This window comes from Streptomyces sp. NPDC057137, assembly GCF_042670825.1.
Classification (GTDB): Bacteria; Actinomycetota; Actinomycetes; order Streptomycetales; family Streptomycetaceae; genus Streptomyces.
Genome location: NZ_JBHUUW010000027.1, coordinates 1 through 94,908, shown reverse-complemented (window position 1 = coordinate 94,908; position 94,908 = coordinate 1). Strand labels below are relative to the sequence as shown.

The 94,908-nt window shown below is 70.2% G+C and carries 82 protein-coding genes; 42 read left to right on the top strand and 40 right to left on the bottom strand.

All coding sequences use genetic code 11. The features are described 5' to 3' along the window. Positions 1 to 26 precede the first annotated feature (26 nt). Genes ACFT9I_RS21960 through ACFT9I_RS21950 form a run of 3 tightly spaced genes read right to left on the bottom strand, consistent with a single transcriptional unit; the run spans position 27 to position 4,006 of the window. The gene (locus ACFT9I_RS21960) at positions 27 to 515 is read right to left on the bottom strand and encodes a glutathione peroxidase (protein ID WP_382566594.1); all 489 of its coding nucleotides are present in this window, start codon (positions 513 to 515) and stop codon (positions 27 to 29) included. Positions 516 to 566: 51 nt separating this feature from the next. Next, a complete protein-coding gene (locus ACFT9I_RS21955; protein ID WP_382566592.1) occupies positions 567 to 1,442 on the bottom strand; it encodes an acyl-CoA thioesterase in 876 nt (291 codons plus the stop codon). A gap of 41 nt (positions 1,443 to 1,483) precedes the next feature. Continuing rightward, positions 1,484 to 4,006 carry a DEAD/DEAH box helicase gene (locus ACFT9I_RS21950; RefSeq protein ID WP_382566591.1) on the bottom strand — a complete coding sequence of 841 codons (2,523 nt, stop codon included), beginning with the start codon at positions 4,004 to 4,006 and terminating at the stop codon, positions 1,484 to 1,486. 168 nt (positions 4,007 to 4,174) lie between these two features. Between ACFT9I_RS21950 and ACFT9I_RS21945 the strand changes: the two genes are divergently transcribed. Beyond that, a complete protein-coding gene (locus ACFT9I_RS21945) occupies positions 4,175 to 4,966 on the top strand; it encodes a metal-dependent hydrolase (protein ID WP_382566589.1) in 792 nt (263 codons plus the stop codon). 109 nt (positions 4,967 to 5,075) lie between these two features. Here the strand turns inward: ACFT9I_RS21945 and ACFT9I_RS21940 are convergent, their stop codons facing one another. From ACFT9I_RS21940 to ACFT9I_RS21925, 4 genes are all read right to left on the bottom strand, one after another. Further along, positions 5,076 to 6,866 (bottom strand): ABC transporter ATP-binding protein, encoded by a 1,791-nt coding sequence (locus ACFT9I_RS21940; RefSeq protein WP_382566587.1) that lies wholly within the window; start codon positions 6,864 to 6,866, stop codon positions 5,076 to 5,078. Further along, complete coding sequence (locus ACFT9I_RS21935) at positions 6,863 to 8,701, bottom strand: ABC transporter transmembrane domain-containing protein (RefSeq protein ID WP_382566585.1); 1,839 nt, start codon at positions 8,699 to 8,701, stop codon at positions 6,863 to 6,865. The genes ACFT9I_RS21940 and ACFT9I_RS21935 overlap by 4 nt, the downstream gene beginning before the upstream one ends. A gap of 157 nt (positions 8,702 to 8,858) precedes the next feature. Continuing rightward, entirely contained in the window at positions 8,859 to 10,343 is a 1,485-nt protein-coding gene (locus ACFT9I_RS21930; protein ID WP_382566583.1) for a Gfo/Idh/MocA family protein, read from the bottom strand. Between the two features lie 181 nt (positions 10,344 to 10,524). Beyond that, positions 10,525 to 10,995: a MarR family winged helix-turn-helix transcriptional regulator gene (locus tag ACFT9I_RS21925; RefSeq protein WP_382566581.1), complete on the bottom strand. Its 471-nt coding sequence runs from the start codon at positions 10,993 to 10,995 to the stop codon at positions 10,525 to 10,527. A 102-nt stretch (positions 10,996 to 11,097) separates the two neighbouring features. Here ACFT9I_RS21925 and ACFT9I_RS21920 point away from each other — a divergent pair, with 102 nt between their 5' ends. Both ACFT9I_RS21920 and mltG read left to right on the top strand, forming a co-directional pair. Beyond that, complete coding sequence (locus ACFT9I_RS21920) at positions 11,098 to 12,939, top strand: NovA family novobiocin export ABC transporter (protein ID WP_382566580.1); 1,842 nt, start codon at positions 11,098 to 11,100, stop codon at positions 12,937 to 12,939. 380 nt (positions 12,940 to 13,319) lie between these two features. After that, entirely contained in the window at positions 13,320 to 14,174 is an 855-nt protein-coding gene (gene mltG / locus ACFT9I_RS21915) for an endolytic transglycosylase MltG (protein ID WP_382566578.1), read from the top strand. Between the two features lie 54 nt (positions 14,175 to 14,228). On the opposite strand, the gene ACFT9I_RS21910 is transcribed toward mltG, so the two are convergent. Continuing rightward, complete coding sequence (locus ACFT9I_RS21910; RefSeq protein ID WP_382566601.1) at positions 14,229 to 15,287, bottom strand: NAD(P)-binding domain-containing protein; 1,059 nt, start codon at positions 15,285 to 15,287, stop codon at positions 14,229 to 14,231. 100 nt (positions 15,288 to 15,387) lie between these two features. On the opposite strand from ACFT9I_RS21910, the gene ACFT9I_RS21905 reads away from it, so the two are divergent. The 4 genes from ACFT9I_RS21905 (at position 15,388) to ACFT9I_RS21890 (ending at position 18,799) form a co-directional block, all read left to right on the top strand. Further along, a complete protein-coding gene (locus ACFT9I_RS21905) occupies positions 15,388 to 15,810 on the top strand; it encodes a YjbQ family protein (protein WP_382566576.1) in 423 nt (140 codons plus the stop codon). Between the two features lie 21 nt (positions 15,811 to 15,831). Then, positions 15,832 to 16,788, top strand: coding sequence for a GlxA family transcriptional regulator (locus ACFT9I_RS21900; RefSeq protein ID WP_382566574.1), 957 nt, complete (start codon positions 15,832 to 15,834; stop codon positions 16,786 to 16,788). Positions 16,789 to 16,898: 110 nt separating this feature from the next. Continuing rightward, the gene (gene gap / locus ACFT9I_RS21895; RefSeq protein WP_382566572.1) at positions 16,899 to 17,897 is read left to right on the top strand and encodes a type I glyceraldehyde-3-phosphate dehydrogenase; all 999 of its coding nucleotides are present in this window, start codon (positions 16,899 to 16,901) and stop codon (positions 17,895 to 17,897) included. Between the two features lie 143 nt (positions 17,898 to 18,040). Further along, positions 18,041 to 18,799, top strand: coding sequence for a formylglycine-generating enzyme family protein (locus ACFT9I_RS21890; protein WP_382566569.1), 759 nt, complete (start codon positions 18,041 to 18,043; stop codon positions 18,797 to 18,799). Between the two features lie 37 nt (positions 18,800 to 18,836). Here the strand turns inward: ACFT9I_RS21890 and ACFT9I_RS21885 are convergent, their stop codons facing one another. The 8 genes from ACFT9I_RS21885 to ACFT9I_RS21850 form a co-directional block, all read right to left on the bottom strand. Next, on the bottom strand, positions 18,837 to 19,631 hold the full coding sequence (locus tag ACFT9I_RS21885; protein ID WP_382566567.1) for an ABC transporter ATP-binding protein: 795 nt from the start codon (positions 19,629 to 19,631) through the stop codon (positions 18,837 to 18,839). Then, positions 19,628 to 20,440, bottom strand: a complete 813-nt coding sequence (locus ACFT9I_RS21880; protein ID WP_382566565.1) for an ABC transporter ATP-binding protein — start codon at positions 20,438 to 20,440, stop codon at positions 19,628 to 19,630. Before ACFT9I_RS21880 ends, ACFT9I_RS21885 begins: the two co-directional genes overlap by 4 nt. Next, positions 20,437 to 21,294, bottom strand: coding sequence for an ABC transporter permease (locus ACFT9I_RS21875; protein ID WP_382566562.1), 858 nt, complete (start codon positions 21,292 to 21,294; stop codon positions 20,437 to 20,439). The genes ACFT9I_RS21880 and ACFT9I_RS21875 overlap by 4 nt, the downstream gene beginning before the upstream one ends. Next, entirely contained in the window at positions 21,291 to 22,256 is a 966-nt protein-coding gene (locus ACFT9I_RS21870) for an ABC transporter permease (protein ID WP_382566559.1), read from the bottom strand. Before ACFT9I_RS21870 ends, ACFT9I_RS21875 begins: the two co-directional genes overlap by 4 nt. 59 nt (positions 22,257 to 22,315) lie before the next feature. Continuing rightward, positions 22,316 to 23,836, bottom strand: a complete 1,521-nt coding sequence (locus tag ACFT9I_RS21865; RefSeq protein WP_382566557.1) for an ABC transporter substrate-binding protein — start codon at positions 23,834 to 23,836, stop codon at positions 22,316 to 22,318. Further along, entirely contained in the window at positions 23,833 to 24,600 is a 768-nt protein-coding gene (locus tag ACFT9I_RS21860; protein ID WP_382566555.1) for a DUF1684 domain-containing protein, read from the bottom strand. The genes ACFT9I_RS21865 and ACFT9I_RS21860 overlap by 4 nt, the downstream gene beginning before the upstream one ends. A 200-nt stretch (positions 24,601 to 24,800) precedes the next feature. Continuing rightward, entirely contained in the window at positions 24,801 to 24,887 is an 87-nt protein-coding gene (locus tag ACFT9I_RS21855) for a putative leader peptide (RefSeq protein WP_382566599.1), read from the bottom strand. A gap of 164 nt (positions 24,888 to 25,051) precedes the next feature. Continuing rightward, entirely contained in the window at positions 25,052 to 27,295 is a 2,244-nt protein-coding gene (locus ACFT9I_RS21850; RefSeq protein ID WP_382566553.1) for an Ig-like domain-containing protein, read from the bottom strand. A gap of 195 nt (positions 27,296 to 27,490) precedes the next feature. Between ACFT9I_RS21850 and ACFT9I_RS21845 the strand changes: the two genes are divergently transcribed. The 7 genes from ACFT9I_RS21845 to ACFT9I_RS21815 all read left to right on the top strand — a co-directional run bounded on the left by ACFT9I_RS21845 (position 27,491) and on the right by ACFT9I_RS21815 (position 38,335). Continuing rightward, positions 27,491 to 28,492: a LacI family DNA-binding transcriptional regulator gene (locus ACFT9I_RS21845; protein WP_382566551.1), complete on the top strand. Its 1,002-nt coding sequence runs from the start codon at positions 27,491 to 27,493 to the stop codon at positions 28,490 to 28,492. Between the two features lie 268 nt (positions 28,493 to 28,760). Then, a complete protein-coding gene (locus tag ACFT9I_RS21840) occupies positions 28,761 to 29,966 on the top strand; it encodes an extracellular solute-binding protein (protein ID WP_382566549.1) in 1,206 nt (401 codons plus the stop codon). Then, on the top strand, positions 29,963 to 31,000 hold the full coding sequence (locus tag ACFT9I_RS21835) for a carbohydrate ABC transporter permease (protein ID WP_382566547.1): 1,038 nt from the start codon (positions 29,963 to 29,965) through the stop codon (positions 30,998 to 31,000). The genes ACFT9I_RS21840 and ACFT9I_RS21835 overlap by 4 nt, the downstream gene beginning before the upstream one ends. Continuing rightward, the gene (locus ACFT9I_RS21830; RefSeq protein WP_382566546.1) at positions 30,997 to 31,818 is read left to right on the top strand and encodes a carbohydrate ABC transporter permease; all 822 of its coding nucleotides are present in this window, start codon (positions 30,997 to 30,999) and stop codon (positions 31,816 to 31,818) included. Before ACFT9I_RS21835 ends, ACFT9I_RS21830 begins: the two co-directional genes overlap by 4 nt. Before the next feature lie 10 nt (positions 31,819 to 31,828). Further along, positions 31,829 to 34,741 carry a glycoside hydrolase family 2 TIM barrel-domain containing protein gene (locus ACFT9I_RS21825; RefSeq protein ID WP_382566544.1) on the top strand — a complete coding sequence of 971 codons (2,913 nt, stop codon included), beginning with the start codon at positions 31,829 to 31,831 and terminating at the stop codon, positions 34,739 to 34,741. Beyond that, positions 34,738 to 37,494: an alpha-mannosidase gene (locus ACFT9I_RS21820; RefSeq protein WP_382566543.1), complete on the top strand. Its 2,757-nt coding sequence runs from the start codon at positions 34,738 to 34,740 to the stop codon at positions 37,492 to 37,494. The genes ACFT9I_RS21825 and ACFT9I_RS21820 overlap by 4 nt, the downstream gene beginning before the upstream one ends. A gap of 4 nt (positions 37,495 to 37,498) precedes the next feature. Then, positions 37,499 to 38,335 (top strand): alpha/beta fold hydrolase, encoded by an 837-nt coding sequence (locus ACFT9I_RS21815; RefSeq protein WP_382566541.1) that lies wholly within the window; start codon positions 37,499 to 37,501, stop codon positions 38,333 to 38,335. A gap of 39 nt (positions 38,336 to 38,374) precedes the next feature. Here ACFT9I_RS21815 and ACFT9I_RS21810 read toward each other — a convergent pair whose 3' ends face one another. Beyond that, positions 38,375 to 39,334, bottom strand: a complete 960-nt coding sequence (locus ACFT9I_RS21810) for an NAD(P)-dependent alcohol dehydrogenase (protein ID WP_382566540.1) — start codon at positions 39,332 to 39,334, stop codon at positions 38,375 to 38,377. A gap of 146 nt (positions 39,335 to 39,480) precedes the next feature. Between ACFT9I_RS21810 and ACFT9I_RS21805 the strand changes: the two genes are divergently transcribed. Then, positions 39,481 to 40,182 carry a TetR/AcrR family transcriptional regulator gene (locus tag ACFT9I_RS21805; protein ID WP_382566538.1) on the top strand — a complete coding sequence of 234 codons (702 nt, stop codon included), beginning with the start codon at positions 39,481 to 39,483 and terminating at the stop codon, positions 40,180 to 40,182. A 41-nt stretch (positions 40,183 to 40,223) separates the two neighbouring features. After that, positions 40,224 to 40,718: a hypothetical protein gene (locus tag ACFT9I_RS21800; protein WP_382566536.1), complete on the top strand. Its 495-nt coding sequence runs from the start codon at positions 40,224 to 40,226 to the stop codon at positions 40,716 to 40,718. Between the two features lie 48 nt (positions 40,719 to 40,766). Here the strand turns inward: ACFT9I_RS21800 and ACFT9I_RS21795 are convergent, their stop codons facing one another. The 7 genes from ACFT9I_RS21795 to ACFT9I_RS21765 form a co-directional block, all read right to left on the bottom strand. Next, on the bottom strand, positions 40,767 to 41,567 hold the full coding sequence (locus ACFT9I_RS21795; protein ID WP_382566535.1) for a polysaccharide lyase family 7 protein: 801 nt from the start codon (positions 41,565 to 41,567) through the stop codon (positions 40,767 to 40,769). 182 nt (positions 41,568 to 41,749) lie between these two features. After that, on the bottom strand, positions 41,750 to 42,787 hold the full coding sequence (locus ACFT9I_RS21790; protein ID WP_382566533.1) for a D-2-hydroxyacid dehydrogenase: 1,038 nt from the start codon (positions 42,785 to 42,787) through the stop codon (positions 41,750 to 41,752). After that, positions 42,784 to 43,773: a hydroxyacid dehydrogenase gene (locus tag ACFT9I_RS21785; RefSeq protein ID WP_382566532.1), complete on the bottom strand. Its 990-nt coding sequence runs from the start codon at positions 43,771 to 43,773 to the stop codon at positions 42,784 to 42,786. The genes ACFT9I_RS21790 and ACFT9I_RS21785 overlap by 4 nt, the downstream gene beginning before the upstream one ends. Beyond that, positions 43,770 to 45,008, bottom strand: coding sequence for a hypothetical protein (locus tag ACFT9I_RS21780; RefSeq protein ID WP_382566530.1), 1,239 nt, complete (start codon positions 45,006 to 45,008; stop codon positions 43,770 to 43,772). The genes ACFT9I_RS21785 and ACFT9I_RS21780 overlap by 4 nt, the downstream gene beginning before the upstream one ends. A 5-nt stretch (positions 45,009 to 45,013) precedes the next feature. After that, complete coding sequence (locus tag ACFT9I_RS21775) at positions 45,014 to 45,874, bottom strand: carbohydrate ABC transporter permease (RefSeq protein ID WP_382566528.1); 861 nt, start codon at positions 45,872 to 45,874, stop codon at positions 45,014 to 45,016. Beyond that, a complete protein-coding gene (locus ACFT9I_RS21770) occupies positions 45,874 to 46,920 on the bottom strand; it encodes a carbohydrate ABC transporter permease (protein WP_382566527.1) in 1,047 nt (348 codons plus the stop codon). Before ACFT9I_RS21770 ends, ACFT9I_RS21775 begins: the two co-directional genes overlap by 1 nt. A 110-nt stretch (positions 46,921 to 47,030) precedes the next feature. Further along, positions 47,031 to 48,479, bottom strand: coding sequence for an ABC transporter substrate-binding protein (locus tag ACFT9I_RS21765; RefSeq protein ID WP_382566525.1), 1,449 nt, complete (start codon positions 48,477 to 48,479; stop codon positions 47,031 to 47,033). A 363-nt stretch (positions 48,480 to 48,842) separates the two neighbouring features. Here ACFT9I_RS21765 and ACFT9I_RS21760 point away from each other — a divergent pair, with 363 nt between their 5' ends. Beyond that, positions 48,843 to 49,829 carry a LacI family DNA-binding transcriptional regulator gene (locus ACFT9I_RS21760; RefSeq protein ID WP_382566523.1) on the top strand — a complete coding sequence of 329 codons (987 nt, stop codon included), beginning with the start codon at positions 48,843 to 48,845 and terminating at the stop codon, positions 49,827 to 49,829. 165 nt (positions 49,830 to 49,994) lie between these two features. On the opposite strand, the gene ACFT9I_RS21755 is transcribed toward ACFT9I_RS21760, so the two are convergent. The 4 genes from ACFT9I_RS21755 to ACFT9I_RS21740 all read right to left on the bottom strand — a co-directional run bounded on the left by ACFT9I_RS21755 (position 49,995) and on the right by ACFT9I_RS21740 (position 55,182). After that, positions 49,995 to 51,272, bottom strand: a complete 1,278-nt coding sequence (locus ACFT9I_RS21755) for a VWA-like domain-containing protein (protein WP_382566521.1) — start codon at positions 51,270 to 51,272, stop codon at positions 49,995 to 49,997. Further along, a complete protein-coding gene (locus ACFT9I_RS21750) occupies positions 51,269 to 52,543 on the bottom strand; it encodes an AAA family ATPase (RefSeq protein ID WP_382566519.1) in 1,275 nt (424 codons plus the stop codon). The genes ACFT9I_RS21755 and ACFT9I_RS21750 overlap by 4 nt, the downstream gene beginning before the upstream one ends. Positions 52,544 to 52,666: 123 nt before the next feature. Then, positions 52,667 to 54,121: a hypothetical protein gene (locus ACFT9I_RS21745; RefSeq protein WP_382566518.1), complete on the bottom strand. Its 1,455-nt coding sequence runs from the start codon at positions 54,119 to 54,121 to the stop codon at positions 52,667 to 52,669. 143 nt (positions 54,122 to 54,264) lie between these two features. Then, positions 54,265 to 55,182, bottom strand: a complete 918-nt coding sequence (locus ACFT9I_RS21740) for an AraC family transcriptional regulator N-terminal domain-containing protein (protein ID WP_382566517.1) — start codon at positions 55,180 to 55,182, stop codon at positions 54,265 to 54,267. 90 nt (positions 55,183 to 55,272) lie between these two features. Here ACFT9I_RS21740 and ACFT9I_RS21735 point away from each other — a divergent pair, with 90 nt between their 5' ends. The 7 genes from ACFT9I_RS21735 to ACFT9I_RS21705 all read left to right on the top strand — a co-directional run bounded on the left by ACFT9I_RS21735 (position 55,273) and on the right by ACFT9I_RS21705 (position 63,404). Continuing rightward, positions 55,273 to 56,280: an aldo/keto reductase gene (locus ACFT9I_RS21735; protein WP_382566515.1), complete on the top strand. Its 1,008-nt coding sequence runs from the start codon at positions 55,273 to 55,275 to the stop codon at positions 56,278 to 56,280. A 292-nt stretch (positions 56,281 to 56,572) separates the two neighbouring features. Further along, positions 56,573 to 57,394, top strand: a complete 822-nt coding sequence (locus ACFT9I_RS21730) for an endo alpha-1,4 polygalactosaminidase (RefSeq protein ID WP_382566514.1) — start codon at positions 56,573 to 56,575, stop codon at positions 57,392 to 57,394. Positions 57,395 to 57,543: 149 nt separating this feature from the next. Continuing rightward, positions 57,544 to 58,887, top strand: coding sequence for an ABC transporter substrate-binding protein (locus ACFT9I_RS21725; RefSeq protein WP_382566512.1), 1,344 nt, complete (start codon positions 57,544 to 57,546; stop codon positions 58,885 to 58,887). An 11-nt stretch (positions 58,888 to 58,898) separates the two neighbouring features. Next, positions 58,899 to 59,993: a carbohydrate ABC transporter permease gene (locus tag ACFT9I_RS21720; protein WP_382566511.1), complete on the top strand. Its 1,095-nt coding sequence runs from the start codon at positions 58,899 to 58,901 to the stop codon at positions 59,991 to 59,993. After that, a complete protein-coding gene (locus tag ACFT9I_RS21715; RefSeq protein ID WP_382566510.1) occupies positions 59,990 to 60,880 on the top strand; it encodes a carbohydrate ABC transporter permease in 891 nt (296 codons plus the stop codon). Before ACFT9I_RS21720 ends, ACFT9I_RS21715 begins: the two co-directional genes overlap by 4 nt. 56 nt (positions 60,881 to 60,936) lie before the next feature. Further along, on the top strand, positions 60,937 to 62,094 hold the full coding sequence (locus ACFT9I_RS21710; protein ID WP_382566509.1) for a carbohydrate kinase family protein: 1,158 nt from the start codon (positions 60,937 to 60,939) through the stop codon (positions 62,092 to 62,094). Continuing rightward, on the top strand, positions 62,094 to 63,404 hold the full coding sequence (locus tag ACFT9I_RS21705) for an alpha-glucosidase/alpha-galactosidase (RefSeq protein ID WP_382566508.1): 1,311 nt from the start codon (positions 62,094 to 62,096) through the stop codon (positions 63,402 to 63,404). Before ACFT9I_RS21710 ends, ACFT9I_RS21705 begins: the two co-directional genes overlap by 1 nt. 130 nt (positions 63,405 to 63,534) lie before the next feature. On the opposite strand, the gene ACFT9I_RS21700 is transcribed toward ACFT9I_RS21705, so the two are convergent. From ACFT9I_RS21700 to ACFT9I_RS21680, 5 genes are all read right to left on the bottom strand, one after another. Continuing rightward, a complete protein-coding gene (locus ACFT9I_RS21700; protein ID WP_382566506.1) occupies positions 63,535 to 64,047 on the bottom strand; it encodes a hypothetical protein in 513 nt (170 codons plus the stop codon). A 144-nt stretch (positions 64,048 to 64,191) separates the two neighbouring features. Continuing rightward, positions 64,192 to 64,950 (bottom strand): dienelactone hydrolase family protein, encoded by a 759-nt coding sequence (locus ACFT9I_RS21695; RefSeq protein ID WP_382566505.1) that lies wholly within the window; start codon positions 64,948 to 64,950, stop codon positions 64,192 to 64,194. Positions 64,951 to 64,957: 7 nt separating this feature from the next. Continuing rightward, positions 64,958 to 66,697 carry a hypothetical protein gene (locus ACFT9I_RS21690; RefSeq protein WP_382566598.1) on the bottom strand — a complete coding sequence of 580 codons (1,740 nt, stop codon included), beginning with the start codon at positions 66,695 to 66,697 and terminating at the stop codon, positions 64,958 to 64,960. A gap of 5 nt (positions 66,698 to 66,702) precedes the next feature. Beyond that, on the bottom strand, positions 66,703 to 68,559 hold the full coding sequence (locus ACFT9I_RS21685) for a flavin-containing monooxygenase (RefSeq protein WP_382566503.1): 1,857 nt from the start codon (positions 68,557 to 68,559) through the stop codon (positions 66,703 to 66,705). A 50-nt stretch (positions 68,560 to 68,609) separates the two neighbouring features. Continuing rightward, positions 68,610 to 69,212, bottom strand: coding sequence for a TetR/AcrR family transcriptional regulator (locus ACFT9I_RS21680; protein ID WP_382566597.1), 603 nt, complete (start codon positions 69,210 to 69,212; stop codon positions 68,610 to 68,612). A 448-nt stretch (positions 69,213 to 69,660) separates the two neighbouring features. Between ACFT9I_RS21680 and ACFT9I_RS21675 the strand changes: the two genes are divergently transcribed. Beyond that, on the top strand, positions 69,661 to 70,872 hold the full coding sequence (locus ACFT9I_RS21675; protein WP_382566502.1) for a S8 family peptidase: 1,212 nt from the start codon (positions 69,661 to 69,663) through the stop codon (positions 70,870 to 70,872). Here the strand turns inward: ACFT9I_RS21675 and secD are convergent. The 3 genes from secD to ACFT9I_RS21660 form a co-directional block, all read right to left on the bottom strand. Continuing rightward, positions 70,856 to 73,291, bottom strand: a complete 2,436-nt coding sequence (gene secD / locus ACFT9I_RS21670; protein ID WP_382566500.1) for a protein translocase subunit SecD — start codon at positions 73,289 to 73,291, stop codon at positions 70,856 to 70,858. The two genes, ACFT9I_RS21675 and secD, sit on opposite strands and share 17 nt — an antisense overlap. Positions 73,292 to 73,367: 76 nt before the next feature. Next, complete coding sequence (locus ACFT9I_RS21665; protein ID WP_382566499.1) at positions 73,368 to 73,916, bottom strand: hypothetical protein; 549 nt, start codon at positions 73,914 to 73,916, stop codon at positions 73,368 to 73,370. A gap of 52 nt (positions 73,917 to 73,968) precedes the next feature. After that, positions 73,969 to 74,229 (bottom strand): hypothetical protein, encoded by a 261-nt coding sequence (locus ACFT9I_RS21660; RefSeq protein ID WP_382566498.1) that lies wholly within the window; start codon positions 74,227 to 74,229, stop codon positions 73,969 to 73,971. A gap of 288 nt (positions 74,230 to 74,517) precedes the next feature. Here ACFT9I_RS21660 and ACFT9I_RS21655 point away from each other — a divergent pair, with 288 nt between their 5' ends. After that, a complete protein-coding gene (locus ACFT9I_RS21655; protein WP_382566497.1) occupies positions 74,518 to 74,745 on the top strand; it encodes a DUF397 domain-containing protein in 228 nt (75 codons plus the stop codon). Positions 74,746 to 74,836: 91 nt separating this feature from the next. Beyond that, positions 74,837 to 75,760 (top strand): helix-turn-helix domain-containing protein, encoded by a 924-nt coding sequence (locus ACFT9I_RS21650; protein ID WP_382566495.1) that lies wholly within the window; start codon positions 74,837 to 74,839, stop codon positions 75,758 to 75,760. Here the strand turns inward: ACFT9I_RS21650 and ACFT9I_RS21645 are convergent. Beyond that, positions 75,741 to 76,598: an SAM-dependent methyltransferase gene (locus tag ACFT9I_RS21645; protein WP_382566493.1), complete on the bottom strand. Its 858-nt coding sequence runs from the start codon at positions 76,596 to 76,598 to the stop codon at positions 75,741 to 75,743. The genes ACFT9I_RS21650 and ACFT9I_RS21645 overlap by 20 nt on opposite strands. A gap of 166 nt (positions 76,599 to 76,764) precedes the next feature. Beyond that, the gene (locus ACFT9I_RS21640) at positions 76,765 to 77,391 is read right to left on the bottom strand and encodes a hypothetical protein (protein WP_382566491.1); all 627 of its coding nucleotides are present in this window, start codon (positions 77,389 to 77,391) and stop codon (positions 76,765 to 76,767) included. Between the two features lie 360 nt (positions 77,392 to 77,751). On the opposite strand from ACFT9I_RS21640, the gene ACFT9I_RS21635 reads away from it, so the two are divergent. After that, the gene (locus ACFT9I_RS21635) at positions 77,752 to 80,244 is read left to right on the top strand and encodes an alpha-L-fucosidase (RefSeq protein ID WP_382566489.1); all 2,493 of its coding nucleotides are present in this window, start codon (positions 77,752 to 77,754) and stop codon (positions 80,242 to 80,244) included. A gap of 17 nt (positions 80,245 to 80,261) precedes the next feature. Here ACFT9I_RS21635 and hypB read toward each other — a convergent pair whose 3' ends face one another. Both hypB and ACFT9I_RS21625 read right to left on the bottom strand, forming a co-directional pair. Further along, positions 80,262 to 81,083: a hydrogenase nickel incorporation protein HypB gene (hypB, locus tag ACFT9I_RS21630; protein ID WP_382566487.1), complete on the bottom strand. Its 822-nt coding sequence runs from the start codon at positions 81,081 to 81,083 to the stop codon at positions 80,262 to 80,264. 3 nt (positions 81,084 to 81,086) lie between these two features. Continuing rightward, positions 81,087 to 81,416 carry a hydrogenase maturation nickel metallochaperone HypA gene (locus ACFT9I_RS21625; protein ID WP_382566485.1) on the bottom strand — a complete coding sequence of 110 codons (330 nt, stop codon included), beginning with the start codon at positions 81,414 to 81,416 and terminating at the stop codon, positions 81,087 to 81,089. 189 nt (positions 81,417 to 81,605) lie between these two features. Here ACFT9I_RS21625 and ACFT9I_RS21620 point away from each other — a divergent pair, with 189 nt between their 5' ends. The 14 genes from ACFT9I_RS21620 to ACFT9I_RS21555 all read left to right on the top strand — a co-directional run. Beyond that, positions 81,606 to 82,661, top strand: coding sequence for a hydrogenase expression protein HypE (locus ACFT9I_RS21620; protein ID WP_069626194.1), 1,056 nt, complete (start codon positions 81,606 to 81,608; stop codon positions 82,659 to 82,661). Positions 82,662 to 82,785: 124 nt separating this feature from the next. Next, positions 82,786 to 84,558 carry a nickel-dependent hydrogenase large subunit gene (locus ACFT9I_RS21615; protein ID WP_382566483.1) on the top strand — a complete coding sequence of 591 codons (1,773 nt, stop codon included), beginning with the start codon at positions 82,786 to 82,788 and terminating at the stop codon, positions 84,556 to 84,558. A gap of 1 nt (position 84,559) precedes the next feature. Beyond that, a complete protein-coding gene (locus tag ACFT9I_RS21610; RefSeq protein WP_382566481.1) occupies positions 84,560 to 85,540 on the top strand; it encodes a NifU family protein in 981 nt (326 codons plus the stop codon). Further along, entirely contained in the window at positions 85,537 to 86,286 is a 750-nt protein-coding gene (locus ACFT9I_RS21605) for a DUF5947 family protein (protein WP_382566480.1), read from the top strand. The genes ACFT9I_RS21610 and ACFT9I_RS21605 overlap by 4 nt, the downstream gene beginning before the upstream one ends. Further along, a complete protein-coding gene (locus ACFT9I_RS21600; RefSeq protein ID WP_382566478.1) occupies positions 86,283 to 86,981 on the top strand; it encodes a DUF6084 family protein in 699 nt (232 codons plus the stop codon). Before ACFT9I_RS21605 ends, ACFT9I_RS21600 begins: the two co-directional genes overlap by 4 nt. Continuing rightward, positions 86,978 to 88,531, top strand: coding sequence for a hypothetical protein (locus ACFT9I_RS21595; protein ID WP_382566476.1), 1,554 nt, complete (start codon positions 86,978 to 86,980; stop codon positions 88,529 to 88,531). The genes ACFT9I_RS21600 and ACFT9I_RS21595 overlap by 4 nt, the downstream gene beginning before the upstream one ends. Next, complete coding sequence (locus ACFT9I_RS21590) at positions 88,528 to 88,647, top strand: DUF6893 family small protein (RefSeq protein ID WP_381963171.1); 120 nt, start codon at positions 88,528 to 88,530, stop codon at positions 88,645 to 88,647. The genes ACFT9I_RS21595 and ACFT9I_RS21590 overlap by 4 nt, the downstream gene beginning before the upstream one ends. 29 nt (positions 88,648 to 88,676) lie before the next feature. Next, positions 88,677 to 88,883: a hypothetical protein gene (locus ACFT9I_RS21585; RefSeq protein ID WP_382566474.1), complete on the top strand. Its 207-nt coding sequence runs from the start codon at positions 88,677 to 88,679 to the stop codon at positions 88,881 to 88,883. 6 nt (positions 88,884 to 88,889) lie between these two features. Beyond that, entirely contained in the window at positions 88,890 to 89,426 is a 537-nt protein-coding gene (locus ACFT9I_RS21580) for a hydrogenase maturation protease (RefSeq protein ID WP_382566472.1), read from the top strand. A 2-nt stretch (positions 89,427 to 89,428) separates the two neighbouring features. Beyond that, entirely contained in the window at positions 89,429 to 92,080 is a 2,652-nt protein-coding gene (hypF, locus tag ACFT9I_RS21575) for a carbamoyltransferase HypF (RefSeq protein ID WP_382566470.1), read from the top strand. A 62-nt stretch (positions 92,081 to 92,142) separates the two neighbouring features. Then, entirely contained in the window at positions 92,143 to 92,439 is a 297-nt protein-coding gene (locus ACFT9I_RS21570) for a HypC/HybG/HupF family hydrogenase formation chaperone (RefSeq protein WP_382566468.1), read from the top strand. Continuing rightward, a complete protein-coding gene (hypD, locus tag ACFT9I_RS21565; protein ID WP_382566466.1) occupies positions 92,436 to 93,539 on the top strand; it encodes a hydrogenase formation protein HypD in 1,104 nt (367 codons plus the stop codon). Before ACFT9I_RS21570 ends, hypD begins: the two co-directional genes overlap by 4 nt. 152 nt (positions 93,540 to 93,691) lie before the next feature. Next, positions 93,692 to 94,684, top strand: coding sequence for a hydrogenase expression/formation protein HypE (gene hypE / locus ACFT9I_RS21560; protein WP_382566595.1), 993 nt, complete (start codon positions 93,692 to 93,694; stop codon positions 94,682 to 94,684). Positions 94,685 to 94,698: 14 nt separating this feature from the next. Next, positions 94,699 to 94,908: DUF6390 family protein (locus ACFT9I_RS21555; protein ID WP_382566465.1), on the top strand; the 210-nt coding region annotated here is incomplete at its 3' end.

Below are 94,908 nucleotides of genomic sequence, written 5' to 3'. Positions count from 1 at the left end.
ACCGAGATCGGTCTCAAGAATCCTCGCTACGCGGGGAGTTGGGCCTCGATCGCCGTGATGACCTCCGGGGCCTCCGGCTCCGTACGGGGGCGGATGCGGCCCACGACCTCGCCGTCGGGGGAGATCAGGAACTTTTCGAAGTTCCACTGCACGTCGCCCGCCTCGCCCTCGGCGTCGGCCTTCTCCGTCAGCGCCTGGTACAGCGGATGCCGGTTCTCGCCATTGACCTCGGACTTCTCCAGCAGCGGGAAGCTCACGCCGTACGTCGTCGAGCAGAACGTCTCGATCTCCTCGGCGCTGCCCGGCTCCTGGCCCGCGAACTGGTTGCAGGGCACGCCCACGACCGTGAGGCCGCGGTCGCCGTACGTCTGCTGGAGGCGCTCCAGGCCCGCGTACTGCGGGGTGAGGCCGCACTTCGACGCGACGTTCACCACCAGCACCGCCCGGCCCTTGTACGCGGCCAGGGACGTGGGCTCACCGGTCAGGGTGCGCAGCGGGATGTCGTACAGAGTCATCAAGGTCTCCTCGGAAGCAGTCGGTCCCGTTATCCCGTCCATTGTCGCGCTTCACTCGGCGAGCTTGCGGAACAGCCCCTCCTGGACGACCGAGACCAGCAGCCGGCCCGAGCGGTCGTAGATACGGCCCCGGGCCAGACCCCGCCCGCCGGTCGCGATCGGCGACTCCTGGTCGTACAGGAACCACTCGTCCGCGCGGAACGGCCGGTGGAACCACATCGCGTGGTCCAGCGACGCCATGTCGTACCCGCGCGGCCCCCACAGCGGCTCGACCGGGATACGGACCGCGTCCAGCAGCGTCATGTCGCTCGCGTACGTCAGCGCACACGTGTGCACCAGCGGGTCGTCGCCCAGCGGACCCACCGCGCGCATCCACACCGCGCTGCGCGGATCGGCGTCCCTGACCTCCTCCGGCGTCCAGCGCAGCCGGTCCGCGTAGCGGATGTCGAACGGCTGACGGCGCGCCATCCGCTGATACGCCTCGGGCAGCTCGCCCAGATGCTCACGGACCTCGTCCACCACCGTCGGCAGCGACTCGGGGTCCGGGAAGTCGAGGCGCGGCGGCAGCTGGTGCTCGAAGCCGCCCTCCTCCGCGTGGTGGAAGGACGCCGTCAGATTGAAGATCGTCCGGCCCTCCTGCACCGCCGTGACCCGGCGCGTCGTGAACGACCGGCCGTCCCGCACCCGCTCGACCTGATAGACGATCGGCACGCCGGGCCGGCCGGGGCGCAGGAAGTAGGCGTGCAGCGAGTTGACCGGGCGGTCGCCGTCCGTGGTGCGCCCGGCCGCCACCAGGGCCTGGCCGGCGACCTGGCCGCCGAAGACCCGCTGCAGCGACTCGTCCGGGCTGCGCCCGCGGAAGATGTTGACCTCGATCCGCTCAAGATCGAGCAGATCGACCAGCCGCTCGGCGGGATTCGTCGTCATCGTTCTCGTTCTCCAGTGGTCTCAAGTGCCGGGGAAGGGGCTCAGACGGCGGACAGCTGGCCCACGGAGGTGACGCGGACCACGGCCCGGCCCTCCTCGTCGGACGCGGCGAGGTCGACCTCCGCGCTGATGCCCCAGTCGTGGTCCCCGTTCGGATCGGCGAACGACTGCCGGACCCGCCACAGGCCGTGCTCCGGGTCCTCCTCGATACCGAGCAGCTTCGGGCCGCGCGCGTCGGGACCGGTGCCCAGCTCCTCGTACTCGTCCCAGTACCCGTCCATCGCCTCGCCCCAGGCGTCCGCGTCCCAGCCCGACTCGGCGTCCAGCTCGCCCAGTTCGTTCACCCTGTCCAGCGCCGCCAGCTCGACGCGGCGGAACATCGCGTTGCGCACCAGCACCCGGAACGCACGCCCGTTGGCGGTCACCGGCTTGACCTGGTCGGCCTTCTCCTGTGCCTGTTCGGCGGTCTCCACCTCCGGGTTGGCCAACTGCTCCCACTCGTCCAGGAGGCTGGAGTCGACCTGCCGCACCATCTCGCCGAGCCAGGCGATCAGGTCCTCCAGGTCCTCCGACTTCAGATCGTCGGGGATGGTGTGCTCGAACGCCTTGTACGCGCCCGCGAGATAGCGCAGCACGATGCCCTCGGTGCGCGCCAGCTCGTAGTGGGAGGTGAACTCCGTGAAGGTCATGGCCCGTTCGTACATGTCACGGATGACGGACTTCGGCGACACCGGGTGGTCGCCGACCCACGGATGGCTGGTGCGGTAGACCTCGTACGCGTGCCACAGCAGTTCTTCGAGCGGCTTCGGATACGTGAACTCCTGCAGCCGCTCCATCCGTTCCTCGTACTCGACGCCGTCGGCCTTCATCTGGCCGATCGCCTCGCCACGCGCCTTGTTCTGCTGCGCGGCGAGGATCTGCCGGGGATCGTCCAGCGTCGACTCGACGACGGAGACCATGTCCAGCGCGTACGAGGGCGAGCCCGGGTCCAGCAGTTCGAACGCGGCCAGCGCGAAGGTCGACAGCGGCTGGTTGAGCGCGAAGTTCTGCTGGAGGTCGACGGTGAGCCGGATGATGCGGCCCTCGGCGTCCGGGGTCTCCAGGCGCTCCACCACGCCGCCGTCCAGCAGCGACCGGTAGATGGCGATCGCGCGCCTGATGTGCCGCAACTGCTGCTTGCGCGGCTCGTGGTTGTCCTCCAGGAGATGGCGCATCGCATCGAAGGCGTTGCCCGGCCGCGCGATGACCGACAGCAGCATGGTGTGGGTGACCCGGAAGCGGGAGGTCAACGGCTCCGGGTCGGAGCCGATCAGCTTGTCGAACGTCGTCTCCGACCAGGCGACGAAGCCCTCGGGGGCCTTCTTGCGGACCACCTTGCGGCGTTTCTTCGGGTCGTCGCCCGCCTTGGCGAGCGCCTTCTCGTTCTCCACGACATGCTCGGGCGCCTGCGCGACGACGAAGCCCGCCGTGTCGAAACCGGCGCGGCCGGCCCGGCCCGCGATCTGGTGGAACTCGCGGGCGCGCAGTGTCCGGACGCGCGTGCCGTCGTACTTGGTGAGGGCGGTGAACAGCACCGTACGGATCGGGACGTTGACGCCCACGCCGAGCGTGTCCGTACCGCAGATCACCTTCAACAGACCGGCCTGCGCCAGCTTTTCGACGAGGCGGCGGTACTTCGGCAGCATCCCCGCGTGGTGCACCCCGATGCCGTGGCGTACGTAACGGGAGAGATTGCGGCCGAACTTGGTGGTGAAGCGGAAGTTGCCGATCAGATCGGCGATCCGGTCCTTCTCCTCGCGCGTACACATGTTGATGCTCATCAGCGACTGCGCGCGCTCGACGGCCGCCGCCTGCGTGAAGTGCACGATGTAGACCGGCGCCTGACGGGTCTCCAGCAGTTCGGTCAGCGTCTCGGTGATCGGGGTGAGGCGGTACTCGTAACTCAGCGGCACCGGGCGGGTCGCCGAGCGGACGACGGAGGTGGGCCGGCCCGTACGGCGGGTCAGGTCCTCCTCAAACCGCGACATGTCGCCGAGCGTCGCCGACATCAGGATGAACTGCGCCTGCGGCAGCTCCAGGATCGGGATCTGCCAGGCCCAGCCGCGGTCCGGCTCCGCGTAGAAGTGGAACTCGTCCATCACGACCTGGCCGATGTCGGCGTGCTTGCCGTCGCGCAGGGCGATCGAAGCCAGCACCTCCGCCGTGCAGCAGATGACCGGCGCGTCGGCGTTCACGGACGCGTCGCCCGTCAGCATGCCGACGTTCTCCGTACCGAAGAGTTTGCACAGGTCGAAGAACTTCTCCGACACCAGCGCCTTGATCGGGGCGCTGTAGAAGGTGACCTTGTCCTGGGCCAGCGCCGTGAAGTGCGCACCCGCCGCGATCAGGCTCTTCCCGGAGCCGGTGGGGGTGGAGACGATCACGTTGGCCCCGGAGACCACCTCGATCAGCGCCTCCTCCTGAGCCGGATAGAGCGTGATGCCCTCGCCCTCGGCCCATGACGAGAAGGCCTCGAAGAGGGCATCGGGGTCGGCATCCTTCGGGAGCTGATCAATAAGGGTCACACCCCCATCTTGCCTGCCTTGAGCCCCGAAGAGGGAACCGGACGACCGGCCGAAGATCACGGGCGATACGCTGCCCTGTCAACTGGGCCTTGCCGCAACGGCGGTGGGCCCATCAGTACGTACCACCACAGCGACGACGGGGCGGGGATCGACCATGCGGGGACGACCATGATGGGGCCGGCGCACTCGCTGTCGGGCGCGGCGGCCTGGCTGGGGGTGGGAGCCGCCGCGGCGGCGGCCGACCGCACCATGCCCTGGCCGGTGCTGGTCGTCGGCGCGCTGATCTGCGCGGGGGCGGCGCTCGCCCCCGACCTGGACCACAAGTCGGCGACGATCTCGCGGGCGTTCGGACCGGTGTCCAAGGCGCTGTGCGGCATCGTCGACAAGCTGTCGTTCGCCGTCTACAAAGCGACGAGGAAACCGGCCGACGCCCGGCGGACCGGCGGCCACCGCACCCTCACGCACACCTGGCTCTGGGCCGTCATGATCGGCGGCGGCGCCTCCGCGCTCGCGATCCTCGGCGGCCGGTGGGCGGTGCTCGCGCTGCTGTTCGTCCATATGGTGCTCGCCGTCGAAGGGCTGCTGTGGCGGGCGGCGCGGATGTCGAGCGACGTACTCGTGTGGCTGCTCGGCGCGACGAGCGCGTGGATCCTGGCCGGTGTGCTGGACAAGCCGGGCAACGGCTCGGACTGGCTGTTCACCGCGCCCGGTCAGGAGTATCTGTGGCTGGGGCTGCCGATCGTCCTCGGTTCGCTGGTGCACTGCGTCGGGGACGCGCTGACGGTGTCGGGCTGCCCGATCCTGTGGCCGATCCCGGTGGGGCGCAAACGCTGGTACCCGATCGGGCCGCCGAAGGCGATCCGGTTCAGGGCCGGGAGCTGGGTGGAGCTGAAAGTGCTGATGCCGGTGTTCATGCTGCTCGGCGGGGTGGGCGGCGCGGCGGCGCTGAACGTGATCTGAGCCCGTCCGAGGCCGGCCGCCGCGCCGTACGACCGCCGGACAGGGCCTACGCGTCCGGGCGAGCCCCCGCGCGCCCGCCCGGACGCCGCTCCTGCCGGAGCCGGACCGCTCAGCCGTGCCAGGAGCGCCACAGCGCCGCGTACGCGCCGTCCGCCGCCACCAGTTCGTCGTGGCTGCCCAGCTCGCTGATCCGGCCCTCCTCCACCACGGCGATCACGTCCGCGTCGTGCGCGGTGTGCAGCCGGTGCGCGATGGCCACGACCGTGCGGCCGTCCAGGACCTTCGCCAGCGACCGCTCCAGATGGCGCGCGGCGCGCGGGTCGAGCAGCGACGTCGCCTCGTCCAGGACCAGCGTGTGCGGGTCGGCCAGCACCAGCCGCGCCAGCGCGATCTGCTGCGCCTGCGCGGGCGTGAGCGTCGTACCGCCGGAGCCGACCTCGGTGTCGAGCCCGTCGTCGAGCGCGCGCGCCCAGCCGTCCGCGTCGACCGCGCCCAGCGCCGCCCACAGCTCGGCGTCCGCCGCGTCCGCGCGGGCCAGCCGCAGGTTGTCGCGCATCGACCCCACGAAGACGTGGTGCTCCTGGTTGACCAGGGCGACATGGCCGCGCACCCGCTCCGCGGGCATCCGCGACAGCTCCGCCTCGCCGAGCGTGATCCGGCCCGTGCGGGGGGCGTAGATCCCGGCGAGCAGCCGCCCCAGCGTCGACTTGCCCGCGCCGGACGGTCCGACCAGCGCGACGCGCGTGCCGGGAGCGACGTCCAGCGTCACCTCATGAAGGACGTCGACGCCCTCGCGGTAACCGAAGTTGACCTGGTCCGCGCTGACGTCCCTGCCGTCCGGCACGACTTTCTCGTCACCGTCGTCCGGCTCGATCTCGCGTACGCCGACGAGGCGGGCGAGCGACACCTGTGCCACCTGCAACTCGTCGTACCAGCGCAGGATGAGACCGACCGGGTCGACCAGCATCTGCGCGAACAGCGCACCGGTCGTCAGCTGCCCGACCGTGATCCAGCCCTGCAGTACGAAGACACCGCCGCCCACCAGCGTCGCCACGAAGATCGTGACGTGGGTGAGGTTGATGACCGGGAACAGCACCGACCGCAGCCAGAGGTTGTACCGCTCCCACGCCGTCCACTCCTTGATACGCCGGTCGGACAGCGCCACCCGGCGGCGGCCGAGGCGGTGCGCCTCGACGGTCCGCCCGGCGTCGATCGTCTCGGCGAGTACGGCGGCGACCGCCGCGTAACCGGCGGCCTCGGAGCGGTACGCCGACGGCGCCCGCTTGAAGTACCAGCGGCAGCCCACGACCAGCAGCGGCAGCGCCACCACCACCGCGAGCGCCAGCGGCGGCGCGGTGACCGCCAGCGCGCCGATCAGCAGTCCCGCCCACACCACGCCGATCGCCAGCTGGGGTACGGCCTCACGCATCGCGTTGGCCAGCCGGTCGATGTCCGTGGTGATCCGGGACAGCAGGTCGCCGGTGCCCGCGCGCTCAAGGACGCCGGGCGGCAGCCGTACCGACCGTACGAGGAAGTCCTCGCGCAGGTCGGCCAGCATCTCCTCACCGAGCATCGCGGCACGCAGGCGCATCATCCGGGTGAAGACGGTCTGGATGATCAGCGCGCACGCGAAGATGACGGCGGTGCGCTCCAGATGCAGCTCCTCGGCCCCCTTGGCGCCTTCGGACAGGTCCTCGACGACGCCGCCGAGCAGATACGGCCCCGCCATGGACGCGATCACCGCAACCGCGTTGACCGCGATGAGCAGGCCGAACGCCTTGCGGTGCCGCCGCAGCAGCTCCACGACATAGCTCCGCACCGTCGCCGGGCGGGCGACGGGCAGGGTCGTGGCCGACTCCGGTGCCGACGGGTCGTACTCCGGTGGTGCCACGCCGATCATGCGGATTCCTCGATCTCTGCCAGCTGTTCCCGTGTCGCGAGCGGTGTCGGCACGAGCGCGCCACCCGTCTCGGCCTGGTTCTCCGTCTCGTCGTCCGTCTGCCGTGTGACGACATTCAGATAGCGCGGGTCGTCCCGCAGCAGCTCCCGGTGTGCCCCCGTCGCCGCGACCTTCCCGTCGTGGACGAACACCACGGTGTCCGCGCGGTCGAGCAGCAGCGGCGACGACGCGAACACGACCGTCGTACGGCCGCTGCGCAGCCGCCGGACGCCTTCCGCGATCCGCGCCTCCGTGTGCGAGTCCACGGCCGACGTGGGCTCGTCCAGGACCAGCACCTCCGGGTCGGCGACCAGCGAGCGGGCCAGCGCGAGCCGCTGGCGCTGCCCGCCGGAGAGCGACCGGCCGCGCTCGGTGATGCGCGAGCGCAGCGGGTCGCCGGTGCCGTCCACCGACGCCTGCCCGAGCGCCGCCAGCACGTCGTCGCACTGCGCGGCGTCCAGCGCGTCCTTCGGCTCCACCGCCCCGGACGCGGGCACGTCCAGCAGCTCGGTGAGGGTGCCGGACAGCAGCACCGGATCCTTGTCCTGTACGAGGACGGAGGCGCGCGCCGCGTCCAGCGGGAGGTCGTCGAGCGCCACCGAACCGAGCAGTACGGACGGACTCTTCTCGTCCTCCGCCGCGTGTCCGCCCAGCCGTTCGGCCAGCCGTCCGGCCGCGTCGGGGTCGCCGCACACGACGGCGGTCAGCTGCCCGGCGTGGGCGAGCATGCCGGTGGCCGGGTCGTAGAGGTCACCGGTGGGCCGGGCGTCGTCGAGACCGCCGCGCTCGTCCTCGTAAGAGGTCCGCTCCAGCCGCAGCACACGGGCCGCGCGCGTCGCCGAGGGACGCGAGAAGGAGTACGCCATGGCGATCTCCTCGAAGTGACGGAGCGGGAAGAGCAGCAGCGTGACCGCGCTGTACACGGTGACCAGTTCGCCGACCGAGATCCGGCCGTCGCCCGCGAGGAGCGCGCCGTACCAGACCACCGTGATCAGCAGCACGCCCGGCAGGAAGACCTGGATCGCCGAGATCAGCGCCCACATACGGGCGCTGCGGACGGCCGCCACGCGGACCTCCTGCGAGGCCTCCCGGTAGCGCGTGAGGAACAGCTCCTCGCCGCCGATGCCGCGCAGCACCCGCAGTCCGGCCACCGTGTCGGCGGCCAGCTCGGTGGCCCGGCCCGCCTTGTCGCGCTGGACGTCGGCGCGCCGGGTGGCGCGGGGGAGCAGCGGCAGTACGGCGAGGGCCAGCACCGGCACCCCGATGGCCACGACCGCGCCGATCGACGGCAGATACAGCACAAGGCCGACGCACACCACGACGATCGCGACGGCGGCCGCCAGGAAGCGCGACAGCGCCTCGACGAACCAGCCGATCTTCTCGACGTCGCCCGTCGACACGGCGACCACCTCGCCGGCCGCGACCCGGCGGGTCAGCGCCGAACCCAGCTCGGCGGTCTTGCGGGACAGCAACTGCTGGACGCGGGACGCCGCGGTGATCCAGTTGGTGACGGCCGCGCGGTGCAGCATCGTGTCGCCGACGGTGATCGCGGCGCCGAAGAGGGCGATGACGGCACCGGCCAGCGCGAGGCGCCCGCCCGAGCGGTCCACGACGGCCTGTACGGCGAGTCCGGCCCCCAGCGGCAGCCCGGCGACGCCCAGTTGGTGCAGCAGTCCCCAGGAGAGCGATTTGAGCTGGCCACGCAGCTGATTGCGCCCGAGCCAGTACAGGAAACGCGGTCCTGACCGGGCATCGGGTGTCCCGGGATCGGGATACGGAAGATCGCGAATCTGCATGACGCCCCAGTGAGTCGTGGATGGCCCCAAACCGTGCAAGGTTGTCCCTCGGGGACGGTCCGGGGCAATCGATTATTCGCTTCTCGGCCACATGGGAGTGAAACGCGACGAGGCCCGGCCGGCGCACTCGCGCCGGCCGGGCCCACGACTTCCCGGGCTATGCCTCGGTCGGCTTCTCGGAGTCCGTACCGGGCCGGGACTTCTTCCACTCGCCGCGGGTGAAGTCCGGAATCTGCTGCGGCTCGCCGTTCGCCTTGATGGACGCGTGGCTCAGCGGTACGGGGGCGGTCCACGTCGCCGCGTCGTACACGTCGAAGTCGGGGACGAGGCCCAGCCGGACGCACTGCATCAGCCGGAAGACCATGATGTAGTCCATCCCGCCGTGGCCGCCCGGGGGATTCGCGTGCTCCTTCCACAGCCAGTGGTCCCAGTCGGCGTACGCGGCGAAGTCGCCCCACTCGTCGTTCGCGTGGTCCGGCTCGATGTAGATGCGCTCCGGATAGTCCTCGAAGACGCCCCTGGTGCCGCCGAGACTGTTGATCCGGCTGTACGGGTGCGGCGTCGAGACGTCGTGCTCCAACCGGACGACGCGGCCCTTGGCCGTCTGGACCAGACTGATCGTCCGGTCGCTGTTGACGTACGTCTCCTTCCAACTGGCGTCGCCCGGTGGCATGTTCTCCTCGCGGTACTGGGCGAGGCCGAGCGCGGGCGTACCGATGCTGGTGATGCTGACGGCGCGGTCACCGCGGTTGATGTCCAGGTAGTTGGCGACGGGGCCGAAGCCGTGGTTCGGATACAGGTCGCCCCGGAGCCGGGTGTGCCACAGCCGGCGCCAGGGGCCTTCGTAGTAGTCCGGGTCGAACATCAGGCCGCGCAGATCGTGGTTGTACGCGCCGGCGCCGTGCAGCAGATCGCCGAACAGGCCCGCGTGCGCCATCCGTAGGACGCGCATCTCGTTCTTGCCGTACGCGCAGTTCTCCAGCTGCATGCAGTGGCGCCGGGTGCGCTCGGAGAGGTCGACCAGCTTCCACAGCTCGTCGAGCCGCATCGCGATCGGACACTCCACGCCGACGTGCTTGCCGGCCAGCATCGCGGTCCTGGCCATCTCGAAGTGGAAGTCCCACGGAGTGGCCACGTAGACGAAGTCGACGTCGCCGCGCGCGCAGAGCTGTTCGTAGTCGTGCTCGTCCTTCGTGTAGACGGCGGGCGCCGGCTGCCCGGCCTTGACGACCTTGGCCGCGGCACTCCGCGCCTTGTCCCGCACCGTGTCGCACACGGCGACGACCTGGACGCCGGGCACCGCGAGGAACAGATCGATCATGCTGCCGCCGCGGTTGCCGAGGCCGATGATGCCGACGCGGACCGTGGAGCGTCTTTCGAAGGGCACGCCGGCCATGGTGCGGCCCTGGCGCTCGGGGACGGCGGACTCGGCGCTGTTGGAGGCGGCGTGCGCGGCTGCTTGTGCGGTGGCGGCCTGTGCGGTGGTGGCGGCGGCGGTGCCGTTGCCCAGGGCGGTGAGCCCGAGCCCGGCGCCCGCGACGCCCGCCGTCGTCCGGAGAGCGGAACGGCGGCTCACCGAGCCGCCGTTGTCGTTGTCGTCGTCCTGGTCCCTGCCGGGGTTCTGCGGTGCTGCGTCGTTCATGAAGCCTCCGTAGGAGCTGACGTGCGCGGCGGATGTGAACCTCGGGAAGGACCTTGGTAGTTGGGACTGGTGGTGCGCAAGGGGCCTCGTTTGGACTCTTCGATCGGACCCTTGGACTCTTCGAAACCCGCTTCCGGGCGGTGGCCGGAAACCGCTCGGCGGTGACCCCCGGCAGCGGCCTTCAGCAGCGGCGGTCCGGCACGCCGTCGACCGGCCCGCCCACCAGCGCCGACAGCAGCACGCCGAGCACGTCGCGCTGGTCCGCCGTCAGCGGGGCGAGAATGTCCTCGGCGGCGGACCTGCGCGCGTCGCGCAGCGCCCGCAGCACGCCCCGCCCGGTCTCGGTCAGCTCGATCCGGATCACCCGGCGATTGGTCGGGTCGGGGGCGCGGCGGACGCAGCCGCTCGACTCCAGGCCGTCGACCAGGCTCGTCACGGCACGGGGCACCACTTCGAGGCGCTCGGCGAGATCCGCCATCCGCGGCGGACTGTCGTAGAAGGCGACCGTGCGCAGCAGACGCGACTGCGCGGGGGTGATCCCGATCGGCTCCAGATAGCGCTTCTGGACGCGGTGGAGCCGGCGGGTCAGCCTCAGGAGCTGCTCGGCCAGCAGGCCGTCGGAGTCCGGCGTGCGGGCGTCGGGGGTGCTCATGGCGGAATAATAACAGGACCAAGTACATTGTGAAGGCAGGTAACAGTGAGCTATGCTCTTCCAAGCTTTTTCCGTACTCCCTGAATCCCCTCGAAGGAGCCCATGAAGTCCGAACTGTCGACCTGGAAGCCCTCTGCCCAGCCCCCGGATCCGTCGCTGCCCGAGCCGCCGGCCCAGCTGCGCCGTATCTTCCGGCTCTTCCGCCCCTACCGAGGCAGGCTCGCGATCGTCGGCCTGCTCGTCGGTGCCTCGTCCCTGGTGGCCGTCGCCTCGCCCTTCATGCTGCGCGAGATCCTCGACACCGCGATCCCGCAGGGCCGCACCGGGCTGCTCAGCCTGCTCGCCCTCGGCATGATCCTCACCGCCGTCCTCAGCGGTGTCTTCGGCGTCGTCCAGACCCTCATCTCCACGACGGTCGGCCAGCGCGTGATGCACGACCTGCGGACAGCGGTCTACGCGCAGCTGCAACGCATGCCGCTCGCCTTCTTCACCCGCACCCGCACCGGCGAGGTCCAGTCCCGGATCGCCAATGACATCGGCGGCATGCAGGCGACGGTCACCTCCACCGCCACCTCGCTCGTCTCCAACCTCACCGCCGTCATCGCCACCGTCGTCGCGATGCTCGCGCTGGACTGGCGGCTGACCGTCGTCTCGCTGCTCCTGCTGCCGGTGTTCGTGTGGATCAGCCGCCGCGTCGGCCGTGAGCGCAAACGGATCACCCTCCAACGGCAGAAACAGATGGCCACGATGGCCGCCACGGTCACGGAGTCCCTGTCGGTGAGCGGCATCCTCCTCGGCCGCACGATGGGGCGCGCCGACTCACTCACCAAGTCGTTCTCCGAGGAGTCCGAGCGACTCGTCGACCTGGAAGTGCGGTCGAACATGGCCGGGCGGTGGCGGATGTCCGTCATCGGCATCGTCATGGCCGCGATGCCCGCCGTCATCTACTGGGCGGCCGGCTTCGTCCTCCAGGGCGGTGGCACGGTCGTCTCCATCGGCACGCTCGTCGCCTTCGTCTCCCTCCAGCAGGGCCTCTTCCGCCCGGCCGTGAGTCTGCTCGCCACCGGCGTGCAGATGCAGACGTCGCTCGCGCTCTTCCAGCGCATCTTCGAGTATCTCGACCTGCCCGTCGACATCACCGAACCCGAGAGCCCGGTCGCGCTCGACAAGGTCCGGGGCGAAGTGCGCTTCGACAGCGTCGACTTCAGCTACGACAAGAAGGACGGCAACACCCTCCACGGTGTGGACGTGACCGTTCCGGCGGGCGGCAGCCTCGCCGTCGTCGGTCCCACCGGATCGGGCAAGTCGACCCTCAGCTATCTGGTGCCGCGGCTGTACGACGTGACGGGCGGCCGGGTCCTGCTCGACGGGGTCGACGTACGCGACCTGTCCTTCGACACCCTCGCCCGCGCGGTGGGCGTCGTGTCCCAGGAGACGTATCTCTTCCACGCCTCCGTCGCCGACAACCTCCGCTTCGCGAAGCCGGAGGCGACGGACGAGGAGATCGAGACGGCGGCCAGGGCGGCGCAGATCCACGACCACATCGCCGCTCTGCCCGACGGGTACGACACGCTGGTCGGCGAACGCGGATACCGGTTCTCCGGTGGCGAGAAACAGCGCCTCGCGATCGCCCGCACCATCCTGCGTGACCCACCGGTCCTCGTGCTCGACGAGGCGACCAGCGCGCTCGACACCCGGACCGAACACGCGGTCCAGCAGGCCATCGACGCCCTCTCCGAGGGGCGTACGACCATCACCATCGCGCACCGGCTCTCGACGGTGCGGGACGCCGACCAGATCGTCGTCCTCGACGCGGGCCGAATAGCCGAGCGCGGCACACACGATGAGCTGATCGACCGCGACGGCAGGTACGCGGCGCTCATCCGCAGGGACGGCACACCGGCGCCCCTGCCCGCACAGGACGAGCGCGTGGGCGCCGCCTGACGCACCACGGCAGCGCCTGACACGCGGCAGCGCCGCCGCTCCCTGGGACGGGAAGCGACGGCGCCGGTTGTGGGGGTATGTCAGACGAGCCAGCCGACGAAGTGGACAAGGCCGGCGAGCAGGTTCGTGATCACGTTCATGGTGGTGCGTTCTCCTTGTGAAGATGCGTAACCGGGACAGCGCAGTCGCGGTCTGCAGCCCGTCGCTTGCGCACCGTAAGCATCTGTTGTCGCAGGGGAGTTGGGCCCGGATTCCCGTTGCGATCACACGTTCCAGCGAACACCCGCTCCCACGTTCGTGTGTTCGCGTCGCCGGTGCCGCTCGGCTTCGCCCTGTGCGGGGTGCCGGAATCCGTGCTTTGTCCGGGTTAGCGTGCCCGCATGACGAACGAGCCCCCGCGCCCGACCTCCGGACGCAGGCCCCGACTGACCCGCCGTGGCCGACTGGTCCTGATCGTGACGGCGGTGGTGGTCGCCGTCGCGGTGGCCGTGCTCGTGCCGCTGCTGCGTACCGGGGAATCACCCGACGGCGAGAAGAAGAAGACGGTGTCGCTGCTCGTCCCCGAGGGGCGACGGGCCACCCAGGTGTACGCCTCCGTCGACAAGATCCTCGGCGTCCCGCCCGGCACCACCGCCAAGGCGGCGACCGGAACCCGGCTCGAACTCCCCTCCGCCGCCCGGCGCAACCCGGAGGGATATCTGTTCCCGGCCACCTATCCGGTCGAGGCCGGCGCGACCCCGTCCGGTCTGCTCGGCTACATGGTCGACACCGCCCGGCAGCGCTTCGGAGCCGACCGCATCACCGAAGGCGCGCGGCGCAACGGTGTGAGCGTCTATCAGACCGTGACGATCGCCAGCATCGTGCAGGCCGAGGCCGACACGGCCGCCGACATGGGCCGGGTGGCGCGCGTCGTGCACAACCGACTGGCCCGGGACATGCCGCTCCAGATGGACTCGACCCTCAACTACGCCCTGAACCGCAGCACGCTGGACACCACGCACTCCGACACCAGGACCGCGAGCCCCTACAACACCTACGAGTTCAGGGGCCTGCCGCCCACGCCGATCGGCAATCCGGGGGAGGAGGCGATGAACGCCGCGATCAATCCGACGCGGGGCGACTGGCTGTACTTCGTGACGGTGGCGCCGGGGGACACCCGCTTCACCGCCGACTACGAGGAACACCGGGGAAACGTCGAGGAGTTCAACGCGAACAGAAGCGCGGCGACAGACTGAGCGCGCGGCGCGGACGAAGCCTCGGACGAGGCACGCGGCACGAGGCGCGCGCCCTCAGACGAGGACCGGCTCCCGCTCCAGCAGTGCCCGGATCTCGCGTACGGCGGCGCGCCCCGCCCGGTTGGCGCCGATCGTGGAGGCCGAAGGCCCGTACCCGACGAGATGGACGCGCTCGTCCCGTACGGCGCGCGTGTCCTCGACCCGGACACCACCACCCGGCTCGCGCAGCCGCAGCGGCGCCAGATGGTCGATCGCCGGGCGGAAGCCGGTGGCCCAGAGGATCACATCGGCGTCGACGCGACGCCCGTCGTCCCAGGCCACACCGGACGGGGTGATCCGGTCGAACATCGGCAGCCGGTCGAGCACACCCCGCTCACGCGCCCGTGTGATCGCCTCGTTCACCGGCAGGCCGGTCACCGACACCACGCTCCGGGGCGGCAGCCCGGCCCGTACCCGCTCGTCCACCAGCGCGACGGCGGCCCGCCCCTGCTCCTCGCCGAACGGTCCCTCCCGGAAGACGGGCGGCCTGCGTGTGACCCATGTCGTCCCGGCGGCCACGTCCGCGATCTCCATCAGATGCTGCGTCCCGGAGGCCCCGCCACCGACGACGACCACCCGCAGCCCGGCGAACTCGCCCGGCCCGGGGTAGCCGGCCGTATGCAACTGGCGGCCCTGGAAAGTCTCCTGCCCCGGATAGCGCGGCCAGAAGGGCCGGTCCCAGGTGCCCGTGGCATTGATCAGCGCCCGCGCCGACCAGACACCCTCCGAGGTCTCGACCCGCAGCAGCCCGCCCTGGCCCTCCCGCACGGCCGCCACGTCCACTGGCCGGTGCACGCGCAGGTCGAACCGCTCCTCGTACGCCGTGAAGTACTCCCCGATCACCTCCGACGACGGCCGCGATCCGTCGGCGCCGGTCAGGTGCATGCCGGGCAGCGCGTACATCCCGTGGATCTTCTCGTACGTGAGCGAGGGCCACCGGAACTGCCAGGCGCCACCCGGCCGCGGGGAATGGTCGAGCGTGACGAAGTCCCGGTCGGGCACCAGCCCGGAGCGCCGCAGATGATAGGCGCTCGACAGCCCGGCCTGCCCCGCGCCGATGACCACGACGTCCATGTCCCGTACCGCCCCGAAGTCGTTCACGCTTCTACCAACAGCCGGGGGCACCCGGATCATCCCGCACGCGCACACGCCCGGGGGACGGCAGGATGGACCCATGCCCGACGCCTTCACCACCAGGATCGTGAACATCGCCACCGGCACCGACGAGACCGTGACGGACCTGACGCACGTGTGCGAGCGGTTCCTCCGCGAGACGGCGGCCGGCCGGGACGGCCTCCTCAACGTCTTCGTCCCGCACGCGACGGCCGGCGTGGCCGTCATCGAGACGGGCGCCGGCAGCGACGACGACCTGCTCGCCGCGCTGCACACCCTTCTCCCGCCGGACAACCGCTGGCAGCACCGCCACGGCTCCCCGGGCCACGGCCGCGACCACGTCCTCCCGGCCCTGGTCCCACCCCACGCGACCCTCCCGGTGATCGCCGGCCGCCTGGAACTGGGCACCTGGCAGTCGGTCTGCCTGGTCGACACGAACACCGACAACCCGGACCGGAAGGTACGGCTCAGCTTCCTGGGCTGACCCGGCCGTAGTCTGTGCCCCATGCCGGCCCCCCGCCCCGATCGCGTCGCCGTCCTTGTCCTGGAAGGGGCGAAGCCGCTCGATGTCGGGATTCCCGCGCAGGTGTTCTCGACCCGCGAGAGCATGCCGTACGAGGTGCGGGTGTGCGGCGCCGCGCCCGGTCTGGTGGCCGGTGGGGACGGGCTGTCATACCACGTCGCCCATGGGCTCGACGCGCTCGCGTGGGCCGACATCGTCTTCATCCCCGGCTACCGGTTCCCGGACCGCGAGGACCCGCGGCAGGAGATCATCGACGCGCTGATCGCCGCCCATGAGCGGGGCGCGCGGCTCGCCGCCATCTCCACGGGGGCGTTCGCGCTCGCCGCCACGGGCCTGCTCGACGGCAGGCGCGCCACGACGCACTGGCACTACACGCGGGCGCTCGCGGCGAAGCATCCGCTCGTCCGCGTCGACGAGAACGTGCTGTTCGTGGACGAGGGCAGCGTGCTGACGTCGGCCGGGGCCGCCTCGGGCATCGACCTGTGCCTGCATGTCCTGCGCGCCGATCTCGGGGTGGCCGCCTCCAACCACGCGGCCCGGCGCCTGGTCGCGGCCCCGTACCGCAGCGGCGGCCAGGCGCAGTACGTACCGCGCCGGGTGCCCGAGCCGCTCGGCGAGCGCTTCGCCGCCACCCGCGAATGGGCGCTGCGCCGGCTCGGCGAGCCCCTCACGCTCACGGCGCTCGCCCGGCACGCGGCCGTGTCGCCGCGCACGTTCTCGCGGCGCTTCGTCGAGGACACCGGGTACACGCCGATGCAGTGGGTCATGCGCGCCCGCGTCGACGCGGCCCGGGAGTTGCTGGAGCGTTCGGAGCTGAGTATCGAGCAGATCGCCACCGACGTCGGACTCGGCACGGGGACGAATCTGCGGCTGCACTTCCAGGCCACTCTCGGCACCACGCCGAGCGCCTACCGGCGGACCTTCGCCCAGGGCGAGTAGCCTGCGGTGAGCCGCCGGTTGGCGCGATCCTTTCGAACCATGGCGTTCACGCCGTCGTCATCGGCTGATGCCACGCGCGAGCCTGGTGGGGACCCGAAAGGACATCACTCATGACTCGCATCGCCATCAACGGATTCGGCCGCATCGGACGCAACGCGCTGCGCGTCCTGCTCGAACGCGACACCGATCTGGAGGTCGTCGCCGTCAACGACCTCACTGAGCCCGCCGCCCTCGCGCGACTGCTCGCCTTCGACACGACCGCCGGTCGGCTCGGCCGCCCGGTCACCGCCGACAAGGACGCCCTCGTCGTGGACGGGCGCCGTATCGCCGTGCTCGCCGAGCGCGAACCGGCGCGGCTGCCGTGGGCCGAACTCGGCGTCGACATCGTGCTGGAGGCGACAGGCCGCTTCACCTCCGCCGAGGCCGCCCGCGCCCACCTCACCGCGGGCGCCAAGAAGGTGCTCGTCAGCGCGCCGTCGGCCGGCGCCGACGCCACGGTCGCGTACGGGGTCAACACCGAGGCGTACGACCCGGCCACGCACACGATCGTCTCGAACGCCTCGTGCACGACCAACGCCCTCGCGCCACTGGCCAAGGTGCTCGACGACCTCGCCGGCATCGAGCACGGCTTCATGACCACGGTGCACGCCTACACCCAGGAGCAGAACCTCCAGGACGCACCCCACCGCGACGCCCGCCGCGCCCGCGCCGCCGCCGTCAACATCGTGCCGACCACGACCGGCGCCGCCAAGGCGATCGGCCTCGTCCTGCCGAACCTCGACGGCAAGCTGTCGGGCGACTCGATCCGCGTACCGGTGCCGGTGGGCTCGATCGTCGAACTCAACACGACCGTCGCCCGCGACGTGTCGCGCGACGACGTACTGGCGGCGTACCGCGCCGCGGCCGAAGGGCCGCTCGCCGGGATCCTCGAATACTCGGAGGACGCTCTCGTGTCGTCGGACATCACCGGCAACCCGGCCTCGGCGATCTTCGACTCGGCCCTCACCCGGGTCGACGGCCGCCACGTCAAGGTGGTCGCCTGGTACGACAACGAGTGGGGTTTCTCGAACCGGTTGATCGACACGCTCGAACTCCTCGCCGCCCACTGACCGGCCGACGGGGAAGTAGTCCGAGGGCCTGGTTCCAAGGTCGCCGTCGAGCTAGGTCGATCGGCCGATGCCCGCCCCGTACATCGGGGCGAGTATGAGCGTCATTCGACCGGACCGAGGCGGGGGCGTTGCAGGTGGAACACGTGGAACAGGCGGAACAGGCGCAACACGCGGAACAGGTGGACTGGGTCGACGTACCGGCCGGAACACTGCGCCGCGGTACGCCTCTTGACGAGGTGGACCGGGTGGCGCACCGCTACGCCGACACCGGGGTGCCGGTGGAGTGGTATCTGAAGGAGGCGCCGCGCGCCGAGATCCACGTCCCGGCATTCCGGATCGCCCGCACCCAGGTCACCGTCGGCCGGTGGGCGCTCTTCGCCGCGGCCTCCGGCGGACCGGTCCCGGACGCACCGGCGGACCACCCGGTTACCGGCGTCACCTGGGAGGCGGCAACGGCCTACTGCCGGTGGCTGGGCCAACGGCTCGGCGGCCTCGACGTGCGGCTTCCCACGGAGGACGAGTGGGAGCGCGCCGCGCGTGGCGACGACGGCAGGGAGTTCCCGTGGGGGGACGAGTACCGCACCGGTCTGGCCAACATGGTGGACCTCGGCGTCGGTACGACGATGCCGGTCGGCTCGTTCCCCGAGGGGGCCGGCCCCTTCGGGACGCTGGACATGGCGGGCAACGCCGACGAGTGGACCTCCACCCTCTACGCCCCCTACCCGGGCGCCCCGGCGGAGGTGCCGGGCGTCGAGGACTGGGCCTTCGACCCGCACATCACCCGGGGCGGCGCGTTCCGCCACGACCGGGATCTGGCCCGGTGCGCCCGTCGACACGGGGCCTACGAGCGGGACTTGGCGGCGATCGGTGTGGGATTCCGCCTGGCGGCACCGGTCGGCTGACCCCAACTCCCTTACCTGAGAGGCCCGTTCGGGTCCCTCAGCCCTCGGCGCCGTGCTTGTCGAGGAGCGGCGCCGTCGGCAGCCGCGGCACACTCGCGATCAGCCGCGCGGTGTACGGGTGGGACGGCGCGCCCAGCACCGCGCGGGTGTCGCCCTGTTCCACGACCCGGCCGTTCTCCAGCACCGCCGTGTGCTCGCAGAGCGCCGCCACCACCGACAGGTCGTGGGAGACCATGGCGATGGTCAGGCCCCTCGACTCCTTCAGTTCGCCGAGAAGATCGACGATCCGTACGCGCGTGGTGACGTCGAGGGCGCTGACCGGTTCGTCCGCCAGCAGCACGCGCGGGTCGCAGACCGTCGCCCGCGCGAGGGCGACGCGCTGCCGCTGGCCCCCGGAGAACTCGTGCGGATAGCGGTCCCCGGCATCCGCCGGCAGCCCCACGCCCTCCAGCGCCGCCGCGACCCGGTCGTCCGTGTCAGGACCCGCGAGCCCCAGCGAGCGCAGCGGCTCGGAGACGATCCGGCGCACCCGCTGCCGGGGGTCCAGCGAGGAGTACGGATCCTGGAAGACGCTCTGCACACTGCGCCGGAAGCCGCGCAGCTGCGCCCGGTTGCGTACGTTGAGCGGCTGTCCGTCGAAGAGCACCTCGCCGCTGGTCGGCCGGGTGAGACCGAGAAGCAGCCGCAGGAGGGTCGTCTTGCCCGCCCCGGACTCGCCCACGAGGGCGACACTGCGGCCGGCGGCGATCTCCAGCGTGACGCCGTGCAGTACGGGGGCGGCGCCCCGGTACGCGAAACCCGCGTCCCGTGCGGCGAGGACCGGTGAACTCATCGCGTGATCCGTTCCAGTGCGTTCTCGAAGGTACGGGCGCTCGCCACCAGGCCCCGGGTGTACGGCTCCTGGGGTGTGTGCAGGATGCCGGCGGTGGGCCCCGACTCCACCGCCTCGCCGTCCTTGAGCACGACCAGTTCGTCGGTGATGCCGGAGACGACGGCCAGGTCGTGGCTCACGAACAGCAGGGCCATGTCCTGTTCCGCGATCAACTCGCCCAGCAGCCGCAGCACTTCGGCCTGGACGGTCACATCGAGCGCGGTCGTCGGCTCGTCCGCGATCAGCAGGGCGGGTTCGGCGGCCAGGGCCATGGCGAGGGCCACCCGCTGGCGCTGGCCGCCGGAGATCTCGTGCGGGAAGGCACGGGCGATCCGGTCCGGATCCGGCAGTTGGACCCGGTCGAGGGCGGCGGCGACGGCGCGCCGCAGCTCCGTGCCGCGCAAGCCCCTGCGGCGCCGCAGCGGTTCGGCGATCTGCCGGCCGACGCGCATCAGCGGATCGAGCGCGGTGAGGGGTTCCTGGAACACCACACCCACGCCCCGGCCGCGCAGCGGACGCATCCGGGACTCGGCCGCGCCCACCACCTCGGTCCGGTCGAGTCCCGGCGCGTCCAGCACCACACTCCCGGACGCGGTGAGCCCCGGCGGCAGCAGGCCCATGACGGCGAGGGCGGTCAGCGACTTCCCGGAGCCCGACTCGCCGATCAGCCCGAGACGGCCGCCCTGTTCGACGCTGAACGAGAGATCCGAGACGAGGGCCCGGCCACTGTCCGTGACGATGGTGAGGCCGGTGACGTCCAGCAGGCTCATGAGCTCCTCCGGCGGGTCGGGTCCAGGGTGTCGCGCAGTCCGTCCGCGATCAGATTGACCCCGACGACGAGGGCGACCAGCAGCACCCCCGTCGCGATGGCCCCGTACGGTGCGGTCGACACCGTCGCCTGGGCCTCCTGGAGCATGCGGCCCCACGAGGCGTTCGGCGGCGGGGCACCCAGCCCGAGGAACGACAGGCTCGCCTCCGCGAGCACCGCGAGACCGAACTGGAGCGCCAGATTGACGACCAGGGTGGGCCAGATGTTCGGCAGCACATGGCCGGTGATCACCCGTGGCCAGGACGTGCCGGACGTCCGCGCGGCGGTGATGTAGTCCTCCGCGAGCACCCGTTTGACCAGGATGCGGGTCAGCCGCGCCACGACGGCCGTCATGGCGAGACCGATCGCGACGATCGCCGAACCGAGCGACGCCGACTGGGCGGCCACCACGAGCATGGCCAGCAGCAGGGTGGGAAAGGCGATCAGCACATCGAGGAACGCCGAGAAGGTGTCGTCCACCCAGCGGGTGGCGAAACCGGCCGCCAGCCCGGTGGCCACCCCGAGCACCCCGCCGATCGCCACCGCCCCGGCGCCCGACTCCAGGGCGATCCGCGCGCCGATCATCACCTGGGAGAGCAGATCGCGCCCCAGCTTGTCGGTGCCGAGCAGATGCGACGGACCGGGCGCGGCCAGCCGGTCTCCCGAGGTGTCGTCCAGGGGGTACGGCAGCCAGAAGAACGAGATCAGGGCGAGCGCCGCGATCAGCCCGGCCGGCACACAGCCGGCGATCAGGATGGTGGAGCGGCGGCGTGTGGACGTGCGGCCGGTCTTGGCCGCGAAAGTGGTGCCGGTCATGGCTTGCCCCCGCTCAGTGTGGAACGCAGCCGCGGATCGATGAGGCGCTGCGCGAGATCGGCCAGGAACCCGATGATCAGCACCGCGAGCGTGGTCACGAACAGCACGCCCTGGATCGTCGGGTAGTCGTGCTGGGCCACCGCCTGGGAGAGCATGCTGCCCAGCCCCGGCAGGGCGAAGACGGTCTCGACGACCACCGCGCCGAGCAGGGTGGAGGCGAGTTCGATGCCGAGTACGGCGACGACGGGGACCGCTCCGTTGCGCAGCCCGTGCCGCCATATCGCCTCGCCGAACGAGGAACCGAGGGCCCGTGCCGTACGGAGGTAGTCGCTCCCCAGGACGTCCAGACTCGCGGACCGTACGTACCGGATGAGGGACGCCGACATCACCACCGCGACGGTGATGACCGGCAGGGCCAGCGACCGCAGCGCCTCCACGGGATCGGCCCAGCCGTCCTGCGGGAAACCGCCCGCCGGCAGCACCCCCAGATGGAGCGAGAACACGGTGATCAGGATCATTCCCACCCAGAACACCGGTACGGCGATGCCGAGTTGGGAGACCCCGTTCAGGATCAGTCCGTACCAGGTGTTCGCCCGGTGGGCGGCCAGGAACCCGACCGGGAGCGCGATGATCAGCGCCAGCCCGAACGCGAGGAGCGTGAGCGGGCCCGTCACCTCGATCCGGGTGGCGATCTCCGGTCCGACCGGCAGGGTGCTGACGAAGGAGTTGCCCAGGTCGAAGGTGGCCAGGCTGTGCAGCCAGGTCACGAACTGCTCGGGCAGCGGCCGGTCGGACCCGATCTCCTGGCGGGCCGCCGCCAGTTGCTCCGGGCTCGCGCCGACCGACGTCAGCGCGTTGGCGGGATCGCCCGGAAGCAGCCGCAGCAGCAGGAACAGCACCACGCTGGCCAGCAGGAGGGAGGCTGCCAGGAAGGCCAGCCGCCTCAGTACGTACAGGGTCATGGGTCCGTCAGTTCCGTTCCGCGTCGTTCCGTCCCGCCCGGCCGCTCACGTCGGCTCTTTCAGCTCTTCTTGATGTCGTAGGCGTAGAACTGGGAGTTCAGGCCGTTGAGCGGATAGCCGGAGAGTTTCGAGGAGGCGACGACGATCTGCGGGTAGAGGTACAGCCAGTCACTGGCCGCGTCCTGCGCGATCTGCTGGTTGACCTTCTTCAGCAGCGCCGTCTGCTGGGCTGTCGTGTCCGACTGCTCGGCCTGCTCGACCCACTGGGTGACCTGCTTGTTGTCGTAGCCCCAGTAGAAGTCGGGGTTGCCGTACCAGACGATGTCCCGGTCGTTCACGTGCTCCTGGAGCGTCGCGCTGAAATCGTGGTTCTGGTAGACCTTCGTGTACCACTCGTCCGGCGTGATGACGTTGATCTTGACCGTGATCCCGACCTTCGCGAGCTGCGACTTGATGAACGTCGCGGCGGTCGGGTGCGGGTCGTAGTTCGGGGTGTCGATCGTGAGGTCGAAGCCCTTGGGGTAACCGGCCTCGGCCAGTTGCTTCTTGGCGAGGGCGGGGTCGTACGGATTGACGCCCGTCAGGTCCTCGTACCAGGGGTCGGTCGGCGGGACCATCGAGCCGATGAGCTTGCCGTAGCCGCCCCAGACCGACTCCAGCAGCTTCTTGTTGTCGATCGCCGAGCTGACGGCCTTGCGGACCTTCACGTCGTTGAACGGCTTGACCCGGTCGTTGAAGGCGAGCAGCAGCTTGGTGGTCGAGTTGCCGCTGTTGACCTTGTACGCGGGGTTGCTCTTGAACTGGTCCAGCGCGTCCGGGCTCTGCTCGCTCGTCACCACGTCCACGGCGTTGGTGAGCAGCGCGTTGTTGAGGGCGGTCGCGTCCTTGTAGTAGTGGAAGACGACCTTCTTGTTCTTCGCGGCCTCGCCCCAGTAGCCGGCGTACCGATCGAGGCTCAGCGCGGAGCCACGGTTCCAGCGGTCCAGCTTGTACGGCCCGGTGCCGTCCTCGGACGTCTTCAGATTCTTGGCCTCGGCGTCGATGATCCAGACGTAGCTGAGGTTGTAGACGAACGAGATGGACTTCGTCTTCAGCGTCACCTCGACGGTGCGCGGGTCCGGGGTGGCGATGCTCTTGACGGCTTCGAGACTGCTCTTGCGCGCCGACTGCGACGCCTCTCCCGTCACCTTCTCGATGCTGTACTTCACATCGGCGGAGTCGAGCGCCCGGCCCGAGTGGAACTTCACTCCGTCCCGGAGCTTGAACGTGTAGGTGAGGCCGTCCGGCGAGACGGTGTAGCTCTCGGCGAGCAGCTTCTCGACCTTGCCCTTGTCGGTGAGCTTGAAGAGACCTTCGTAGACATTGCCGTTGAGGGCCTCGGTCACGCCCTGGCCGCCGCCGCCCGTGTTGTCCAGGTTCTGCGGTTCGTAGAGGGAGCCGATGCCGACCGTGGCGTCCGCGTCGAAGGAACCGGACGACCCGCTCTTCTGATTCGACGTGCCGCCGCCGCAGGCGGTGAGGGCGACGGAGAGAGCGACCACCAGGACGCCGCCGGCGAGGGGAGTGGCTGTTCTTTTCACTTCGATACTCCTGAGGGGTGGCCGTCGACCGAGTGGCCGTCGACGAAGACGGGCAGCTTCTCGCCCGCGAGGACGGGCAGGTGGAGCCGGTTCTGCGGCGGGGGGAGCGGGCAGTTGTACTGGGCGGAGAAGCCGCACGGCGGGACGAAGGCGCGGTTGAAGTCGAGGGTGACGGCCGTACTGCCGGGGTCGCGCTCCACGAAGAGGAAGCGGCCGGAGCCGTACGTACCGACACCGTTCGTCGGGTCGCCGAAGACGAGGAGCAGCGTTCCGTCGTCGTCGAACGCCGCGAGGGTGTAGTCGGTGCCGTCGAGCGTGAGGGTGATGTCGCCGGGCACGATCAGCCCCCGGCTGCCGCCGTTGTCGCGGATGTACTCGAACGGGATCCGGCGGTCGTCGGCGACGGGGGTGAAGGTCGCGCGGAGGATCCACCGCGGGTCGTGGTCGAACGTCTCGATGTGCGAGAAGCGCCGGATGGCCGGGGACTCGGCGTCCCAGAACCGGAGGCCGAACTCCGGCTCACCGGTGAGGATGTCGGCCCGCTCCAGCGAGGTGACGCGCACGCCCGGGGGAGCGGTCCGCTGCTCGGCCTCGACGTCCGGGGCCGAGGTCGTACCGGAAGGCAGCCATCTGGTTTCGACCAGCGCCAGGTTTCCGGTGGGCGCCGTCACGGAGGCGATCCGCCGCGCGCGCCAGGCTTCCCAGGCGGCCGCTGCGGTGTCGGTGCTCCGCGCCGAGGCGGCGCCGGGTGACGGGAGGGACATGCTGACTCGATTCGGCAAGGTGAGATGTGTGCTTCGACACACGCGTCTCGCATGGTGGTACGGGGGAGAGAAAAGCCCCTTGCCCGTGGCCCGGTTACGGGCGGACAAGGGTGGCCGGCACGTCCACGGTGGAGGAAATGGTTCCGGCTGCACAAGACGGCCCTCGTGGCCGGGTACGGCGGAGGGGCCCGCAGAACCGCTCAGACGGCGGAGGGGCTACAGAGCGCGCTCGCGACGCGGAGAAGATCCACGTGCGCGCGGATGACGAGGTGCAGAGAGCGGAACACGGCGCAAGATTCGCACACGCTTTCCCAGGGGTCAAACAAACTAAATCGGACGGTTCATCAGATCTCGGATGCGCCCGCCGGGAGCCGGCGGGCGCATGATCCGCATGGTGAGACAGCCTGAGACAGCCGGCCGGTGATCCGTGGGCGAGACGGCCGGCCGGGTCCTACGCGCAGCCGGGCGAGGAGGGCGCCGCGCCGACCCTGATCGTGACGGGCACACCCGATACGGCCCCGAGCCGACTGCTCGTCGTGGGCGTGATGGTGGTCCTGCCCGGTGCCTTCGCGGTGACCCGGCCGTTCCGGTCGACGGTGGCGACCGAGGTATCGCCGCTGGTCCAGCGTGTCGCGCCGAGCAGCGGCAGGACGTTGTCGGCGCCCTTGACCACCTCGTCGCTGCTGACCTGGGCCTCGTCGGTGGCGGTCAGGTCGGCGCGCAGATTCAGTCCGTTGTCGAAGCGGTTGTCCTCGATCAGGGCGCCGGACGAACCCCGGTAGGCGAACAGCGAGGTGGTGTACGGCGAGGCTTTCGCGACGGCCCGCACCTCGGTGGTGGCGCCCGGGGCGGGGCAGGCGTTCGTCGTCTCGGCGGCGAAGGCGGTGCGGCGGTCCAGGCGGGAGACCTTGTTCCGTTCGAACGAGATGCCGCTGACGCTCTTCGCGTCGAGCAGCCGTACGTCTCCGGTCCGGAAGTCGTTGTCCTGGATCCGGATGCCGTGGTGCACGGGCTCCGCCGGGTCGACGACCTGGTTCGTGGGCTCCACGAGAATCACCGGGGAGGCCGGCCGCAGGAAGGTGTTGCGGCTGATCAGGACATCCTTGACCGGCCCCGACTCGTACCACTGGTAGGCGTCGGAGGAGATGAAGACGCTGGCCATCGTCATGCCGTCGAAGACGTTGTCCTTGATGACCACGGGCTTGCGTGTGGTGACGAGGATGCCGCGGGTGGGGATGTTGCGGAAGGTGTTGCCGGTGACGGTCACGGTCGGCGTGTAGGTGGTGTTCTCCACCACGAAGTTCCCCGCGGTGACGGAGCTGGGGATCGCGCGGTCGAAGGCGACCGTCATGGTGGTCAGAGGCTTGTCGTGGTCCCGGCCGGAGGGGCCGTCGACGGACACGACCCTGGCCGTCGGGCCGGGCACCGGCGCCATGGTCTCCTTGTCCACGATCTCCACCTCGTCACCGGGGTAGAACTGCGGGAAGCCGGCCGTCTCGGGGTGCTTGTACGCGAGGGTGAGCACCTTCTGGTCGGCGGGCCTGCCGGTGACCTCCAGATAGGTGCCGTGGATGTTGATCGCGTCGTCGTGCGCGCCGTCGAAGATGTTGTCGGTGACCTTCACCTCGCCCTTGACGCCGGACATCTGGATGAAGTCGGCGAACGCCGCCGTACTGCGCCCGGACGCGGGATCGGTGCGGAACGTGTTGCCCTCGACGGTGATGTTCTCGCTGAACTGGCCGACGAAGCCGAAGCCGTGCAGATAGCGGGCTTCGAGTCCGCGGACCGTGACGTCCCGCGATTCCCAGAACAGTACGGAGGGGGTGTCCCGGGTGGTCTCGCGCATCTGGTAGACGAGGCCGCGGTCGGTGGGGGCGGTCGCGGTGGTGTAGTCGACGCGCAGCTTGTTGCCGCCGAGGTCCTTCATCGACGCCACGTCGGAGAACAGGGGGTTGTCGCCGCGCCAACTGCGTTGCGCCGCCGGGTCGTGGAGCTGGGTGTACTTCATGCCGTTGACGCCCGACCAGTACGGCTCCCCGGTGGCCGGGCTCCTCTCGCCCAGCCAGGTCACCTCGTTCTGTGCGACCGAGAAGCCGTTGCCCCGGGGGACGGTCAGCACGCGGTAGGCCCGGCCGTCGGACACCCCGGACTCGCTGACGGTGACATCGACGACCTTCGGGGCGGTGACGTCGTAACTGAAGTTCTTGACGACGACGTCGCGCGAGCGGATCACCGCGAAGGTGGTCATCAGCCCGTGGAACTGCAGGTGGGAGCCGCCGCCGTCGATCGTGACGTCGCGCATGTCCTCGACCAGGATGCCGATCCGTTTGTCCCGGTAAGTCTGGTCGGCGCCAACGGTGTTGGAGACGTACAGCTCGCGGCTCTCGGCCCGCTCCGGGTAGAGCTGATAGGTGCCGCGCGGGAACAGGACGCGGACCGGGCCCTTGGCCTTCTTGGCCTGCCTCATGGCCTTCGCCACCGCGTCGGCGCTGTCCCGCTTGCCCGTCCGGTCGGCGCCGAAAGCCGTGACGTCGATGATTGTTTCGGCGCGAGACGTCCCGGCGGCGGACCTCTCGGCGGCGGATGTCTCGGCCTCGGCCGCGAACACCGCCGGTGCCGGTGCCGTCAGCGACAGGACCACGGCCAGGGTGAGCAGGAGTTTCCGCAACGGCGGGCGGGTGCTGGGCAGATGCACGAGAGGCTCCGTGGGGAGGAGAGATCATGGACCAACACAGTCGAACGTAAGCAAACGAATTCAAACAGTGGCGTGCCTCATAGAAACGTCGGACCTATGGCCCTGTCAATACGTCGGTCGTGCGACTCGGCACCGCCGGGGCATACTCGGGTCCCTGTCGACACGCCGGTGTCGTCGGATGCGCGGAGGTGAGCGATGGCGCCGTCGGGGACCGAATCCCGCAGGGTGACGATCCACGATGTCGCCCGGTCCGCCGGGGTGTCCCGGCAGACCGTGTCACGGGCCCTGAACGACAAGGGCGAGATCCACGGCTCCACCAAACAGCGGGTGCTCGACGCCGCGCTCGCGCTGGGCTACCGCCCGAGCCGGTTCGCCCGGGGCCTGGTCAGACAGGACACCATCAGCGTCGGGCTGGTCATCCCCGACCTGCTCAACCCGTTCTTCACCGAGGTCGCCGCCGCAGCGCTGGAAGCCGCGCGGGCCCGGGGCTGGCATGTCCTCGTGTACGACACCGCCGACAGCGCCGAGGAGGAACGCGGCACTCTCCAGGTGATCGCTTCCCAGGTGGACGCCGTCGTCGGGTACTTCAGCCGGCCCGAGGACGAGATCGAGAAGCTGACCCGAGGTGTCCCGGTCGTCCTCATCGACCGTGAGCGCCGCACCGACCGGTTCAGCTCGATCCGGATCGACGGCGCGGACGGCGTCAAGGCGGCGATCACCCACCTGGTCGGGACGGGCCACCGCCGTATCGGCATGCTCGACCACGCGGGCCGGGCCGAACCGAGCGTCCGGCACACCTGGTTCGCGGCCGCGATGGTGGCCTGCGGCCTCGACGCGGGGCCGGTACGCCGCGCGGACCAGAGCGTCGAGGGCGGCAAGAGCGCGCTGGAGGCGCTCCTCGCCGAACACCCCGATGTGACCGCCGTCTTCACCTTCAACGACATCATCGCCATCGGCGCGCTGCGCGCAGCGCGCCGCCTCGGCCGGCAGGTCCCCCGGGACCTCGCCGTGATCGGCTTCGACGGCCTGCGGCTCGGCGCGCTCGTCGAACCGCCGCTCTCGACCGTGGCACTGGACACCCGGGGGCTCGGCGCGCTCGCAGTCGAACAGGCCGCCCGGCTGCTGACGGGCAGCGACCCGCTCGCCCCCGACGAACTGGTCGTTCGCGCGGAACTGAGCCTGCGCGAGTCCGGCTGACGGTGCCGGAGCGGTGCCGTGAGGTGCCGCGAGGTGCTGTGAGCGGTGCTGTGAGGGGTGCTGTGAACGCGCCGGAGGTGCGCCGTACGTGACACCTCTTGACACATCGGCGTGGTCCGCCAGAGACTTCCCGGCAATTCGTGAACGTTCACGGGAACGTTCACGGGCCTTGGAAGGGTCCTCAATGACGCTGACTCGACGAAGGCTCCTGGCAGGCGCGACCGCTCTCGGCGCCGCCGCGTTCGGAGCCGGCGGATGTTCAAGCCCGATGACCGCGAACCCCGGTCACCTCACCTTCTGGTACACGTACAACGGCTTCTCCGAGAACGTGCTCAAGGCCGCCCGGAAGCGCTTCGCGGCCGACAAGTTCGTCCCCTCGCAGGTGAGTGGCGACCTCACACAGCGGCTGCTCGCCGCACTCGCCGGTGGTGCCTATCTGCCCGACATCACCATGATCGGCGACAACATCTCGCGGTACTTCGGCGACAGCGACCACTTCGTGGACATGAACGACCTCGGGGCGCGGGAGTTGGGAGAGGGCTACCTGCCGTGGAAGTGGCAGGCGGGCGCCACCCCCGAGGGCTTCCAACTGGGCTTTCCCATCGACATCGGCCCCGCCGCCCTCTACTACCGGCACGACATCTTCGAGAAGGCGGACCTGCCCAGCGAACCGGACGACGTCGCGGCGGCCGTACCCACCTGGGAGAAGTACTTCACCTTCGGCGACCAGATCCGGAAGAAACTCCCCGGCCGCTATCTGATCACCGACACCAAGACGGTCTTCACCTACTCCATGGCCCAGGAGAAGCAGAAGTACTTCACCCCGGACAACACCTACCTCGACGACCAGGCCCACGTCAGGCTGGCGTGGGACCGCTCGGTCGAGGCGTTCCGGCGCCGGCTCACCGCCGGATTCGGCGGTTCGCAGACCGCCAGCGGCCAGTCCGTCGACCGGCACGCCGCCTGGAACACCGGGCAAGAGGTCAGCCTCGTCAACGCCTCCTGGATCACCGGCGAGATCAAGCAGTCGGCCCCCGGCACCGCCGGCAAATGGCGGGTGTGCGCACCGCCCGGCGGACCCGGCAACCAGGGCGGTTCCTTCCTCGCCATCACCGCGGCCTGCCCCGACCCGCAGGCGGCGTTCGACATCATCAGCTGGCTGCAGAACCCGGCGAACCAGGCCTCCAACTACCTGGACATCGGCCTCTTCCCCTCCAGCCCCGCCGCGACGGCGGACAAGCGGATCACCGCCCCGGACAAGTTCTTCGGCGGCCAGTCCGCCGTCAAGGTCTTCGCCGACATCGCCGACCAGGTGGGGTACGCCTACTTCAGCCCCTGGGACATCACCATCAGCGACACCTACACCGACGAACTCACGAACGTCGAACTCGGCGGCAAGGACCCGGAAAGCGCCTGGAAGGACGCCCGGAACCGTATCGAACGACTGCTGCGCCGACAGGGGGTGCTCTCATGACCGCGACGTCCCCCGGCCCCACGTCCGGCCCCACGTCCGGCCCGACATCCTCCGGCCCGTCCTCCGGCCCGACGGCCGACCTCGACACCCCGGCGACCACCCGGCGTTCACCGGCCGAGGACGCCGCCCGGCGCCGCAGGCGATGGCGCCATCTGCCGCAGTACGTCGCGGTGTCCCCGTTCTTCCTCCTCTTCGCCGTCTTCGGTCTCTACCCGGTCTTCTACTCGCTCTTCCTGTCGCTCCAGCGCTGGGACGGCGTCGGCCCGATGAAATTCGTCGGCCTGGAGAACTTCCGCTATCTGCTCACCGACAGCCAGTTCTGGGACTCGATAGCCAACACCCTGATCATCTGGGTCATGTCGACGATCCCGATGACCGTCCTCGCCCTGCTCATCGCCCTCGGCCTGAACTCCTCGATCCGCTTCAAGGGCGTCCTGCGCATCGCGTACTTCATGCCCAACGTGACGTCGATCGTGGCCATGTCGCTCGTCTTCGGCTCGATCTTCAGCGGTGAGTTCGGCATCCTCAACTGGATCCTCGACCTGTTCGGCTTCGGCCATGTCCCCTGGCTGACCGACCCGTGGGGGATCCGGTGCGCCATCGCCATCATGATCATCTGGCGGTGGACGGGCTACAACGCCATCATCTTCCTCGCCGGACTCCAGGCCCTGCCCACCGACGTCTACGAGGCGGCGCGCGTCGACGGCGCGAGCCCCGTGCAGACATTCTTCAAGATCACACTGCCCCTGCTGCGGCCGGTGCTGCTGTTCTCCCTGGTGATGTCGGCCATCGGCGGTCTGCAGATCTTCACCGAGTCGCAGGTGCTGCTCGGCGACCGCGGCGGCCCCGGCGGAGCGGGCCTGACGATGGTCCTCTACTTCTACGGAACCGCCTTCGCGGACAACGACTTCGGCTACGGAGCCGCCATCGCCTGGGGCATCTTCGTCGTCGTCGTGCTCTTCTCCATCCTCAACTGGCGCCTCGTGCAACGCCCCGAACGCGGCCAGGTCACGATCAAGGAGGACGCCCGATGAGCACCCGCGGACGTGTCCTGACGTACGCCGCGCTCATCGTCGGCGCCGCGATCACCCTCTTCCCCTACTACTGGCTCGCCGTGATGGCGTCCAACACCACCCCCGACATCTACTCCACCCCGCCCAAACTCGTCTTCGGCGACCAGCTGTTCCACAACATCGGCGAGGTCTTCTCCCGGATCGACTTCTTCGGCTCCCTGCTCAACACCCTGATCGTCGCCATCGTGACGACCGTCGCCGTGCTGTTCTTCGACTCACTCGCGGCCTTCACCTTCGCCAAGTACACCTTCCCCGGCAGCAAGATCCTCTTCGGGATCCTGCTGGCCACCTTCGTCGTGCCCACCCAGCTCGCCGCCATTCCGCAGTTCTCCCTGATGGCCGACCTCGGCTGGGTGGGCAGCCTGAAGGCGCTGATCGTGCCCGCCGCCGCCAACGCCTTCGGCATCTTCTGGATGCGCCAGTACGCCGCGGGCGCCCTGCCGGACGAACTGCTGGACGCCGCCCGGATCGACGGCTGCGGCTTCTTCCGCACGTACCTGCACGTCGGACTGCCGGTGCTGCGCCCCGCGCTCGCGTTCCTCGGCATCTTCACGTTCGTCAACGTGTGGAACGACTTCCTCTGGCCGCTGGTCGTCCTCATCGACTCCCGCCACATCACACTCCAGCTCGCGCTGGCACAGCTCAACGGCCTCTATGTCACCGACTACAGCGTGGTCATGGCGGGCACGCTCGTAGCCATCGTCCCGCTGATCATCATCTTCCTGTTCGGCGCCCGGCACTTCATCCGCAACATCGCCGCCGGCGCCCTCAAGGGCTGAAGGGAATCCATTGCCCTCCTCGTACGTCGAAGATCCGGCCCCCGGTTACGGCTCGTCGGCACCCCGGTCCGCCTTCCGCTCCGACGCACCCGCGCTGAGGCTGAACGGCAGTTGGCGGTTCCTGCTCTCACCGGCGGTCGAGGCGGCGCCGGACGGGATCGAACGGGACGACTTCGACGACGGGGGCTGGGCCGACCTCGCCGTCCCCGGCCACTGGCAGCTGGGCGGCCACGGCAGTCCCGCCTACACCAACGTCCGCTACCCCTTCCCGGTCGACCCGCCCCATGTGCCGTCCGACAACCCGACGGGTGACTACCGGCTGGCCTTCGACCTGCCCGACGACTGGCCCGATGAGCCGGCCGTGCTGCGCTTCGACGGCATCGACTCCTGCGGGCGCGTCTGGCTCAACGGCGTCGAACTGGGCGTGACCAAGGGCAGCAGGCTGCCGGCGGAGTTCGACGTGGGGCCGCTGCTGCGACCGCGCGGCAATCTGCTTGCCGTCCGCGTCCACCAGTGGTCGGCCGGCAGCTATCTGGAAGACCAGGACATGTGGTGGCTGTCCGGCATCTTCCGCGACGTCACCCTGCTCGTCCGACCGGCGGGCGGGGTACGGGACTTCACGGTCGACGCCGGCTACGACCATCTCACCGAGCGAGGCACGTTGCGCCTCGACGCGGACAGTGCTGAGGCCGACGGTCTCGACGCCGACAGCGCCGTACGTATCACCGTCCCCGAGCTGGGGATCGTCGGCCTGCCCGCCGGCCGGCCCGTCGAGGTGGCGGACGTACAGCCGTGGAGCGCGGAGGAACCCCGGCTGTACGAGGGCGAGGTCCACACCGCCACCGAGCGCGTACCCGTACGGATCGGCTTCCGCACCGTCACCGTCGAGGACGGCCAACTCAAGGTCAACGGCCGCCGAATCGTCTTCCACGGCGTCAACCGCCATGAATTCCACCCGGAGTCGGGCCGCGCCGTGCCCCGCGAGTTCGCCGTCGCCGACATCGAACTCATGAAGCGGCACAACGTCAACGCCGTCCGCACCAGCCACTACCCGCCCGACTCCGCGTTCCTGGACCTCTGCGACACCTACGGCCTCTGGGTCATCGACGAGAGCGACCTGGAGACGCACGGCTTCTCCGAACTCGACTGGCAGGGCAACCCCAGCGACGACCCCCGATGGGCGGACGCCTATCTGGACCGGATGCGCCGCATGGTCGAGCGGGACAAGAACCACCCCTCGATCGTCCTGTGGTCGCTCGGCAACGAGGCCGGCACCGGCCGTAACCTGGCCGCCGCCGCCGAGTGGACCCACCGGCGCGACCCCACCCGGCCCCTGCACTACGAGGGCGACACCGACTGCTCGTACACCGACGTGTACAGCCGGATGTACGCGGACCACGACGAGGTGGACCGCATCGGACAGGGCATCGAAGGACCCGAGCGGGTCCGTGAACTGCCCTTCATCCTCTGCGAGTTCGGCCACGCGATGGGCAACGGACCGGGCGGCCTGCTGGAGTACCGCGATCTGTTCGAACGCCACCCGCGCTGCCAGGGCGGCTTCGTGTGGGAATGGATCGACCACGGCATCGCCCAGCACGACGCGGCAGGCCGCGCCCACTTCGCGTACGGCGGCGACTTCGGCGAGCCTCTGCACGACGGCAACTTCGTCATCGACGGCCTGGTGCACCCGGACCGGGCGCCGTCCCCCGCCCTCGCGGAGTTCGCGAAGGTCTTCGAACCGGTACGGATCACGGCGGCCGCCGACGGCGCACTACGCGTCACCAACCACTACGACATCCTGTCGTCGGCGCATCTCGCCTTCTCCTGGGTACTTGAGGAGGAAGGGACCGAGGTCGCGGGCGGCATTCTCACCGTCCCGCCGCTCGCCGCGGGCGCCGGCTCCGACCTGCCTCTGCCCGACCTGCCCGAGTTCCCGGCCACCGGCGCGGAGAGCTGGCTCACCGTACGCGCCGCACTCGCCGCCGACACCCCGTGGGCGCGGGCGGGACACGTCGTCGCCTGGGGGCAGATACCCGTCGCACCGAAACCCGCACACGCCGCCCCCGCCGCCGGGGCGGCCCCGGCCGTGACGGATACGGAACTACGCCTGGGACCTGGCGTGTTCCACCCCGTCACCGGACAGCTGACCGCGCTCGGCGGGCTGCCCGTCGAAGGGCCCCGGCTCGACCTGTGGCGCGCCCCCACCGACAACGACCGCGGCTCCGACGACCCCGACGAGGCGCGCTGGCGGGCCGCCGGGCTGCACCGGTTGCAGCACCGCCTCCTCGGCACCGAACTCCTCGGCGACGCCCTCGTCGTACGCACACGGGTCGCCCCGCCCGGTCTCGGCTTCGGGATGCGGGCCGACTACCACTGGAGCGCCGACCAACAGCGCCTGCGACTGCGCCTGGAGGTCGAGCCGGAGGGCACCTGGCCGTGCACACTGCCCAGGCTCGGCGTCCGCATGGCCCTGCCGGCCGCGCTCGGCGGAGCCGAGTGGTTCGGACGCGGACCGGGCGAGGCGTACGCCGACAGCCGGCAGGCCGCCCGGATCGGCCGCTTCACCAGCACCGTCGACGCCCTCCAGACGCCGTACGTCTTCCCCCAGGAGAACGGCAACCGCATCGACCTGCGGTGGCTGCGGCTGACCTCCGCCGACGGGGCGGGCCTGCGCGTCGACGGCGAACCGGCCTTCGCCTTCACCGCGCGCCGCTGGACGTCCGAGCACCTCGACGCCGCGACCCGCACCACCGACCTCGAACCGGGGAAGACGATCGTGCTCAATCTCGACCTCGCCCAGAACGGCCTCGGATCGGCGTCCTGCGGCCCCGGTGTCCTGCCGCGGCACCGCCTGCACCCGGACAGGGCCTCCCTCACCCTCACCTTCACCCCCTCGGACGCAGAGGAGACACCGTCCCGATGACCGACCGCGCCCCTGAGGTCCTGCTCGTCCCGCACACCCACTGGGACCGCGAATGGTACGAGCCCTTCCAGCGCTTCCGGCTGCGTCTGGTCGACCTGCTCGACGAAGTCCTCGACCGGGCCGAGGCGGAGAGACGCTTCCGCTTCACCCTCGACGGGCAGATGGCGGCCGTGGACGACTATCTGGAGGTACGCCCGGAACACCGCGACCGGGTGATCCGACTGGTCCGGCGCGGCCAACTGGCCGTCGGGCCCTGGCAGATCCTCCTCGACGAGTTCCTGTGCTCCGGCGAGAACATCATCCGCAACCTGGAACTCGGCCACCGCCGCGCCACCGAACTGGGCAGCCCCATGCCCGTCGGCTACCTCCCCGACATGTTCGGCCACTGCGCGCAGATGCCGCAGATCCTCGCCGCCGCCGGTCTCGACCACGCCTGCGTCTGGCGGGGCGTCCCCGCCGGCGTACCCGGGCACGCCTTCCGCTGGCAGGCCCCCGACGGCAGTTCGGTACGTACCGAATACCTCGCCGGCGGCTACGGCAACGCCGCGTACGTCTTCTCCGACCCCGGACACTTCGCCGAGCGCATGGCCGACCTCGGCCGGCGGCTGAGGCCCGCCTTCGGCACCGACCCCGTCCTCGCGATGTACGGCACGGACCACTCGGCCCCGGTCGGCTCCCTGGTCAAGCTGATCGCCGGCCTGGACCCGGCGGACGTCGACGTGACGATCACCACCCTCGCCGACTACATCGGCGGACGCGACCCCCACGACCGGTCGCTGCCCGTCGTCGAAGGCGAACTGCGCAGCCACGCCAACGCGAACATCCTGCCCGGAGTGCTCTCGGTACGCCCCCATCTCAAGCAGGCACTGGCCCGCGCGGAGCGGCTGGTCGAACGCTACGCCGAGCCCTTCGCCGCGCTCTGGTCGGCCGAATGGCCCGAGAAGTTCCTCGACATGGCCTGGTGGCGACTGATCGACGCCTCCGGCCACGACTCCGTCACCGGCTGCGGCGTGGACGAGACCGCCACCCAGGTGTTCGCCCGTATCAGCGAGGCCGAACACCTCGGTCAGGCGGTACGCGACAGGGTCGCCGGCGGCCTCGCACCGCGGGTGTCCCGTGACGCCGTACTCGTACTCAACCCCACCCCCGCCGCCCGCGTGGACCTCGTCACCGTCGACCTCGAAGTCCCCGACGAGTGGCAGGACATCGCCGTCGAACTGCCCGACGGCAGCAGGCTGCCCGCCCAGACCGAGGAACGTGCCGACCAACTCCTGCTCTCCGAGGCCCTGTCCGGTGCGGACCTGCCCACGTTCCTGCCGCGTATCCACGGGCGCGAGCTGTTCGGCAGCGAGATCACCCACTGGCACTGCGACAACGAGCGGCGCGTACTGGAATTCGGCGTGGCCCGGCACGGCGGCGACACACCGTTCGACGTCGAGGCCGTCCGCGCCGCGGTGACCGGCGCGAGCGGCGACTGGACGGTCAGGATCACCCGGGCCGCGCACCGCACGGTCACGTGCCTGGCCCGGGTACCGGCGCTCGGCTGGACGTCGCTGCGCCCGGTGCGGGGCGCGGAGTCCTTTCAAGAGCACGGCGCGCACCCCGTACGGGCCGAGGGCCGCACACTCTCCAACGGCCTGGTCACCGTCACCGCACTGGACGACGGCACGCTCCGCGTCACGGCCGCCGACGGGACCGTACTCGACGGCGTCGGCCGCATCGTGGACGGAGGCGACCGCGGCGACAGCTACAACTACGCCCCGCCCGGCACCGACACACTCGTCACGACCCCCCGCACCCTGCGCGTCGGCACCGCGGCCGGCGGCCCGCTGCGCGCCTCGCTCACGGTGGAGCGCGAGTACGACTGGCCGGAGGCGGTGGACCGCACGGCCGACCGGCGGACGCCGACGACCCGGCCCGGCGGCGTGCGCCTGGACGTCGAACTACGGGTGGGGGAGCCGTTCGTCCGCCTGGACCTGACCCTGGACAACGCCTCGCTCGACCACCGCGTGCGCCTGCACGTGCCGCTCGCCCGCCCGGCCGAAACCTCCCACGCCGAGGGGCAGTTCGCCGTGGTCGAACGGGGAAGCACCGCGGAAGGCGGCTTCAGCGAGCACCCCGTCCCGACCTTCCCCGCACACGGCTTCGTCGACGCGGGCGGTGCGGGCCTGCTGCTGACCCAGGCCTGCGAGTACGAACTGCTCGACCAGGAACTCGCGTTGACCGTCCTGCGTGCCACCGGCTGGCTGAGCCGCAACATCCACCCGTACCGCGCGGAACCGGCCGGCCCCCAACTCCCCATCCCGGCAGCCCAGATGGCCGGAACGAGCACCGTCTCGTTCGCGGTGCTGCCCCACGCGGGCGACTGGCACTCGACAGGGCTCGTCGAGGCGGCCGAACGCTACCGCCACCCGCTCCACGCCACGCCCGGCACAGGGCCACGCGAAGCCCCACCCGCCTCCCACCAAGGTCTGTCGGTCGAGGGCGCGGTCATGACCAGCCTCCGCCGACGCGACGGTGACCTGGAGCTACGGCTGGTCGCCGCGTCCCCCGAGCCGACCACGGCGGTCGTACGCGGCCCATTCACCGGCGCTCACCGCGTCGGCCTGCTGGGCGCCGACGACAGCCGGGCCGAAGCGCCCGCTGTCGGAGCCGGCACGGTCCGGGTCCCTCTGCGGGCCTGGGAGATCGCGACGGTTCGGCTGACCGGCACCGATGAGTTCCGGACATCGCGGGAGTCCACCGATACGTAAGCAAATGGAGTACCGAACCGGGACGGACGCGATGACCACCCAGCAGCCCCAGATCGACACACCCACCGCCACCACACCGTCACAGGGCGCTTACGCGCAGGTGAACGGCCTGGACATGTACTACGAGAGCCACGGCTCCGGTCACCCGCTGGTGCTGCTGCACGGTGGCGTGCTCACCATCGACCTGACGTTCGGGGCCATGATCCCCACGCTGGCCGCGACGCATCGGGTGATCGCCGTCGAGTTGCAGGGGCACGGCCACACCGCCGACACCGACCGTGAGATGTCCGTGCCGGCGTTCGCCGAGGACGTCGTGGCGCTGCTCGACGTCCTCGGTGTCGAACGGGCCGACCTGTTCGGGTTCAGCCTGGGCGGCCTCACGGCACTGGAGATGGCGGTTCACCACCCGGAGCGGGTGGACCGTGTCGTCCTCGCGGCCACCCACTTCCGGCGGGACGGCTACCTGCCGGAGATCCGCGATCCGGCGCTTCAGGCGGGATCGAAGCGGCTGCCGACACCGGCCGACTTCCAGGAGATGGCCGACGCCTACACGGCCGTCGCCCCCCACCCGGAGCACTTCCACGACTTCCTGGCGAAGACCTCGGCCGCCGCGGACTTCGAAGGGTGGTCGGAGGACGATCTGCGGGGCCTCGCCGCGCCGACCCTGCTGGTCTGCGGCGACACCGACTTCGTACGCATCGAGCACGCCGCGCGGATGCACCACCTCATTCCCGACGCGCGGCTCGCGATCCTCCCCGGCTGCACGCACATGGACGTGATGCGCCGGACGGAACTCGTCCTCCCGATGGCCGCGGGTTTCCTCGCCCGTCGGGAGTCCTGAACGGACCTGGCTGACACCGTCCGACTCATACGGTCCGGCTCACACCACTTGGACGACGTGCTTTCCCCGGACACCGCCGGCCTCCAGCGCGCGGTGCGCGGCGGCGACGTCGGCGAGGGGGTGGACGGTGTCGACCACGGGCCGGATGTCGCCGCTCTCCGCGTACCGGGTCAGTTCGGCGAACAGCGCGTGCCGGGGATTGCCGCTGAAGAAACGCACCCGTCCGGAGCCACGGACGGTGGAGCGGAGAATGTACGTGACGCTTGCGGCGATGTTCTCGACATCGAAGGCGATGGCCACCATCCGCCCACCCGGCGCCAACAGGCGCCGGAAGGCGGGGTGTTGTGTACCGGCGGTGTCCATGATGACGTCGAACGTGCCCAGTGCCGACGGGTCGGTCGTCCGGTGGTCGAAGACGTCGTCCGCGCCCAGGCCCAGGACGAAGTCGCGACTGTTCGCGCCCGCGAGAGCGGTGACATGAGCACCGAACAGCTTGCCGATCTGGACGGCGACGCTGCCGACCCCGCCACTGGCGCCGCGCACCAGGAGGCGTTCGCCGGGCCTGAGGCCGGCCTTGTCGCGCAGAGCGGTGATCGACGTCGTTCCCCCCACCAGCAGGGAGGCGGCCTCCACCGGGGTGAGGTTGCCGGGGGCGAGGGCCAGCTGCCGGGGCCGGACGGTCACATACTCCGCGGCGCTGCCGAACGTCGACCGCCCCAGCAGTCCCCACACCTTCTGCCCCTCGCGCGGTCCGGTCACCGAGGGGCCGACCTCGACGATCTCGCCCGCGAAGTCGAGCCCGGTGCGCTGGGGGAAGCGGCGCCCCGTCACCAGGCGCATCTTCCCGGCCCGGCCGGCCAGCTCGCCGCCGTTGACGGTGGCCGCGTGGACGCGGACCAGCACCTCGCCGGGCCGGACCTCCGGCACCGGCACCTTGCCCTCGTACAGCACCTCCGGAGGGCCGTACCGGTCGAAGAGGGCTGCTCGCATGTCGCTCACGGTCTGTTCCTGTCTCTGTCTCTGGCTCGGGAGTCGCGGCGGAAGGGATCGAAGGGATCGCACGGATCGTTGGGATCTTCCGGCTCGCTCGACCAAGCTAACGAGATAAACGGACGACACCTTCCACTTGCCCTAAAGTGAGAGACATGCCTGCTCAGCCCTCTCGGAAAACAGTCCCGTCGGCCGGAACCACCGCCGACGAGTCCCGTCCCGGCGCCACTGCCACCGGGCTGCGCGCCGACGCGCAGCACAATCGCGACCGCATCCTCGAAGTCGCCCGCGAGGCGTTCACGACCCAGGGCACCGACGTACCCCTGACGACGATCGCCCGCCGCGCCGGCGTCGGCCCCGCCACCCTCTACCGGCGCTTCCCCACCCGCGCCTCTCTCGTCACCGAAGCCTTCGCCGAACAGCTCTCCCTCTGCGTCGCGGCCCTCGACGAGGGGCTGGAGGACCCCGACCCCTGGCGCGGCCTCTGCACGGTGGTCGAGAAGGTCTGCGCCATGCAGGCCACGGACCGGGGCTTCACCGCGGCCTTCTTCTCCGAGTTTCCCGACGCCGTCGACTACAACCGCGAGCGCACGCGCGCCGAGGAGGGCCTCGACCGGCTGGTGCGGCGAGCCAAGGACGCCGGGCAGCTGCGCGAGGACTTCGACTCCAGCGACATCACCCTCCTGCTCCTGGCCAACAGCGGCGTCGTCGGGGAGTCCCGGCAGGTCTCACTCGCCGCGTCCCGACGACTGGTCGCGTACCTCCTGCAGTCCTTCAGAACCGACCACACCGCACCCCTGCCACCTCCCGCCCCCCTGGGACTGCACCAGCTCCACGCACCTCCGCGCCGCCACTAGGACGGGTGGGACTTGTCGGTGGCGTGCGCTTGAATCACCCCATGGATGACTCGGCGCGCATGTGGATCACCTCGGTTCCCGCACTGGACCTGGACGGCCCGGCGGTGCTCGTCGGCCACGACTGCACGTCTCGGGACGCCGGTGAGCGCATGGTGTCCCTGCTGCTCGACCGGGGGCACGAAGGCGAGGAGGGGGTGTTCTACCTGCTGCCCTTCGACCTGTCGGCGCGCTACGAGCGGACCGGCGACCGGCTCACGGTCGTCGTCAGCACGTCCAGGGAAGTGCTCGCGCAGGAGCTGGCCGACCGCGCCGACCCCTCGTACGAGGACCTCGCCGATCTCCCCGGCGACGCCGCGGACGGCGACCGGGTCACCTTGCTGCGCCGCGAGTGCGTGACGGATTTCGTCCCCGCCGAACAGGGCGGGGAGAAGCAGCCGGTGCTTCTCGTCGACCACGACGGCTCGGCTTCGCTCGCGGAGTTGTTCGTCCGGTTCGACGAGGGCGAGGTGGGCATCGCCGTCCTCAACGCCGAGTGACCGTGGTCCGGCCCGGCGGGCGCCACACCCGCCGGGCCGGGGCTCGGGTCAGCTGTGCTTGACGCTGACGTTGTACACGGTCACCTCGCCGTAGTTGCTCGTGTCACAGGGCGAGGAATTGCCGCAGTTCGCCTGGGTGTAGACGCCCGCCTTGAAGTACCCGGTGGTGAACTTCACCGGGATGGTCGTCTGCAGGACCCCGTTGTAGTACGCCTTGATGTTGCCGCCGCCGACGACGAACTTCGCCTCGAACTTCGTTCCCAACTTGTAGGAGTTGGTGAGGAGCTTGAAGTGGGTGTCGTTGTCCTTGGTGACGTACAGACTGGTGCCTTCGAGGCGGAAGACCGACCGGTCGTTGCCGTCGTGGATCTGACCGGCCACCACATGGCTCTTGGTGGCGGGCAGTTTGTTGATGGCCTGGTCGATGATGAGGGTGTGGGTACCCGAGGTGGACGACCAACTGGCGTTGCCGGCGCCGTTGCTCGTCATCTCCCGCAGTTCCGAGCGCGGGTAGGACGTGTTCGTCGTGGTCGCCCCGTTGACGGCGGCGCGGAACTTCACCCCGTCGCACGCCGAAGTCGGCGTGAACCAGGGGGCGTTGTTGTACGAGGCGAGGGCCGGCTGCTTGATCTCCAGCGGCTGGGTGCCGGAGGCGTTGGGGTCGTCGACCGGCAGCTGTATCTTCCAGTTGCTGGTCAGCCCGAGCACCTTGGAGGGCGACTCGCAGGCGGCCGACTCCGCCGCGACGGCCGTGGGGCCCGCGGTGAGCAGCGTGGCGCCGAGGCCCAGCGAGGCGAAGACACAGGCCGCCCGGCGGCGGTTGGTGCGGGAGGAAGTGATCTTGTACATGTGCGACTCCTGTTCGGAAAAGCGGTCGGTTGCCGTGCTGGTGGGGGTATCAACCTCCTGTCAATACTCATGCGCATGACAATCCTGGTGTCGGTTCCGTCGGCACCAGCATCAGGAAACTCGGGGGGCCGGCGGCGCGGGGCGGAGGCGACGGGGCCGCACTCCGCTCCCGCGTCCGCCGGTCAGTGCCATTCGGCCTTGTCCACCACGTTGATCAGCGGCTCACCGGTCATGAACCGCCGGGCGTTCTCCAGAAGCACGGCGAACCGCCGCTCGTCCGCGTGCGGACCGGCGCCCGCGACATGCGGCGTGATGAGGACGTCGGGGCGACGCCACAACGGGTGCTCCGCCGGGAGTGGTTCGGTCTCGAACACATCGAGCGCGGCCCCGCGCAGCCGACCGGCGTCAAGCGCCTCGACGAGCGCGTCGAGCCGGACCGTGGGCCCGCGCCCGATGTTGACCAGGCAGGCGGTGGGCTTCATGAGGGCCAGCCGCGCGGTGTCGATCAGCCCCTCGGTGTGCGGGGTGTGCGGCACGGTCAGCACGACGAAGTCCGCCAGGGGGAGTTGGGCGTCCAGGCGGCCCGCCGGGTGGATCCGGGTGAAACCCTCGGCCGCTTCCGTACGCCGGGTGTCGATGCCTTCGACCTCGGTGCCGAAGGCGGCGAGCAGCCGCCCGACCTCCGCGCCCACGGCTCCCACCCCGACGACCAGGGCGCGGCTCTCCGTCAGCGGCACCACCGAACCGGGGTCCCAGTCCGGTGCCCACCGCACGGCCTGCTGGTCGCGTACGTAGCGCGGCAGACCACGTGACAGGGCCAGGACGAGTGCCAAGGTGTGCGCGGCCACGTGGTCGGTGTAGGTGTCGCGCATGTTGGTGACGCGGACCGGGTGCTCGATCAGCGCCGGATAGTAGAAGCCGGGCGGGGGCCCGGCCTGGGGAACCTGGAGCCAGCGCAGCCGTTCGGCGTGCGGCAGCAGGTCCGCGGGGAGGGTGCCGTACGCGGCGTCCGCCTCCCGCAGCGCCGCCGCGGCCGCCTGGGACTCTCGCGGCCGGAGGACGCGGATGCCGGGCAGCTCCCGCTCCAGCCGGTCGCCCCACTCCTCGGTCGCCGACGCCTGCGGCGGCAGCATCACCAGGGTGTACGGCTCCCCGCCCGCCGTACCGTCCGGACCGCTCGTCGGACCGCCGACCGCACCGTTCGTATCGCCGCCGCTCATGCCGCGAACTCCATTCTGTCGGCGGTCACTTCGTGCCGCAGCCGTTGCCCGCTCGCGTACCGCGCCAGTTCCTCCGCCATGGCCCGGCCCAGGCGTCTGCGTTCCGGCCCGAGGTTTCCCGCGAGGTGCGGGGTCACGACGATGTTCTCCAGGGCGAACAACGGCGATCCGACCGGCGGCGGCTCCGGATCGGTGACGTCGAGCGCGAAGAAGAGATCAGGCCGGCGGGCCGCCACGACCACCAGTGCCTCCTCGTCGATCAGCCCGCCGCGCGCCGTGTTGATCAGAGTCGCGTCCCGCTTCATCGACTCCAGGAGCCGGCCGTCGACCATGCCCCGCGTCGCGGGAAGCAGCGGAGTGTGCAGGCTGACGACGTCGCTCGTCGCGAACAGCTCGTCGAGCCCGGTGAGTTGGACGCCGAGCGCCGCCGCGTCGGCCGGATCGGCGTACGGGTCGTGGACCTGGACACGTACCGCGTGCCGGGTGAGCAGCCGGGCCGTGGCGCGGCCGGTGGCCCCGAGCGAGACCAGCCCCACCACGGCGCCTTCGGTGCCCGGTTCGGCCTGCCTGCGGACCGGCGCGCGAGTGGCGCGGGACCGCAGGACGTACCGCCAGCCGTGCTTCAGCGCGAACAGGACCTGGGCGAGGGTGAATTCGGCGACGCAGTCGGCGATGACCGACCCGGCGGCACTGACCCGGATCCCGCGCTGCCAGGAGTCGGTGGTGACGAGGGGGCGCACCGACGCCGCTCCGTACAGCACGAGTTCGAGCCGGGGCGCGGACGCGAGCAGTTCCGCGTCGAGCCGGGGCGCGCCCCAGCCGGTGATCAGGACCTGGGCGGCGGCGAGTTGGTCCGGCCGGAGCTGGTCCGCCGAGCGATTGGGGCCGGGGACGGTGACGTACCGCTCGATGGCCGCGCGCTCCTCGGGGCCGTACACGTCGTCGAAACGCGCCGGGTCCATGGCGTAGATACCGGTGAGCGTCATTGATGAGTCCCCCGTACGGCGGATCGCAGGGCTTCGAGCCTGGCGGACGAGGCCAGCCCAGCGTGGTAGAAGCGGATGTCCCGCGCGCCGGCGGCACGCAGTCCGGCCACCCGGGAGGCGAGTTCGCCCGGTGGATCGTCTATGACGGAGACGTTGGCGACGATCGGGACGGCGGTGTTCTGCGCCGCGTCCTTCACCCGTGTCAGCGCCGCGTCCGGCTCGTCCCAGCACTTGAGGACGTACGCGTCGGCCGGCCCGTCGTACCGGGCGAGGTCCAGCGCGCTGTCCGGCCCGGTCGACTGCGGGCTGTCCTCGGCCATCAGCAGCAACTCCCGCCCACCCGCGACGGCGGCGATACGGCGCGCCAGCCCGGCTATGACGGACCGCCGGTGGTCGAACAGCCGCTGGGCGCGGTCCTCGCCGAGCGTCTCGGCCAGGGAGGGTGCGACGGTGCGGCCCTCCCGCAGCTCCCCGTCCACGGCGGTACGGATGTCCCGCGCCAGTTCGTCGGCGTCCAGCCCACCGCTCGCCCCGTCCCCGCCGGCGCTGCCGTCCGCGAGCGCCGCACGGCAGGCCGCGCAGAGGCACACCGACAGCAGCGCGCGGCAGCCGGGGGAGAGGTCGGCCCCGTGGGTCTTCTCGTGATGGCTGCCGTGCTCGAAGCCCAGCCAGCCGCACGCCTCCAGCATCAGCGCGGGCACGTCGTCGTACCGGGTGCAGATCTCCCGGGCGAGATTGACGGCGTACGACTCGACGTCCGGGTGCGCGGGGCAGAGCGCGTACGCGTACCGCTCGCCGTAGGCGTTGCGCACGGTCAGTTCGGGGGCCCGGTCGCCGAGCGCCGAGGAGTGGGTGAGCACGAGCCACGCCTCCGTACGCAGCCCCGCCCCGGCCAGCGCGGTGGTTGCCGCGCCGAACCGGTCGGGTACCTCGACACCCCAGGAGGGGGCGGGAGGTCTCAGCCGCTGTCCTTGCCAGATGTCGGCCGACAGCGGGAAGTACGCGGCGGCGTGCGTGGCGTGCACGACGCGGTGGTGCGGGTGGCGGGGAGTGATCGCCCGTACGGCGTGGTAGCTCGCCTGGAGCGTCACCGAGCCGACACCCAGTTCGGCCAGTCGCTCGGCGGCGGCCGGGTCGCCCACGATGTCCCAGGTGTAGGCGAAGACGCCGTCCGAGCCGGTCGGAGCTGATCGGGCCACGTCAGTCGCTTCAATTGCTTCAATCGCTTCGGTCACTCGGGTCACTCCTTGGTCGCGCCGGCCAGGCCACGCACGAAGTAGCTCTGGAAGAAGATGAAGACAAGGAGCATCGGCAGGAAGGAGATCGTCATTCCGGCCGCGAACCCGGTCCAGTCGACGGAGTGTTCACCCTTGAACGAGAGCATTCCGACCGCGAGATTCTGGAGTTCCGGCTGACCCAGGGTGAAGACCAGCGGGATGTTGAACTCGTTCCAGTTGGTGACGAATTGGAAGATCACCACCACCGCGATCACCGGTTTCGCGAGCGGCAGTACCAGCCAGAAGGTGCGCAGGAATCCGGCGCCGTCCAGCTTGGCCGCGTCGAACAGATCCGGGGGCACGCTGGCGAAGAACCCGATGAACAGCAGCACATACAGTGCTCCCGCCGCGCCGGACATCGCCAGGATCACACCGGCCCGGGTGTTGAGCAGGCCGAGCTGCTCCACGAGCACGAACTGCGGAATGATGATCGAGGCGACCGGAATGAACAGCGTCGCCACGATGGTGCGGTGCAGCAGCTTGCGGCCGGGGAATTCGTACCGCGCGAGAATGTAGCCGCACAGCGCCGACTTCACCAGCTCCACGAAGGTGGGGATCACCGTGTACAGGACGGTGTTGTAGAAGTAGCGGGAGAATCCGGCGTTCACCCAGGCCCGCCGGAAATTGTCGAAGTTGAGCTGGTCGGGTATCAGGCTCGCCCCACCGGTGAACAGGCCTGTCTGCGTCTTGAATGCACCCGACACCGTCCACAGGAACGGGTAGATCCACAGGAGCGAGACCACCAGGAGCAGCGGCAGCGTGATGAGATTGAGGCGCGTTCCCCTGGCCAGGGGACGGCGGCGCCTTTTCGTGTCGGCGTCCATCAGACTCCGTACTCCTTCCGGAGTTTCTGTGCGCGCCGGACGAAGAAGCCCTGGCTCATGACGATCAGGAAGGCGATGACGGAGAAGAGGAGAGCGGCGGCGGAGGCATAGCCGTAGGCGAAGGGGACGGTGCCGAACGCCCGGTCGTAGATGAAGTACGAGACGACATAGGTGCTGGTCCCGGGACCGCCGCCGGTGAGGGTGACGACGAGTCCGAACACATGCATGGCGTTGACCAGGCCGAGCAGCAGGATGACGACGGCCACCGGCTTGATGATGGGCAGCGTGATGCGGGTGAGTTTCTGCCATTCCGTGGCGCCGTCGAGTTCGGCGGCCTCGTACAACTCCTCGGGCACGTTCTGGATGGCGGCCATCCAGTAGATGACGTACTGGCCGAAGACCTGCCACACCGAGATGAGTACCAGTGCGATCAACGCGCTCCAGCGGGAGGCGAAGACGTCCACCGATTCGTCGATGAGGCCGATGTCCCGCAGCAGCGCGTTCAGGGCGCCGTTGGACGGGTTGAGCAGATAGGTGAAGACGAGACCGGCCATGGCCACCGGAATGATGAGCGGTGCGAAGAACGTCGTACGGAAGAACTTCTTGCCCCGCAGCCATTTCCTGGTGAAGAGCACGGCCGCGATGAGGGAGAGCGGAAGTTTGATCACCGTGGTGAGGACGGCGAATATCAGGGTGTTGGCGACCGCCAGCCAGAACAGTTCATCGGTGAGGATCGAGCTGTAGTTGCCCGCGCCGACATAGTCCTCCACCGGGCCGCTGCCGGACCAGTCGAAGAACGAGTAGTAGACCGTGGCCGCCAACGGCCAGAGGGTGAAGCCCAGATAGAGCAGGAGGAAGGGCGCCAGGAAGAGCGCGACCCATATCCGGTTCCATCCTTTGGCCCGCTCACGGGGGCGCTCGCCGTCGTTCGGCCGGTCCTGCCCCTTGTCGCGCTTCGGCTTTCCCTTCTTCTGCGGTCCGTCGTCGTGAGGCAGGGGTGCCGGCGCCCCGACTGGGGGTGGCGCGGCGGTCCGTGCGGAAACCATAGAAACTTCCTTGGTTCTGGAGCTGGAGGGTGCGGAGGATCACCGGCCGGGGGAGTTCGGCGGGAATCACCGGCCGGGGTAGTCCGGCGGGAATCGCCGGACTGCCCGGACTACTTCGGGTACTTCTCCTGCGGGTAGTCCTCGGTGTACTTCCAGTCCGCGAAGGTGTAGCAGTCGATCGACACCTTGAGTCCGGACGCCGCTTCCTTCTTGAGTTCCGATTCCAGGATCCGCTGGCGTTCGGCGACGAGCTTCTTCGCCTCCGGCGCGAGCGGTTTGCCACTGGTCAGGGCCTCGACCATCGCTTCGTACTCCCAGTTGGGCCGCTCCGAGATCGCCTTGACGTAGGCGCTCGACTTGACCAGGTCGGGGCATTTCCTTACGGCCACGGGTACTTCGACGCGGTAGCCCGGCCGCTCCGCGATCTTCATGATCTTCTGGATGGCGGGATCGTCGATGAGCTTGGCGTTGTCCGTGAAGGCGAGGGTGCCGAAGCCGGCCTTGAGGTACTCCTTCGCGAAGTACCCGTCGGAGTCGGTCATCCACTGGAGGAACTTCCAGGACTCCGCCGACTTCTTGGTCTGGGCGCTCACCCAGTACTTGTTGCCGTCGTGCTGGCGGGCCAGCGCGCCGGTCGCGCCGCCGTCGGGAACGGGGCGTGGCGCGACGGTGTACTGATCGGCCTTGAACCCCTGGCTGTTCCAGACGCTGGGCACCCAGGTGCCGTCCAGATAGACGGCGGCCTGGCCGACGGCGAACTGCTGGCGGCTGAAGTTCTTGTCGTTGAGTCCCGGCGCGATGTACTTCTTCTTCTGGAGATCCTGGATGTAGTCGAACGTCTTCAGCGCCTGCGGGTCGTCCAAGGCGAACTTGCCCTTCTGGAAGTCGAAGAAGAGATCCGTCGAGGCGCCCGACGCGAGCGCGTACCAGATGCGCTGGAGGTCAAGTCCCTTGTTGGGCGAGGCGATGCAGGAAGCGTCGGTCCTGTCCGTGATCTGCTCGCAGGCGTCCGTGAGTTCCGACCAGGTGGCGGGAGGGGTGTCGGGGTCGAGCCCGGCGTCCTTGAACACCTTCTTGTTGAGGAACATGTAGCCCGGACCCCAGTAGAGGTTCTCGGAGAACGGGAAGCCGTACGTCTTCCCCTCGTGGGTGTTGATTCCCTCCACGAAGGAGCCCTCGGGCCACCGGTCGGTGAAGGACTTCGGCACCTTGCCGTCGCCGTTCAGCGGCTGGATCCACTTCTGGTCGAGCAGCTGGGCCATGTCGGTGGGGCCGGCGGGCCGCCAGTAGAAGATGTCCGGGCCCTGCTTGCTCTGGAAGGCGAGCGGCAGGGTCTTCACGTACTCGTCCTGGGAGATCGACCGCCACTCGATCTCGGTGCCCGTCTCCTTGGCGTACTGGGCGGCGACCTTCTTGTGGAAGTCGGTCTGCTCCGCCGAGAAGTCCCAGATGGTGAGCGTGGACGACGCGGAACTGTCGCCGCTCGTGCCACAGCCGGCGAGCGCCGTCCCCGTCAGGGCGAGGGCTCCCGCCGCCCCGACCCATTTTCTTCTGAGCATCAATGACCTCCTGCTGTCGTTCACGCCGAACCGGAGGGCCCGAGGTGCGGATGAGGCTAGAGGCGGCCATCCGGCTGAGCAAGCGTTTTCACAAGATCAACTTAACGAGATGGTCGAATGCTTGTAACCGTACGGCTCTGAGCTGGGGTTATGTAGAGACCTCGCGTGGGGCGACATCTCACTGGTAAGTTTCAGGAAACGTTTTCACAGTGAGTGCGCAGGTCGTACGACCTCGGCGGACCGAAGGGGTGCGGGCAAGGGGCTCCGCCTCGGCATGATTGGGTACCGGCATCGGAATCGGAGGCGTCCTTGAGCAAGTCGCGGGAACGGGTCGGCAGGACGAACGGGTCCGAACGGCCCCGGGTGACCATCCGAGACGTCGGCGCGGCCGCCGGCGTCTCGACCTCCACGGTCTCGCGCGTGCTCAACGGCACCGCCAAGGTCGACGCGTCGCTGGTCAGACGGGTCCAGGACGCGGTGGCCGACCTGGGATACCGGCCGAACGCCGCCGCGCAAGGGCTCGCGAGAGGCGAGGCGGGCGCGATCGGCGTGCTCGTCCCCGATCTGGCGAATCCCTACTTCCCGGATGTCCTCAAGGCGGTCTCCCGCGCGGCCCGGGGCTACGGACGCCGCGTCATGATCATGGAGTCCGACGAGGACGCCGCGAGCGAGTACGACCTCGCCCTCGACCTCATGCGCTCCTGCGACGGGGTGCTGCTCTGCTCGACCCGTATGGACCGCGCGTCACTCGCCGAACTCGCCCTCCACTCACGGCCGATGGTCCTGGTGAACAGGATGGCGCCCGGCCTCAGCACCCCGTCCGTCTCCGTGGACTTCTACGGCGGGATGGCCCTGGTCTGCGGACATCTGACCCAGCTCGGCCACCGCCGGGTGCTCTACCTCAGCGGCCCCGAGACCTCATGGGCCAACGCCGAGCGCATCCGGGCCTTCGACGCGGCGGCGGCCTTCGGACTGCGGGTGACGGTCGTCCCCTGCGGTACGACCAGCCGCCACGGCCACCAGGCGGTCGCCGCGCTCACCGAGCACGACTCGGACGCCACCGCGATCGTCGCGTACAACGACCTCGTCGCGCTGGGAGCGATGGCCGCGCTGGAGGAGCGCGGAGTCACCGTGCCCACCGAAATGTCCGTCATCGGCTGCGACGACCTCGCACTCGACAGCCAGCCGTCACCGGGCCGCCTCACGACGGTGTCCGGTGCCAGGAACCAACTCGGCAAGACGGCCGTGGAGACGCTCGAACTCCTCATGACCTCGGAGTTCGACCGCGAACCGACTCTGATCCCGATGAACCTGATCCTCCGCGACACGAGCGCCCCGCCGCCGGCCTGAGGGGACCATCCCATCGGCAACGGCGTACGGGGGACGAGACGCGCATGGTGAGACCCGCGGTCGGAGCGGCCCCGCGCCGCGGTGCGCGGTGCGGCGGATACGAGTACGGCGGCGCGCCCGCCTGTCCGCTCTGCCGTGAACCGGTCGACGGCATCCAGCGCGCGCCTACCCGATGGAGACCACGCGCGCCCACGGGGGCGGCGAGTCCGGCACGTAGTCGGGGTCGTCCTCGTCCCACGACCCGGAGGTCCGGTCGAACAGGCCCACCACCGTCCGGCACGGTGGCCGGGTGGTGGGCCAGGGGGTCTGCCCGTCGGTCAGGACCACGATGACATCCGGTCGCGGCCCCTTCCGGAGCACCCTGGCGAAGCCCGTACGCAGATCCGTACCCCCGCCACCCACCAGGGGAATCCCGGCGGCCCGGCACAGCGGGTGCACGATCTCGGACGCCGCGTCGCACGGCAGTACCGTGATCAGGTCCCGACGGCCGCCCACGGCACGGGAGATGGCGGCGACCTCGTGGAGCGCGCTGCCGAGTTCGGAGTCGCTGACCGACCCGGACGTGTCGATGATGACCGCGACCCGGGGCGGCCGGCGACGCAGGCTGGGCAGTACGGCGCCGGGCACCCCGGCCGAGCGGCGCGACGGCCGCCCGTACGTGTAGTCCTCGCCCGCTCCGGAGCCGCTGGTCGCCGAGCGGACCGCCGCACCCAGCAACTCCCGCCACGGCTGCGGCGGATGGAACGCCTCCTCCGCCCACCGCTGCCACCCCTCCGGGGCATTCCCCGGGCGGGCCTTGATGCCCTGCGCCACCCGGAACCGGACGGCGTCGCGTTCCTGCGCGCTGAGGCCGTGCGAGCCGCCCGGTCCGAGGTCCCAGCCCCGTTCCAGACCGTCGGCGCCACTGCCGCAGTCCAGCCAGACCATGCCCTGCGTGTACGGTCCGAGCCGGAACTGCCGCAGGTAGTCCTCCATCAGCTCCCCGTTGTGCAGCCCCAACGCCCCCGGCCGGACGGCGTCCCGGGGCCCGACCAGCCCGTCGCCGAACGCGTCGTCGTTGATCTCGCAGTCCGCCGCGATATTCATCCGCAGCCGTTCCCCCGGGCCGGTCAGCCCGCGCGCCCGCGCGACCCGGTCACCGCGTCCGTGGTGGTCACGGAGCAGATGCGACACCTCGTGCACCCAGACCCCGGCCAGCTCCTCCACCGGAGTCCGGGCCACGAACGCCGGCGAGACGTAGCACCGCCAGTGCCGGTCGACGGCCATCGTCGGTACCTGCCGTGACTCCACCACGTGCAGTGCGAACAAGGCCGTCGCCATGAAGGGGCGGACGCGGACGGCGTGGAGTCGGGCGGCGAAGAGTTTGTCGAGGTCCAGCTTCCCCGGCTGATCCGCGCCCGTGTCCGCGTCTCTGCCTGTGCTGGTGTCGGTGTCCTGGCTCATCGGCGGGCCTTCGCGACGGACGCGGCGCGGGACGCCGCGCGATCCGCCCGCCGCGAGAGTGACACCGCCCCGGCCAGCCGGTCGATCGACGCCGGTACGTCCCACTCCTCCTGCCGCAGCGAGGCGAGCGTGGTCGCGGGGACGACCACCAGGTCCGGGGCTCCGGTCTCCATCGCCCGCACCAGGACTGCCCACGCCGCGTCCCAGCGGGACTTCTCCGGGCGCTCGCGCACCGCCCGCACCACCCCGTCGAGCACGGCCTGGCGCAGATCGCCCCGCTCGGGCAGGGCGGCGCCCGCCGGATCGGCGAGAAGCGTCTCGGGGTCCGGGAGGTCCATCCGGTCCATACTGGCCAGCAGTTCCAGCCCCGGACCGTCTCCCACCGTGCCCCTCACCAGCAGCGAGAGGACGTCCCGCGAGGAGCCGGACGCGGTCGCGAAAGCGATCAGGCGCAGTGTCATCTCCCAGCTGCGGGGTGACGGCCAAGGGCCGCCCTGCCGGGTCTCGTTGCTGGGCAGCCGGTGTACGAGCCCGGCGCGCGCGGCGAGCAGCCCGCACACCGCACGGCGGGCGAAGTCCACGGCCTCCGGCAACCGCCGCGGGTCGAGCCGCGGCAGGGTCGCCCGGGGCCACGTCCCTCCGAGGCCGCGGACCACCACCTCGTGGTCGTGGGTCCACTGAAGATGAACGAACCGGTTCGCCAGCGGCGGGCTCAGCTCCCACCCGTCGGCCGCCGAGGAGCGCGGATTGGCGGCGGCCACGATCCTTACGTCGGGCGGCAGTTGGAGGGCCCCGATCCGCCGTTCCAGTACGAGACGGAGCAGGGCGGCCTGAACAGCCGGCGGCGCGGTGGACAACTCGTCCAGGAACAGCAGCCCGCGCCCCGCCCGTACGAGCCGGACCGCCCAGTCCGGCGGGGCCATCGGGACGCCCTGCTCGGCGGGATCGTCCCCGACGACGGGCAGTCCCGCGAAGTCGGAGGGCTCGTGCACGCTGGCGATCACGGTGGTCAGCGGCAGGTCCAGCGACGCGGCGAGCTGGGTCAGCGCGGCGGTCTTGCCGATCCCCGGCTCACCCCACAGCAGTACGGGCAGGTCGGCGGCCACGGCCAGGGTCAGGGCCTCCAACTGATCGTCGCGGCGCGGCTCGGTGGTCGTATCGCGCAGCAGCGCCAACAGGTCTCCGGCCACGCCGAGTTGGGAGGTCTGGACGGGGGCGGGAACGCCGTCGGTGGGGACGGCGGTGGGCGCGAGCGGGGTGCATGTGGACAAGTGGCATCACCTTTGGGTTCGTTGGAGAGCTAAGAGAGCTTGCGGCGCTTGGCGAGGAGAGTGAAGGCGGGTACGGAGAGACCCTGCGATCGATCGGTTCCGCGTCAGAGAGTGGACACGTCGTCAGCGAGTGGAAGCGTCGCGCGGTTGCGAGCGGTGACCACGAGGACGTCGGCCGTGCGGCATCTTGCGGTCGGACCTCGGTCCGGGCCCGACCATGCCCGCCCGGAACAGGCCGTAGACGATCCGCCGTTGCGCGGCGGCCTCCAGCTCGTCCCGGAGAGCGCCGTCGCGCAGCAGCGCTTCCGGGCCCAACAGGCCCTCGACGACGGCCAGCGCACCGGCGGCGTCCCCGTGGTCGAGGCGTTCGCGGACACCGGGGAGGCAGTCCGGACTTCGGTGCGCCTCGTCGATCGCCCGCAGACAGGCGAGCGGAGTACCGGTCAGTGTGGCCAGCAACTCCTCCCGCCGGATCTCGACCGGGTCGTGGTCCAGCGGCGCCAACACCCCGTCGACCAGGCCGATTCGGTGCCGCGCTCCCCGGCACTCCACAAGGCGTGGCGCTCCCGCCGGTTCCGGGATCCGGGCCGGACCGGTCGACGGCGTGTGGTCCGGTACGAGTGCCGAGGCGACCAACGGGTGCAGCCGGTCGACCTCGATCGCACCGGCGCGGAGCAGCTCCAGGTCGGGCAGCACCCAGGTCGCCGCGTCGGGCAGGAGCGGCGGCGCGGGGGCCCGACCGGTCCTCTCCGGCGCCGCGATCCGCAGGACGGGCAGCGGCCCGAAGCCGTTACCGTCCGCCACCAGCTCCAGCTCCAGCCGCCGCCGGGCCCCGAGCCGTACGGTGAAGGCACCGGCGGACCGTCCCTCGGCCCGGAGCAGAATCCCGGCCTCGGCGGCCCACCGGTCAACGGCGCAGCGACGCTCCGGCGGCACCCTCTCCAGGACGGCCGGGTCCAGCGACGAACGGCCGTCGTGGGACGGTGAGTTGGTCCCGGGTGAGGCCCCGGCCCGGGTCCGAAGCTCGTCGGTCCTGCGCGCGTCCCACAGATGGCGGTGCAGGTCGAGCCGGAACCGCCGGTCGGGACGGGGATGGGGATGATGGCGTGTGGCGGCGTCGGCGAGGGATCCGTCCCACAGCGTGAGGCTGATCCGTTGACCGGCGTCCGCCCACGCGGGCGGAGTCCGGACCACGAGATGCACAGGTCCCGACCTGTCACGCCCCGACCCGTCATGCCCCGCGCCACCCTCGTACCGGGCCAGGGCGACGGTCAGACCTGGGCGCAGCAGGCCGTCGGGCGCGATCCTCGGCATGTGCCAGCGCAGCAGGTCAGGCGCCAACTGGCGGAGATCGGCCCGGAGTCGGGTCGCGAGTTCACGGCCGTGGGCGCGTGCCACGGAACGTGGATTGAAATCGACATCGATGCCCGCGGCGGCGCACGCCCCCGCCCAGTCACCGACGCGGCGGCGGGCGGTCGCAGTCTCGATCATGGATGGCGGCACGGCGAACTCACGCACGCGCGGCCAGAAGGAAAAGCTGGGAGAGCGGGAAATCCCGTTCGCGGTCTCAGTGAGCATCAGCACTCACCTTGCGCGGACGGGTCCCCCAATCGAGCAGAGTAGGTAGTCATCGCGGTGACCATAGCGCTCCTGGCCTCGATCTGCCAGATCCTTCTTTTCGGGACCAGCGGACCCCCGGACCCCGGACCGAGCCGGGCACCCTACGATCGCCGGGCACCCGCGAGCCGGCCGCGCACGCGAGCCGCGTCCGTGGCGGGCGGCAGGCCGTAGACGTGCCGGTACTCCCGGTTGAACTGCGTCGCGCTCACATACCCGACCGCTTCCGCGACCAGCGCCGCCGTGGTGTCACCGGCGACCAACTGCCGTCGCGCCTCCTGCAGTCGGAGCTGTTTCTGGAAGCGCAGCGGGCTCATTCCGGTGGCGGCCTTGAAGTGGCGGTGGAGGGTGGACGTGCTCATGTGCGCCACCGCCGCGATCGTGTCGACGCTCAGCGGCTCGGTGTAGTGCGCGGCGATCCACGCGGCGGCGGCGCGCACCCGTGCCGTACCGGAATGGGCCGATGTGAACCGACGCAGCGTCGGACCGAGCGGGCTGCCCAGCAGGCGGTACAGGATCTCGGCCTCGAACCGGGCCGCCAGCGGGCGGATGTCGTCCGGGCTGTCCAGCAGCCGTACCCACCGGGTGACGGCGTCGACGATCTCCGGCGTCATGGGGGCGGTGATCTGTCCGCCCGGACCGGGCGAGGTGCGGGGCTCCGCGCCGTCGAGTTCCAGCAGGAGATCGGTGAGCACCTGCCCGTCGAGCCGTAGCACCGTGGACCGGTACGGCACCTCGTGGAACACGGCCGTGACCGGCAGCACGAGCGGGTTGAAGAACATCTCGCCGCGCCCGGTCAGCCAGCTCCGCTCGCCCGCGGTGGCGCTCTTGGCCCCCTTGGCGATGAAGCAGATCATCGGCTCGTACAGCAGATCGGTGGGCGCTACGAGCTCGTCGATCGCGACCAGGACCTGGTGTGGCACGGCGCTGTCGCTCCACAGCCCGTCGGTGTGCCGGGCGACGGCCGCCGCGAGCCGGTCAAGCTGATCCGGCCGGTGAAGGTGGTCCGGACGGTCCGACATGGTGCACGCACTCCTTGGTGAGAGGATCAGGCAATTATACGCGGCCCTCGCCCCATGATCTTCCGGACCTCCGTCACTAGCGTCGGAGGTATGACACAGCACCGTGAGAACCTGCCGCGACGCACCCTCGGCACCCAGGGCCTGCGGGTCGGGGCGATCGGCCTCGGCACGATGGGCATGACCATGGCGTACGGCGCCGGCGACGAGTCCGGCGGCACGGCCGCCATCCGCAGGGCGTACGAACTCGGCGTGACCCTCTTCGACACCGCTGAGCTGTACGGCATGGGCACCGGCAGCAACGAGCAGCTGCTGGGCCGCGCGGTGAAGGGCTTCCGCGACGACATCGTGATCGCCACCAAGTTCGGCTTCGACCTGAGTGATCCGGAGCGGTTCGGAACCGTACCGGACAGCCGCCCGGAACGTATCCGCGACGTCGCCGAGAACAGCCTTCGCCACCTCGGCACCGACCACATCGATGTGCTGTACCAGCACCGCGTCGACCCGGAAGTCCCGATCGAGGACGTGGCGGGAGCGGTCGGCGAGCTGATCGCCGAAGGCAAGGTGCGTTACCTCGGACTGAGCGAGGCGGGACCCGACATCATCCGGCGCGCGCACGCCGTCCACCCGGTCTCCGTGCTCCAGACGGAGTACTCGCTTTTCGAGCGTGCCGTGGAGGCCGATGTGCTGCCGGTGCTACGGGAGTTGGGCATCGGGTTCGTGCCGTACTCCCCGCTCGGCCGGGGCTTCCTCACCGGCACGGTGAAACCGGCCTCGGAGTACCCCGCCGACGACATGCGCAGCTGGGACGACAGGTGGCAGCCCGGCAACTACGAGAGGAACCTGGCCGCGATCGGTCAACTGAACGCACTCGCTGACGAGTTGGGCATCAAGGTCACCCAACTCGCGCTGGCTTGGCTGCTGGCCGGGGGCGACGACATCGTGCCGATCCCGGGGACCCGTAGCCCGCTGCGCGTCGCCGAGAACACCGCGTCGGCGCACGTCACACTCTCGACGGCGGACCTCGCGCGCGTCCAGGAGATCCTCCCGCACGGAGCGGCGGGATCCCGCTACCCCGAGGCGATCATGCCCACCTGGTAGCGGCCACCGGCGAACGACACCGACGCACCACACCGACACCGACGCGCGGACACCGACGCCGGCACCCGTCTCCGAGCTGGTGCCGGCGCCGTCGCGGTCTGTTGACACCGGGAGGCCCGCTCGCTTTACTCCTCGCAACGCCGCAGCTGAGCGAAGAGAGCTGAGCACAAGGCGCCAGAGGTACGCCTAGCCGGTGGACGGACCCATGAGGCCCGCAAGCCCGGACAGAGTCGCCAGGATCGCTCCAGGGTCCGAGGCGGGGACGTACCCTCCATTTTTCTGGAGCTCGACTGTGAGCATCGAACGTGTCCGTTCCCGCCGGTTCCTCGCCGCGGTGGCGGGCCTCACGGCAGCGTTGATCACCCCCCTCCTCGCCTCGTCCTCCGCGGGCGCATCGGCCGCCGCCGCGCCCCTTCCGCCGGTCCACGCCGGATTCGACTACCAGATCGGCGGCGCGTACACGCCGCCCGCCGGAGTGAGCGTGGTCAGCCGTGACCGCGAGGACTCCCCGGCCGCCGGGCTCTACAACATCTGTTACGTCAACGCCTTCCAGGTCCAGCCCGACGAGCTGGACGAATGGGCGCCCGACCTGCTGCTCCGCGACGCCAACGGCGACGTCATCATCGACGAGGAGTGGGACGAGGCCATCCTGGACGTCAGCACGCCGGGCAAGCGGGACCGCATCGCGGCCAAGGTGAACGGCTGGATCGACGGCTGCGCGAGCAGCGGCTTCCAGGCCGTGGAGCCCGACAACTACGACAGTTACGAGCGGAGCCGGGGCCAGTTCGACTCCTCCGCCGCCAGGGCCTTCATCACGCTGCTCTCCCGGCACGCGCACGACAAGGGCCTGGCGATCGGCCAGAAGAACACCGCAGATCTCGCCCAGTACCGCGACGGGACCGGGCTCGACTTCGCCGTCGTCGAACAGTGCGGGGAGTACGAGGAGTGCGACGCCTTCACCGAGTACTTCGGTGACAACGTGATCGTCATCGAGTACTCGTCCAAGGGGCTCGCGACCGCGTGCGACGGCTGGGGGGACACGCTCAGCATCGTCCGCCGCGACGTCGACGTCCGGCCCGCCGGCAGCAACGGCTACCTCCGCCAGACCTGCTGACCCCACCGCTCGTTCGCCCTTCCACGAGGGGCCACTTCACCCGGCCCGGTGCGGCACCGCCGTACGCGACCGCACCGGCCGGGTCCACGGGCGCATCGACGCACAAAGCTCGACGCACAAAGCTCGAAGCACGGAGCATGGAGGTACACATGGCCGCCGACCCCCACCTGCCGCGCCGCGTATCCCGCCGCGTATCCCGTCGTGGGATTCTGCGCCGGGGCTCCGGACTGGCGCTCGGCGCCGCCGCGTCGGCCGCGCTGACCGGCTGCGCCGGGGGCGCCTCCGACGGCGTCGACGCCGACGGCCGGGTCACGATCGAACTGTGGCACGGGCAGAACGACACCGGCCGCGCGGCGATCGAGGGACTGGTCAGGGACTTCAACCGGACCCACCCCAAGATCCGCGTCGACCCCGGCGGCGGTGTCATCTCCGACGCGATGCTCCAGAAGATCACCGCGGCGCTCGCCTCCGGTTCCTTCCCCGACATCGCGTACATCTTCGGCTCGGACCTCGCCAGCGTCGCGCGCAGCCCCTCGGTCGTGGACCTGTCCGAGACGGTCCGCTCCGGACCCACCCCGTGGAGCGACTACTGGGCGCCGGCGCGCGAGGCCGTCACCGTCAACGGCCAGGTACGGGCGGCCCCCGCCCTGCTCGACTCGCTCGCCGTCGTCTGCGACAAGAAGATCTTCCGCGAAGCCGGTCTGCCGCTGCCCGAAGTCGGCTGGACCTGGCAGGAGTTCACCGACACGGCCGCCCGTCTCACCGACCGGAAGCGGGGCGTCTTCGGCACCGGCTGGCCGGGAGTGGGGGACGAGGACACCGTGTGGCGGCTGTGGCCCATGGTGTGGGACCTGGGCGGTGACGTCGTCGCGCCGGACGGACGGTCGATCGGCTTCGCCAAGACCGGCGTACGGGCACTGGAGACCGTGGCGGCACTCGCACGGGCCAAGAGCGTGTACGTCGACCCCAAACCCGGCAGCGAGCAGATGTACCAGGTCTTCCTCTCCGGGCGCATGGGCATGGTCGTCACCGGGCCGTGGCAGCTCCCCGACATCCGCGACGCGGGGATCGACTACCACGTCGTCCCGCTGCCCAGCTACAGCCGCAGGCCGATGACCATCTCCGGACCCGACACCTGGACCGTGTTCGACAACGGCCCGGCCCGCGTGCGGGCCGCCCGTACCTTCGTGACCTGGCTGGCGCAGCCCGCCCAGGACGTGCGCTGGGACATCCAGGCCGGCAGCCTGCCGCTCAGCCGGCGGACCCAGGCGCTGCCCGCCTGGCGGGCCCAGGACGCGGAGACCGAGGGCCTCGCGGTGTTCACGCGGGCGCTGGAGACCGCGCGCGTACGGCCCGCGCACCCCGCGTATCCGCAGATCTCGCAGGCACTCGGCCAGGCGATCGCCGCCGTACTGCTCGGCAGGGCCGGCCCCGCCGACGCACTGCGCCGATGTGCCCGTACGGCCGACGCCGCGCTGCTCATCCCGCGTTGAGGAGAACCACCATGCCGAGACTGCCCACACCGCTCACGCTCCCGGCACGGGATGGACGCCGGGACGGACGCCGGGACCGGGGCCGCGACCGGGGCCGGGACCGCAGGGACCGTAAAGGTGAGCGGGACCCCGACCGGCCGGTCGCACCGGCCCCCGGCCGGCGCCGCCGCTCACGGCTGCGCCGTGGCGAGACCGCGACCGCCTGGGCGTTCATCACGCCCGCCGTCCTGATCATCCTCGGGCTGAGCGTGATTCCCGTCGCCTGGTCCGTCCTGCTCTCCTTCCAGGCCTCCGACCTGGTCACCCCCAGCCGCTGGGTCGGACTCGACAACTACCGCGCGCTCAGCCAGGACCCGAACTTCAGCCAGGCCGTGCGGAACACCCTGCTCTACACGGTGCTGTACGTACCGCTGAGCATCGGCCTCGGGCTGGCGCTCGCCCTGGTACTGAACCGGCGTATCCGGCTCGTGGGGCTCTACCGGACCCTGATCTTCGTGCCGTTTGTCATCTCGGCCACAGCCCAGGGCGTGCTGTTCTCCTTCATCCTCGACCCGGAGTTCGGCGCCGCCAACTCCGTACTGAACAAGCTCGGCATCTCCGCCCAGGGCTTTCTCACCGACCCCGGCCAGGCCCTTCTCGTCCTGGTCGCGATCTCCCTGTGGAGCGGCACCGGCTTCTGCGTCGTCGTCTACCTCGCGGCCCTTCAGGACGTCCAGCCCTCCCTGATCGAGGCGGCGCGGCTGGACGGCGCCGGGCGGTGGCAGCTTCTGCGGCACGTCACCCTGCCCGCCATGACGCCGGTGAGCGTGTTCCTGTTGGTGTGGCAGACCATCAACGCACTTCAGGTCTTCGACCTGGTGTACGTGACGACCAAGGGCGGGCCGCTCGGGTCCACCACCGTGATCGTCTACTTCATCTGGGAACAGGCGTTCAAGAACTTCACCGCCGGTTACGGAGCCGCGGCGGCCTATGTGCTCGCGGTGGCGCTGGGCCTGGTCACCGTCGGCCTGCGGCTGGTGCGGGGCCGTGAACAGCGGCGCCACGCAGGTCCGGTAAGCCCGGCAACCCCCGTAACCCCCGTACGCCTCGAAGGAGCCGGCAAATGACGGCCACCTCCGCACCGGCCTCCACCGCACCGGCCACCTCCGCACCGGTCGCGCCGCGCCGACGGGGCCTCGCGCGGCTGCCGTTCAGCGCCTGGCATCTGCTGCTCGCGCCCCTCGCGCTCGTCTTCGCGGTCCCGCTGATCTGGCTGGTGCTCAGCTCCGTGATGAGAGACGCCGAGATCAACCGCTTCCCGCCCGCCCTGTGGCCCTCGGGCATCGACCTCGGCGGCTACCGCTACGTCCTCGGGAACGCCATGTTCCCGCGCTGGTTCGCCAACTCGCTGATCGTCTCGGCCGTCGCGGTCGCCTCGAACCTGCTGTTCGGCGCCCTCGGCGGATACGCGTTCGCCCGTATGCGGTTTGCCGGGTCCCGGCTGCTCATGGGGCTGATGCTCGCCACGATGGCGATCCCGTTCCAGCTCACGATGGTGCCCACCTTCCTCGTTATGAAGCGCCTCGGCCTCATCGACACCCTGGGCGCGCTGATCGTGCCGTCCCTCGTCACGCCGTTCGCAGTCTTCCTGCTGCGGCAGTTCTTCCTCTCCCTGCCGAGGGAGTTGGAGGAGGCCGCGTGGATGGACGGCTGCTCGCGGCTGCGGGTGCTGTTCCTCATCGTTCTGCCGATGTCACGGCCCGCGCTGAGCACCGTGGCGGTGCTGACCTTCCTGACCACCTGGAACGACCTGACCTGGCCGCTGATCGCCATCAACCACGACACGCAGTACACGCTGCAGCTCGGGCTCACGACCTTCCAGGGGCAGCACCACACCAAGTGGGCGGCCGTCATGGCGGGAAACGTGATCACCGTGCTTCCGGTGCTGCTCGCCTTCCTCGTGGCGCAGAAGTCGTTCATCCAGTCCATCACCTCCTCCGGACTCAAGGGATGAGACCGGACCACCTCGCCCATCTCTCCGCACGCCGTTCCGTACCTCAGGGAAGCCGGATGCCGCACAGCTCGCCCAACTCGCCCAACTCGCCGAACTCGCCCAGCTCGCCCAACACCCGCGCCTCGCTGGCCTCGTACTCCTCGCACACCTTCGATCTGTTGGTCGTCGGGGACGTCAACCCCGACATCGTCGTCGGACCACTCGACGCGCCCCTCGCCTTCGGCCAGCGCGAACAGCTCGTCGACAGCGGGCTGCTGACGCTCGGCGGCTCCGCCGCGATCATGGCGTGCGGCGCCGCCCGGCTCGGCCTGAAGGTCGCCTTCGCCGGGCGAGTCGGGGACGACGAGGCCGGGCGGTTCGTCGTGGCGGCGCTGGCCGCGCGGGGCGTCGACACCGGCGCCGTACGGATCGACCCCCGGCTGGCGACCCCGCTGACCGTCGTCGTGACGCGCGGCGACGGCGACCGTACGATCCTCACCGCGCCCGGCACCCTCGCCGCCACCCGCGCCGACGACGTACCCGAGGCGCTGCTCGGCGACAGCCGCCATGTGCACGCCGCCTCGTACTTCCTGATGCCACACCTGGCCGAGGGGCTGCCCGCCCTGTTCCGTACGGCACACGACCGGGGCGCCACCACCTCGCTCGACACCAACGACGACCCCGCCGGCACCTGGGACCAGGACGGCTCGCTCGGACTCGGCGCGCTGCTCGCCGTCACCGACATCCTGCTGCCCAACGCCCGGGAGGCCCGCGCGCTCGCCGGGCTGCCCGAGGACGCGCCGCTCGACACGGTCGCCGGCCAACTCGCCTCGCGCGGACCGCTCGTGGTCGTCAAGAACGGCGCCGACGGCGCCCTCGCGCACAACGGCCGCTCGTCGATCCGTACGCCCGGCATCTCCGCCCGCCCCCTCGACACGGTGGGCGCGGGCGACAGCTTCGACGCCGGCTTCGTCGCCGCCGTCCTGGCCGGACACTCGACCGCCGACGCGCTCGAACTCGCCGCCGTCTGCGGCGCGTTGTCCACCCGTGCGTACGGCGGCACCCCCGCCCAGCCCACCTGGGACGAAGCCAACGCGGCCCACGAAGCCCACTGGGCCCACGAAGCGCTCCCCGAGCCGCCGGCCGCCGAGCCGCCTTCCGTCGCGCCGCCCACGGCCGCGACCGCGACCGCGCCCACGGACCTCACCACCCATCGCAACGGAGCCACCTTCTGATGAGCACCACCAAGATCGCCTTCATCGGCGCGGGAAGCGTCGTCTTCACCCAAGGGCTCCTGACGGACCTCTTCGCCTTCGCCGAGCTTCGTGACATCCATGTCGCCCTGCACGACATCGACCCGGAACGGCTCGCCACCGCCCACGGCGCCGCCCGCCACATCGCGGCCCGCAGCGGCACCACGCCGCGCGTCACCGCGCACGCGGACCGCCGGGAAGCCCTGGCCGGCGCCCACTTCGTCATCAACATCGTCCAGGTCGGCATGGGCGAGTCGACCCGTACCGACTTCGACGTCCCCGCCCGCCACGGCGTCCGCCAGACCATCGGCGACACCCTCGGCATCGGCGGCATCTTCCGCGCGCTGCGCACCTTCCCCCTACTGAAGGCGCTCGGCGCGGACATCGCCGAACTGTGCCCCGACGCCTGGCTGCTCAACTACACCAACCCCATGGCGATGAATGTCCAGTACCTCACCGCCGCCACCGGACTGACCCGTGTCGTGGGTCTGTGCCACTCCGTCTACTGGACGCTGCGTGACCTGTCCGACCTGCTCGATGTGCCCTACCAGGAGGTCACCTACCGCGCGGCCGGGGTCAACCATCAGGCCTGGCTGCTGCGTTTCGAGCACAACGGCGCCGACCTCTACCCCCGACTGGACGAACTCATCGCCGCCGAGCCCCAGTTGCGGCGCCGCGTACGCGTCGACATGTACCGGCGCCTCGGCTACTACCCCACCGAGACGAGCGAGCACTCCGCCGAGTACGTGCCCTGGTATCTGCACCACGACAGCGAGATAGAGCGGCTGCGGCTGCCCGTCGGCGCGTACCTCGGGATCGTCGACGAGAACGTCGCCCTCTACGAGAAGACCCGCGACGCGCTCGCCACCGGCTCCCCGCTCGATGTCGAGGGCACGATGGAGTACGCGCCCCAGGTCATCCACAGCATCGTCACCGGCACCCCCCGGACGATTTACGGCAACGTCCCCAACCACGGCCTGATCGACAACCTCCCCGCGACCGGGACCGTCGAAGTGCCGTGCCTGGTCGACGCGTCGGGCGTCCAGCCGACCCGGATCGGTGCGCTGCCCGCCCAGTGCGCGGCGCTCAACCGCGGCTATCTCAGCATGAACGATCTGGTCGTCAGGGCGGCCCTGGAGGACGACCCGCGCTCCGTACGCCAGGCCGCCATGGCGGACCCCGCGACCGCCGCCGCGCTGCCCGTCGAGCGCATCTGGGAGCTGTGCGACGACATGGTGCGCGCGCACGGCGAACTGCTCCAGCCGTCGCTCCGGGCGACCGGCCTGCTCTGACCGGCGCCGCGCCACCTCTCACAGGAAACTGACACTCTCACCGGCTCGGGCGCCTTGGCGGAGGACGGCCACGGCGGGGGAGACGAGGAGTTGGGGGAGGGGGTGGCGGCCCCCACCCGGCGGCGGACGGTTACAACGACGCCTGAGTGACCTGCTCGGCGATCCCCTTCTTGATCGTCACGGTGACGTCCGGGCCGCCGGCCTTCGCGTAGTCGTCCAGCTCCTCGGGGGTGCAGGTCTCCGCCTCCGGGGTCTCCGGGTCGCCGCATATCTCGCCGCCGGTGATCTCGGTGTCCTCGGCGACCCAGAAGGGACGGCCGTCGACCTCCAGCTTGCCCGGCGCCACATAGGTGAGGGGGCCGGTGACCGTACCGTCCACGCGGTTGTCGGCACCGGCTTCACCCTCGCCGCCGTCATTGGCATCGGGGTTGTCGACGGCACCGGGATCGGCCGCGGCGTCGTCACCGGGGTCGGCGGGGTCGGCGGGGGGCTCCGTGCCCGCGTCCGCACCGGCGTCGGTCGTGGAACTGGCGGCGGGAGCCGCGGACGACTCCTCAGGGCCGCACCCGGTGAGGAACAGGCCGGCGGCGGCCAGGAGTCCGACGGCGGCGAGCGTGCGGGTGCGAGTGCGGCGGAGAGACATGGGGGGAGCCCTTTCGGCGTCGGATCATTGTTGATCTCGAATGATCAAACGCCATACATGGCGGGCCAGTTGACCAATCGGGGCCTCTGTTGCACTGCGATGATCAATCGCGTGCTTCTGTTACAGAACTCCCACTCGGCCGGTTCAGAGGGTGCGGCCCAGCAGCTCCAGCAGGGCCGTCCAGTGCCGCTCCGCCGCCTCGGCGTCGTACGACGAGGTGTCCGCCTGCGTGTACCCGTGGTGGGCGCCCGCGTAGACCTCGGCATGGTGGCGCACACCGGCGTCGGTGAGGGCCTTTTCGAGGCGTTCGACCTGCTCCGGGGGGAGCGCGGCGTCCTGGTCGGCGTGGCCGAAGTAGAGCTCGGCGGTGATCCGGTCGGCCCCGAGGTGCGGGCTGTCGGGCGCCTCACTGGCGAGCTGCGCGCCGTGGAAACCGGCCATGGCCGCGACCCGGTCCGGGTACGCGACGGCGGTACGCAGCGCCAGACCGGCGCCCATGCAGTAGCCGGTCACGCCGATCGGTCCTTCGGCGGCACGGGGTTCGGCGGCCAGCCGGTCCAGGTACGCGCCGGCGTCCCGTACGGCCAGCTTCGGGGTCAGCGACCGCATGGCGGGAAGCACACTCTGGAAGATCGCCGGGCGCTGGTCGTCGCCGATGAAATCGGGCAGTTCCACCAGCGGGGTCCGTCCCGCGCGGTAGAGGACGTTGGGGACCAGGACGGTGTAGCCCGCCGCCGCGATGCGGTCCGCCATGCCCTCGAGGCTCGGGCGCAGCCCGAACGCGTCCATGTAGAGCAGGACGGCGGGGTACGGGCCGGCGGATGCGGGGTGGACCAGGTAGGCGTCGGCCGTTCCGTCGGGAGTGGCGATGTCGACGGACGATCCGTGTACAGGGAGGGTCATGGGTGTCTCACTTCGTGGGTGGAGCGGTGGTCCGGGTGGTCGACGCGGCCGGGACCGGCGGGCTCGCCGGGGACAGCCGCACCAGTGACCCCTCGCCGTTGGCGGAGAGGAGGAGCGAGCCGTCCGAGGCCGCCGCCAGACCCGCGAAGAGGCCCGGCGAGCCGGGCATCCCATGCGTGAACAGGGCGACTTCGGCACGAGCGTCCATACCGGGCGGCGGTCCGACCGCCAGATCCTCGACGTCGACCCTACTCTCCCCGGTGATCAGGGACACGGCCCGCAGGGTGCGGTGCTCGGTGTCCACCGTGAACAGCTCCGTTCCCCGGACCGCCAGCCCCTGCGGCGCGCCGAGACCGTCCGCGACGGTCACCGTACGATCACCGTCGATACGCAGTACGGCTCCGAGCCGGTCGTCGCTGACATAGCAGCGCTGCTCGCTGTCGAGGGCGACGTCCACGGGGTGTTCGAGCCCGTCGGCCAGCACGGTCACGGTGTCCGCCTCGTCGATGGCCAGCACCCGGCCGGCGCCCGCCTCGGCGACGATCAGCGCGCCGTCCGCCCGAACGGCGATGCCCAGCGGCTGGTCGAGTCCGGTGGCCCGGACGCGCGTCGAGCTGGTTTCGGGGTCGTACGTCCGGACGGCGCCGTACTGCGACGTGAGGTGCAGCACCCCGTTGTCGGCGGCGATGCCGTGGCAGAAGGGCATCAGCTCGTGCGTGATCGCACCCCCGGACCGGTCCCCGTCGGCCTCGGCGTCCCGCTCGCCCCGCCCCGCGCTTCCGGGGCTCGCGAGCCGGTAGTGGTCCGCCGCGTGGACCGTGCCCCCGAGGTCGATCGTCACCCCGTAGGGTCCGACGAACCCGCGCGGCACGATGTCCCGTGTGCGGCCGTCGGGGTGCATCTCCGTGACGCCGCCGTCGGCGAAGCTGGAGACGAACAAGCGGTTCTCGGCGTCGAACGCCGCGTTGTCCAGCCCGACGACGCCGCTGGTGACGACCGAATGTGAGCCGGTGCCGTGGAGGTCGATACGGGTCACGAGGCCGGCGGCGCCGCGCGACAGGACGTGCAGGACGCCGCCCCGGTCGAACCGGACGGCGACCGGATCGTGCACCTCCTCCGCCACGACCTCCGGTACGCCGCCGTCCACCGGGATGCGCCAGACCTGGTTGGTCAGCATGTGCGGGTAGTACAGACAGCCGTCCGGGCCGAGTTGCATGGCATTGCCGAGAGCCAGTCCCTCGGTCAGCACCACCGGCTCGCCGCCGTCCGGGAACAGCTCCAGCAGACGGCCATTGGTCTTCATCTCGTTCACGAAGAGGCGGTCGCCGACGCAGGTGATGCCGTTGGGCACCCTGACCTCCTCGGAGACCAGCGTGTACGTCCCGTCCGGGCTGCGGCGCCACACTCGGCCCGGTACCAGGTCGGCGATGTACATCGAGCCGTCCGCCCCGAAGGCGAGATCGTCGGGCGACCGGACCGGGCCGTCCATCGGGACCACCGTCTCCACCTCTCCGGTGGCGATGTCCACGGCGCTGATCTGCCCGGCGAGGAACTGGGCGGCGTACAACCGCCCGTCGGGGCCGAAGGCGACACCGTTCGAACCCCACAGCGGGCTGGGCCTGTTGAGCCTCCGGGCCTCCCAACGACGGCTCGTGGCGTGGTGACGTGGCCCGGTCCCGTCGAAGCGACTGAAGTGAACGGAGCGACCGAAGCGGTCCACGTCGCTCACGTTGCTCACCTCGCTCACGTCGCTCACTCGGTCCCCTCGGTCCCGACGGTCTCCGCCCCGACGACCTCGCTCATGCCGCCGTCCTCGCGCCAGCGTCGGAGCAGGGCGTGGAACGCGACCGGGCCCTCGCCGTACGCCTCGCTCCGCTCCCTCGGCCTGCCCTCGTTGTTGTAGTAGCCGGGCGTGCACTCGGCCTGGAACGCGTAGAGATCGGCGGCCTTCTGACGGATAGTCACCACCCACGCCGCCTCGGCCTCGGCCGTCGGTTCGATGTACGGAGCCTCGCGCCTGCGCGCCTCGGCGACGACCTCGGCGACGTGCACCGCCTGTTCGTCCAGGATGTGCACGTAGTTGACTGCGCTGGCGTTCTGCAGCGGACCGAGCTGGAACAGATTGGGGAAGCCGTGGCTGTAGAACCCGTGGAGTGTCCTCGGCCCCTGCTGCCACGCCTCGGACAGGGCGACGCCGTCCCGGCCGTACACGGGGAGCTGACCGGACAGGATCCCCGAGACGCCGACCGCGAACCCGGTCGCGAAGATGACGCAGTCGACCTCGTACTTGGTCCCGCCGACCACCACCGCGTTCTCGGTGATCCGCTCGACGCCGTGGCTGTCGGCGGTGTCGACGAGGGTGACGTTGGGCCGGTTGAACGTCTGGAGGTAGTGATCGCTGAACGTGGGCCGCTTGCACATGTAGCGGTACCAGGGCTTGAGCGTCTCCGCCGTCGCCGGGTCCGCCACCTCCGCGTCCACCCGGGCGCGGATCTCGTTCATCTTCCGGAGATCGACGACCTCCTCCAGCCGCTCCCGCTCCCCGGGAGGCAGGTTCGTGTGCGTGGCGGCCGGAATGAGCTTCCGCTGGAGCCCGTTGCTGCTGGTCCAGCCGTCGGCGACCAGGTCCTCGTCCACCTCGCCACCGGTGACGAGCGTGAGGAAGTTGTCCCGGCGGCGCCGCTGCCAGCCCGGAGTCAGTGACTCGGCCCACCGCCGGTCCGTGGGCCGGTTGCCGCGTACGTCGACCGAGGACGGCGTGCGCTGGAACACGTACAGGTGCCCGGCGTCGGCCCCGAGGTGCGGCACGCACTGGATGGCCGTCGCACCGGTGCCGATGACGGCCACGCGCTTGTCGGCGAGCCGGTGGAGATTCCCGTCCGCGTCGCCGCCCGTGTAGGCGTAGTCCCAGCGGCTCGTATGGAACGTGTGGCCCTTGAAGGTCTCGATCCCGGGGATGCCGGGGAGCTTCGCCTGACTCAGTGTTCCGCTGGAGATCACCACATGGCGCGCCCGCATCCGGTCCCCGCGGTCCGTGCCGACGATCCACTCCAACGCCTCGTCGTCCCAGCGGAGTTCGGTCACCCGGGTCTGGAAGCAGGCGTCACGGTAGAGATCGAAGTGGCGCCCGATCGCCCGCGCGTGCTGCCGGATCTCCTCCCCGGGCGCGTACTTCCACTGGGGTACGTAACCGATCTCCTCCAGCAGCGGCAGATAGATGTACGACTCGATGTCGCAGTGGATCCCGGGATACCGGTTCCAGTACCAGGTCCCACCGAAGTCGCCGCCCTTCTCGATCACCCGGATCGACTCCACGCCCGCCTGCCGCAGCCGCGCACCGGCGAGCAGCCCGCCGAACCCGCCCCCGACGACCACGACTTCGACCCGGTCATCGAGCGGCTCGCGGTCGAACTCCGTTGCCGCGTAAGGGTCGTCGGCGTAGTAGCCGAACTCGCCTTCGGCACGCCGGTACTGGGTGTTGCCCTCGGGCCTGATCCTGCGGTCGCGCTCGGCGCGGTAGCGGGCCCGCACGGCATCGAGGCCGGCATCAACACAGGGGTCGACGTCGGCGGTCGAGTCGACGGACGTGGGGGTGTGGGGGGTGGGCATACGTGGTGTCTTCCCGTCTCTTCTGAACGATGCGGCCGCCGTACGCGCGGCTACGAGGTGGTACGGGGGGTGACAGGCGCCGTGAGCAGCCCGACGATCGCGTCGGTCAGCGCCTCGGCCGTCCGGGCCCACGAGGAGCGCGGTGGGACGGCGCCCTCGGCCAGGGCGCGTTCGCGTTCCGCGCATGTGTGGGTGATCAGATGGCGGGCCATGTCCCCGCGCTCGGCCCGTACCGGGGCGGGCAGGTCTTCGAGGCAGCGGCCGAGGCCTTCGAGGGTCCGCCGCAGGGAGTTTCTGACCAGGGCCTCGTCGATGCTGATCGCGCGCAGCAGCGGGTCGATCATGACCTGGACGCCGAAGCGGGCCTGCCAGGACGGGGTACCGAGCGAGGCGAGATGTTCCGCCACCGGCCGTACCAGACAGCCCACCCAGTCCCGGATGTCGTCGCTGTCGCCGACCTCCGCCAGATGCCGCCCCCGGATCCGGTCGATCTGATCGCCGTGCGTGGAGAGGATGGCGCGGATCAGGCCGGCCTTGCCGGTGAAGTGGTAGCTGACGGCGGCGACGTTGCCCTGGCCCGCCGCCTCGCAGATCTGACGGTTCGACACGGCGGACAGGCCGTGCTCCGAGAACAGCCGCTCCGCCGTCGACATGATCGCCTCACGGGTCTCTGCGACACGGTCGGCCCGCGTCGTCCTGCCGTGTCCGCCGCTCACCTCTGGCCTCCTCGAATCGTGCCGGTGCGTGGGGCTCCGGCGCCCGGTCCCGCGGCCCCGCGACCCCTCAGCCCCTCAGCCCCTCGGCCTTTCGCAGTCAATCCGAGATCGATTAGCGAGTCAATCGACTGACTTAATACAAGCCACGCACCGACTTGATCTACGCATCCGCTCCGACTCCGCCGTTCTCGCGACGGCCGTATTGCCTTTACGTAACGGCCAGTTGACGGAGTGTCATTCCCGTGTCGCGGTCATGACATCACCCCGGAATCGCTTGTTCCGCCCGAACGCGCAGGTCATCGTCGGTGTGCGGCGTACGACCCCGTACGCCACCCCCACCCGGCGCGTGGAAATCCAACGCGCCACCTTTCGAAGGAATCTCTCGATGGCAGCAGTACGCGACACCAAGCGGCGCATCACCGTGGCAGTCACCACCGCGGCGACCCTGGCGGCGGTACTCGGCGCGGGTCTGGCCGCACCGGCCCAGGCGGCCCCGGCGGAAGGCAGGATCCTGCACGCGGGTGCGGCCGAGGCGGTGCCCGGAAGCTACATCGTCACCTTGAAGCAGACGGCCGGACTCAAGGCGTCAACGGCCCAGGGCAAGCAGCTGATATCCGGCTACGGCGGCCAGATCAAGCGCACGTACACCTCCGCGCTCAACGGCTACGCCGCGACCCTCAGCAGCGCCGAGGCGAAGCGGCTCGCCGCCGACCCGGCGGTCGCGCGGGTCGAGCAGGACCAGAAGGTCCACTCGACCGCCACGCAGACCAACGCCCCCTGGGGTCTCGACCGCATCGACCAGCCGAACCTTCCGCTGAACGGCACCTACAACTACCCGGACTCGGCGGGCGGCAACACGACCGTCTACGTTCTCGACACCGGCGTACGCATTACCCACCAGGAGATCAGCGGCCGGGCCTCGTACGGCTGGGACTTCGTCGACAACGACGCCACCGCCCAGGACGGCGCCGGCCACGGCACGCACGTCGCCACGACCGTCGCCGGGACCACCTACGGCGCGGCGAAGAAGGCGAAGATCGTCGCCGTGCGCGTCCTCGGCAACAACGGCTCCGGTACGACCGCCGGAGTCATCGCCGGTGTCGACTGGATCACCGCCAACCACGTCGCCTCCTCCGTCGCGAACGTCTCGCTCGGCGGCGGGGCCAGCACCACGCTGGACGACGCGGTGCGCAGATCCATCGCGTCCGGGGTGACGTACTCGATCGCGGCCGGCAATTCGGGCGCGCTCGCGTCCAACTACTCGCCCGCCCGGGTGGCCACCGCGATCACCGTCGGCGCCACGACCCGGACGGACGCGCGGGCCACGTACTCCAACTACGGCCCCACCGTGGACATCTTCGCGCCCGGCTCCGACATCACGGCTGGCTGGAACACCTCGGACAGCGCCACCTACACCGGTAACGGCACCTCCTTCGCCGCTCCGCACGTCTCGGGCGCTGCCGCGGTCTACCTGACGAACCACCCGGGCGCCTCCCCGGCGGCCGTCGCCACCGCGCTGGTCAACGGGGCGACGTCCAACGTCATCTCGGGCGTCGGCACCGGCTCCCCGAACAAGCTGCTCAAGCTCGTCCCGTAACGAGAACGGCCCTACCACCGCACACCGCACCAACGCACCACCGCACCAGCGCTCGACGGCCGGGGATCCGGGCGTGGGAAATGCCTCCCACGCCCGGGTCCCCGGCCCGCGTCACACCCGTGCCCCGTTGTCGGCGGCCCGACCGCGACTCGGCAGCGGTCGCGCACGGCCGTTGCCGCGCCGGCGGACCGCCCTTCCCACGCGACTCCATCGCGAGCGCGAGCGGCACAGCCGTGAACACGGAGGAGTACGTCCCCACACAGATGCCGATGAGCAGCGCCAGCGCGAAGTCCCGGAGCGAGTCCCCGCCGAGCACCGCCAGGGCGGTGAGAATGAACAGCGCGCCCATCCCCGTGTTCACCGTTCTGGGCACGGTCTGCAGTACGGCTGTTCGCGCGGCCGGCAACAGCGGACCGCCGGGCTTCCTCGCCCACAGCTCACGGACCCGGTCGAAGACCACCACCGAGTCGTTGACCGAGTAGCCGATGACGGTGAGCAGCGCGGCCAGGAAGATCCCGTCGACGGGACGGCCCAGCCAGGCGAAGACACCGACCAGGATCACCACGTCGTGCACCAGCGCGGTCACCGACGCCACCGCGAACGACCACCTGAACCGCACCGAGAGATACAGGAGTTGGGCCCCGACGGCGATCCCCAGCGCGATGAGCGCGTGGCGCCTCAGCTCGTCGCCGAGGCTGGGGCCGATCAGGTCGTCCCGTACCTTCGTGGTCGGTCCGCCCTCCTCGGTCAGGGCGCTCCTGATGGCCGCCTCGGCCCGCTCGCCCGTATCCCCGGTACGTACCGACAGCTCCCGTTCGCCCGCCGTGGTGACGTCGGCGTCGGCGAACCCCGCGTCGGCCAGGGCCGTGCGAGCCGTGTCGACGCCGACCGGCCGGCTCGTCGTGTACTCCATGAGCCGCCCGCCGGTGAACTCCACCCCGAGATTCAGCCCGCGCAGCGTGACTCCCAGGACCGCGAGGGCCACCACGACCGTCGAGACCACCAGCCACCGGCGCGACCTGCGGAACAGCTGCGGGGCGCGGCGGGTCAGATACGTACGTACCCGGCCCGGCAGGCCGATTCCGTTGACGCGGGGGAAATCGGTGACGAAGCGGGAGCGCGCCGCCATCTCTGTCAGCGCCCGCGCGATGACCAGGGCGGAGAACATCGACACGAGTACACCGATGGCGAGCGTGACACCGAACCCCTTCACGGGCCCCGATCCGAGGCCGAAGAGGAGGCCCGCCGCGAGCAGCGTCGTCACGTTGGAGTCGAGGACCGCGGTGCGGGCGTTACGGAATCCGGCGGCCAGCGCGGACCGCAGGGTGCGGCCGGAACGGCTCGCGTACTCCTCCCGTGCCCGTTCGAAGGCCAGCACGTTGGCATCGACTGCCATACCGATGGCGAGGACGAACCCGGCCAGCCCGGGGAGCGTCAAGGTGACGCCGAGCGCGACCAGGGCGGCGTACGAGATCAGCGCGTACCCGGCCAGGGCCAGCGACGCGAGGCCGCCGAAGAGGCGGTACACGAAGGTGATGAACAGGGCCGTCAGGCCGGCGCCGATCACCGCCGCCCGTGTGCTCGCGCTGATCGCCTCGGCGCCCAGCGTCGGTCCCACGGTGCGCTGTTCGGCCACCTCGACCGGTACGGGCAGGGCCCCGCCCTTGATCAGCAGCGCCAGATTCTTGGCCTCATCGGCGGAGAAGGACCCGCTGATCTGTGTCGTGCCGGACGGCAGTCCGGCACCGCAGTCCACCGAAGGGCTCACCTGCGGTGCGGAGATCACCTGGTCGTCCAGCACGATCGCGACCCGGCGCCGTTCGTCCTGGGGCGGATGGCAGGCGGCCTCTCCGGTGAGGCGCGTCCAGGCGCGGGACGCGTCGTCGCGGAAGTCGAGGGAGACGAACCAGCCCGCCCCCCGCTGCCCGTCGAACTCCGCGCGGGCGTCCTTCACACCGGCGCCCGAGAGATCCGAGGGACCGAGCCTGAGCTTCCGTCCGCTCTCGTCGGGAAGCACCAACTCCTCCGACGACCCTGGCCGGTCCGGATCGGAAGCGCCCTCGTCGGCGGCGCCGTTGACGGGATGGAAGGTCAACTGGGCGGTCCGGCCCAGCACCTCGGCGGCCTCGCGCGGATCGGTCACATCGGGAAGTTCGACGAGAACACGGTCCTCACCGGACCGGGTGACGGTCGGCTCCGAGACCCCCAGCGCGTCGATCCGTTGGCGCAGGACCTCCACCGTACGGTCGGTGCTCTCCCGGTCCGCCTTCGCGGTCGGGGAGTCCTTGGCCTGGAGAACGAGCCGGGTGCCGCCTTGCAGATCCAGCCCCAGTCTGGGGCTCATGGTCAGAGTGATGAACAGCGATACGAGCAGGACGACCGCAGCCAGAACTGCCCGCACCGTGGTGGCGCGAGTCATGGGAATCCTCCGGGAGGGCGCCGGAACGCGCCGCCCCACGGGGGGAATCGGGCCTGGCTCTCAGGCCCGCCCACCTCTACCGAGGGCGGTGCACCGGCGCGGAAACGGGACAGTGCGGATGACTGCTCCCGGAGGGAGGCCCGCGGACGTCCGGCAGGCCCGAGGGATCGGCCGTCGGCGCGGCGACACCGGCAGGCGCGCCGCACTCCACGACGGCGCGGGGGACGGGAAGTGCCGCGGGGACCGGCAGGGCGCCGCTGTCGGGCTGCGGCGAGTGCTGCTGCGTGCGCTCGCCGGGTGCCCACAGGCCCAGGCCCGCCGAGGTGCTCGCGGCGCGGGGTGACTGCCCCCGGACATCGCGGGAGCGCTCGGAGCGCGTCGGCCGGTCGGCCTGCTGGGGGAGCGTCCGCTGTACGGGGGTGGCCGCCGCGGCGCCGGCGCTCGTGCCCATGGCGCCGAGCGCGGACGCCGGAGCGGGAGACACCAGCGTGACGACGCCGAGAAGCAGCGCCGACAGCACCCCCGCGGCACGCTGCCGGACTCCCCAAGCCGCCCGCCGCACCCGTGAGTTCATCGGCGCGGGGCTCGCGCGACGGGCGCGCGGCTGCCGTGCCTGGACATTCACCGTCACAACGTACCTGGTGCGGGCCGAGGGGGTGTGTTCCTCGCGAGAAGGGTCAGATGAGGGCGGCCCGTACGTCGGCGAGCGCCTCGTCGAGCGTGTCGGCGGTGTTCTCGTGCCCGCTGAACCCCTCGTCCTCGGCGGGGTCGACGGTCCATCCCCAGCCGCTCTCCGGGTGCCCGTCGATCGTCGCCGCGTGTTCGCCCTTGGTGAGGGTGATCGAGAGATTGCCCGCCGGGAAGGCGGTCACCTCGGCGTGCGCGCTCTCGCCGAACGCGTGATGGATGGCGTCGCGGGCTTCCTGCTCCGTGGTCATGGCTGCTCCTGAATGATCGGCGGTCGGTTACGGGCGGCAGACTCGGCGAGGCTAATCGAACATTCTTCTCCAGGCTGATGCCGCGCTCGGCGCTACGCCGCGATCACCCTTCAGGGGGACAGCTCCGTTCGAGTGTCCCGGTCTACCATCGCCGTGTTCCTGCCCGTGCAATTGCATGACGGGATTGCACAGGCCCCCTGTCTGCGGCTTCACCGCCGAGAGGACGGGAAGTCGACAGGGGGTCGACGAGAAGTCGGATTTTTCGAACACACAGCCAGGGAGAAGCGTATGGACGGCTATCGCAACGGTGTCTCCGCGGGTTCCATCACGGCGGACTGGATCAAGAGCGAGAAGAGTTCGGCCAACGGTCAGTGCGTCGAACTCGCGTCCCTGCCGGGCGGTAAGGTGGCGATGCGCAACTCGACCGATCCCGACGGGCCGGCGCTGATCTTTGAGGCGCTTGAGATGGAAGCCTTCCTGGACGGTGCGAGGAAAGGCGAGTTCGACACCCTGTAGTTCAACGCCCTGTAGTTCAACTGGGCTGGTTTGAATACCAGTTCGGTGGGACACGCGCGCTTCGCCGTGCCATGATGAGCCACGCTTATTCATGAACGGAGCACGCGTGTCCCATCAACCTGATAACCCGGTCCCGCTTTTCGGCCCCGTTCGTCGACCGAGTCTCAATCCGACAGCGGCCGGCATCGTGCTCGGCGCGGAACTGCGCAGAATGCGTGAGGCGCGTAAACTCACCGCCACCCACTCGGCGAAATTGATCAACGCCTCTGTTTCCAAGGTGAGTCGGCTCGAACGGGCGCTGAGCCCGCCGGATCTGCGGGACGTCGAAGTCCTCGCCGACAAGTACGGGGCGAACGCGACCGAGCGCGCCCAGCTGAGGCGCCTCGCCCAACGCGCGCTGGAACCTGAGTGGTTCGACCGCTACTCGGACTACGCGGCCTCGTGGATGCAGCGGCTGATCGCGCTGGAGTCCGATGCCGTGTACTTCTGCACCTACGAAGCCCGCATCGCACCCGGTCTCCTCCAGACCGCCGCGTACGCCCGGCAGATCATCAGCGACGGCCTCCGCGTCTCCGAGGGCGACCAGGTCGAACAGCGTGTCGAGTTGCGGGCGGAGCGGCAGCGGCGGTTCTTCGAGCAGCCCGACCCACCCAAGGGGAAATTCCTCCTCGACCAGTCCGTACTGCTCCGCCAGGTCGGCACCCGGCAGACCATGGCCGAGCAGCTGCGCAAGCTCCTGGACTACAGCGACCGGCCCGGTGTCAGCATCCAGTTCGTACCGCTGAACAGCAGCGTCGTGTCCAACCACGGTTCCATGGCGCACCTGCGCTTCGGCCCCCTCGGTCCACCCGCCATGGTGTATGTCGAGGGGGACGACGACGCGACGTACTACGTCAAGCCGGACGAGGTGGAACGGCGGGTGGAGCTGATGCTGCGCCTCAGCCATGAGGCGGCCGCGTCATGGCGGGACAGCCGGGCCATACTGCAGGACGCCGTCAAGCAGTACGAGGACTAGGAACCGTGCCCGTGCCCTGCCGGGTCGGTGCCACATCCGCCGGCACTTCGGCCAGACCGCCGTACTCCGTCCACTCGATGCTGCGCTGCCGTTGCTGCAGCTCGGAGTTCGGACGCCAGTCCGTGACGTCGACCAGACCGGGCGGCTGAACCAGCAGACCGTCGAAGTACCGGTCCACCTCCGCCCGTTCGCGGACCCGGCCCCAGCGGCCGTGGGTCTGCTCCAGCATCATCTCCGTCACCTGCCGCCGCAGTTCGGCGTCGTCGCTGACCAGTTGGCAGATCACCACGAAGCTGCCGGGCCGCAGGCGGTCCACGACACGCGTGACAAGGTCGCCCGGTCCGGCGGTGTCGGGAATGCAGTGCAGAACGGAGTTGAAGAGGACACCGACCGGCTGGTCGAGGTCGATGAGTCGCTTGAAGTCGGCGTGCCCCAGGATGTAGTCGGTCTCCAGCATGTCCGACGCGATGACGACGCTCTGGTCGTTCTCGTCGAAGATCGCCTGACCGTGCGCGAGAACAACGGGGTCGTCGTCGACATAGACGACATGTGACCGGGGATCAACGGCCTGAGCGATCTGATGAACGTTGTTCTGCGTCGGCAGACCGGAGCCGAAATCGACGAACTGCCGAATTCCGTGCTCCTCGGCCATGACGCGCACCACGCGTTCCAGGAACCAGCGGTTGTTCCGGGCGAGTTCCTTCGTGGTCGGCGCGACCTTCAGAAGCTGCTCGGACGCCTTCTGGTCGACCTCGTAGTTGTAATGGCCGCCCAGCAGCCAGTCGTACATTCGCGCCGCACTGGGAACGGATAAATCGACACGCCTGTTGTCCGCCAAGGGACAGACTCCTCCCGGTTCGAGCCCCGATCTCGCCAGGGAATACGAACCCATCCTAGGAGGGCAGCCCAAGGCGCACCACCACTTGTCGGGGTGATGATGGCGAAGGGTGGCGCGAACGTGGCGCTCGGCATGTGGCCGTTCGCGCCCCGGAGTTGGTCCTGCGTCACGGACGGGAAGTGTGTTGCCTCAGTTGTTGGAGTGTCGTGGCGGAGAGTTGTCGCTGGACGGTCAGCAGGGACGCGGCCACCGCCGGCGGTTCGATGCCCATCAGATCGGCGATGGCCGCGGCGGTCATGAACAGCCGCCACCTCAACAGGGCGATGTCCGCGAGGTCCTGGGGGAGCGTGTCGTACAGCCGCCCGACGGCCGGATCCTGCCCTCCGGCTCCTCCAGCTTCGCCGGCTACTCCGGTACAGGGGCTCGCGGCCTGGATCTGCGCGCGCAACTGCCGCCACGCGTCCGCCGTGGGACGGGCGTTCCGCAGAAAGTCGCTCCACCGGCCGCCGACGGCGGTGATGGCCGCCTCGACGGCGGCCCGGCTCGCGGTCTCGTCGACCAGTCTCGCCCGTGCGTAGCGGAGATAGTCGGGCCGGTGCAGCTGAACAAAGGCGGCGAGGCCGAGGAGGCTGTGCTGATCCGCCGGCCGACCGGGAATCGCTGCGGAAATGCTGGGCGCGCTGATATCGTGCGATTGCCCGGAGGGCGGATCTATCCAACCTCGGCGAAATTGGTCAAGCATCAGTTCTCCGCTTTTGATCGCTTCGCACCCTGGGTTCTGGCTGGTACCCATTCCCCGGGGCGGGCTCCTTACCGGGAGCTGAAACGACCGTACCGTGTGTCACTCCGCGGCTGTCATGAATAGCCCCTCATGCAAAGTCAGATTCTCTCAGGTGTGCCAATGGGCATCTCTCGCCACTGAGTTCGAAACTCGATTCGAATACCGCCTTTCCTTTTCGTGCGGGTGGGTCGTTTTATTTTCGAATTCGATCGGAGTGGTGAACCTGCCGCGCCGTAGGGGGTGACGCGCGCCCAACTCGCCTCTAACATCCGATGTGTTGGTCCGATCGATGGTCAAAACTGGGCGCAAAGTACCTAATTGGTCCTTCAGGGTCGGATGTATCCATGGGATCGCTCGCGGAGGAGTGTCGGAATGCGCAAGGTGATCGGCGTCGTGCTCGCGTTGCTGCTCGCCGCCGGGGCGGTGGCGATGGGCCCTCCCGCGGCGGTCGCCACCTCGGCGGACCGGCCAGACGGAGCGTCCGTCCGCGGCATACCCGGCGCGATCGACCTCAGCGCCGACGAAGACCTCGCGGCCTGGCAGCGGCTCCAGTTCGGGATGTTCATCCACTGGGGTCTCTTCTCCGAGCTGGGCGGTGTCTGGAAGGGCGAACCGGTCACCTCCGGGTACAGCGAGCAGATCCAGATGTGGGCCGACATCTCCGAGGAGGAGTATCTGGACGTCGCGGCCCGCTTCCGGCCCGACCGTTTCGACCCCGCCGAGATCTGCTCGCTCGCGAAGCGCGCGGGCATGCGCTACGTCGTCATCACCAGCAAGCACCACGACGGCTTCTCCATGTTCGACACCGCCACCACCGACTACGACGTGACGGACGCGACCCCTTACGGCAAAGACCCCCTGAAGGCGCTCGCCGACGAATGCCGAAGCCAGGGACTGAAGTTCGGCTTCTACTTCTCCCTGGTGGACTGGCATCAGGGCCATGACTTCGACGGCGGCAACAACAATCCGATTCCCGCCTCGATGGAACCCGTGATCAAGGCGCAGATCCGCGAGCTGATGACCAACTACGGCGACATCGCCGAGGTGTGGTTCGACATGTCGTCGCCCACCGACGCGCAGAGCGAGGAGTTCGCCGGCATCGTCCGCGAACTCCAGCCGAAAGCGGCGGTCAACAGCAGGGTGTGGAACAACAAGGGTGACTTCCGCACCCTCGGCGACAACGAGATTCCCTCCGTGGCACTCGACGGCGCCTGGCAGACCCCCGCGTCGATCTACCACGACACCTGGGGCTATCGCAGCTGGCAGGTCCGCGACGACCTGCCCGGCAAGATCCGGGACCTCGTCGTCGGACTCACCGGCGTACGGGCCCGTGGCGGCAACTACCTGCTCAACATCGGCCCACGCGGCGACGGTTCGGTGGTCGAGTTCGAGGCCGACGTCCTGCGCGGCATGGGCGACTGGCTCGCCCGCCACCCCGGCGCCGTGCTCGACGCGTCCGCCACCCGCTTCGGCGGACAGCCCTGGGGCGAGGTGACGGTCAACGAACGCGACCTGTTCCTGCACGTGACCGACTGGCCGGAGTCGGGCGAACTGCGCCTGCCCGGCCTGGCCACCTCGGTACGAGAGGTCCGCGAGGACGGGGCGGCGCAACGGCTCGACTGGCGCCGGGACGGGAACGACCTCGTCGTCACGCTACCGGAGACACCACGCGACCAGGTGCTCCCCGTCATCAAGGTCGAACTCGGCGGAGAGCTGCGGATCATCCCGCCGAGCACTGTCTCCCTCGGCCGCGACGGGGCCGTCGCCCTCGGCGCGGCGGACATCGAGCACGGCTACAGCTACGCCGACGACGGCAGCTACCCCAGCACCCGGCGGACCACCGTGCGCCACACCGCGTACGTCACCGCCGACCGCGCCGGGCAAGTGTCGCTGGCGGCACGGGGAGAGGCCCGCCCGGACGCGCTCTACCGCCTCCAAGTCGGCTCGCGGGCCCGGCTGGTGAAGGGCGAGGACCTGACCCGCGAGGCCGTCGGCCCCTTCACCGTACGACCCGGCCAGGTCACCCCCGTAACCCTCACCCTCGCGCGGCCGGACCACGCGGGCGAGGACCTCGGGCTACGCCTCGACGCGCTGCTCGTCGCCCCCACCGGAAGCGTCGTCTCCTGGGCCCAGCCGCCGGACCAGCTCACGGTCGGCACGGTGACGGACGTCCCGGTCCAGGTGACGAACCTCGGCCGGACCGCGGCGCGCGGCACCCTCGCGCTGCGGGCGCCCGCGGGGTGGACCACGGGCGGGGGAGCGAAGTTCAACGGCCTGGAGGCGGGCCGTACCCACACCGTCACGGCCCCCGTGTCCGTGCCGGCGGCGACCGGGACCGGCCGCGCCGCACTCGAAGCCGTCGTGACCGGCGGCGGACGACACGTACTCGAACTCACCAGCCACGTCGAGGTCGTACTGCCCAATGTGGCGCGCGGCAGGACGGCGACCCAGTCGAGCACGGCGTGGGACGGGGTCGCGGGCCGCGCGGTGGACGGGAACACCGCGGGGGACTATCTGCGCGACAACACCACGACCCACACCGCCGAACCGTCCCGCGAGGCGTGGTGGCAGGTCGATCTGGAGCGGTCCCACACCATCGACACCGTCGAGATCTGGAACCGCACCGACTGCTGCGCGGAACGCCTGGCGGACTACTGGGTGCTGGTCTCCGACACCCCGTTCACCTCGGACTCACTGGAGGAGGCACGCACCGCGCCGGGTGTGACCGCCGTCCACCGCGAGGATCAGGCGGGGCGCCCGACGAGCGTCGAACTCGCCGGGGCGAAGGGCCGCTACGTACGCGTCCAACTGGCTTCCCCCACCAATCCCCTGTCGTTGACGGAGGTCGCGGTCAGGGCCGGATAGCGCTCGTCGGGCGCGGCTCAGTACTGCTCGGCGATCCAGTCGTACCAGGCCCGCATCCCCGCACCGGTGGTCGCCGACACGGCGAGCAGCCGCAGGCCCGGGTTGACGGAGCGGGCGTACTCCTCGCAGCGGGCCATGTCGAAGTCGACGTACGGCAGGAGGTCGATCTTGTTGATGATCACCAGGTCCGCGGCGGCGAACATATAGGGGTACTTGAGCGGCTTGTCCGTGCCCTCGGTGACCGAGATGATCACGACCCGGCTGCGCTCGCCGAGGTCGAAGAGGGCGGGGCAGACCAGATTGCCGACGTTCTCGACCAGGACGAGTGATCCGGACTCCGGCGTCAGGGTCGTGAGCGCGTCCCGCATCATCTCCGCGTCGAGGTGACATCCCGCGCCGGTGTTGACCTGGACGACGGTGCTGCCGGCGCGCTTGATCCGCTCGGCGTCGAGCATCGTCTCCTGGTCGCCCTCGATGACCGCGACCGGGCGGTGGCCGACGAAGTCCCTGATGGTGCGTTCGAGGAGAGTGGTCTTGCCGGCGCCGGGCGAACTCATCAGGTTCACCGCCACGATGCCCTGTTCGGCGAGCCAGGCGCGGTTACGGGTGGCCAGGTCCTCGTTCTTGGCGAGGACCCGCTGTTCGAGGGTGATGGTCTCGCCGCCGTCCGCCGCCCCGCGGATCGCGGTCGGCCGGGCGTGACCGTGGTGTTCGTCGTGGCCGTGATCGTGGCCATGTCCATGGCCGTGATCGCCGTCGTGCGGGTGTGTGTGGGGTACGGCGACTCGCGTCCCGCCGCCCCCCTCGCTTCCGTCCGAGCAACCGCACGTACCGCACATAGGTCAGCCCACTCTCATGGAGATGATCTGTAGTTCCTGGCCCGACGTGATCTCCACATCGGCGCTCCCGCACGGACACAGCAATACAAGATCCGCCAGGGTGAAGTCCTCCGAACACGCCCGGCAGCGCGCGGTTCCCGGAGGTTGCTCGATTTCGAGCGTCGCGCCTGCCGCGACCGTGCCGGCGGTGGTCAGATCGAAGCAGAAGCGCATGGAGTCGGGCACCACCGCGGTCAGCATTCCCACCCGGACACTGACGGTATGTACCGGCCTTCCCGCGGCGCGCTCGCATACCGCGTCGACAATGCTCTGCGTGATCGACAATTCATGCATCGACTGGCCGGCCTTTCCCAAGTCACCCAATTGGCCCAGCCCCGGCCGGGCGAAACAGGTAGGGCCGCCCGGACGAAACTCGTGTTGACAGAACGCTCAGGCCGATCCTAGATGGTAGCAATGTGAGCGACGCCACACCCATGAGATTCGTGGGTATCGGGTGGACCAATCCCGGAAGGCAGCGGTGCTATGCCGACAGAAGCGGCCAAAAAAGCCGAGGACACGCTGATTCACGTGCTGTGGATCAATGCCGGACTGAGCTGTGACGGGGATTCGGTCGCACTGACCGCCGCGACCCAGCCCAGCATCGAGGAAATCGCGCTCGGCGCGCTGCCCGGCCTTCCGCAGATCGCCGTGCACTGGCCGCTGATCGATTTCGAGTGCGGCCCCAACGGCGGTGCCGACGACTTCCTGGAATGGTTCTTCAAGGCGGACCGCGGGGAACTGGAGCCTTTCGTCCTGGTCGTCGAAGGCTCGATTCCCAACGAGAAGCTGCACGACGAGGGTTACTGGTCGGGCTTCGGCAACGATCCGGCGACCGGCCAGCCCATGACCACCAGCGAGTGGCTCGACCGGCTGACGCCCAAGGCCACGGCGGTCGTCGCGGTCGGCACCTGCGCCACGTACGGCGGCATCCACGCCATGGCGGGCAACCCCACCGGCGCCATGGGTGTGCCGGACTACCTGGGCTGGGACTGGAAGTCCAAGGCCGGGATCCCCATCGTGTGCGTCCCCGGCTGCCCCATCCAGCCGGACAACCTCTCCGAGACGCTCACCTATCTGCTCTACATGGCCACCGATCAGGCCCCGATGATCCCCCTCGACGACGAACTGCGTCCGACCTGGCTGTTCGGCCAGACCGTGCACGAGGGCTGCGACCGGGCCGGCTACTACGAGCAGGGCGACTTCGCCACGGAGTACGGCTCGCCCAAGTGCATCGTGAAGCTGGGCTGCTGGGGTCCGACCGTGAAGTGCAACGTGCCCAAGCGCGGCTGGATGAACGGCATCGGCGGCTGCCCCAACGTCGGCGGTATCTGTATCGGCTGCACCATGCCCGGATTCCCCGACAAATTCATGCCGTTCATGGACGAGCCCCCGGGCGGGAAGCTCTCCACGAATGCCGTCGGCCTGTACGGGGCAACGATGCGGCGCCTGCGCCACATCACCACCCACACCCTCGACCGCGAGCCGAAGTGGCGTAAGCGCGGCAAGGAACTCACCACCGGCGCCACCCGAAACTGGTAATCCGGCGAATGCCCCATCGGCCACCGATCCGGCGGCCGATGGGGCTCTCGGCTGGCAACCACCCGGCAGCACCTGGAAATTCACCGCTCCACGACATCGCGAAACGGAAAGAAGAGGCGGACTCATGACGGCGACGAGCCAGGGTAAAGACGAACTGGTGGAGATGGCGTGGGATCCCATCACCCGAATCGTCGGGAGTCTGGGTATCTACACGAAGATCGACTTCAAGCAGAAGGTCGTCGCCGAGTGCCACAGCACCAGCTCGATCTTCCGCGGCTATTCGGTCTTCATGAAGGGCAAGGACCCACGCGACGCCCACTTCATCACCAGCCGGATCTGCGGCATCTGCGGTGACAACCACGCCACCTGTTCCTGTTACGCGCAGAACATGGCGTACGGAGTGAAGCCGCCGCATCTGGGTGAGTGGATCGTGAATCTCGGCGAGGCCGCCGAGTACATGTTCGACCACAATATCTTCCAGGAGAATCTGGTCGGGGTCGACTACTGCGAGAAAATGGTCGCCGAGACCAATCCCGGCGTACTCGAACAGGCCAACCGCACCGCGTCGCCCCACGCGGAGGACCACGGGTACAAGACCATCGGCGACATCATGCGGTCGCTGAACCCCTTCACGGGCGAGTTCTACCGCGAGGCGCTTCAGGTCAGCCGGATGACCCGCGAGATGTTCTGCCTCATGGAGGGCCGCCATGTGCACCCCTCCACGCTCTACCCCGGCGGGGTGGGCACGGTGGCGACCATCCAGCTCATGACGGACTACATCACCCGGCTCCAGCGCTACGTGGAGTTCATGAAGAAGGTCGTGCCCATGCACGACGACCTCTTCGACTTCTTCTACGAGGCGCTGCCCGGCTACGAGCAGGTCGGCAACCGCCGGATCCTGCTCGGCTGCTGGGGCTCCTTCCAGGACCCGGAGCACTGCAACTTCGAGTACAAGGACATGACCGACTGGGGTCGGAAGATGTACGTGACCCCCGGCGTCGTCGTGGACGGCAAGCTCGTCACCACCGACCTGGTGAAGATCAACCTCGGCATCCGCATCCTGCTCGGCTCGTCGTACTACAACGACTGGGACGAGCAGGAGATGTTCGTGACCCACGACCCGCTCGGCAACCCGGTCGACAAGCGGCACCCGTGGAACCAGCACACCAACCCGCAGCCGCAGAAGCGCGACCTCGGCGACAAGTACAGCTGGGTGATGTCGCCGCGCTGGTTCGACGGCAAGGACTACCTCGCGCTCGACACCGGCGGCGGCCCGCTCGCCCGGCTGTGGGTCACCGCGCTGGCCGGTCTCGTCGACATCGGCTACATCCAGGCCACCGGCAACAGCGTGAAGATCAACCTCCCCAAGACCGCGCTCAAGGGCCCGGTCGAGCTGGAGTGGCACGTCCCGCGCTGGAGCAACACCATCGAGCGCAACCGGGCGCGGACCTACTTCCAGGCGTACGCGGCGGCCTGCGCACTGCACTTCGCCGAGAAGGCGCTCGTGGAGATCCGGGCCGGCCGCACCAAGACGTGGGAGAAGTTCGAGGTCCCGGAGGAGGCCGTCGGCTGCGGCTTCACCGAGGCCGTACGCGGTGTGCTCTCGCACCACATGGTGATCAAGGACGGCAAGATCGCCAACTACCACCCGTACCCGCCGACCCCGTGGAACGCGAGCCCGCGTGACACCTACGGGACGCCGGGGCCCTACGAGGACGCGGTGCAGGGCCAGCCGATCTTCGAGGAGAACGACCGGGAGAACTTCAAGGGCATCGACATCATGCGTACGGTCCGCAGCTTCGACCCCTGTCTGCCCTGCGGCGTGCACATGTATCTCGGTGAGGGCAAGAAGCTGGAGCTGCTGCACTCGCCCACGCAGTCCGCGGGCAGTGAGTGACGTGACTGAAGTGACCGAGGCGTCGTCCCAGGCGCCCGAGTCGTCCGAGGCGTGGCGGGCGACCGGGGAGCGTATCGACACCCTGATCGCCGCCAGCGCGGCCGGCGGCGTCGTGGCACGCGAGCGCAGCGAGGAACTGGTGCGGCTCGTCACCGACTTCTACGGCGCCGGCCTGGAACGCCTCCTCGACCTCGTCCATGAGCACGGGCGGCTGGACGACGAGATCCTGGCGGCCCTCGCCGACGACGACCTGGTGGCCAGCGTGCTGCTGGTGCACGGACTGCACCCGTACAGCGTGGCGACGCGTGTCGAGAACGCGCTGGAGAGCGTACGGCCGTATCTCGGCTCGCACGGCGGTGACGTCGAGCTGCTGGGCATCACGGACGAAGGAGCCGTACGGCTGCGGCTGTTGGGCAGTTGTGACGGCTGCCCGTCCTCCTCCGCCACCCTCGAACTCGCCGTCCAGGGCGCGGTCGAGGCGGCGGCGCCGGAGATCACCACGATCGAGGTCGAAGCCGCGGAGGGTGCGGCGGCCGAGGCCGCTGGACCGCTGGTGCCCGTGGACGCCCTCTTCTCCCGGCTGCACGACGCGGAACCCGGCAACGGCGGCGGAGACGCGGGCGCGACGTGGGAGTTGGTCCCCGCCCTGCTCGCTCTGGAGTCCGGCGGCGTGGAGCGCTTCACCGCCGGAGGCCTGCCGGTGGTGGCTTGCCGGATCGGCACCGACCTGTTCGCCTTCCGCGACCGGTGTGCCCGGTGCGAGCGCCCGATGGAGGGCGCCACACTGGCCCGCCGGCTCGGCGGCGGTTCGGGCGACGGGGTGCTGCGCTGCTCCGCCTGCCGCGCGCACTACGACGTACGGCGGGCCGGTGCCTGTCTCGACGCGGAGGCCGACGGGGCGCATCTGGACCCGTTGCCGCTGCTCGCGGACGGGGCGTCGGTCTCGGTCGCCGTACCGGCCACGCCCGTGGCCGCGACATGAGCGCGCCCACGGGCCGCCGCACCGTGCCCCAGGGGCGTGTCGCGTCCCCCGTCGCCGCGCTGCTGCGGGTCAGCCGGAATCGGCCCGGGCCGGTCGTCGGTGAGCGCTGCGAGATGTGCGCCGCGCCGATCGGCGAGGAGCACCAGCATGTGGTGAATCTGGAGAGCCGCAGCCTGATGTGCGGCTGCCGGGCCTGCTATCTCCTGTTCACGGACGACGGCGCGCAACTGCGCTACCGCGCGGTCCCCGACCGGTATCTGCGCTTCGACGGGCTTCCGTTGGACGCGCGCACCTGGGACGAGCTGCAGATTCCGGTGGGTCTGGCGTTCCTGTTCCGCAACTCCCTGCAGGACCGCACCATCGCCTTCTACCCCGGCCCGGCCGGGGCCACCGAGTCCGAGCTGCCCCTCGACGCGTGGTCGACCATCGTCGAGGCCAACCCCGAACTGGCCGTGCTGCGGCCGGACGTCGAGGCACTGCTCGTACGCCGCACCGACGCGGGCGGAGGTGGCGGCGGGCGCGAGATCGCCGCGTCCTGCCATCTGGTCCCGATCGACGCGTGCTACGAACTGGTCGGGCGACTGCGCACACTGTGGCGTGGCTTCGACGGGGGCCGGGAAGCGCACGACGCGATGGACGCCTTCTTCTCGCACGTCCAGGCCCGTAGCAAGTCTGCGGCTCCCGTGCCCGCCAGGTCTGCTGACGGCGCGTCAGCGCAGTTCGGAGCCGGGGGCGATGGCTCATGAGCGGTCCCACAGCCCCCGGGCTGGAGTTCTCCGTACGGGACATCGTCGCCGAGCCGTACAGCGCCACGCCCCAACTCACCGCGCGGCTGCGGATCGAGGACGGCACGGACGAGCGGATCCACGCGATCGTGCTGCGCTGCCAGGTCCGTATCGAGCCGCAGCGCCGCCACTACGGACCGGCCGAACAGGAGTCCCTGCGGGGCCTGTTCGGGGAGCGCGAGCGGTGGTCGGACACACTGAGGCCGTTCCAGTGGATGCAGTGCCACACGACCGTGCAGGGCTTCACCGGCTCCACCGAGGTCGACCTCGCGCTGCCCTGCACCTACGACTTCGACGTCGTCGGCTCCCGCTATCTGCACGCGCTCGGCGACGGGACCGTGCCGATCAGCCTGCTCTTCTCGGGCACCGTCTTCACCAAGGGCGGTGGCAGCGGCGCCGGTTCGGGCTTCGGCGTACGACAGGTGCCCTGGGACTGCGAAGCGCGCTATCAGCTGCCGGTCGCCGTGTGGCGGCAGATGATCGCGGCGCACTACCCCAACTCCGGCTGGATCAGGCTGGATCACGACGTACTGGCCCGCTTCGCCGACTTCCGGGAGCGGCGCGGACTGATCAGCTGGGACGAGACGGTGACCACGGTGCTGGCGGACGCGCGGGCGCGCGCCGCCGCCGACGAGATCGGTGAGGTGGTCACATGAGCCCCGCGACGCCCGTCAGTCCGGTCGTTCCCCCGGTGGGGCTCGACCACGTCCGTACGATCGCCGACGCGGTCCTGTACGAGGGCTACTTGCTGTACCCGTACCGAGCCAGCTCCCACAAGAACCGTTCGCGCTGGCAGTTCGGCGTCCTCGGCCCGCCCGACGCGTCACCCGGGAGCTTCGCCGAGGCCCCGGGCATGGCGATGCAATGCCTGCTGACCCCGCCCGGGGAGACACCTGAGGGCACGAGAGCGCAGGTCACCGTGGTTCTGCGCTTCCTCCAGCTCCAAGTGCGCGAAGTGCAGCGGCTGGAGGAGGACGGCAGCCACACCCCCGTCGGCGAACTGATCGTGGACGGTGTGTCGGTGCTCAGCTGGGACGAGGCGGTGGAGCGGGAAATCGCTCTCGGCGGCGTCCCGTTGATCCGGCCGACGGACCGGCCGCTCACCGTTGCGGGCGGCGAGGACATCGAGCCGGTCACCGACGCACAGGGCGTCACCGTGGGCCGTATCGTCCGCCGTCGTGCGGAACTGACCGCCCGGGTCCGTACGGAGACCGCCCTCGACGAGGGGTTCGTCCGGCTGACGGTCTCGGTCGACAACGAGCACGCGGCGACGGCCGCCGACAAGGACGCGGCGATCCGCGCCTCACTGATCGGCTCGCACCTGCTGCTGCAGGCGGAGGGCGTGCGGTTCGTCTCCCTGCTGGAGCCGCCCGCCGAGGCGGCGGCCGCCGCCGGCCGCTGCCGGCAGCGCCGTTGCTGGCCCGTGCTGGCAGGCGCGAAGGGCAGCACGGACACCGTGCTCGGCGCGCCGATCATCCTGTACGACCACCCGGAGGTGGCCGAGCAGAGTGCCGGGGCCCTCTTCGACTCCACCGAGATCGACGAGATCCTGACGCTCCGGGTGATGACCATGACGGACGAGGAGAAGGCGGAGGCGCGGGCGACCGATCCGCGCGCCCGCGAGATCATCGACCGCTGCGACGCCATGTCACCGGCCGACCTCCAACAGCTCCACGGACTGCTGAGCGACCCGTACGCCGATGCGTACGGCGATACGCCCGTCGATCCGAACGCCGCCCCGAATGCCGCCCCGCCCGTCGATCCGTACGCCGACCCGCGCGACACACATGTGGATTCGCGCGACTCGCGTCGTACCGATCTGCGGGACGCCGAGCCGGCCGCCTTCGACACCGGCGGCGCGCCCTGGTGGGACCCGGCGGCCGACGCCGCCGTGTCGCCCGGCTCCGACGCCGTCATGATCAACGGGGTCGCCGTCGCCAAGGGCAGCCTCGTCCGCGTACACCCGTCCCGCCGTGCCGACGCGCAGGACCTCTTCTTCGCGGGCCAGGTGGCACGGGTGACCGCCGTGCTCTCGGACGTCGACGGCGGCGTACACGTCGCCCTCGTCCTGGTCGACGACCCGGCGGCCGACATGCACGACTGGTACGGCCGCTACTTCTACTTCGCCCCCGACGAGCTGGAACCCCTGCCTGACATCCCCGGCACCCCCGATTCACCGGAACACCGGAAGGAGAACCCCTCGTGAGAATCCTCGGAATGGTCACCGCGGGTGCGGCCGCCGCCATGGCGGTCGTCGCCGTCGCCGTCGGCGTCCGCTCGATCCCCGACATCCGCAGATACGTCCGCATGCGCGCGATGTGAGCGCGTGGCACGAGTGAGAAGGGCATCCGATGACTGACACCGCACCTGGACACCACGACGAAGAACCGCAGGAGGAGCGCGGCCCGAAGGGGTCGCGCGACACCGGGTCGGACCAGCCCTCCGGCGGTCCCGCCGACCGGCCCGCCGGCCGTTCCGACAAGAAGTCGGACACCTCCGTGAAACCGCAGAAGCCCACCGACCCGGACGCGCCGAACCTCCAGTCCGGCGGAAACTGACGCGACGTGATCAGAGGCGTGCTCGTTGCCGGCATCGGCAATCTCTTCCTCGGCGACGACGGTTTCGGCCCGGAGGTCGTACGCCGGCTCGCCGCCGACCCCGGGGCGCCGCTCCCCAGCGGCGTCCGGGTGGTCGACTACGGCATCCGGGGCATGCACCTCGCGTACGACCTGCTCGACGGGTACGACGCACTGGTGCTGGTCGACGCGTACCCGGGTGGCGGCGCACCCGGCGAGCTGACCGTTCTGGAGGTCGGCCCGGACGACCTCGGAGCGGGTGAATTCGACGCACACGGCATGAATCCGGTATCTGTCCTGGCAAATCTGGGCCAACTGGGCGGTACGCTTCCGCTCACCCACGTTGTGGGGTGCACCCCCGCCGACGTCGAGGAGGGCATCGGCCTCAGTGAGGCCGTCGCCGCCGCCGTACCCGAAGCGGTGGCGGAGGTGCGCGCGTTGGTCCGGCGGCTGTCTGCGGCCGGACCCGCGTCCACGCCCGAACCCGCGCCCGCATCCGCATCCGCCCGGACCCGGAGGTCCTGATCATGTGTCTCGGTATCCCTGGGCGAGTGGTGGAGATCGTCGAGGGGTACGCGGACCAGCTCGCCCTCGTGGATGTGGAGGGCGCCCGGCGCCGTATCAACGTCGGCATGCTCGACGCGCCCCCGGCCGCCGGCGACTGGGTTCTGCTGCACATGGGCTTCGCGATGGAGATCATCGACGCGGAGAAGGCGGCGGAAGCGCTGTCGGGCCTGGAGATGATGGGCAGCGGCGCCCGCGAGCCGGGCGTCCGTGAGCCGGATGCTCGTGAGCCGGACGTCCATGCGACGGACGCCCATCAGCCGGATGCCGGCGAGCCCCGAGCCGTAGAGGACCGACAGCCGCGTGTACGGCGCCGGTTCGAGGTGCGCGGGGTCGTCCAGGGTGTGGGCTTCCGCCCGTTCGTCTACGTCACCGCCGCCGAACTCGCGCTCACCGGCTCGGTGGCCAACACCGGCTCCGGCGTCGTGGCCGAGGTGGAGGGCGACGCCGACGCGGTCGCGGAATTCGGCCGCCGGCTGCAGGCCGACCCGCCCCCGCTGGCGGTCGTCGAGTCCGTGACCGTCACCGACCAACCACCCACCGGGGGAGCGGAGTTCGTCATCGCGGACTCCAGCACGGCCGACCGGGTACGCACCCTGGTCTCGCCCGACACCGCGACCTGCCGGGACTGCCTGGCCGAACTCGGCGATCCGGCCGACCGGCGCTACCGCCACCCCTTCATCACCTGCACCCACTGCGGCCCACGCTTCACGATCGTCACCGGCATGCCCTACGACCGCGCGGCGACGACCATGGCGGCGTTCGAGATGTGCGCCGAGTGCCGTACGGAGTACGGCGACCCGCGCGACCGCCGCTTCCACGCCCAGCCGATCGCCTGCCACGCCTGCGGCCCACGTCTCGAACTCATCGGCGAGAACGGCGAGGTGATCGGTGACGGCGACCAAGCACTGCGCGCCGCACGGCGGTTGCTCGCCGAGGGCAAGATCGTCGCGGTCAAGGGACTGGGCGGTTACCACCTCGCCTGCGACGCGCGCGACGAAGCGGCCGTCACCGAACTGCGGCGCCGTAAGCAGCGCGGCGGCAAGCCCTTCGCCGTCATGGTCGCGGACCTCGGCGTCGCCGAGGAACTGGTGACGACGGCGGAGGACGAGCGGGCGCTCCTCAGCGGCGGCAGAAAGCCGATCGTCCTGCTGCCGCGCCGTACCCCGACGGCGGGCGCCGGCGTCGCCGCCGCCGTGGCGCCCGGTAACCCGGACCTCGGCGTGCTGCTCCCTTACACCCCGCTGCACGTCCTTCTCCTCGGCATCGGCGACGACACCCCCGGCCCCGACGCGCTGGTCATGACCTCCGGCAACCGGTCCGGCGAGCCCATCGTCACCGACGACGCGAAGGCGCTGACCGAACTCGCCCCGCTGGCCGACGCCTGGCTCCGGCACGACCGCCCCATCCAGGTGCCGTGCGACGACTCGGTCAGCCGGTTCGTCGCGGGCGCCGAACTGCCCGTACGCAGGTCGCGCGGTTACGCGCCGCTGCCCCTCGCGCTGCCCTTCGACATCCCGCCGCTGCTCGCCGCCGGCGCCGACCTGAAGAACACATGCGCGCTCGGCGAGGGCGGCTACGCCTGGGTCAGCCAGCACATCGGCGACATGGACGACCTCTCCACGGTCGACGCGCTGACCCGCACGGCGGCCCATCTCGGGCTGCTGACCGGCGTCGAACCCGAACAACTCGTGGCCGACGCCCACCCCGGCTACCGCTCCGGCGACTGGGCCCGCGCGCACGCCAAGGGCCGGGCCGTACGTACCGTGCAGCACCACCACGCGCACATCGCGTCCGTGATGGGCGAGCACGGTCTCGGACCCGGTGAGAGCGTCATCGGCTTCGCGTACGACGGCACCGGCCACGGCCCCGACGGCGCGGTGTGGGGCGGCGAGACGCTGATCGCCGACTACAAGTCGTACCGCAGGGCGGCCCACTTGGCGTACGTGCCGCTCGCGGGCGGTGACGCGAGCGTGCTGCGGCCTTACCGGATGGCGCTCGCGCATCTGCGCGCCGCCGGGATCCCCTGGGACGAGAAGCTGCCCGCCGTGGCCGCCTGCCCCGCCGATGAACGGGACGTGCTGGCACACCAGTTGGCGACGGACTTCGGCTGTGTGCCGACATCGAGCATGGGCCGGCTGTTCGACGCGGTGGCCTCACTGGCGGGCGTACGGCACGAGGTGGCGTACGAGGCGGAGGCGGCGATCGCGCTGGAGGGGCTTGCCAGATCGGCATCTGAGGAGCCTGCCGGGAGCGCCTACGCCTTCGGGCTGCCGACGGGGCCCGAAGCCGGCGAGCCGGTCGTCGCCGACCCCGGCCCGGTGATCCGGGCGGTGGTCTCCGACGTACGTACGGGCGTTCCGCCGGAGCTGATCGCCGCGCGCTTCCACGCGGCCGTCGCGGCCCTCACCGTCGACCTCGCGGAGCTGTGCCGGCACCGGACCGGGCTCGGCGTGGTGGCTCTCGGCGGTGGGGTGTTCCAGAACGCCGTCCTGCTCGAATCGACCCAACGGGCCCTGAGAGCAAAGGATTTCACCGTCCTACGCCCCCGTCTGCTGCCGCCCAACGACGGCGGCATCGCCTTCGGCCAACTGCTGGTCGCGGCGTCCGGCTGACTTGAGCGGACCCGGTCGACACCACGTCAGGTCACACCATCCAGAGAGAAGGAAGAGGCACCATGTGTCTGGCAGTCCCCGGGCGGGTGCTCAGTACGGCCGAGGTCGACGGCACCGTGATGGCCCAGGTCGACTTCGGCGGCGTACGTAAGGAGGTCTGCCTCCAGTACATCCCCGACGCGGAGATCGGCGAATACGTCGTCGTCCACGTCGGCTTCGCCATCCAGCGGCTCGACGAGGCGTCGGCCCTGCGCACGTTGGCGAATTTCGAGCAACTCGGGCTCCTGGAAGAGGAGTTCGGTGACGGCTTCGAACTCGCTTCCAGGCAGCGGGAATCAGTGGAAGGCACCGGACAGTGAAGTACCTCGACGAGTTCAGCGACCCCGATCTCGCCAAGCGGCTGGTCGACCAGATCCACGCGGTCACCACCCGCCCCTGGGCGATGATGGAGGTCTGCGGCGGCCAGACCCACTCGATCATCCGGCACGGCATCGACCAACTGCTGCCCGACGGGGTGGAGATGATCCACGGGCCGGGCTGCCCGGTCTGCGTGACTCCGCTGGAGATCATCGACCGGGCGCTGGCGATCGCCGCCCGCCCCGGCGTCATCTTCTGCTCCTTCGGCGACATGCTGCGGGTGCCCGGCAGCAGCCAGGACCTGTTCTCGGTGAAGAGCGCGGGCGGCGACGTACGTGTCGTGTACTCCCCGCTCGACGCGCTGAAGATCGCCCGTGACAACCCCGACAAGGAAGTCGTCTTCTTCGGCATCGGCTTCGAGACGACGGCCCCCGCCAACGCCATGACGGTCCATCAGGCCCGGCGGCTCGGTGTACGGAACTTCTCCCTGCTCGTCTCGCACGTGCTCGTACCGCCCGCGATCGCCGCCATCATGGAGTCCCCCACCTGCCGGGTGCAGGCGTTCCTCGCCGCCGGACACGTGTGCAGCGTCATGGGGACCTCCGAGTACCCGCCGCTGGCGGAGAAGTACCAAGTCCCCATCGTCGTCACGGGATTCGAACCGCTCGACATCCTCGAAGGCGTGCGCCGCACGGTCCTCCAGCTCGAACAGGGGCGCCACGAGATGGAGAACGCCTACCCCCGCGCCGTACGCGACGAGGGCAACCTCCCCGCCATGGAGATGCTGCGCGACGTCTTCGAGGTCACCGACCGGACATGGCGCGGCATCGGCATGATCCCGAACAGCGGCTGGCGACTGTCCGAGAAATACGCGGAGTTCGACGCCGAGCGCAGATTCGACGTGACCGACATCCGCACCGCCGAGTCGGCGCTGTGCCGCTCCGGCGACGTACTCCAAGGGCTGATCAAGCCGCACGAGTGCGCCGCCTTCGGCAAGGAGTGCACCCCGAGGAATCCGCTGGGCGCCACGATGGTGTCCTCCGAAGGCGCGTGCGCCGCGTACTTCACCTACCGCCGACTGGAACTGGTCGATGCGAAGTGACTGAGACCGAGACCCAGACCGAGACCCGGGCCCAGAGCGGGACCGGGACGACCGACCACGTACCCGCCCCGGCGCCCGTCCCCGTCGGCAACGACCTCGACTTCGAGGGCTGGACCTGTCCCGTTCCCCTCCGCGCGACCCCGACGATCGTCATGGGCCACGGCGGCGGCGGGGCGATGTCGGCCGAGCTGGTCGAGCACCTGTTCCTCCCCGCGTACGGCTCCGCCGCCGCGCCCGAGCTGGGCGACTCCGCCGTGCTCGCCGTCGGCGACGGCATCCGACTGGCCTTCTCCACCGACTCGTTCGTCGTCAGGCCGATGTTCTTCCCCGGCGGCTCCATCGGAGACCTCGCCGTCAACGGCACGGTCAACGACCTGGCGATGTCCGGCGCGACGCCGCTGTTCATGTCGTCCGCGTTCATCCTCCAGGAGGGCACCGCGCTCAGCGACCTCGGCCGGATCGCCCAGGACATGGGCGCGGCGGCGCGGGCGGCCGGGGTCCGGCTGGTCACCGGCGACACCAAGGTTGTCGACAGCGGCAGCGGCGACGGTGTCTACGTCAACACCTCGGGGATCGGGGTGATCCCCGAAGGCGTCGACATCGGCCCGCGCCGCGCCGCGCCCGGCGACGCCGTGCTGATCAGCGGCGACATCGGGGTGCACGGCGTGGCCGTGATGAGCTGCCGGGACGGCCTGGACTTCGGTACGACGGTCGAGAGCGACACCGCGCCCCTGCACGGACTGGTCGGCGCGATGCTCGTCACCGGCGCCGACATCCACGTACTGCGCGACCCCACACGCGGCGGCGTCGCCGCCTCGCTGAACGAGATCGCCACTGCCTCGGGGGTCGGCGTCGAACTGATCGAGCGGGACCTGCCCGTACCGCACACCGTGCGCGACGCGTGCAGCCTGCTCGGCCTCGATCCGCTCCAGGTGGCGAACGAGGGCAAGCTGATCGCGATCGTTCCCGCGGACCGCTCCGACGAGGTCCTCGCGGCCCTCCAGGCGCATCCGCTGGGACGCGGGGCCCGCCGGATCGGCACCTGCGTACCCGACCACCCCGGCATGGTGGTGGCCAGAACCGGGCTCGGCGGCTCGCGGGTGGTCGCTCTCCCCGTCGGCGAACAACTCCCGAGGATCTGCTGAATGAACGAGGCCGAATGAGCGAGCGCGGCGCGGTCCTCTTCGCGCGGTACGCCTTCCCGCCCAACGAACTCGGCTACTGCGGCCCGGCGGACTCCGCGGCGCTGCTGCGCCCCGCCGACACCGAGGGCATCGAGCGGGGCGCCCGCCAGTTCGAGGGCGCCTGGTGCTACCTCGAATTCCTCGCCGAGACGGCCGGCCTCGACGACCCGCTCGACGAGCGGGTC

Coding starts and splice junctions, on each gene's coding strand:
- ACFT9I_RS21795 (WP_382566535.1), bottom strand. CDS start 41,567: ATGTACAAGATCACTTCCTCCCGCACCAACCGCCGCCGGGCGGCCTGT.
- ACFT9I_RS21740 (WP_382566517.1), bottom strand. CDS start 55,182: ATGTCGGACCGTCCGGACCACCTTCACCGGCCGGATCAGCTTGACCGG.
- ACFT9I_RS21585 (WP_382566474.1), top strand. CDS start 88,677: ATGACTGACACCGCACCTGGACACCACGACGAAGAACCGCAGGAGGAG.
- hypF (WP_382566470.1), top strand. CDS start 89,429: ATGTGTCTCGGTATCCCTGGGCGAGTGGTGGAGATCGTCGAGGGGTAC.
- ACFT9I_RS21920 (WP_382566580.1), top strand. CDS start 11,098: ATGAAGTCCGAACTGTCGACCTGGAAGCCCTCTGCCCAGCCCCCGGAT.
- ACFT9I_RS21925 (WP_382566581.1), bottom strand. CDS start 10,995: ATGAGCACCCCCGACGCCCGCACGCCGGACTCCGACGGCCTGCTGGCC.
- ACFT9I_RS21870 (WP_382566559.1), bottom strand. CDS start 22,256: ATGACCCTGTACGTACTGAGGCGGCTGGCCTTCCTGGCAGCCTCCCTC.
- ACFT9I_RS21625 (WP_382566485.1), bottom strand. CDS start 81,416: ATGCATGAATTGTCGATCACGCAGAGCATTGTCGACGCGGTATGCGAG.
- ACFT9I_RS21700 (WP_382566506.1), bottom strand. CDS start 64,047: ATGTCTCTCCGCCGCACTCGCACCCGCACGCTCGCCGCCGTCGGACTC.
- ACFT9I_RS21685 (WP_382566503.1), bottom strand. CDS start 68,559: ATGCCCACCCCCCACACCCCCACGTCCGTCGACTCGACCGCCGACGTC.
- ACFT9I_RS21940 (WP_382566587.1), bottom strand. CDS start 6,866: ATGATCGGCGTGGCACCACCGGAGTACGACCCGTCGGCACCGGAGTCG.
- ACFT9I_RS21905 (WP_382566576.1), top strand. CDS start 15,388: ATGCCCGACGCCTTCACCACCAGGATCGTGAACATCGCCACCGGCACC.
- ACFT9I_RS21710 (WP_382566509.1), top strand. CDS start 60,937: ATGCCGCACAGCTCGCCCAACTCGCCCAACTCGCCGAACTCGCCCAGC.
- ACFT9I_RS21745 (WP_382566518.1), bottom strand. CDS start 54,121: ATGCTCACTGAGACCGCGAACGGGATTTCCCGCTCTCCCAGCTTTTCC.
- ACFT9I_RS21860 (WP_382566555.1), bottom strand. CDS start 24,600: ATGTCCCTCCCGTCACCCGGCGCCGCCTCGGCGCGGAGCACCGACACC.
- secD (WP_382566500.1), bottom strand. CDS start 73,291: ATGACTCGCGCCACCACGGTGCGGGCAGTTCTGGCTGCGGTCGTCCTG.
- ACFT9I_RS21715 (WP_382566510.1), top strand. CDS start 59,990: ATGACGGCCACCTCCGCACCGGCCTCCACCGCACCGGCCACCTCCGCA.
- ACFT9I_RS21785 (WP_382566532.1), bottom strand. CDS start 43,773: ATGACGCTCACCGGTATCTACGCCATGGACCCGGCGCGTTTCGACGAC.
- hypE (WP_382566595.1), top strand. CDS start 93,692: ATGGGCCACGGCGGCGGCGGGGCGATGTCGGCCGAGCTGGTCGAGCAC.
- ACFT9I_RS21675 (WP_382566502.1), top strand. CDS start 69,661: ATGGCAGCAGTACGCGACACCAAGCGGCGCATCACCGTGGCAGTCACC.
- mltG (WP_382566578.1), top strand. CDS start 13,320: ATGACGAACGAGCCCCCGCGCCCGACCTCCGGACGCAGGCCCCGACTG.
- hypB (WP_382566487.1), bottom strand. CDS start 81,083: ATGTGCGGTACGTGCGGTTGCTCGGACGGAAGCGAGGGGGGCGGCGGG.
- ACFT9I_RS21570 (WP_382566468.1), top strand. CDS start 92,143: ATGTGTCTGGCAGTCCCCGGGCGGGTGCTCAGTACGGCCGAGGTCGAC.
- ACFT9I_RS21960 (WP_382566594.1), bottom strand. CDS start 515: ATGACTCTGTACGACATCCCGCTGCGCACCCTGACCGGTGAGCCCACG.
- ACFT9I_RS21765 (WP_382566525.1), bottom strand. CDS start 48,479: ATGCTCAGAAGAAAATGGGTCGGGGCGGCGGGAGCCCTCGCCCTGACG.
- ACFT9I_RS21830 (WP_382566546.1), top strand. CDS start 30,997: ATGAGCACCCGCGGACGTGTCCTGACGTACGCCGCGCTCATCGTCGGC.
- ACFT9I_RS21705 (WP_382566508.1), top strand. CDS start 62,094: ATGAGCACCACCAAGATCGCCTTCATCGGCGCGGGAAGCGTCGTCTTC.
- ACFT9I_RS21650 (WP_382566495.1), top strand. CDS start 74,837: ATGAACGGAGCACGCGTGTCCCATCAACCTGATAACCCGGTCCCGCTT.
- ACFT9I_RS21620 (WP_069626194.1), top strand. CDS start 81,606: ATGCCGACAGAAGCGGCCAAAAAAGCCGAGGACACGCTGATTCACGTG.
- ACFT9I_RS21935 (WP_382566585.1), bottom strand. CDS start 8,701: ATGCAGATTCGCGATCTTCCGTATCCCGATCCCGGGACACCCGATGCC.
- ACFT9I_RS21640 (WP_382566491.1), bottom strand. CDS start 77,391: ATGGGTACCAGCCAGAACCCAGGGTGCGAAGCGATCAAAAGCGGAGAA.
- ACFT9I_RS21720 (WP_382566511.1), top strand. CDS start 58,899: ATGCCGAGACTGCCCACACCGCTCACGCTCCCGGCACGGGATGGACGC.
- ACFT9I_RS21595 (WP_382566476.1), top strand. CDS start 86,978: ATGAGCCCCGCGACGCCCGTCAGTCCGGTCGTTCCCCCGGTGGGGCTC.
- gap (WP_382566572.1), top strand. CDS start 16,899: ATGACTCGCATCGCCATCAACGGATTCGGCCGCATCGGACGCAACGCG.
- ACFT9I_RS21775 (WP_382566528.1), bottom strand. CDS start 45,874: ATGGACGCCGACACGAAAAGGCGCCGCCGTCCCCTGGCCAGGGGAACG.
- ACFT9I_RS21955 (WP_382566592.1), bottom strand. CDS start 1,442: ATGACGACGAATCCCGCCGAGCGGCTGGTCGATCTGCTCGATCTTGAG.
- ACFT9I_RS21820 (WP_382566543.1), top strand. CDS start 34,738: ATGACCGACCGCGCCCCTGAGGTCCTGCTCGTCCCGCACACCCACTGG.
- ACFT9I_RS21805 (WP_382566538.1), top strand. CDS start 39,481: ATGCCTGCTCAGCCCTCTCGGAAAACAGTCCCGTCGGCCGGAACCACC.
- ACFT9I_RS21885 (WP_382566567.1), bottom strand. CDS start 19,631: ATGAGTTCACCGGTCCTCGCCGCACGGGACGCGGGTTTCGCGTACCGG.
- ACFT9I_RS21790 (WP_382566533.1), bottom strand. CDS start 42,787: ATGAGCGGCGGCGATACGAACGGTGCGGTCGGCGGTCCGACGAGCGGT.
- ACFT9I_RS21605 (WP_382566480.1), top strand. CDS start 85,537: ATGAGCGCGCCCACGGGCCGCCGCACCGTGCCCCAGGGGCGTGTCGCG.
- ACFT9I_RS21655 (WP_382566497.1), top strand. CDS start 74,518: ATGGACGGCTATCGCAACGGTGTCTCCGCGGGTTCCATCACGGCGGAC.
- ACFT9I_RS21680 (WP_382566597.1), bottom strand. CDS start 69,212: ATGTCGACGGCGGAGCGGCTGTTCTCGGAGCACGGCCTGTCCGCCGTG.
- ACFT9I_RS21615 (WP_382566483.1), top strand. CDS start 82,786: ATGACGGCGACGAGCCAGGGTAAAGACGAACTGGTGGAGATGGCGTGG.
- ACFT9I_RS21930 (WP_382566583.1), bottom strand. CDS start 10,343: ATGAACGACGCAGCACCGCAGAACCCCGGCAGGGACCAGGACGACGAC.
- ACFT9I_RS21755 (WP_382566521.1), bottom strand. CDS start 51,272: ATGAGCCAGGACACCGACACCAGCACAGGCAGAGACGCGGACACGGGC.
- ACFT9I_RS21900 (WP_382566574.1), top strand. CDS start 15,832: ATGCCGGCCCCCCGCCCCGATCGCGTCGCCGTCCTTGTCCTGGAAGGG.
- ACFT9I_RS21735 (WP_382566515.1), top strand. CDS start 55,273: ATGACACAGCACCGTGAGAACCTGCCGCGACGCACCCTCGGCACCCAG.
- ACFT9I_RS21695 (WP_382566505.1), bottom strand. CDS start 64,950: ATGACCCTCCCTGTACACGGATCGTCCGTCGACATCGCCACTCCCGAC.
- ACFT9I_RS21635 (WP_382566489.1), top strand. CDS start 77,752: ATGCGCAAGGTGATCGGCGTCGTGCTCGCGTTGCTGCTCGCCGCCGGG.
- ACFT9I_RS21840 (WP_382566549.1), top strand. CDS start 28,761: ATGACCGCGAACCCCGGTCACCTCACCTTCTGGTACACGTACAACGGC.
- ACFT9I_RS21880 (WP_382566565.1), bottom strand. CDS start 20,440: ATGAGCCTGCTGGACGTCACCGGCCTCACCATCGTCACGGACAGTGGC.
- ACFT9I_RS21875 (WP_382566562.1), bottom strand. CDS start 21,294: ATGACCGGCACCACTTTCGCGGCCAAGACCGGCCGCACGTCCACACGC.
- ACFT9I_RS21845 (WP_382566551.1), top strand. CDS start 27,491: ATGGCGCCGTCGGGGACCGAATCCCGCAGGGTGACGATCCACGATGTC.
- ACFT9I_RS21725 (WP_382566512.1), top strand. CDS start 57,544: ATGGCCGCCGACCCCCACCTGCCGCGCCGCGTATCCCGCCGCGTATCC.
- ACFT9I_RS21815 (WP_382566541.1), top strand. CDS start 37,499: ATGGAGTACCGAACCGGGACGGACGCGATGACCACCCAGCAGCCCCAG.
- ACFT9I_RS21770 (WP_382566527.1), bottom strand. CDS start 46,920: ATGGTTTCCGCACGGACCGCCGCGCCACCCCCAGTCGGGGCGCCGGCA.
- ACFT9I_RS21835 (WP_382566547.1), top strand. CDS start 29,963: ATGACCGCGACGTCCCCCGGCCCCACGTCCGGCCCCACGTCCGGCCCG.
- ACFT9I_RS21800 (WP_382566536.1), top strand. CDS start 40,224: ATGGATGACTCGGCGCGCATGTGGATCACCTCGGTTCCCGCACTGGAC.
- ACFT9I_RS21600 (WP_382566478.1), top strand. CDS start 86,283: ATGAGCGGTCCCACAGCCCCCGGGCTGGAGTTCTCCGTACGGGACATC.
- ACFT9I_RS21660 (WP_382566498.1), bottom strand. CDS start 74,229: ATGACCACGGAGCAGGAAGCCCGCGACGCCATCCATCACGCGTTCGGC.
- ACFT9I_RS21910 (WP_382566601.1), bottom strand. CDS start 15,287: ATGGACGTCGTGGTCATCGGCGCGGGGCAGGCCGGGCTGTCGAGCGCC.
- ACFT9I_RS21945 (WP_382566589.1), top strand. CDS start 4,175: ATGATGGGGCCGGCGCACTCGCTGTCGGGCGCGGCGGCCTGGCTGGGG.